We start from the raw sequence: 105,412 nt of genomic DNA on the forward strand, positions 1-105,412 counted from the left end.
TAAAGCGGTTTGCGTTTGATCTGAATCGAATTGGGATTCACAAGCCCGCCTTCGTCTGATTCACTTCTGTTTGGAGGTGGATCATGGGCAAACCTTACTCTTTGGACCTTCGGGAACGGATTTGCGCCTACGTCGCTAAGGGCAATTCGGCCCGTTCAGCGGGGCGGCTGTTCGGTGTGAGCGCAGCCACGGCGGTGCGATTGGCAGCGGAGCACCGTAAACACGGCACGGCGGTTCCCAAGCCGCAAGGTCGTACCGCCGGCCGGTTCGGCAAACTCGCCCCGCACCGGGACTTTTTGCTGGAGATCGTGCAGGCCGAACCGGACATCACGCTCAAGGAACTGGCCGCCGCCCTCGCAGAGACACATGGCGTGGAAGTACAGCTCTCCTCGCTGCACCGCGCGCTCGAACGCGCCGGACTGTCATATAAAAAAAGGACTGATCGCGGCGGAACGTGACCGACCGGCGTTGCTCCAGGCCCGCCGTGATTGGATCAAGCGCCGCCAGCCCCGTATGCGCGCGGAGCCGCACAGGCTGGTTTTTATCGATGAAACTGCCGTGAAGACGAACCTCACACGGTTGCGCGGTCGGGCCCCTGTCGGTGAGCGGCTTTATGCCGGGGCACCTTTTGGCAAATGGGGCACGCAGACCTTCATCGCAGGGCTGACGCAGGATGCCCTGATCGCACCGTGGGTGATCAAGGGAGCCATGAACGGTCCGGCCTTCGACACTTACATCGAAACCCAACTGGCCCCGGCGCTCGAACCCGGAACAGTTGTGATCCTCGACAACCTGTCCACCCACAAAAGCCCGCGTGCGGCACAAGCCCTGAAAGAGCGCGGCTGCTGGTTCTTGTTCCTGCCCGCATACAGTCCCGATCTCAATCCCATCGAAATGGCCTTCTCGAAGCTCAAAGCCCACCTGCGACGCATCGGCGCCAGAACCTTTGAAACATTGTTTCAGGCGCTCGGAGACATCTGCGATCTGTTCGACCCGCAGGAGTGCTGGAATTTCCTCAAAGCTGCAGGGTATGCCTCAGATTAAACGCAAAACGCTTTAGAGATGACTTCGGCGAAAGCGACGGACAGGCATCGGCGAGTTGCAGACGAAACCGTGAGATGTTTCCAACGCTGTGTCTAACAAAGCAGCTTATGTTGTCATGTGCAGACACCGGAATGCTTCAGCCCAAGCTATGGAGTGGAATTTTTCGGATGGCGTGGTGCCCCCACACGGACTCGAACCGCGGACCTACTGATTACAAATCAGTTGCTCTACCAGCTGAGCTATAGGGGCACTGCGGTTCCCAATATACTGACCTCACCTGGCAATCAATCGGGAATTGCCAAAAAGCCGTTGTTACTGCGGCTGTGTCACGCTAAGGAAAAATCCGCGATCAACTGCTGTTTGCCCGAGTGGCGGAATTGGTAGACGCAGGGGATTCAAAATCCCCCGCCGCAAGGTGTGCCGGTTCGAGTCCGGCCTCGGGTACCAGTTGATCGGGAGCCTGTTTAAACGGGTCCGTTGACGGCAAGATACGCGGAATAGAGCGATGTCGTCCCTGCGATAAACAGCCGGTTTTTCCTTGCGCCTCCGAAACAGACATTTGCGACCAGTTCCGGAATGGCGATTTTTCCAATCAGATTACCGCCCGGTTCGAGGCAGTGGACGCCGTCTGCTGCGGAAGTCCAAATGCGGCCATCCTCATCGAGGCGAAAACCATCAAACAGTCCTGCGGTGCTGTCGGCCAATACTTCGCCCCCACTGAGCGTTTTGCCGTCGCCGCTTAGGGAGAAACGGCGAATGTGGGCGGGACCATCGGGATCATGCGATCTGCCGGTATCCGCAACATAAAGGTATTTTTCGTCAGGTGAAAACGCGAGGCCGTTTGGTTTCATGAAGTCTGTTGCAACCGCCATAACCTCGGCCGTGTCCGGGTCGACGCGGTAGACGTAACATGCGCCAATCTCACTTTCTGCACGACCGCCCTCATAGTCGATCATGATGCCGTATGTGGGATCCGTGAACCAGATGGAGCCATCGGATTTAACAACTACATCATTTGGCGAGTTTAGCCGCTTACCTTGATACCGGTCAGCGATCACGGTGATTGACCCGTCATGTTCCGTTCGGGTGACTCGACGGGCGCCGTGCTCGCAGGAGACAAGCCTGCCATGATGGTCGGTCGTGTTGCCGTTGGAGTAATTCGAAGGGTTTCGGAACACCGAAACTGAACCGTCCGTCTCGTCCCAGCGCAACATTCTGTTGTTGGGAATATCGGACCAAACCAAATATCGGCCGGCCGGGAACCAGGTGGGTCCTTCCGACCAGCGCGCGCCCGTCCACAGTCTTTCAACCCGCGCATGACCAATGAGGAGATTGTTGAATTCCGGTTCGAGGGGCTCAAACCGGGTTCCTTCTATCTGGCCGTAAAACATTACTTTATCCTTTCCTTAGATTTTATGTTGGACAGCCATTTCAGGCTGTCTTCCGTCCGACCTGCTGGTCTGTATTCCGCTCCGAGCGGCATTTCGAAACCGAGTTCGGCAATGGTGGCGAAAATATGGTCGTAATCGATCTCGCCGCAATCAGGTGGGCCCCTGTCCGGAACGGAAGCGAACTGAATGTGGCCGATGATGGGCTGAAGTCGCGCCAACCTGCGCGTCAGATCACCCTCGGTGATCTGGACATGGTAACTGTCGAACATCAGCTTCACGTTTGGCCTGGCGAGCTTTTGTATGATGTCGCTGGCCTGAGAGGTGTTTTTCAGGAAATAGCCGGGCGCGTCGAGATGGTTGAGCGGTTCCATGAGTATCGTCAATTCATAAGGCTCAGCAATTTCGGCTGCGTATTCGAGGTTCGCCATATATGTTGAACATGCCATTTCGCCGTCAGCCGTTCCGGCCATCACGTGGACGTTTTTGGCTTTGATCTCTGCAGCATATTCAATCGCCTGTTCGATGGCCCGTCTGGCGTCCCTTTCACGTCCAGGCAAAGCGGCGAGGCCGTTTTCCCCTTCCTGTCCTCTAACCGTGTTGAGACCGAGCATCGGCAAGCCGGTCTCCTCAAGTGTCGAGGCAACAGCGGCAGCGGGTGTCCCATACGGAAAGTGGCACTCCACTGCGTCAAATCCAGCGGCTTTTGCAGCCTTGATGGCGTCCGTCAGTGGCAGTTCGTTCCACAGAAAGCCAATGTTTGCAGAGAACTTCATGCGCGTGTTTTCGCTCTTCCAGATGATTTATGCATTGGGTGCCGGCGTAGAGCATGAATTGCGAACGATGAGATCCCCATGAAGTAGCGACGTTTCAAATGGTATGTCCCGCCCGGGCAGATGGTCGAGCAAGTGCGTCATGGCAATTTCACCGATTTGCCGGCGCGGCTGTCGGATGGTTGTAAGAGCCGGTGTAACATTGTTCGAAAAGGGGATATCGTCGAAGCCGATCACCGAAAAATCTTCCGGTACGCGAAATCCGCGTGACTTTAGTGCACCAATGACGCCTATCGCCGTGTCGTCGTTGTAGCAGAAAAATGCGCTGGGCAGGTTATCGCGAATAAAAAGCCGCTCGATTGCGGCGCGGCCACCCTCTCCTGTGCCGTTTCCCTGTACCTTCCAAAACGCGCTTTCGTCGAAAGCGGACGCCAGCGCGGCGCAGTAACCCTGATGACGTAACTCACTCACTGCGCCACCCTGCGGCCCGGAGATGTAGGCTATACGTCTGTGTCCTAGCGAGATCAGGTATTCCGCCGCGATTTTGGCGGCGCTGACATCGTCGACGCCAACATAGCTGACATTTGCATGGCTGATAGGTGTGGCCGCCGCCACCATGGGGGGCAGGTTGTCCGAAAGAGCTTTTGGCCAACCGGCAACGGGGACATGGCCTGTCAGGAGGACCAGTCCATCGACCATGCCGGTGGCGAGGAAGCGCAAATACTTTTCCTCGTGCCGGATTTCGCCCTCGGTATTGCCGATCAGGAGGCCATACCCGCGTGCGTTGGCGACTTTTTCAAGACCTGTCAGAATTCCAGGAAAGTTCGGATCGGAGATCGAATTGGCCAACACCATGACCATCTGCGATCGCTGCATCCGCAGGTTCTGCGCCATTGCGTTCGCTGTATAGCCGGTGCGGGCAATGGCCGCCGTGACCTTTTTACGGGTGGTTTCCGCGACCTTTTCCGGTGTTCGAATCGCCCGGCTTACGGTCGCAATCGAAACGCCCGCAAGTTTGGCGACGTCCTCTATGGTCGCCGGTCTGTCCGGGCTTTTTTCCAAGGCCGTTTCCTTTTTCCCTGTTGGTCAACCGTCTTGAAACTGCGGTTTTCGTGCCGGATTCCGTGTCTTTTCAATACACCGACCCGGTCGCGCCATCGACGGATCATTGCAGGTTTGCAACGCGATGAAAAGGTTTACATAAATTCTGAAAAGGTTTACATTTTTTGCAAGCCCATAAAAAAGGGCGTTAGGGAGAAGACAGTTCATGCCTTTCGATGGCGGATCGCCAGTGGCTGTGCTTGCAGCCGACCGGATCAGCAAATCCTTCGGGTCGGTGCCTGTTCTATTCAGTGTTGGCTTCGACATTTTGCCGGGCGAGGTGCATGCGCTGATCGGCGAGAACGGCGCCGGCAAATCCACTCTGATGAAAATCCTCGGCGGATTTCACCAACCGACCAGCGGTCGAATTTTTATGGACGGCAAGGAGGTCGTTCTGCCGCCAAACGGGCAGGCCGAGGATCTGGGCATTGTTCTTCTTCATCAGGAGTTCAATCTCGCGGAACAAATGACGGTTGAGGAGAACATGTTTCTCGGCCGTGAAAAAAGCTCAAACGGGTTTCTGCGCAGGAAGGAAATGCGCGAGGAGGTGCGCGGGCATCTTGCCGAAGTCGGGCTGAATGTGTCGCCGACCGCGAGGGTTTCCGATCTCTCGGTTGCTCAAAAGCAAATGCTGGAAATCACGCGGGCCGTCAGCCGCCAGGCCCGCGTACTGATCATGGATGAGCCGACCGCCGTTCTGACGACGGCTGAGACGGAGCTGTTTTTCCGTCAGGTTCGCCGTTTGCGGGATAACGGCGTGGCAGTCGTGTTCGTTTCCCACAAGCTGGGTGAGGTGAAAGAGATCGCGGACCGGATCACGGTCCTGCGTGACGGGCAGTGGATCGCTACGCGACCCGCCCGTGATCTTACGTTGGACGCCATGGCTCAGTTGATGGTCGGTCGGGAGTTGTCCGACCTTTATCCGCCGATAGCCGAGGCGGATGTGGATGCGCCAAAGATTCTTGAGGTGCGTAATCTCACTACACCGCGCGTCCGCGATGTGAGTTTCGATTTGCGTCGCGGCGAAGTTCTTGGGTTTTCCGGCTTGGTGGGGTCCGGGCGCACCGACGTGTTCGAGGCGATATGCGGCCTTCAGCAGGTTGAAGGTGGCCAGATTCGATTCGATGGGCAGCCGGTAAACTTCCGGTCCGTGGCCAAGGCGCGGGATGCAGGAATTGCTTACCTCACGAAAGACCGCAAGGGTAAGGGTCTGCTATTGGAGCAGGGAATGCTGCCCAACGTGACACTGTTGGCACTGCCAAGGTTTGTCCGAAACTTCATGCTGGACCGGAAGGCCGAGGAAGAGGCGCTGAAGCGGGGTATCCGGCGTTTCGACATACGGGCCAGGGATCCCAATGTCCGGGTTGGTGACATGTCCGGCGGGAACCAGCAGAAACTGCTGCTCGCGAAAATCATGGAAATCAATCCCAAGGTGGTGATCGTAGATGAACCCACGCGCGGTATTGATGTTGGCACGAAGCAGCAGATTTACCATTTCATCGCAGCGCTCGCGGCAGAGGGAATGTCAGTCGTCGTAATCTCATCCGAAATGCCTGAGATTATCGGTATCTGTCACCGGGTCTTTGTCATGCGCGAAGGCCGGATTGCCGGTTCGCTGACCGGTGACGACATCAACGAAAATGAAATCGTGCGCTACGCCGCCGGACTAAAGGAAGCGGTGTAGAATGGCACACTCGGACCTTACCAAAGAACAGGGGCGGACATTGCCTAAACTGGACCTTAAAACCATGGGCCCCGCAATTGCGCTGATACTTCTGTGCATTATCGGGTATTCGCTCAATCCCGCTTTCCTTGGCGAAGGCAACATCACAAACCTTCTGACCCGGTCTGCCTTCATTGGCATTATCGCCGTAGGCGCAACATTTGTGATCACGGCAGGCGGAATTGATCTTTCCGTGGGCTCAATGGCTGCCGTTCTGTCAGGCGTCATGATCATGGTGATGAACAGTCTGATCGATGTGCTGGGGACAGGCGTCGCAACGGTAATGACCGGATGTATCTGCAGTCTGATCCTGGGCATTGGCGCCGGGATGGTGAACGGGCTTTTGACCACGAAAGCCAAGATCGAGGCATTTATCGTCACGCTGGGCACAATGGGGATATTCCGTTCGCTTGTGACCTACTTCGCTGATGGAGGCACGCTTTCCCTCGATTTCTCGCTACGGGATACTTACCGGCCCGTCTATTATGAGAGTTTCGGCGGGTTGCCCATTCCGGTCTGGGTGTTTTTAGGAGTGTCGGTTGCTGGATGGATCCTGCTGAACCGGACAGCCTTTGGACGCTATTGCACCGCAATCGGATCCAACGAACATGTGGCGCAGTATTCCGCCATACGCGTCGAGCGCATCAAGACAGCGACATATGTGATTCAGGGATTCTGCGTATCTTTGGCAACCATTATCTACGTGCCCCGCCTCGGATCGGCATCAGCCTCTACGGGTGTTCTGTGGGAACTGGAGGCCATTGCCGCGGTGATTATCGGTGGTACGGTGCTTAAGGGCGGCTATGGCCGGATCGGCGGTACAATCCTCGGGGCGCTGATCCTCACGACAATTGGAAACATTCTGAATTTTACGGATGTGATCTCAAACTATCTCAATGGAACCATGCAGGGTTTGATCATCATCGTCGCTGTCTGGCTGCAAAGAGCGGGATGGCGTGGCCGGGGAAAAACCGCGGATTAAATCAGGAAATTGCGACGGGCCAAATCAGCCCGGGCGTGAACGCAAAGGGTGGCCTTGTCACCCGCAATAAAGATCGGGAGGATCAACATGACAGTTAAAGCAACCGTTGCCGCACTGGCGGTGGGAGGCGTTCTGGCGATGGCCGGTACGGCTTTCGCGCAGGACGAAAAGATCAAAATTGGGGTGTCCTATCCGACACCAACCCACGCCTGGGCTGCCGGCATGAACTGGCACGCGGAAAAAGCGGAGGAGCGGATTGAGGCACTCTATCCGGACGTTGACATGATTCTTGTGAACTCACCCGATCCGGCGTCCCAGGCAAGTGCCCTTGAAGATTTGGTCTCAGTTAACCAGATTGACGCGCTTGTAATCCTGCCGTTCGAAAGCGATCCGCTGACCGATCCGGTGCTGAACGTGAAAAAATCCGGCGCACTGATCACGGTTGTGGATCGCGGCCTGAGCCAACCCGGCATCGAAGATATATATGTGGCCGGAAACAACCCCGAACTCGGCCGGATTTCAGCGCAGTACATGAAGACGCGTATCGGTGAAGGCGACAACATCGTTATCCTCCGCGGCATCCCGACCCTGATCGACAATGAGCGTTTTGATGCCTTCATGGAGGAGATCGAGGGCTCCGGGATTAATGTCCTCGACCATAAACATGCCAACTGGAACCGGGATGACGGGTTCGAGGTCATGCAGGACTTCCTGAGCCGCTTTGACGATATCGATGCGGTATGGGCGCAGGATGACGACATTGCAATTGGCGTTGTCGCCGCGCTTGAACAGGCTGGACGCGATGGCGACGGCATGTTTGTTGTAGGTGGCGCCGGGATGAAGGAAACCATCAAGGGCATCATGGACGGCAACGAACTGGTACCGGTGGATGTTCTCTATCCGCCCGCCATGATTGCCACGGCCATGGACGTGACTGTTGCTGCCTTCAAATCCAACGGTCCCGTTGCCGGGCGTTACATTCTTGGCGCTACGCTTATCACACCGGAAAATGCGGAAGACTTCTATTTCCCGGATTCACCGTTCTAGGGTGCCGCGTTAGCATGAACAGAATCGGGGAGGGTCACCTGGCCTTCCCTGTAAATTTTATTGGGGAAGCATCATGAAAACCATAAAGGGGCCCGCACTTTTCCTGGCGCAGTTTGCTGGCGACGAGGCACCGTTCAATTCCTGGGATAGCATCACCAAATGGGCAGCTGATTGCGGTTACAAGGGGGTACAGGTTCCGAGCTGGGACGGCCGGTTGATTGATCTGGCGAAGGCAGCAGAATCCAAAGACTACTGTGATGAGTTCAAGGGCGTAGCCGAAGCCAATGGCGTGGAGGTTACCGAACTTTCCACCCATCTGCAGGGCCAGCTTGTAGCCGTCCATCCCGCGTATGACGCAGCATTTGACGGCTTTGCGGCTGCCGAGGTTCAGGGAAATCCGAAAGCACGCCAGGCCTGGGCTGTTGATCAGGTTAAAAAGGCCCTGACGACCTCAAAAAACATGGGCATTGCTCAACACGCCACATTTTCCGGCGCTTTGGCGTGGCCCTATATTTACCCATGGCCGCAGCGCCCTGGAGGGTTGGTTGAAGCCGCATTCGATGAGTTGGCCAGTCGCTGGAAACCACTCCTCGATCATGCCGATGATTGCGGCGTAGATGTCTGCTATGAGATCCATCCCGGTGAGGATCTGCATGACGGAGCAACATTTGAAATGTTCTTGAAGCGGGTGAGAGGCCATGCCCGGTGCAACATGCTGTACGACCCGTCGCACTACGTTCTTCAGTGTCTCGATTACCTCGATAATATCGACATTTACAAAGACCGTATCAAAATGTTCCACGTCAAGGACGCGGAATTTAACCCTACCGGACGCCAGGGGGTGTATGGCGGGTTTCAGTCCTGGGTCGATCGTGCGGGTCGTTTCCGGAGCCTGGGCGATGGGCAGGTGGATTTTGGAGCGATTTTCTCAAAAATGGCGGCTAATGATTTTGATGGCTGGGCGGTTGTCGAGTGGGAGTGTTGCCTGAAACATCCCGAGGACGGCGCGCGCGAGGGCGCACAATTTGTCAGTGATCACATCATCCGGGTGACCGAGCGGGCGTTCGACGATTTTGCTGACGGTGGTGCCGATGATGCGGTCAACCGGAGAATGCTGGGCTTGGAGGGCTGATACATGGCGATTGAGGGAAGAAACGAGAACCATTCAGGTCCCATCCGTCTTGGAATGGTCGGCGGTGGCAATGACGCGTTTATCGGCGGAGTGCACCGTATCGCCTCGCGAATTGATGATCGTTACCGTCTTGTAGCCGGTGCGCTGTCCTCGACACCGGAAAAGTCCCAGGCGTCGGGCGCCGCGCTGGGTCTGGCACCGGATCGCATCTATGACGATTACAAACAAATGGCGATCCGCGAAGCCCGCCTGAAAGATGGCATTGAGGCGGTTGCTATTGTGACCCCCAACCACGTCCACTACGCGGCGGCGCGGGAGTTTCTCAAGCGTGGCATCCACGTCATCTGTGACAAACCACTGACCTCCACGCTAGCCGATGCCAAAAAACTGGTTGCCTCTGCCGAGAAGTCCGAAGCGCTGTTTGTGCTTACGCATAACTATACCGGGTATCCGATGGCCCGGCAGGCGCGGGAAATGGTGGCCTCAGGTGCCCTGGGCAAAATCCGTCTTGTGCAGGTGGAATATGTTCAGGACTGGCTGACCGAGGCCCAGGACAACAAGCAGGCTGACTGGCGAACGGATCCAGCGCGGTCCGGTGCCGGTGGGTCAACCGGCGATATTGGTACGCACGCATTCAACATTGCGAGTTTTGTCTCCGGCCTCGAACTCGAAAGCCTTGCTGCTGATTTGCAGGCATTTGTGCCGGGGCGCCAGGTTGACGATAACGGTCATGTCATGATGCGTTTCAAGGGCGGTGCGCGTGGCATGCTTTGGTGCAGCCAGGTTGCGCCGGGAAATGAGAATTCGCTCAAACTGCGTGTTTACGGGGAGAGGGGCGGCCTGGAGTGGTGCCAGGAAGATCCCAATTACCTTTGGTACACACCGTTTGGCCAGCCAAAACGACTGATCACCCGTGGCGGTGCGGGGTCCGGTGCGGACGCGGCCCGCGTCAGTCGCGTTCCTCCCGGCCATCCCGAAGGTTATCTGGAGGGATTTGCCAACATCTACACGGAAGCCGCCGAAGCCATTCAGGCCAGGCGTGCCGGAGATGCCGTGCCCGATGAGGTGGTTTACCCGACAGTTCAGGATGGACTGAAGGGCGTCCAGTTTGTGGATGCCTGCGTTCGGTCCTCCAAACGCAACGCGGCTTGGGTCACACTGGACTGATACCCGTGTTGGGCGGGGTAAGGTCCCGCCCAAACGCTCCTGGTTGACACACTGTCGTATGCCGTGCGACCCGTTGAAATCTTGCAACGGGAGGTGGCCATGGGCGCCAATCTGCTGATACGGAACGCCACCATCGTCACGATGGATGCCGTTTGCCGGATTATTCGAAATGGCTGCCTGTCGGTGACAGATGGTGTCATCAATCGAATGGGAGAAGCCGGCGATTTCGAGGGATTACGTGCGGATCGTGAGATCGACGCGGGTGGCATGATCTTGATGCCCGGCCTCATAAACACCCATTGTCACTCGGCCGACAGTCTTTTTCGTGGTCTTGTTGAGGATCTTCTTCTTGAGCCCTGGCTTCAGAAGGTCTGGAAGGCGGAAGCAGCAATATTGAATGCCGATACTGTCCGCCTTGGCGCGACGCTTGGAATGGCCGAACTGGCGCTGGGTGGTGTGACGACGGTTATGGACATGTTCTGGCATCCGGATCAGACGGTGCAGGCCGCCCGGGACATCGGACTTAGGGTTTCCACCGGCGGTATTTTCTTCGACGGACCGGGTATTGATGGATTGAACCATTCAGATCGGATGAATGCCGCTGAAGATTTCTTCCAAAGTGTGTCCGGACAGAACGACGTACTCCCTGGGACCTTTCCGCATGGCTCTTATACTGTCGGTCCCGAACACCTGAAGGAAGCGCACGGTCTGGCAAAAGCGGCCGGCGGATTGTTCTGTACACATGCAGCGGAAACACGGGCTGAAGTCGCGGACATTCAAAACCGTTACGGCGCACGGGTGATAAACCACCTGGACAGTCTTGGTGTGTTGGACCCCCGAACCGTGCTCGCACACTGTGTATGGCTTGATGACGACGAAATCGAAACGCTGGCCCGGACCGGAGTGACCGTATCGCACAATCCCATGTCGAACCTGAAACTGGCCAGCGGGGTGGCCCGGGTCCCTGAGATGCTTGAGGCTGGCGTCTGCGTGACCATTGGTACGGACGGAGCAATATCCGGGAACGATCTTGATATGTGGATGGCTTTAAGGCTGGCGGCCACGCTTCATCGGGGCAATACCCTCTCCGCATCTGCCGTGACCACGGAGCAGGCGTTGCGAATGGTGACGTCCGAAGGCGCGAAGGCGCTGGGCGTGTCTGACCGGCTTGGTTCTCTGGAAGTTGGAAAGCAGGCGGACATGATCCTCGTTCGCGTGGATCGACCCCACGCTGTTCCCATGTTTGATCCGATGACACACCTGGTCTTCTCAACCGCTAAATCCGACGTTTCGCATGTGTTCGTGGGAGGAAAGATGGTCGTCGAGAATGGCGAATTGAGTGAATTCGATCTAACCGATACGGTGGCGGAAGTTTCCGGTCTCGCTCCGGATATTTTGAGGTCCATCCAGTAATGATTCCCCTGAAGAAACAAATTTCTCTGGCGCTTTCCTCCGTGGAGGACCGCGTTGGAAAACCTGTGGAGACAGCTTTGGTTTTGGGCTCCGGCCTGGGGAACCTCGCTGACCAGGTAAACGATCCGGTTGTCATCCCATATGGAGAGATCGAAGGTTTTCCTCATTCAACTGCGCCCGACCACCGTGGGCAACTCGTGATTGGGGATCTCTTCGGTCACCGCTGTGCACTGATGCAGGGCCGGATGCATCTCTATGAGGGATGGAAGCCTCAGCAGATTGCTCTGCCAATCTACCTTCTGAAAGCGCTGGGTTCCCGGCGTATGATCGTGACCAATGCGGCTGGCGCCCTTAATCCGGATTACGGGCCGGGGGATGTGATGCTGATAAGCGACCACATCAATCTGACGGGCCACAATCCATTAACCGGTCCCAATGATGACGATGTTGGCCTGCGCTTCCCGGACATGTCGCGTGCTTACGACCCGGATTTACGTTCCTGGACCGAGGATGCCGCTAACAAGGCGCTCGTCGAAATCCATGTTGGCATTTATGCTGGCATAGCTGGGCCATCACTTGAGACGAGCGCTGAGCGTCGGCTGTTTCGCAGTTGGGGCGCGGATGCCGTTGGAATGTCCACGGTGATGGAGGTAATTGCCGCCGCTCACGCGGAATTGCCCGTTATTGGCTTTTCAGCAATCTCAAACTCGGCCACTGGTTTGCCGGACCAGCAACCGGACACCATTGAGCAGGTACTCGAACATGCCAAAGTGGCGGGAACCAAAATCTCCAAAATTCTCGAGAGACTGTTTCAGCAGTTCTGAGCCCGCCCCACGAGTGCCGCCTGCATGATCCAATCAAAAGCAGCCAACGTCGCCACCCTCGCGCTCATTGAGGTCTTGGCAATGAGCCTGTGGTTCGTCTCGGCAGCCATTCTGCCCGAACTGGTGGCGGAATCCGGCATATCCGAGGCGCGGGCCGCGGCCCTGTCCAGTGCGGTGCAAATCGGATTTGTCGCCGGCGCATTGGGATTTGCCTTGCACGGCACGGCAGATCGCTTCGATCCACGCAAGGTATTGGGCGCGTCAGCCTTCATTGGTGGTCTGGCGGGGTTGTGTCTTCTGATCACACCGGTAGGCGGCAACATCCAGATTCTTCTGCGCGGTATTACCGGCGCCGCGTTGGCCGGAGTTTATCCGGTGGGGATGAAGATCATTGTTGGATGGGGCACAAAGGACCGCGGTCTTTTGATTGGTCTCGTGGTTGCCGCACTTACCTTGGGGTCAGCGTTGCCTCATCTGCTATCCATCCTGGGCGGGCCTAACTGGCAGGTAACAGTCGTACTTGCGTCGAGCCTTGCCTTTGCCGCGGGCATCCTCGCTCTGTTAACCGGTCTCGGCCCATATCATGCGCGGGCGGCCCGGCTGGATCCATCCGCTTTGACCATGGCCTGGACCAATCTGCAAATACGCCTCGCGTATATCGGCTATCTCGGTCACATGTGGGAACTCTATGTTTTCTGGGCCTGGATCAGCGCAGCTGCTGTTATTGTTTTTGCGCCTGAATTTGGACCGGAGGCCGGCCGTTTGGCGAGTATCCTGACATTCTCAGCGATTGCGCTGGGCGGTTTGCTGTGCGTCCCGGCCGGATGGTTCGCGGACAGCATTGGTAAGGCCCGCGTTGCGCGCTACGCAATGATGATCAGTGGGATAGCTGCAGTTGTCACCGGGTTTGCTTTCAATGGCCCCGTTTGGCTATTTGTGATCGCTGTATTGCTGTGGGGAGCCTCCATCATTCCTGACTCAGCCCAGTTCTCCGCTCTTGTGGCTGATCTGGCACCGCCGGAAAGAGCCGGAAGTCTCATGACCTTTCAAACGGCATTGGGTTTCACACTCACGTTTTTCACGGTTCAGTTGCTTCCATTCGCAGTGAGTCTGTTGGGGTGGCCGCTGGTTCTGGCGTCCCTCGCCATAGGTCCTGCTATTGGAGTAGAGGCAATGCGGCGACTAATTGAATCGCGCTTGGGTTGAAAATTAAGCTGATGATTGCTATCTAAAGGTGTGGTTGATGCGACTCGGCCCATGTACCAGCCGGGTCGCGGGTTTCCAATCAAATGACTGGCATTTAAACAAAATTTGCCACTCATTTGAACTGAATCGACAATATGATTTCGTTGATTCAGCCGAGTCCGAACGTATCGTGTTCTGAACAGGTAAGGGTTTCTTAATTGCTGTGGGTTCTTATCAGGGAACTCCGGAGACGACTGAAACCGTTGCCCGGATTGAGCTACAAGGGGATGGGCTTTTGTTACTGGTTCAGATGATCATATCTACTCTGATCGCGTTGTTTGCGGCCGCAATCTCCCTCTACTACGGCAATGGCCTGCTGCTTTCCCTGCTCGTGTATTCACTCACCGGGTCTTTCGTACTGGTCTCTTTGGCGACCATTCACGCTTACGCATTCGGCCACCGGTCCTGAGACCGGCGGCTTCGAATTTCATTCATTTGAGCAATCAGAGTACGTAGCGGCTCAAATCCGTCGAGCGGCTGAGTTCGCCGAGGTTCTTTTCGACGAAATCCGCATTGACCTCGATGGCGTCGCCCGACCGATCCGGTGCCTCGAAGCCAAGCTCCTCGAACACGCGCTCCATTATGGTGTAAAGACGGCGGGCACCAATATTCTCGATGTTGCTGTTTACCTCGGCCGCGATAGCCGCGAGCGCCGCAATGCCGTCCTCGGTGAAGGTAACCTCAACGTCCTCTGTCTTCATCAGCGCAGTATACTGACGGGTCAGCGCGTTATCGGTTTCCGTCAGAATGCGAACGAAGTCTTCTTCGGTCAAAGCCCGCAACTCAACACGAATCGGCAGTCGACCCTGGAGCTCCGGAAGGAGATCGGAGGGTTTGGCGATATGGAAAGCACCGGAGGCTATGAACAGGATATGATCCGTTTTGACCGGTCCATGCTTGGTTGACACCGTCGTACCCTCAATCAGTGGCAGGAGGTCACGTTGGACGCCCTCGCGGCTCACTTCCGCGCCGCGCTTTTCGGAGCCGGCACAGACCTTGTCAATTTCATCGAGGAACACAATGCCGCTCGTCTCAACGAGTGAGATGGCTTCCTGAGCGACGTTGTCCTGGTCGATCAGTTTGTCCGCTTCCTCACTGATAAGCAGCTCGTACGATTTCTCAACCGTCATGCGGCGGCGTGTGGTGCGACCGGAAAAAGCTTTGCCAAATATGTCGCCGAGATTCATTGCTCCGACGTTCATGCCGGGTTGGCCCGGGATCTCGAAGCTGGACATCGGGTTCGATGTATCCGCGACCTCCAGTTCAATCTCCTTGTCGTCCAGCAGGCCCTCGCGCAGTTTTCGGCGGAACATTTCCCGCGTCTGTTCCCGCGAACCTTCACCGGCGAGAGCGTCCAACACACGGTTTTCCGCCGCTTCGTGTGCGTTTACCTGGACCTTTTCCCGCATGGCATCACGAACCAGCACAATTGCTGAATCGACAAGATCCCGAACGATCTGTTCCACGTCGCGCCCGACATAGCCGACCTCGGTGAATTTTGTGGCTTCGACCTTCAGGAAGGGAGCCTTGGCCAGTTTGGCGAGGCGACGGGAGATCTCGGTTTTGCCCACACCCGTCGGGCCGATCATCAAAATGTTCTTCGGATAAACCTCGTCGCGGATGTCATCCGGAAGCTGCCGGCGACGCCAACGGTTCCGCAATGCAACTGCTACGGCACGTTTGGCGTCCTTCTGACCGATAATAAAACGGTCCAGTTCAGAGACGATTTCTCGTGGCGTCAGGTCAGTCAAAACGGGGTCCTTTCCGGGGTGCAAAGTACGCAACGGAAGTATGGTGTGAGCGGGCAAAACGCAAGGAGGATAGAGTTCCAGGGCCCATCCGCCATAAGTTTCCGTGATATTCGCAATGAAGCAGGGAACGAAACCGTAGGAAGAAGTGTTAACAAAAAAACAAAGGAGAGGTTCAGATGAAAAATCGCAGATCGGTTCTCAGGGCAATCACGGCAGGATTTGCCGTATCTCTTGCGCCGCTTCCAGCAACTCTTAGGGCCGATGAAACGGGAGTGATGAAAGAGGGATCACTTGAGGGACAGGGCGATCACGAGGCAGCCGGTACGGTCGCAATCCTTGAGAGCGGCGGTTCAAATTACGTGAGCTTCGGTGTGGATTTCGTATTCGACGGCGCTCCCGACCCACGGGTCGCATTGGGCCGGGACGGTATTGATCATGAAACCTTGCTCGGCAAGCTCTCAAGCAATTCAGGAACCCAAAATTATGAAATTCCTGAGGACCTCGATCCCAATAACTACGACGAGGTATGGATTTGGTGCGAGCAGAATGAGATGCCACTCGCCCGCGCTAAGATGAGCTGATCACTTATGTTTGGAGATTTTCTCAACCGTAGCGTTGCCGTTTGTGTAGACACAGATTTCCGAAGCAATTTCCAACGCCTTGGTCGCGATGCTCTCCGCATCCTGGTCGGTGTCGTACATGCCGCGGGCAGCCGCCAGAGCAAAGTTGCCACCTGACCCGATAGCCGCAATATCATTTTCCGGCTCAAGTACATCGCCGGCGCCAGTTATCACAAATAGGTCTGATCCGTCGGTAACGATCAGCATGGCCTCAAGGTTTCTCAGGTATTTGTCCGTACGCCAGTCTTTGGCGAGGTCCACAGCGGCCCGCTGAAGCTGGCCGGGCGCAGATTCAAGCTTTTTCTCAAGACGTTCGAGCAGGGTGAACGCATCGGCCGTCGAGCCTGCGAAACCACATACAGTGTCATATCCACCGGGCGAGATACGACGTACCTTGCGGGCCGAGCCCTTAATGACTGTTTGACCAAGGCTCACCTGGCCGTCACCAACCACTGCTACTTCATCATCCTTCCGTACTGCAACGATCGTGGTGCCGTGCCAGCCTGGGAATTGCCTGTTCTCTTCCATAGTACCTCCGGTGTTCATGGGACATATACGGATGGAAGCCCGTACCTTCCAGAGGCACGGTGAGCCTTTACCGACCTTCCCGTTACGCAAAGAAAAAAGCCGGGCTGATTGAGCCCGGCTTTTGCATTTATCGAGGGTTCGAAATTAATCGAGATTACGTTCGATTTCCTCGGTCTCGAAGATCTCAATGACGTCGTCTTCGCGGATGTCCTCGTACTTCTCAAACGCCATGCCGCATTCCTGTCCGGAATGCACTTCACGGACCTCGTCCTTGAAGCGTTTGAGCGTTTTGAGTTTACCCTCGTGGATGACCACGTTGTCCCGCAGGAGGCGTACGCCAGCCGAACGGCGTGCAACACCTTCGGTAACCTGACAGCCAGCGACCTTGCCGGCACCGGTAACCTTGAAGACCTGCAGAATCTTCGCATAACCGATGAAGGTTTCGCGGATTTCCGGGCTGAGCATACCGCTTGCAGCCTTTTTCACATCGTCCACGAGATCGTAGATGATGGAGTAGTAGCGGATTTCTACGCCCTTCTGGTTCGCACTCTCGCGGGCAGTAGCATTGGCACGGACGTTGAAACCGATAATCGGTGCGCCTGAGGCCTCGGCAAGCGTGACATCACTCTCGGTTACGGCACCCACGCCGGAATGAAGAACACGAACCCGGATCTCGTCCGTGCTGATTTTTTCCAGCGCCTGAACGATGGCTTCGGCAGAACCCTGAACGTCGGATTTGACGACAATCGGAAGTTCCTGAACGTCCTCATCGGCTTTCGCCTTGGCAAGAAGCTGATCAAGAGTGGTGGCCGAGCCGGCCGCAGCACGTTTGTCTTTGGCGATACGCTCACGATAGCTCGAAATTTCACGCGCTTTCGCTTCGTTCTCAACAACGTTGAGTACGTCACCCGCTTCCGGCGTGCCGTTCAGGCCAAGAACCTCAACGGGAACGGACGGGCCGGCCTCGTTCACACGCTCACCTCTGTCGTTGATAAGCGCGCGGACTTTACCCCACTGCTCACCCACCACGAAGATATCGCCGCGGCGAAGTGTACCCTTTTGGACCAGAACGGTCGCAACCGGTCCACGCCCCACATCGAGTTTCGCCTCAATGACGGCGCCCTCGGCCTGACGCTCCGGGTTGGCTTTCAGATCCAGAATCTCGGACTGAAGCGCAATGTTCTCAAGCAATTGTTCGAGACCCTGGCCGGTTGTGGCGGAAACCTCAACGTCGAGCACCTCACCGCCCATTTCCTCAACCACGACCTCGTGGGAAAGAAGCTGGGTACGGACCTTGTTCGCATCGGCGCCGGGCTTGTCTATCTTGTTGATCGCAACAATCATCGGCACTTTGGCGGCCTGGGCGTGGCTGATCGCCTCAATGGTCTGCGGCATAACGCTGTCATCCGCGGCAACCACCAGGATCACAATATCCGTTACATTGGCACCGCGCGCGCGCATCGAGGTGAATGCTGCGTGGCCAGGTGTGTCGAGGAACGTGATCGGTGTATCGTCGCTGGTTTTCACCTGATAGGCGCCGATATGCTGCGTAATTCCGCCCGCCTCGCCGGTTACCACGTTGGTTTTGCGGATGGCGTCGAGAAGGGAGGTTTTACCGTGGTCGACGTGACCCATGATGGTCACGACCGGCGGACGGGGTGCGAGGCTGCCCTCGTCGTCGTCCGACGCCTGAATAATCACGTCCTCAACGTCCGCCTCAGAGACACGGCTTACCCGATGACCAAATTCCTCAACGATCAGAACAGCCGTATCGGCGTCGATCGTTTCGTTCTGGGTCGCCATAATTCCGTTCTGCATCAGCGCTTTCACGACGGCAGCAACGCGCTCAGCCATACGGTTGGCAAGTTCCTGAACCGTGATTGCGTCCGGAATCTTAACGTCACGAACGACCTTTTCCCGCTCACCGGACTGGCTCTGGGTTTTGCGTTTTTCGCGTTCCTGACGGCGCTTCATCGCAGCCATACTGCGCTGGCGTCCGCCCTCATCGGTGGCGCTGGAGATGGTCAATTTGCCGGAGCGGCGACGGTTGTCGCTGTTGCGACCGCCACGACCGCGTTTTTCCTCAGCCTGGGGCTGTTTGTTGTCGCCACCCTTGCGGACCGGACGACCGGCTTCGGCGCGCGACGCCTGTGCCTGCGCTGCGGCCGGGTCAATGGCCGGCTCAGCAGCTTTCTGCGGCTGGGCTTTCGCGCGTGATTTTGCATTCGCTGCAGCGGCAGCCTCTTCAGCGGCCTTTTTCTCTGCCGCTTCGGCTGCGGCGCGCTGTTCCGCGATTTCCCGCTCTTTTTCAGCGCGTTCAGCCGCTTCCTTTTCCGCGCGAAGGCGTTCCAGTTCCGCTTCACGTGCGGCGGCAGCTTCTTTCTCTTTCTTGATGCGCTCGGCTTCCTGAGCCTTGGCAGCCATAAGGGCGGCGCGGCGACGCTCGACTTCCTTGTCAGAAAGATTCTGGCCAGCCCCCCGGGCTTTTGCCGCGGCAGGATTATTGCCGCCGGGCTTGGGAACAACAACGCGTTTGCGCTTGTGTTCTACAGTTACGGATTTGCTCCGACCGTGGCTGAAACTTTGACGCACGTGACTGGTCTCCGTGCCACCACGCAGTCCAAGTGTAGAGTTCTTCCGGTCGCCGTCTTTGGTATCCGTCATTCAGTCTTAGCCTTTCCCGCGGAGGCCTTCCTCCGCCAAAACATCGCCAGCCCCGTCGCTCGGTCGTTGCTGATCAGCTTCCGCCCTGAAACCTCTCAGTCTCCGGGCCTCAATTCCAATGCGATCAGCGAGTCCACCTGCCAGCACGGCGGCATGTATCACACGATCACGTCCAAACGCCATGCCCAATTCATGCCCCAGGAGGCATGTGACACGGCTATCTTCACCTTTTGGCGGCCTCAGACCGGATCTTTCCCGTAAAGACCCGTCTTTTGCCTGCACCAGTAACTCGGCCTCACCAGCGGACAATGCCGCCAGCGTCTTTTCCCGCCCGGCAATAGCCTTTCCCGCCTTGCGTGCGAGGGCCATCAAATCGGTGAGTTTCCTCACCAGCAGTTCCTCGACCTGAACCGCCAGATCCGGCGTGGCCCGAACCCTCATTTTTGCAGCCCGGTTGAAATGGCCCCGTTTTGCGGCGGTTTCAACCGATCTAGCGAGAGCACTTACCCAGATCCCCCGACCAGGCAGTTTTTCCGCCAGATCGGGTACAATATCAGCATCAGGTCCAACAACAAATCGAATCAAATCCGATTTGGGCAGTTCCGCGCGGGTGACAATACAACGTCTTAATGAGGTGTTGTCAGATTTTTGTCGACCACCGCGCGCCATAAGTGCTTATTCCCCGCCCTCCTGGGCGTTCGTTTCTTCCGCAGAGGCCTCTTCCGACGCTTCCTCCTCCATTTCGGACGGATCAACGAGTCCAACCATGATCCGCGCGTTCATGATCAGTTGACGCGCCTCTTCGAGAGACATGTCAAACTTCTCCAGAAGCCCCTCATCCTTGACACGTTTTCCGTCAATGGTTGTGTAACCGCCTGCAAGCTCCCAATCCGCGCAGGTTGCGAATTCGTCCAGAGTGAGAATGCCGTCCTCGGCCAGTGCCTCAAACATCTGGGGTGTGAGGCCCTCAAAGTCAAACAGTGCCTGGTCCATACCGAGTTCGCGGGCACGCTCAATGGACTTCGCGTTCTGCTCCTCGATGTACTCGCGAGCGCGGGCCTGAAGTTCTTCCGCCGTGTTTTCATCGAAACCGTCAATGCCGGACAGTTCGCTGATTTCAACGTAGGCGACTTCCTCGAGGGTCTCAAAACCTTCGGAAACAAGCAGCTGCGCCACCAGTTCGTCCACATTCAGGGCTTTGATAAAGTTCTGGGACCGTTCAGTGAACTCAACCTGGCGCCGTTCGCTTTCCTCAGCTTCGGTCATGATATCAATATCAAAACCGGTCAGCTGGCTCGCGAGACGTACGTTCTGACCGCGACGGCCAATGGCGAGCGACAGCTGCTCATCGGGAACCACGATCTCAATCCGGTCGGTATCGTCGTCAAACACGACTTTTGATACCTCAGCGGGCTGAAGCGCGTTCACAAGGAAAGTTGCCGGATCCTCGTTCCAGGGAATGATGTCGATCTTTTCTCCCTGGAGTTCGTTGACCACGGCCTGAACGCGGCTTCCGCGCATACCAACACAGGCGCCAACGGGGTCGATGGAGTTATCGTAACTGATAACGCCCATTTTCGCCCGGCTACCTGGATCCCGGGCCACTGCGCGAATCTCGATGATACCGTCGTAAATTTCCGGTACTTCCATCTTGAACAGTTCCGCGAGGAATTCCGGTGCGGTGCGGCTGAGGAAGATCTGCGGCCCACGCATCTCGAGACGAACTTCACGAATCAGCGCGCGAACGCGGTCGCCGTTGCGGAATGCTTCGCGCTGGATCAACTGGTCACGGCGAAGGATGGCTTCGCCACGTCCCACATCCACAATCACGTTGCCGTATTCAGTGCGTTTGACAATGCCGTTGATGATCTCGCCGGCGCGGTCCTTGAATTCCTCATACTGGCGCTGACGCTCGGCCTCGCGCACCTTCTGCATGATGACCTGTTTTGCCGACTGGGCGGCAATGCGGCCGAAATCCATCGGAGGCAGTTCGTCGGTCAGAAAATCACCGATCTGCGCATCCGGTTTGATTGCCTGGGCGTCTTCCAGCGAAAGTTCGGTGAAGTGGTTTTCAACCTCCTCGACGACTTCGCGATAACGCGTCATCTCAAGCTCACCGGATTTGCGGTGAATTTTCGCCCGGATGTCATACTCCGCGCCATACCGGGACCGTGCCGCCTTGCCGAGCGAATCTTCCATCGCTTCGATCACGAGGTCGGGATCAATCATCTTTTCCCGGGCAACCGCGTCAGCGATCTGCAGTAGTTCAAGCCTGTTGGCGGAAGTTACGCTCATGATGTTTCCTCATCCAGATCGGAGGTATCCGTCTCAATATCGTCGAATTCACCCAGGTCTTCCTCCTGGATCAGTCCTTGCTTTTTGCGCTGCGCGAGGCTTTCGGCAATCAGTTCGTCTGTCAGGACCAGTTTGGCGTCGGCAATCAGATCGAAATCGAGGCCAATCGTGCCTTCCTGAATCTCAATCAGAACCTCGTTGTCCTCGACGCCCTGCAATACACCCTTGAAGCGCCTGCGGCCATCGATGAGCTCGGAGGCATCGATTTTGACCTCATAGCCCTCATAGCGTTCAAAATCCTTCAACCTTGTCAGGGGACGGTCGATTCCAGGAGAGGACACTTCCAGGTTAAACTCACCTGAAATCGGATCCTCCACATCGAGTATGGCGGAAACCGCGCGACTGATTTTTGCGCAATCCTCAACTTCGATGCCACCATCGGGTCGTTCGGTCATGATCTGCAGCGTCGTGCGCTTTCCGCTCATCAGGCGAATGCGCACGAGTTCGAACCCCATATCCTCGATTGTGGGGGACACAATTTCGGCGAGACGCCGATCGATCGCTGCCTTGGCGGTGAGGTCAGCCAAAATCTTCTCCGTAAGCACAAAAAAACGGGCGCGCGGCCCGTTTGCAAATCTCGGTGGTAAGTCGAAGTCATTCAACCTGCCGCTTTGGGCGTCATATAGGCCCCGTGCGAGGCGGATGCAAGAGCTTTCGTGTGCACATGGTTTCGCCCAACCGGGATCAATCCGTTTTCAACCGGAGAACGGGCGAACGATATCCTCGTCACCAACCTTTTGGAACAGTATCACGCTGCCTTCGGAGTGGCGCGGATCGTAGATAAAGCCCTTCGCCGCGAGGTCCGCAAAAAGCCTGCCCACACTCGCGAGGCCAGTGACATGGTCGTGGACCTCAAGATAAATCCGGTCCACGCCAGACAGGTCTGCGTCCTGAAAGAGGATGGTTTCCCCTCCCTCAATGTCGCAAACGATTACATTGATATCCTCGTCCCAAAGCAGCTCACTGAAACGCGTTGTCGGAACCTCGACACTGGAATTGTAGGGATTGGGTTCAGGAAAAATCGAACCCATCCAAAAATCGTCTCTAAGATAGAACGTGGCCTGTTTTTCGGAACTGTTGGTCAGAACCGTGTTCATCCGTTCCACGCCGCTTACGTTGTTCAGGTCGTGGACGTCTGCGATGTAGTCCATAAGGAGCGGATTCGCTTCAACCGCAATGATGCGTTCGACGCCTGTTTGTCGGCTGAGCAACGTGGATATGAAGCCAATGCCCGCTCCGATCTCCAATATTCGATCACCGGCTCTTATAATTTCCGGAATGTATTTGGATTCCTCAAACTCAAACCTGGATTCAGCAATTGCCGTTTGGATGGCTGGTGTGATGATTTGGGGTTCAAATGGAAGTAGGACGCCGAAATACTCTATTACCCCCCGTCCGAAGAAGTCATACGCTTTGGTCTCGATCATGATGTAGTATTCGCCTGCTGTTCGGGTGGGCATCAACCTGGTGCAAACGAACTGCAGGTCGGGAAGCCTGGTGGTTTTGGTCAGTAAAGCAGAGAACTCTTTACGTGATCCTCCCGCAGCCGGCAAATCCTTATACAGATCTATTTAGTATGTAGCCAACCATTGCTGTGTTTTCGTAGTAGAAGGGATCATTTTAAAAAACAGTGAACAGAACATTAATAAGATCGAAATATTTAACAAAAATCGACTAATTCAGTCACCCCTGAAAAACGTTTTAAATCAGCCTCTTGAGCCGCATCAGATGAATTTTAAAGCAATTTGGGTCTGTGGTTTTGCCAATATGCAACAGTCAATCGCTTCCTTTCATGACGTATATTAAGTAAATCTGGACGCCTTAAGGGAAGGCACTTTTCACTTCCGCTGTCGATGCCCGTGCAGGTTCGACTGGAAGGTCGCCACCAGCCGTCAATATCCGTCGCGTTGCGTCGCGTACCTCAAGTCCGTTCGCGGCGGCTGTCACCGGTTCCTTTTAAGGGATATATTAAGCGTTCCAGGATTTGTTCCGCCTGCTCTTAAAACAGGTCCTGACCGCATGGTTTTTTCCAGCCTTTCTACGTTCGATCCCTCCCAGTTTTCTCTTGTTCAGCAAATGCCACAATCACTGCTTTCCGTTTCGGTAAGCGCCTTTGCTACCTGCATCCTGATCGGTGGCTATGCATTGGGGCAGCGGAAACTGCGTCACGGAACAAGAACGAATCCGGTCGAAAATCCTTCCAGCGAAAACTGCGATTTCGAAATTATTGGCAGCAACCTCAGAGCCATCACCGATCCGGCGCGCGTCATGCTCGACAGCATCGGTGTCCGGAAAACACGCCTCGCCGCAATCAAGTCGCATCTTGCAGCGGACTGTCCCACAATAGCCTCGGACATTCAGCGGCTGATCGTCGAGGGCGCAAGGTTCCGTCACTTCTGCGCGCGCAAAAATGGAACGGCCATAGAAATTCTTGGCGAGCCGCGAGGGAATTCGGCTTTCCTCTCCATTCGACCGGCTGGCGAGGACGCAATTGCGCTGCGTGCTGCGGAAAAGTCACTGGAAGCGGCGCGTTCTGAGAACCAATTCCTGCGCGAAATCCTGGACTGCTCACCAGTCATGGCGTGGAGCAAGGCACCGGACGACACGGTGTCCTGGGCCAACGAGGTTTATCGTGCCAACTTCGACAGCGGCCGGGAGGATGGCCCTGACCACCGCATTCCCAATGCCTTTGGTCACGTGCTTGAGGAAGTTCCCCTAACGCCAAGAGGCTCGGAAAACCGCCGACGCGTGGCTGTCACGACCCGGCTGGATGAGGATCCGCACTGGTATGAGGTCGTTCAGTGCGACGGCGCGAACGGGGAAACCTATGGCTATGCTATTGAGGCCGACGAACTTGTGGGTGCGGAAAAATCCCTGCGCCGTTTCGTTGAGACTCTGACAGAGACATTTGCGCACCTGCCAATCGGTCTGGCGGTTTTTGACAAAAACCGGCGTCTTGGCCTGTTCAATCCGGCTCTGACCGAATTGGTAAAGATCGATGCGGTTTGGCTTGCAGGGCGGCCAAGCCTGCGGGATTTCCTCGAACGCCTGCGCGAAACCCGTCAGATGCCGGAGCAAAAAGACTTCGCTGAATGGCGGCGCATGTTGAGCCACCTTGAGGAAGGTGCCCGCGACGGAACCTACGAGGAAAACTGGGTGCTTCCTTCCGGCAAAGTGTTCCGTGTTACGGGGCGACCGCATCCCCAGGGCGCTCTCGCGTTTCTCTTTGAGGACATCTCAACCTCGATCATGCTCGAGCGCAAATATCGCTCGGAGCTTGAACTGAATCAGGCGACACTGGACCACCTGAACGAGGCTGTTGCGGTTTTTGACGCATCCGGCAGCCTGAGCATTGTCAATTCGGCTTTCGAGAAACTTTGGGATGTCGAGCAGACCACGCGCCTCCGGGGCCCGGCAATCTCCGACATGACCGCGATCTGGTCGGAAAAGTGTGAGACAAGTCCGGTCTGGGCGAAAGTAACCGAATTTGCGACCGGTGGGGACGTCCGCACCAGTTGGGCTGGAGACGTCAAAACACTCGACGGTCGGAACCTCCAGGTTTTTCTCGCGCCCATGCCAGATGCATCGTCGCTCGTTCTGTTCCGTGAAGTTGCGGCCGCGACGGATGCAGTGGATGTCCCGTCGACTGAAGGCTCAGTGCAAATACTTAACGACCTCGCCATTGGCGAAATCCGGTATCCCGTTCAGGCGGCGCTTGAGCAGGTGATGTCCGCAATCCCGTCGGCACAGAACGCCGAAGCCTACAAGTGTCTCAACGCAGCTGTCAGGGATCTGAAGGGTGGCCTTGAACGGTCACAGAAAATTCTGGATCTTGCCCAGTCAGGTAATTTCAGCGGCTCCGATCCGTTGCCACCGCTCCGCCAGGCCATCGAGGCACGAGGTCTCACTTTGGAACTCTCTAAAGACTGGGTGGGGATAGATCCCCAGCTTCGCGGTGTGGCACTGCTCACGGGGCTGGCCGCAGCCGGAATGGCGACAGAGGGCTCAACGGTCGAGCTCTCGGCACTGCCGGTCGAAGGTAATGCTGTCTGGAAAGTGCGTGCCGCGACTTCCACATCCAGCACGGCGGATGAACCTTCCGGCCCAGGCATTTCGCTCTGTCGCCGCATGGTGGAAACGGCCGGGGGCAGTGTTACCATGCACACCGGCGGTGGCAGCTTCACGGTAGAGGCGTCCGTCCCGCTACGGGAAAAGGGCGGGGACACTACGAAATTAATCCCGCCTCTGAGTGCGTGATGCGGTTTGTCCTTCCGGACTTGAACACGCGCGCGAGCAATGTAGAACGATCCGACCGGAAAGCCCGAGCGGATCACTCCCATGTCTGTTTATCTGTTGGAAAACACGGAAGCGACCGAACTGCTCGCGGGCAGTATCGCGAAAAATCTCGGCCCTGGTGATGTTGTTGGTCTCGCGGGCGATCTTGGTTCCGGAAAAACCTTTTTTTGCCGGGCATTAATTTTGGCCCGACTTGCGGAACTTGGTCGCGTTGAGGATATTCCCTCTCCAAGCTTCACGCTCGTTCAGACGTACGATTTGGACAGTACCGAACTCTGGCACGCCGATCTTTACAGGCTTGGTGATGCTGGCGAGATTGTGGAACTCGGATTGGACGACGCTTTTGAGGAGGCGATCTGTCTTGTCGAATGGATCGAAAGGCTCGGGTCGGAACTCCCCGACCGCTACCTTCGTCTGGAGCTTTCCTTCGTGAAGGATCGGGATGATGCGCGGCGGTTGGAGGTCACTCATGTTGGTGAGGGCTGGGACTGGGTGGATGACTGCCTAGCGCAGGCGGGTTTGGTGAAAAAATGACACGCCGGCTCGAAATAGACGCTTTTCTGAAACGAAGTGGCTGGGGCGATTCCCGGCGAACCGCGCTGGCAGGGGACGCCTCGGCGCGTCGATATGAAAGGCTGCTGAACGGTTCTGAGAAGTGTCTGTTGGTAGATGTGCCGCCGGAAAGCGGCCTGACCATCACGCCCTATTCGGCAGTAACCCGGTGGCTTTTACAGCAGGGGTTCAGTGCACCCGAAATCATCGCATCAGAGCCCGAAACGGGTTTGATGCTGATTGAGGATCTGGGAGACGATCTGCTCCATCGCCTTTGCGCAGACGCACCGGGTATGGTCTCCGACCTCTACGCTGCGGCGATTGACGTTCTCGCGGACATGCATGAGTGCGACGCCTCCGGGTTCGATGGCGAGTGGTCGCCACCGCCCTACGACATGGCCGTTCTCATGCGCGAAGTCCGGCTCTTGGTGGAATGGTATCTGGCGGCCGCGCTGGAAGGCGGAGTGTCCAAAGATCTTGCTGACGAGTACGAGAGCCTGACGTCGGATCTGCTCGTTCCCCTGGCGGATGACCGGTCCAGTGTCGTGTACCGGGACTATCACGTTGAAAATATCATTTGGTTGCCGCAACGCGAGGGGCGGCGCAGGATTGGCCTGATCGACTTTCAGGACATGCTCATCGGACATCCCGCTTACGACGTGGTTTCGCTGTTGGACGATGTCAGGCGCGATGTCGAGCCGGAGGTGCGTGAAGCAATGACTTTGCGCTACATCGAGCGTCGGGGTCTTCAGCACGACGATTTTCTCATGGCGGCGAGTACACTGTCGGTGCAAAGAAACCTCAAGATTATGGGCCTGTTCACACGGCTCTGCCGCAGGGACGGAAAACCGCGATATCTGGACCTGTTGCCGCGGACCTGGAACATCCTGATGCGAAACCTTGAACACCCTGAATTGCGGCAATTGGGCGATTGGATGGAAAGACACGTTCCCGCGCCCGATGCGAAGGTTCGAAAGAGATTGGCGGGAGACGCGCGTGAAACCTGAAGGAATCATGATTTTCGCCGCCGGGCGCGGCACCCGCATGGGCGCGCTCACAACGCATGTGCCGAAACCTCTTATTCAGGTTTCCGGGCGGCCGCTGATCGATCACGCTCTTGATCTCGTGCGCGATGCGGGGATCAGCGAGGTCGTCGTCAACACACATACACACGCCGATCAACTGCATAGCCACCTTTCGGCCACTGATCCAAACATCAAAATCTCCCATGAGACTGAACTTTTGGACACCGGAGGCGGTTTGAAAAACGCGGCGGTGCTGTTTGGCGGCGAGTGTGTCTACACCCTGAACGCCGACATGGTTTGGAGGAACGGAAACCCCCTGGAAACTCTGGCTGCGGCCTGGAACGATGAGGAGATGGACGCGCTTCTCTGCCTGCTGCCCCGGGAAAAGGCGACCGGTCACAAAAGTCCCGGAGATTTCTTTTTGGAGCCGGATGGGCGGATTACCAGGCGGGGTGATGCCGAACATGCCGACTATATATACTGTGGAGCGCAGATTATTCGGTTATCCGTACTCGACGGTTTCGAGCCGGGCGTTTTTTCCCTCAATGCTGTTTGGGAACACCTCATCGAGAGGGGGCGGTTGAAAGCCGTTGTCCATTACGGAAACTGGGTCGACGTTGGCACACCGGAGGGGATTGGTTTGGCCGAGTTGGAAATCGCGCGGTAATGCATCTGTTTGAGCCATGCAACGGACCGCGGTTTTTTACGCTGCCGCCCGGTGCGGATTTCACTTCCGATCTGGTGGCGGGGCTGGATCAGCGCCTGGCCGGTCAACCACCACACCTGCTGGCCAAAATCACAATCTGGGTGAATACCCAGCGGGCCCGGCGATCACTCATGGATCAATTCGCCGCTGGCGGCCCGCGTCTGCTGCCCCGGATTAGAGTGATTACCGAGCTGGCATCCGATCCGTTGGCACCTCTCAAACTGCCAGAGCCAACGTCGGCACTTGAACGAAAACTGGAACTGGCACGTCTCGTGTCCGGTTTGATTGATACCGAACCCGGTCTGGCCGCACAGACCGCAGCTTTTGATTTGGCAGACAGTCTCAGTGACCTTCTCGATGAACTGCAGGGAGAGGGGCTGGATCCGGACGTGTTCGCGCAGGTGGAACCTGCCGAACATGCCGCACACTGGCAGCGCAACCTGAAATTTCTGAATATACTCGGCCACTATGTCGCAGGCTCCGGCATGTCGACCGGACAGGGCCGCCTGCGGGCACAGGCGCTGGCATGGGCTGAAACGTGGAAAACAGCACCACCGCAGGATCCCGTTCTCGTTGTAGGTTCCACGGGTTCACGTTCGGCAACCCGCATCTTTATGGAAGCGGTAGCGCGTCTCCCGCAAGGCGCGGTTGTCCTGCCCGGCTTTGACGCCACGCAACCCACATCGGTATGGAAGCGGCTTCAATCCGACGACACGGCAGTATCGGATCATCCCCAGAATGGTTTCCAACGCCTTGCTGAGGTGATCGGGTTTGATCCCGTCCTGTTGCCCCGTTGGGTCGATACCCAACCACCGTCACCCGAACGCAACGCACTGGTATCTCTCGCCATGCGACCGGCCCCGGTAACGGATCAGTGGCAAACGGAGGGGAAAGCCCTCGTTGATGACCTGCCTCAGGCGATGGAGGATGTTACGTGGCTGGAAGCGGCAAATTCGCGGTCTGAGGCGCGTGCCATTGCCTTTGTCCTGCGCCAGGCCCTTGAAACAGACGGGACCGCGGCGCTGATTACGCCCGACCGAACGCTGGCCCGCCGTGTCACAAGCGAACTCGACCGGTGGGGCATCATTCCCGATGACAGTGCCGGACGCCCACTGGTCCTGACCCCGCCCGGTGTTTTACTCCTGCTACTGGCTGATCCCGCTCTGCAGCCACTGACGCCGGAATCGCTTCTTGTTCTGCTCAAACACCCGTTGGTGAACTCCGTCGCTTCCGCGCGCAGGCAACACATGGATTTTGTCAGCCGCATTGAAACGGCGGAACTGCGGGGTGGCGCACCATTCGTTGACTGGCCAAGGATGCACGCGTGGGCGGTCAAGCTGGGTGAGGAGGCGGTGACGTGGGTCACATGGCTGGAAACGGTTTTGTCCAGTCCCGCTCCGGATGTCGCGCCACTAGCAGAGCATGCCGCATGGCATAAATCCTTTGCCGAGAACCTTGCCGAAGGCCCGGAGGCGGGGTCAACCCACGGTCTTTGGGACCGCGATGCCGGACGTGCCGCGCTGGCTGTCGTGGAGGAGCTTGCGGCCTCTACCGACATCTACGGCCCGATGGACCGCCACAGCTACCTCGCGCTGCTGCGCTCCCAACTGGGGTCGAAAGACGTGCCCGAAGAGGCTGTCGTGACGAACAGCAGGCTTGCAATTTGGGGAACGCTCGAGGCGCGGGTTCAGTCGGCGGACACCATCATTCTCGGAGGTCTGAACGAGGGGACCTGGCCACGTCAGCCAGGTGCCGATCCATGGCTGAGCCGAAGCCTGCGCCGGGATATTGGCCTGCCGTTGCCCGATCAGAAAATCGGTCTTTCCGCACATGATTTCCAGCAGGCCATGGGCGCTCCGAGGGTCGTCGTGTCGCGCGCGTCCCGGGAGGACGGGTCGCCAACCGTCGCGTCCCGGTGGCTCCTGCGTCTTGAAAACCTTTTGAACGGGCTCGGGCCGGTGGGGGAGGCATCACTGGAAAGCGCCCGCGCCCGCGGTAATTCAGTACTGGCCCTCTCAACTCTTCTGGACGAGCCAGAAGGTGATGTGCCGTCGGCGTCCCGTCCAGCTCCACGCCCCCCTGCGGCCGCCCGGCCGGACAGATTATCGGTCACCCAGATCGACACCCTCATTCGCGATCCATACGCGGTTTACGCGCGCCGCGTGCTGAACCTTCGCCCTCTTGACCCGCCAGGTCGGGCTGCGGATGCACTCGTGCGGGGAACTGTCCTGCACTCGGTTTTGGAGGAGTTCCTGGAGCGGACGCGGGACGACTTCCCGGACAACGCGGATGAGGTTTTCCTCCATGTCACCGACGATGTGCTCGACCGGGAGGTTCCCTGGCCTGCAATCCGTGCGCTGTGGCGGGAGCGGTTGACCCGTGCCTCTGACTGGTTTGTTCAGGAGGAGCGAGGCAGGCGCGAGCGCGGCAGGCCGTTTCATCGCGAGATTTCCGCCCGCTATGATGTTCCCGATCTGGCTCAACCACTGAAGCTCTCCGCGCAGGCCGACCGTATCGACCTTCTGCCGGATTGTACATTTGCCATTTACGACTACAAATCCGGCAGCATTCCCAGCGAGAAGCAGGCCAAACATTTCCACACCCAGTTGCCACTGGAGGCGGTGCTGGCCGAACGCGGAGCCTTCGACAAAATCGCCGCCGCACGAGTGACACACCTCGAACTGATCGGCATTAACCAGCGCAAAAGCCTCATTTTGCCGAGCGACCATGACGCTCTTACAGCCGTCTGGGAAGGTTTCATGTCACTCATGCGAGTCTATCAGGATCCTCGAACGCCTTTTGTAGCGCGGCTCCGCCCTCATCGCATCGCTTTTGAAGGCGCGTATGACCACCTGTCGCGTCGTGGCGAATGGTCCGATGGAGATCCGTTTGGAGCAGACACATGATTACGGCTGACGCCGCCCAGACCGCAGCCGCGACGCCGACCCGTTCAAGCTGGGTCGCCGCCAATGCGGGTTCCGGAAAAACGCGTGTTCTGACCAACCGTGTTGCAAGGCTTCTGCTCATGGGAACGGCGCCGGAAAAAATCCTCTGCCTGACCTACACCAAAGCGGCAGCGGCCGAAATGCAGACTCGTCTTTTCCAGACGCTTGGCCGGTGGGCGATGATGGACGACGCGGAGTTGCGTGGCGAACTGACCGCACTGGACGCGACTCAGGCGGACATTTCAGAAGCCGGTCTGGCCCAGGCGCGTACCCTCTTTGCCCGCGCGCTCGAAACGCCGGGCGGGTTGAAAATCCAAACCATTCACGCGTTCTGTGAAGCTCTGCTGCGCCGATTTCCGGTAGAGGCCGGTGTCGCTCCGCAGTTCTCCGTCATGGATGACCGCGATGCCCGCGAGCTCCGGGTGTCGGTGCTGGATGAGCTCGCTCGCGTTGATCCGGAAGCGATGCGGCTTCTGGCTATAAATATTTCAGGTGACGATCCCGATGGCCTGCTGCAGGAGATTGGCCGAAACCGGTCAGCCTTTGGGAATGAGTTTGATGCGCAGGCACTCGCCGGTGCACTGGGTGTTGATCCGGATGACAGTCCTGAACGGATTTATGCCGAGACAGTTCTACCAGGCGATCTCGCTACGGTCGAAAGCCTGATACCCCTGCTTGCGGCATCCGGCAAAACCGACAGCAGTGCCGGGGAAACCCTCGCATCCGCACTGAAGCAGCCGCCGGACATTCTTTGCGAAACCTTTGAAAAGGTGTTTCTTACCGGTGCGGGCGCGAAGTCACCATTTTCGGCGAAAATAGGTGCTTTCCCGACCAAGGGTCTTCGCACAGCGCATCCAGAACTCATGGATGCACTCGAACCCCTCATGCTGCGGGTTGAGGCCGCCCGCCCGCGCCGCCTTGGCCTACTTGCGCTGCGCAAATCTACGGCCCTGAACATTTTTGCCCGCTCCTGGCTTCGGATTCTGGATGCGCGCAAGGCGGCCTACGGCCTGCTCGATTTCGATGACATGATCGACCGCACGCGTCATCTGCTCAATGATACCGACACCGCATCCTGGGTGTTGTGGAAACTTGATGGCGGCCTCGATCATATACTCGTAGATGAGGCTCAGGACACCAGCCCGGTGCAGTGGCAGGTTGTTCAGGCGCTTTCAGACGAGTTTTTCTCCGGGTTTGGAGCGCGTGAGGTCGACCGTACCGTCTTTGTCGTGGGGGACGAGAAGCAGTCCATCTACAGTTTCCAGGGTGCCGACCCGGCCGCATTCGGCAAGATGAACGACTATTTTCACCGGGTGCTGAGCGGACTTGAGGAAGGTCTGCAACAGTGTGAACTCATCCATTCCTTCCGGTCTGCGGAACCTGTCCTGAGTCTCGTTGATGCCGTTTTCGACGGCCCGGCAGGCGAGGGGCTGACCAATGATGTCACGCACAGCGCCCACAATCCGGACAAACCGGGCCGTGTTGAGCTTTGGCCCTTCCTTGAAAAGCCTGACAAACAGGAGGAACCGCCTTGGTCGGATCCTGTCGACATGCCCGCCCCGGACGATCCGGTTCAGGTTATGGCCAAAAACATCGCTGGCCGGATTTCCGAATGGCTTCGCGAGGGCCGGGTGCTGCCCGGCCATGACCGGGCGATCCGGGCCGGTGATGTGCTTATTCTGGTTCAGAGCCGAAACCAACGTTTCCATTCCGTTATCCGGGAACTCAAGCGCGCGAACGTACCGGTCGCGGGTGCTGACGTCCTGAACCTCAACGGCGAACTGGCGGCGAGGGATCTTCTGGCCGTCCTTCGCGTGATCAACACTGTTGCGGACGACCTTTCCCTTGCGACAGTGCTGCGCAGTCCCCTTGGCGGGATTGACGAGGAGGAACTCTTCCACCTCGCGCATGGTCGCAAGGGAATGCTCTGGCCCGAACTTCGGGATCAGGAGGCTGAGAAATGGCAGCCCTGCAAGGCGATGATTTCAGACCTTCTCGGGCAGGCGGATTTCCTGCGTCCTTTCGAGATGCTGCAACGTATTCTGATCCGCCATGATGGTCGGCGGAAACTGGTTGCCCGTCTTGGTGCCGAGGCCGAGGACGGAATAGACGCCCTGCTTGACCAGGCACTGGTCTTCGAGCGGTCCGGAACGCCGGGTTTGACCGGTTTCCTCGCCTGGATGGACTCCGACGAGGTGACAATCAAACGCCGGGTGGAAGAGGGTGCGGACCAGGTGCGCGTTATGACAGTCCATGGCGCAAAAGGTCTTGAGGCTCCAATCGTTTTCCTTCCCGACACTGCAAAGCGTCAGGAGGGCCGCCACCCTCCGCAGGTCATGGATATCGGAAATGGTCAGCCCGCCTGGCGGGTCCCGACCGATAGCGCGCCCGACGTCATGCGCGACGCCGAGGCGGACCGCCGCGCTCTGGCAGTGGCGGAAAACATGCGCCTTCTCTACGTCGCCATGACCAGGGCCGAAAGCTGGCTGATCGTCTGTGGCGCGGGGGGTAAAAGGGATACCGAAGGCAACAGCTGGTATGGGCTCATCAGGAACGGTTTGCACACACTGGGCCCCCGCGAGATTCCAGGCTCAGACGGAGTAACCCTCTGTTTCGACCGCAATTGGACCGATCAGCGAGTCGAACGCGGCGTAACGGAGCAAACCACTTCGTCAGGGTTGCCCACCTGGGCCACGGAAAAAGCGGATTCCGATGCGGGTGCTTCCACGACTGCCGTGTCACCCTCACGGCTTGGTGGCGCGCATATCGTTTTCGATGATCCGGATGAAATTGTCGGTGAGGGCGATTCACTCGCGCGCGGCGATGCCGTCCATCTTCTGTTGGAAGGATTGCTGCAGTATCCCGAAGCTGACTGGCCGGATGTGGCAGGTCAGTTGTTGCCCGATGATCTCCCCGATCGTGATGGAATCGTCGACGAGGCCATTGCCGTCCTGCGCACTCCGGAATTTTCTGAACTCTTCGGGCCTGACGGGCTTTCGGAGGTTCCGGTGGTGGCTGAACTCAACGGCACCCGCATCGAAGGGCGCATCGACCGGCTGCTGATCCGGGATGACAAAATTCTGGCTGTTGACTTCAAAAGCAACCGCACAATCCCTGAAAGCCCAAATGCCGTGCCGGAGGCAATTCTGCGCCAAATGGGAGCATATCAGGCAGCGCTGCAAAAAATATGGCCCGGGTCGGAAATTGAGGTGGCGATACTGTGGACCCGCACGGCGGAACTGATGTACCTGCCGCACGGTACCGTGACCGGGGCGCTGGACCGCGCGGGTCTCCTTGACCCGGCGATACCCCGTTCCTAGGTTGAACTGAAATCGAATTGAGGAGAGCCGGCATGGCAACGGTAAAGGTTACGGACAATACGTTCGAAGAAGAAGTACTTGGTGCGGATGTACCGGTTCTGGTTGATTTCTGGGCCGAATGGTGCGGTCCCTGCAAAATGATCGGCCCGGTTCTTGAGGAACTTTCCGACGAGTATGGCGAGCAGATCAAAATCGCCAAGGTGGACGTCGACTCGAACCCGTCGGTTCCGGCGCAGTACGGTGTACGCGGCATTCCGGCCATGTATCTGTTTAAAAACGGTGAAATGATCTCCACGAAGGTCGGCGCGGCCCCCAAGGCAGCACTGAAAAGCTGGATTGAGGAAAACCGCTGAAGACATCGGTCTCGAAGGTCCGCCTTCGGTTTGAGGAAAAGAAATGGGCTGACCCGCCAGGGTCAGCCCATTTTGTTTTTTCGAACGCCTGTTTCGCTTATTTGGCGTCCGGCCAGGCGGTATGGTCGGTATCAAGATCCGGGAACTTTTTCGGATCAAAAACGGGCTTTTTGATCCCGGCCGCCAACTGCTCCCTGAAATCCGTAATCATTCGCAAGGCGATGGGGAACAGCATCATAAGAGCCAGCAGGTTCACCACTGCCAGAATGCCCATCATCGGATCAGAGAAACTGAACACAACAGTCGCCCCCGGCGCCACCGCTCCCAAAAAGACAATACCGACAATCGCCAGCCTCAGCACGTGTATGGCGCTCGGATTCTCGGTCATGAAGCTCAGCGCGTTCTCACCCAGGTAGTAGTTGTACATGATGGACGAGAACGAGAAGAGCAGTATGGCCCCGGTCAGGAAGTACTGCGCCCATTCGCCAACATGGCTCACCATGCTCTGCTGTGTCAGCGCCACGCCGTCCACGTCTTCCGCACCCGGTTGATATACGTCGCCAAGCAGGATGACGAATGCCGTGCAGGAACAGATGATCATTGTGTCGATGAAAACAGAAAAGCTCTGTGTGATGCCCTGGCTGACCGGGTGTTTTACATACGCCGTGGCTGCCACGTTTGGCGCGGACCCAAGTCCCGCCTCATTGGAAAACAGGCCACGACGCAGACCCTGCGCAATTGCGGCGCCCATTCCACCTGCTACCGCCTCACGGAAGCCGAAGGCATTGGCGACGATGTCCCAGATAACGCCCGGCAGTCCGGTAATGTTCAGGAGTATGATGGCGAGAGCCATTCCGATGTATCCGAAGGCCATGATCGGAATGATGACATCGGCCGCTTTCGCGATGCGGTGAATACCGCCATACACGATGAACCCGGTTGCCAGCGCCAATACGATGCCGGTGTAGAGCCGCGGGATTGACATGCTGTCGAGTGCCGCCCCTGCGACGGTGTTCCCCTGAAAGGCGTTGAACCCAATGGCGAAGGAAGCAATCAGGCAGATGGCATATATCACGGCCAGCCATCTGTATTTCTCGCCCAGTCCATGGATGATCGATCTTGCCGGACCGCCCCGGTAGTCACCTTCCGGTGTCGTGCGCTTGAAGGTTTGCGCAAGTGTTGCCTCCACGAGCGCGGAGCACATGCCGACCAGTGCAATGGCCCACATCCAGAACACCGCGCCGGGGCCGCCTGCCGTAATGGCCACGGCCACACCGGCAATGTTTCCGCCGCCGACCCGTCCGCCAACCGAAACAAGCAGCGCCTCACGCGCGCTGATTTTCGTCGGATCAGAGGTTTCATCGTCGCCGGTCAGAACCCTGAACATGCGTTTGAAGAACCGAAACTGCACGAAGCCACTGGCGATCGTAAAGAAAACACCCAGCACAACCAGGAACGGGACCAGCGCCCAACCCCAGGTCAGGTCGTTGATAATGTTAAAGAGGCTGTCAAATAGTCCCATCTTTGCTCTTTCGGCACTGATCCGTGGATCGCTTTGAACGTTAACAAAATGTTAATCGTCACACTCGCGCGACCGCAACCTGTACGCAAACCAAAACTGCGGTAGTTTTCGCGCCGATCTTAATAAATGAGCGTACAGGCAGGCATGCCCATGGAATAAGCAGCACAAAATCCGCGTCCCGGCTTGACCACCGGTCATACGGTCCATTCGTACTGTTAAACCCCTGGCGGGCCGGTTATTGGAGGCTCCGGCAAAAATACAAAGGTGCAGAATGACTAAATTCGGTTTCGTGGATGATTACAGCGAAGGCGCACACCCGGCGGTTCTTGCCGCACTCGCCGACACCAATGCGCGCCAGGAGGCCACCTATGGTCTCGATCGTTTCAGCACCGAAGCGGCCGAACTCATTCGCGGACATCTTGGAGGCGCCAAAGCCGACATACATTTCGTTCCGAGCGGGACGATCGCCAACACGCTTTGTATAGCTAGCGCGCTGCGGCCGCACGAGGCGGTGATTGCTGCAACCTCCGGTCACATCTCCGTTCACGAAACCGGCGCGATTGAAGCAACCGGTCACAAGGTCATCACCGTGACGCCGGAAAACGGGAAGCTGACCCCGGACCTGATCCGACGGGCCCTTGCAGAGAACGCACATTTTCCGCACATGGCCAAACCGCGCATGGTCTACATCTCCAATGCAACCGAGGTCGGCACCGTGTATTCGCTCTCTGAACTCACGGCGATCAGCGGATGCTGTCGGGAAAACAATCTGCTGCTGATGCTGGATGGCGCACGGATTGGTGCTGCCGTCCGTGCCTCTGACGTAGAACTGGCGGATGTTGCCGCGCTTGCAGATATTTTCTGGATCGGTGGTACCAAAAACGGCGCGCTGCTGGGAGAGGCGGTAGTCATTCCAAACCGCGAACTCGCCCAGGATTTCGCGTTTCACGTCAAGCAGAGGGGCGCACTTCTCGCCAAGGGACGGGTTCTGGGTGTGCAGTTCCGGGCCCTGTTCACCGACAACCTGTATTTCTCACTGGCCGACCATGCCAACGCGATGGCCACCGACCTGTCAAAAGGTGTCGAGGCCGCCGGATTTAAGCTACTGGTGCCAACTCAGGCCAACCAGGTGTTTCCCGTGCTGACCGATCCAGTGGTGTCGCAACTGCGTGAGAAGTTCGATTTCCATTCCTGGGGCCGCACGGAAAGCGGCGACCCGGTCATCCGTCTCGTTACGTCATGGGCCACGCCGCAGGGCAGGGTGCAGGAACTGCTGCACACCCTGACCGTCTACGACAGGGCTGCAGTCGGCTGATCAGCCGTTTTCCCGCAGAACACTGCCTGCCAGATAAAGCGACCCGGAGATCAGGATCCGCGCCGTCGGATCCTCCCGAACGATTTCCGCTACGGCATCGGCCACACTGTCCGCCGTCTGTGCGGCCAGCCCCACACCGCGCGCGGAGTTCATGGTTTCCTCGGCCGTCAACGTGGCAGACTCTCCAGGAATGGATACCGCGCGCAGCGAAAATGCTACCGTCGCCAGGTGCTGAAGATAACCCGAACTGTCCTTCGTGCGCAGCATCCCGGTGACCAGGTGAACCTTCCGTCGTGGCAGGCGCGACAACGCTTCGGCCAGGGCCTCTCCCGCCGCCGGGTTATGACCGCCATCGAGCCATACCTCGGCATCCTGACCGGCGATATCCACAAGCGGCCCGTATTTCAGACGCTGCATTCTCGCAGGCCATTCCGCACTGGTCACGGCCGCCTCGCAAGCGGCTTCGTCGAACCCAAGGTGGCGCAGACCTGCGATCGCTGTTCCGGCGTTTATGACCTGATGCGCCCCGATCAGATTCGGAAGCGGCAGGTCCAGCAGGCCATCCCCGTCCTGGAACACCATTCGGCCGTGTTCCTCCCGAACCTGCCAGTCCTGGTCGGCAAGAAGCAGCGGCGCTCCAACCTTTTCGGCCTGCGCCTCGATCACGGCCATGGCGACGTCGGATTGTGGCGCCACGACGCAGGGCACACCGGGTTTCAGAATCCCCGCCTTCTCGAACGCGATCTCCGCGAGGGTTTCACCAAGAAACTGCTGGTGATCGACGGATACCGGCGAAATTACCGTCAACGCAGGTTTATCGACAACATTCGTGGCATCCAGACGACCGCCGAGACCCACTTCAAGCAGAGTGAAATCAGCGGGTATTTCGGCCATCGCGACCAGGGCCGCTGCCGTGGTGATCTCGAAATACGTTATCGCCGCGCCGTCATTGACCTTTTCACAATGCTCCAGACGGGTAATCAGCTCGTCCTCGTCAATGATCCCGCCCGCCAGACGAATACGCTCATGAAACCGGGCCAGATGCGGCGAGGTGTAGACATGAACCCGTTTCCCCGCAGCCTCGAGACCCGCACGGAACATGGCCGTCGTCGAACCCTTGCCGTTCGTTCCCGCTACATGAATGACGGGCGGCAGCCTGCGCTCGGGGTGATCCAAACGTGCCAGCAGGGACTCGATCCGGTCCAGTGTCAGGTCAATGACCTTGGGGTGCAGCGACATCAGGCGTTCGAGAACGCGGTCGCTTCCCTGGCTCATTTTACCACGGCGGGAACGTCCGGGGTTGGCGCTGGCAGGTCGCCATAAACCGGTGGCGTGTTGTTCGTCATGAGGCGCAGCAGCGTAGCCAGTTCGCGGCGCATGTCCTTGCGGTGAACCACCCGGTCGAGCATTCCGTGGTCCAGAAGATATTCCGAACGCTGGAACCCCTCGGGCAGGGTTTCGCGAATGGTCTGCTCGATTACACGCGGTCCGGCAAAGCAGATCAGCGCACCCGGCTCTGCAATCTGAACGTCGCCAAGCATCGCATAACTTGCCGTAACGCCACCGGAAGTCGGATCGGTCAGCACAACCACGTATGGCAGCCCGGCCTCACGCAGCATCTGCACCGCAACGGTCGAGCGGGGCATCTGCATCAGGGACAGGATGCCTTCCTGCATTCGGGCACCACCAGCGGCGGAAAACAGAACCAACGGCGACTTGAGCTGAATGGCACGCTCTACGCCGGCAATAATGGCGTTGCCGACATACATGCCCATGGAGCCACCCATAAATTTGAAATTCTGGCCAACGCAGACGGTTTTCAGACGACCGATTTCGCCCTCGGCGACAATCATCGCCTCTTCCTCACCGGTCTTTTTGCGCGTCTCGCGCAGCCGGTCGGGATACTTTTTCTGATCGCGGAATGACAGGGGGTCCGACACCGGCGCGGGCACCGGAACCTCAACGAAAACGCCGCCGTCGAACAGCGCGGCAAAGCGTTCCCGCGGAGTGATCGCCATATGGTTCTGGCAGTTCGTGCAGACGTTCAGCGCGTCCGTCAGTTCACGATGGAACAGCATGGTGCCGCATTCCTCGCACTTCAACCACAGATGGTCCGGTACCTCCCGCCGTGAGAACAGCGAGTTGATTTTCGGGCGGACGTAGTTCGAAATCCAGTTCATGCGCTCTTTCCAGGCTCAGGTTGACGCCTAGTTAATCAGGCTGTGCGGCGATTGCAATCAGGTGAACCTGGTTTCACGGGACGCGACTTCGCACGATTTCAGATTTCCGCCATCTTGCGTTTCAGTGCGGCAGTCATCGTGAGTGTGGAATCGTCGGCCGCCTTCGGGATGATCCGGTTTGCCGCATTTACAAAACAGAACAGCGAAAACCCGAGCAGCCCAACACACAGCCCGGCAACCAGTATCTGGCCGTAGGGCTGCTCCCGAAGCCATTCAAAAACAGTCCCCAGCCCGCCGACCTGGGAGGGATTGGATTTCATCGCGGCATAGAGGATCAGTCCTCCGATGATGAACACGATAATGCCCTGCGCCACGACCCCGGCGCGCAGCGCCCAGTTCCAGTTCATCGTGAAATGATTTGCAGCCAGATGTTCGCGGTAGGTCTGCGCAACGCCTTGGTGAATGTAATAGCATCCGGCACCCATGGTCAGTATGCCGGCAAGCCCCAGAGCCACGTTGCCGCCAGGCGCCTGCAAAACAGCCGACAGTATCTTGCCGGTGCCCGAACCCGAGGACGAGCGCAAGCCAAGAGCGGTGATGGCCAGCACGCCAATACCCGCATGAGCCAGCCCCGTAACGACCATACCACAGCGGGCAATGATGCCCTTGAGTTCGGTTCCGTAAGCCTCAAGATCCCAGAAGCTGTCAACGAGACGCCAGATGGCGTAGGCGAACATCCCCGCGGCGACCAGGGCAACCACCAGCATCCCCCAGATCCCATCAAGTGCGAGCATGGCTTCCTTCGTGCCCTGCGCCTCGCCGCCCTGCCACATGGACCATAGCGATACGACCGCCACGACCAGGTACACCAGCCCCCGTCCGGCATAGCCCGCCCGCATGATGGGAACCGCCCAGGCAAAATCCTCCGGCTCCACCTTCGACAGAATATCGGCGCGGGTTGAGTTGGCGTTGATGGACAGGTTCTCGGTCAGGGGCATTTAACTGCTTTCATAGGCTGGGTCAGGTCGGCCGGATCGATCCACCCGACCCGCTTGGGCTTGAAAATCAACCCCGCCACGATGAATTTGGTTCCCCTCAGCAGGAAGCGGCATACTGCCGCGACCCTCAAACACCGTGCCCGTTCCTTGTGATTCCCGCAGGATCAGCTTAATCATTTCGCAAAAAGCGAAGCCTGCAGCGGGGGAGCAAGCCAATGGACGCGCCAAAATTCGACAAAAGCAAACTGCCCAGCCGCCATGTGAGCGAGGGTCCGGCCCGCGCACCGCATCGCAGTTACTTCTACGCGATGGGCATGACGGAAGCGGAGATCCATCAGCCTTTCGTGGGCGTCGCGACCTGCTGGAACGAAGCGGCCCCCTGTAACATCTCGCTCAACCGCCAGGCCCAGGCCGTGAAGCTTGGTGTGAAACAGGGTCTCGGATCACCGCGCGAGTTTACCACCATAACCGTGACCGATGGCATCGCCATGGGCCATGAGGGAATGCGCTCGTCGCTCGTCTCCCGTGAGGCCATCGCGGATACGGTTGAACTGACCATGCGCGGCCACTGCTACGACGCCATCGTCGGCCTCGCCGGATGCGACAAATCGCTGCCCGGCATGATGATGGCCATGGTGCGCCTGAACACACCGTCAGTGTTCATTTATGGCGGATCCATTCTCCCCGGTCGCATCGACGGTCGCGACGTCACCGTTCAGGACGTCTTCGAGGCGGTGGGTCAGCATCAGGCCGGGAACCTCTCCACCTGCGAACTTGAGAAGCTGGAGGCCGTGGCCTGCCCAAGTGCCGGTGCCTGCGGCGGACAGTTCACGGCGAACACGATGGCATGCGTTTCCGAGGCCATTGGACTCGCTCTCTTCAACTCTTCAGGTGCTCCGGCACCCTATGAGAGCCGCGACCAGTTCTGCGTTGCCAGCGGTCTCGCGGTGATGAAACTCATCGAGAAAAACATCCGCGCCCGCGATATTGTAACCCGCGAGTCCCTGATCAACGCGGCCCGCGTGGTCGCCTGCACCGGTGGATCCACCAATGCCGGGCTTCACCTGCCCGCAATCGCTCATGAGGCTGGCATTGATTTCCACCTTGATGATGTTTGCGACATCTTCCGCGAAACGCCTTACTTCGTGGATCTCAAACCAGGTGGACAGTACGTGGCCAAGGACCTCTACGAGGCCGGTGGCGTGCCTGTCGTTCTGCGTGAACTGCGCAAGGCCGGTCTGATCCACGATGACTGCATGACCGCCAGCGGAAAAACCATTGGCGAGGAACTGGACGTCATCACGCGCGAAGCGGACGGCAAGGTCATCCACTCTGTCGAAAATCCCATCTCCACCACCGGCGGCGTTGTGGGCCTGAAGGGCAATCTTGCGCCTGACGGGGCCATCGTGAAAATTGCCGGCATGTCCGGCAACGAGCTTCAGTTCACCGGCCCGGCCCGCGTGTTCGAATGCGAGGAGGACGCCTTCGCCGCTGTCCAGGAACGGTCCTACAGGGAGGGAGAGGTTCTTGTCATTCGCAACGAAGGCCCTGCCGGCGGCCCCGGCATGCGCGAAATGCTTGCGACAACCGCGGCTCTGTCCGGCCAGGGGATGGGCAAAAAGGTGGCCCTGATCACCGATGGTCGCTTTTCCGGCGCGACCCGTGGATTCTGCGTTGGACATGTTGGACCGGAAGCCGCCCATTGCGGTCCCATCGCGCTGCTGAAAGATGGTGACATGATCACCCTTAACGCGCTTTCCGGGGAAATCTCAGTCGATCTCACGGAAGAGGAGCTTGAGGCACGAAAAGCCGACTGGACCGGCCCACGTGAAACCATCTATGCAAGCGGCGCACTCTGGAAATACGCGCAGCTGGTCGGTCGAACCAAATTCGGCGCAACCACCCACCCTGGCGCAAAAGATGAAAAGCACGTCTATGCCGACCTTTAAATTCGCGAAACTCACATCCGGCTTTTTGGCCGCGGCATTTCTCGTGGCCTGCGATCCGGCCTCGCTCGGCATGCCGGCCGCGTCGCGCACGACACTCAACGTCGCGGGTCAGCCGATCAACGTCACCGCGCCGAGCGGGTTTTGCATCGACGATCAAAGCACCAGCATCGATGAAAATGGCGCGTTTGTCCTGATGAGCCACTGCGCGCTCATGGGCGCAGGCGGCCCTATTGATGAGGATGCCATCGGCGCGGCCCTGACCACCAGCATTTCCACAGGGGGGCTTGGGGGAGAGGGTTCCGACACACTGCAGTCGCTGGAGGATCTGGAGGAGTTCATCGGCACCTCCCAGGGACGCGCGCTTCTCAGCCGCAGCGGCCAGAGCCAGGCGGTGAATATCGTATCAACCACCCGCAACAACGGTGTTCTGTATGTCCTCGTTGACGACAGGGGCAGACAGCCGATTGCCGGGCTTGAGCGCCGTTTCTGGCGCGGCTTTCTCGAGCTCGAGGATCACCTGACCGTCATTTCACTGTTCGGCTTCGAGGGCGCGGGCGTCGGTGACCAGGGTGGGCTGGACCTGCTTGCCTCGCTGGCGACCGGTCTTCAAAGAGCCAACCGCTAAACTCATCATTGGGATCACCCCGCTCGGGAGCAGTCATGCCAGGTCTTTCACCGGACACAATTCTCGCCTGGGATTTCGACGGGGTTTTAAACCGCAATATCGTGGATGGCAGGTTTTTCTGGGCCGACACCTTTGAGGAGGACCTGAACCAGTCCCTCGAAGGGTTCAGCGATCATGTGTTCGGAGACCGCCTGCCCGAAATCCTGACCGGATCGCTTGATCTGAAAACCCATGTGGATCTCTGGGCCCGTCAGGTCGGGTACGCCCCAGGAGCCGACGGCCTGCTGTCATACTGGTTCGAGCGCGATTACGTCCCGGCCGATGACATGTTCGCGCTTATGGACACGCTCACCGAACGCGGCCACCGCCAGGTTCTGGCCACCAATAACGAACACCACCGGACGGCTTTTATTGAGAACGCGACAGGTGTTTCCGGTCGGGTTGAACGGGTTTTCGCATCCGGACGCATGGGCGTTGCAAAGCCGCATGAGGACTATTTCCGGCATGTCACCGACACGCTGATGGTCGCTCCGGAACGCATTTTTTTTGTCGATGACCTGCTGGAAAACGTTGAGGCGGCCCGCGCCGAGGGCTGGGAGGCATTTCACCTCACGGACACTACCCGCGCGGCCCTGCCGGCAATTCTGCTGGATTGACCGGTTGACGCAACGGACGGGCGTGACACCGCCATCCGTATGGGACAGGATGCCGCCAAGCAAATTGGGAGCCTGTCCTCATGAGCCATCCGCATTTTCCCCATCTTTTCCGTCCGCTTGACCTTGGGCATGTGACACTTCCCAACCGTGTGCTCATGGGCTCCATGCACACGGGCCTTGAGGAGGTCGGGGACTGGAACCGGATCGCCGCCTTCTACGGAGAGCGCGCCGCCGGTGGCGCGGGCCTTATCGTGACCGGTGGCATGTCTCCCAACCCGGAGGGTGGTGTCTTTGCCGGGGCGGCAGGCCTCTTTTCCGATACCGATATCGCAAACCATCGGGTGGTCACGGACCGCGTCCATTCCGAGGGCGGACGCATTGCGATGCAGATCCTCCATGCGGGGCGCTACGCCTACAACCCCAAAGCGGTCGCCCCGTCGCCGATCAAGTCGCCCATCTCCCCGTTCCCACCCAACGAACTCGATGAGGCCGGCATCCGGAAACAGATCGCCGACTTCGTAACAGCGGCCTGCCGCGCCCGCGAGGCCGGATACGATGGCGTCGAGATCATGGGGTCGGAGGGCTATTTCATTAACCAGTTCCTCGTGACCCATACAAACAAGCGTCAGGATGACTGGGGTGGCTCCCTCGAGAACCGGATGCGCCTCGCCACCACCATCGTCGAACAGGTTCGGCAGGCCGTCGGGCCGGATTTCATCATCATTTACCGCCTCTCCATGCTGGATCTCGTCCCGAACGGGCAAACCTGGGATGAGGTGGTTTACCTTGCGAAACGCATTGAGGCGGCTGGTGCCAGCATCATCAACACGGGCATCGGATGGCACGAGGCCCGCATTCCGACGATCGCCACCTCCGTCCCGCGCGCCGCGTTTTCATGGGTGACAAAGAAGATGATGGGCGAGGTCGGAATTCCGCTCATCACCTCAAACCGCATCAACATGCCCGAGGTTGCCGAAAGCGTTCTTTCCGACGGGTGCGCCGACATGGTGTCGATGGCACGCCCCTTCCTCGCCGATGCCGAATTCGTCAACAAGGCGGAGCGCGGAGCCTCAGGCACAATCGTTCCCTGTATCGCCTGCAACCAGGCTTGTCTCGACCATACCTTCCAGATGAAAATCTCATCCTGTCTGGTCAATCCGCGCGCCGCACACGAGACCGAACTTGTCTACGATCCGGTCGAGGTGCCGAAAAACATTGCCGTCGTTGGATCCGGCCCCGCCGGGCTGTCGGCGGCGCTGGTAGCGAATGAACGCGGCCATAGCGTCACGCTCTATGACCGGGACAGTCAGATCGGCGGTCAGCTGAACATGGCCAAGAAAATTCCCGGCAAGGAGGAGTTTATCGGGCTTGTCGAGTACTACGACTGGGCCGTGCGGGCATCGTCCATTGATCTGCAACTGGGTGTTGAGCCCGACCCGGACACGCTTGCCAAATTTGACCTCGTCATCGTGGCCACCGGCGTCGATCCCCGCGATCCGGAAATCCCGGGTCAGGACGGTCCCAACGTGGTTGGCTATGTCGACGTTCTGCGGGGCGGGGCGGAGGTTGGCCGCCGCGTCGCGGTGATCGGGGCCGGGGGCATTGGATTTGACGTGTCGGAATACCTTTCCCATGAGGGCGTATCACCGACCGAGGATCTGGACCTGTGGCTTCGCGAATGGGGCGTGCATGATCCTGAGGACAGCCGCGGTGGTCTGGCGGAGCAGGGTGCGAGCCATGAACCGGCCGCCCGGGAAATTACCCTGCTTCAGCGCAAGTCCACCCAACCCGGCAAGGGCCTCGGCAAAACCACGGGCTGGATCCACCGCCTCTCCCTGCGCTCCAAAGGCGTGCGCATGAAGGCGGGTGTCAATTATGAGGAAATCAATGATAGGGGCCTCGTACTGAGCGACGGCCCGGACCGCAGGAACCGCAGACTGCTCGAAGTCGACACCGTGGTTCTCTGCGCGGGCCAGGTCTCGCGGCGCAGTCTGTTTGACGAACTGACGAAACGTGGCATCAATGCGGTGGTGATTGGCGGTGCGGACGTTGCCGGAGAACTGGACGCTAAACGGGCCATTGACCAGGGAAGCCGCCTTGCCGCTGAAATATAGGGAGGAACGGAGTATTGCGAACATCTGTATTTCTCGCGTCACTGCTCGCGTCCGGGGCGGCAATGGCACAGACTGAACACCAGGGCACTCTCGCGGGCAGCGAATGGGTTCTGACCGAACTGTCTGGTGAGGCGGTTCCGGACAGTTCCAAAGCCATGCTTCAGTTCCGCGGCGAAGGCGCTCTCGCCGGTCACAGCGGATGCAACCGTTTTTCCGGTACATGGAACGTCGATGGCGGGCGGTTAATGCTCAATCCCGGTGCCATGACGCGCATGGCCTGCCCCGGGCCGCAAATGCGGCTGGAGTATCAGTTCATTCAAACCCTGGCGGGAACCTCCACCTGGACCCGCGATGGTATCAATCTGACGCTTGAAAACGCCAGCGGCGACGTTTTGGCCCGGTTGCGACAGACCGACTGGGATTAGTCCGTTCACGCCATCCGCCATCGTTGTTTTTGCAGGACAATTTCAGAAGTTCACAGCTGTGAACGTAATAACAGGTGGTAAACACGCCAGCCCCTGGCGCCTTACAACGGCGGATCGATTTTCAACCTGTCCATAATCGTAAGGAGTCGCGAACATATCCCAGGCTCAAAAAGCGCATGTCCCGCATCCGGGATCATGTGAAGCTCTGACGACGGCCACGCCTTGTGAACCGCAAGGGCCGTGGCGGGCGGACAGATCATGTCATAGCGTCCCTGAACGATATGTCCCGGAATTCCTGCCAGGCGTTTCATGTCGGTATGGATCTGACCGTCATGGGCGAGAAATCCGCCATTCCTGAAATAGTGGTTCTCGATCCGCGAAAACGCTCTGGCATAGGAGCCGGACGGACTGCCACGGTTCTGCGGCGGCTCCAGAACAGCCAGCGAGCTTTCCCACCCCGCCCAGGCACGGGCAAACCTGATCTGTTCCGCCTGATCCGTGCCGAACAGACGCCTGCTGTAGGCGGTGATCAGGTCGTCACGCTCATTCGCGGGCACCATATGGGAGAACGCGCGCCACTGATCGGGCCAGAACTGCCCCGCACCGCCGCCGTAAAACCAGTCCAGTTCCGCGCGGGTCATGGTAAACACACCCCGCAATATCAGCGCGGCGGTCCGCTCCGGATGCGTCTGACCATAAATCAGTCCAAGGCAGGCGCCCCAGGAGCCTCCAAACACCAGCCATTTTTCAATGCCCAGCTCCTGCCGGATGCGTTCAATGTCAGAGACGAGGTCCCAGGTGGTGTTGTTTTCGACTGAGGCGTTTGGCGTCGACCGTCCACAGCCCCGCTGATCAAACAGAACCAGCCTGTAGTGTTTGGGGTCGAAAAACCGCCGCATTCCCGGCGAACATCCGCCACCAGGGCCGCCATGCAGCACGACGACGGGAACTCCATCGGGATTGCCGCATTGTTCCACGTAGATTTTGTGATCGCCAGGTACTTCGAGTATCTGCTGGCGAAACGGTTCTATCGGCGGATAGAGACCTCGTGCGGGCCCGGTTCCGTTTTTGGTCGGGTTTTCCATCATCCGTGCGCTATACCGTCTTTAAGGGCCAAAGGACAATTGCAGGTTGGGTGAATGAACACAATTGAAAACACGGGATCGGTTGATGAGGCCGAGATTGCCAAATTCGAGGCCATGGCGGCCGAGTGGTGGGATCCAAACGGTAAATTCAAACCCCTGCATCAGATGAACCCCTGCAGGCTCGGATATGTGATCGATCAGATCTGTGCCGAGTTTAATCGCGACATGAAAGCGGCCACGCCTTTGTCCGGGCTGCGCCTGCTGGACATTGGGTGTGGGGGCGGTCTGCTCTCGGAACCGATGGCCCGTCTTGGTGCCGATGTCGTGGGCGCGGACGCGGCCGAGCGCAATATTCCCGTTGCAAAGCTCCACGCCGAGCAGTCCGGCCTGACAATCGACTACCGTCACACCACGGCTGAGGCACTGGCCAAAACCGGCGAGCAGTTCGACGTGGTTCTGAATATGGAAGTGGTCGAACATGTGGCCGACCCGCAGGAGTATCTGCGCACCTGCCACAATCTGCTGCGTCCCGGTGGATTGATGATCTGCTCCACCCTCAACAGAAACCCGAAGAGCTATGCGATGGCCATTGTTGGTGCCGAGCAGATCATGCGCTGGTTGCCGAAGGGGACGCATGACTGGAACAAGTTCATCACCCCTGATGAGCTTTTCGAGATGCTGTCCCAGGCTGGTCTGAACCCGGTGGACCGCAAGGGGTTTGTGTTCAATCCCATCCGCTGGTCCTGGAGCATTTCCGACCGAGACCTGTCGGTGAACTACGTCACCGCCAGCATCAGGCCGGAAGAGTAACGCTGAACTCCCGGGAATGCGTCAGCGACGGAATGCGCTGACGCGCCTTTGCAACCTCACCCAGGTCAATGTCCGTGACCAGTACCGTGTTGGGCGTGTCTCCCGCATCGGCGAGCACTTCGCCCCACGGGGAAATCACCAGGCTGTGCCCGTATGTCTGTCGTGGCTTGCCGCGTGACGCCCCGTGCTCCCCGGACTGAGCCGGTGCCAGAATGAAGCATCCCGTTTCAATTGCCCGTGCCCGCAGCAGCGTATGCCAGTGGGCGCGTCCCGTTGGGACCGTGAACGCGGACGGTACTGTAATCACCTCCGCACACGCTACGGCCAGTTGCCTGTACAGTTCGGGAAACCGCATGTCGTAGCAGATGGTCAGACCCATGCGTGCCGGACCGGCATCCGCCAGAACCGCTTCCGTTCCGGGCCGGTAGGCGCTCGATTCCCGGTAGCTTTCGCCGCTGGGCAGGTCGACATCAAACATGTGCAGCTTGTCGTAACGGGCCTTCACCGAGCCATCGGGCGCAAGCAGAAACGACCGGTTCACGAACCGCTCATCCCCGCCGCCGGCTTTCAGGCACAGGCTGCCCAGAAGCAGATGGATTTTGAGGTCAGCCGCCAGTGTCCGCATCGCCGCGAGCGTGACATCCTCTTCCTCAACGGTCAGAACCTCATGCTGAAGTCCGCGGGACATGGAAATCAGATTGGTGCATTCCGGTGTCAGCACCATTACCGCGCCCCGATCGACCGCATCGCGGATCAGGCTGGACGTGGTCGTAAGGTTGGCCTGCGGATTGTCACTGCTGCAAAGCTGCGTCAGTCCAACCCGCATCACCTTACCCTGCCAGCAGAGGGTCGAGTTTGCCCTGACGTTCCAGAGCATTCATGTCGTCAAACCCGCCCACATGGGTTTCACCGATGAAAATCTGCGGAACCGTGCGACCGCCGTTTGATCGTGTCTCCATCTCGCGGCGCATTTCCGGGTTTCGGACGACATCGATTTCCTCGAACGAAACGCCCTTGTTCGACAGCAGTTTTTTCGCGGCGAAGCAATAGCCGCAAATGGGCGAGGTATAGAGAGTGACTTGTTTCATCAGGGGATCCCGGCTTGTTACCCCGCTTATATGTTTATGGATGGATCAAATGCAACGCGGCAGAGGACGAGCACGTTTACCTCCGCCGCCCCGGCCGCCAGCAGGGTCTCCGCGCATCCCGACAGGGTTGAACCGGATGTCAGGACGTCATCCACAATCAGCACGGCCTTCCCCTGCAAACGCTCCAGTTCCTTGGGGTTTACCGCAAAAGCGCCGGACTGATTCTCGGCCCTGGCTGTCCGGTCCATCTTCTCCTGGGGTGTCGTGAACCTCTTACGCATCAGAAGTTGCGTCCGTGCCTCTTTCCCACTGATCCGCGACAGCGCGCGCGCAAGCTCCGCCGACTGGTTGTAGCGTCGCTTGAGCAGTCTGCGCCAGTGCAGCGGAACCGGCGCGATCATGTCGCTGCGGTCAATCACGCCGTCACCGGCCAGCGCCATCCAGCGGGCAAGAGGCCGCACGGTATCGAGCCGGTCCCCATGTTTCAGCGCCAGAACCATGCGTCGCCCGGCACCGTTGTAGAGGAGCGCCGCCGCACCCCGGTTCCAGGCGGGAGGATGCCTCTGGCAGGTCTCGCACGTGTCATCCTCACCCGCTTCGCCCACCAGCGGCACACCGCATTTGCAGCAGGTGTCTCCCGAAATGAAATGCGTATCCTTCCAGCAGTCGGGGCAAAGACCGTGGGGCGCATCGGTGGATTCGCTGCAGGCCAGGCAACGCGGTGGGAAGATCGTGTTCACCACGCTATTGATCATTGCGCTTTTTAGCGTATCCAGCATGTTTCGTGCCTCAACATTTCGACCGCCAGCAGGGATAAAGCCAGTGACCAGCCCGCCCCGCATGTTCGACCGCGATCTGCTCCTCCGCCGTCGCGCGCGGGCGAGGGCGCAGGGCGGCGCGGATTTCCTGCACGAGGCGGTAGCAGTGGAGATGTCAGAAAGGCTCGAAGAAGTTAACAGGACGTTTCGGCGTGCCGCTGTCGTTACCTCCAACCGCGCCGTCTGGGAAAAAAACTTCGACAGTGCCGGGTTCGATGAGTTTCGCATCATCGATGACGATGAAGTCCTTAAAGTCGATGAGGGCAGCTGTGATCTGGTCATTCATGCCTTGGCCCTGCACTGGGCGAATGATCCGGTTGGTCAGCTCGTGCAGGCAAAACGCGCGCTGGTGCCGGATGGGTTGTTGCTTGCAGCAATGTTTGGCGGCGAATCCCTTCATGAACTGCGGGCCTGTTTTGCCGAGGCCGAGATTGAAATTCTGGGTGGGCTGAGCCCGCGCGTTGCGCCGATGGGTGAGATCCGGGATCTGGGCGGCCTTTTGCAGCGTGCAGGTCTCGCTCTTCCGGTGGCGGACAGCCATGCGTTGACCGTGCGCTACGGTTCCGCCCTGCATCTGATGCGGGATCTGCGGGCGATGGGCGAAACAAATGTCATGGTCGATCGCCACCGCAGGCCCCTGCGCCGGTCGATGTTAATGCGTGTGGCTGAAATTTACGCGGAACGGTTTGGGGGCGAAGACGGTCTGATCCCGGCCACTTTTGAGCTGGTTTATCTTACCGGCTGGTCACCATCACCGGATCAGCAAAAACCCCTTCGCCCCGGGTCCGCCGCTGGGCGTCTTGCGGATGCGCTGGGCGTGCCGGAGCTGAGCGCCGGGGAAAAGGCCGGCAAAGGGTCTTGAGATAAGTTGAACACAGCGCCAATTGCCACAACGGAACCGAGCCGCTAACAGGTCGACATGATGAAAAAGACATCGACGGACGAACGTCCCTATGCCGAGCGGATGGCCGCGCAAAAACCCGATCATTCCACGCTGGGGCGGGGGAAAATCGGTGTTGTTCTCTCCAACCTTGGAACGCCGGATGCCACGGACTACTGGTCCATGCGACGTTACCTCAGCCAGTTTCTGTCCGACCGGCGTGTGATCGACTATTCGCCGTTTTTCTGGCAGCCACTGTTGCAACTGATCATCCTGACCAAACGCCCGTTTTCGTCCGGTGAGGCCTATCGCAGCATCTGGAACAACGAGCGTGACGAAAGCCCGCTTCTGACCATCACACGCGAGCAGACCGAAGCCGTGGCGAAGCGGTTGGAGGAAATGTACGGCGACCGCATCGTGGTCGATTTCGCCATGCGCTACGGCAATCCATCGACCAAATCGGTGATCGACCGGTTGTTGGAGCAGGGTTGCGGTAAAATCGTTTTCTTCCCGCTCTATCCACAGTATTCCGCAACGACCACGGCCACGGCCAATGACGAGGCGTTCCGCGCCTTGATGAAGGCGACCTGGCAGCCGCCAATGCGAACTGTGCCGTCCTATTGCGATCACCCGCTGTACATCGAGGCGCTGGCGCAGTCGGTCGAGCGGAAATATTCGGAACTCGACAAAAAACCGGATGCCCTGGTCGTCAGCTACCACGGCATGCCGGTCCGCTACCTCATGCAGGGCGATCCTTACCATTGCCAGTGCCAGAAAACGACGCGGCTTCTGCGCGAACGTCTTGGATTTGCCGAGGATGAGGTGGTCATCACCTTCCAGTCCCGCTTCGGCTCCGAGGAATGGCTCCAGCCCTACACGGTCGAGGAGGTCGCGAAACTGGCGGAAGAGGGCAAAAAGAACATTGCCATCATGGCGCCGGCATTCTCGTCCGACTGCGTTGAGACGCTTGAGGAAATCAGCGAGGAAATCCGCGACAGCTTCATTGAGGCCGGGGGGCAGGAGTTCACCTACATCCCCTGCCTCAACAGCGATGAGTCACATATCGCAATGATGGTCGATATACTGAAATCCGAACTCTCAGGCTGGGCGGAACCCGCCGCCTAAAGCCCGGAGCGGTTCGGCTTCATCACCTGCCGGTCGGTTGGAGTCCGCTCGTTTGGTCGGACGTGGGAACCGGCAGTAAAGCCGAAGCGCCTTATACAGCTTTCCGGCGTGCTGTTTTTGCCGTGGCAACGGTCTGGTCGCTGCCCTCAACGCGACCCATTACGCGGCCGCGGTAAATCGTCGGACCATCGCGCACGACGACTTCGCCGTTGCCGAGATCCTCTACAAGTTCACCCTGTACTGATACGCAACTGGATAGCATGATTGTCTTGAACATCTTCGTATCGTGCTCCCAAATTTCGGGGTTTGCTGACGGGGTCGTGGGACGTTTCTACGACAGGATGGTTAACATTTGGAAAAGATTTTCGTGAGGGATGATTGATTTTACGGCATTTTTTCGCGGAAATGCCCAAAATGTTATTAATGTGTGACTGAATTGAGGTGTCATCCCGGCGCAATTCGTTCGGCTCCGGTACGATTCGAATGCGGTTTCGTACTGTTCCTTGGCGGAAACCGGCCTTAAACAGTCGCCAGGATCAACTTGCTGCATACCGGGGTTTCGACCATGCTGAAAACCGCCCAATCCCTTTCACGTCTTGGCACGGAGAGCGCCTTCGAGGTGCTGGCCCGCGCCGGGAAACTTGCCGCTGAGGGGCGGGACATCATCAATCTCGGCATTGGTCAGCCCGATTTTCGCACGCCGGACAACATCGTTGAGGCGGGCATCAAGGCGCTTCGGGACGGCCATCATGGCTATACTCCGGCCAACGGTATCCCCGCGTTGCGCGAGGCGGTGGCCGCCGACCTGCACCGCCGGCACGGAGCGGAGGTCAATCCCGATAACGTGGTGGTGGTGCCAGGCGGCAAACCCACGATGTTCTTCGCCGTTCTGATGTTCGGTGAACCCGGTGCGGAGATTATGTATCCAAACCCTGGCTTCCCGATTTACGAGAGCGTCATCCGCTATTCCGGCGCGACGCCAGTTCCGATCGCGCTTGAGGAAAAAAACGGTTTTGCCTTTGATGCCGACGCCGTTCTGGGCCAGATCACGGACAAAACCCGCCTGATCATTATCAATTCGCCCGCAAACCCGACCGGTGGCGTCACACCCAAATCAGAGATCGACAAACTGGTCGCGGGACTGATGTATCACCCTCAAGTCGCGCTGATGTCCGATGAGATTTACAGTCAGATGCTCTATGGGGGCCGCGATCATGTCAGCCTGCTGAACTACCCGGAGATCCGTGATCGGCTTATTATGCTGGACGGCTGGTCGAAGACCTACGCCATGACCGGCTGGCGTTTGGGCTACGCCGTCTGGCCTGATGCGCTGGTCGATGATGTCACGCGGCTTTGCATCAACGACCATTCCTGCGTCAACGCGGCGACACAGTATGCGGGTCTTGAGGCCTTGACCGGACCGCAGGACGCGGTGAGGGACATGGTCGCGGCTTTCGACAGACGTCGTGAAATCATCGTGCGCCGTCTCAACGAACTTCCCGGGTTCCGCTGTGCCGACTGCGCGGGCGCGTTCTACGCTTTCCCGAATATTGAGGGCACGGGCATGACCGCGCGTGAGGCGCAGGACCGGTTCCTGAATGAAGCGGGTATTGCAACGGTCGCCGGAACCAGCTTTGGTGCGTGGGGTGAGGGCTACGTGCGGTTTTCGTATGCCAACTCAATTGAGAATATCGAAGCCGCCATTGAGCGTATTGGGGTCATACTGAAGGACCAGTGACGCTCCGGGCGTGCGACGTGAAGCCGCGTAAGCCGCCAGTTCACCCGGTTCAGGCCGGGTAAACGGCATCCGCAGACATGGAGGACGCCTTGACCGAAGCTGCCAATCCCGAACTGATCGACCGGCTGCTCGGTGTCATTGAAAATGACATCGCGCCGCTGACCTCGGAAGCGGTTAAGGAGGGCAACAAGGTCTTTGGCGCAGCCATCCTGCGCAAGGACGACCTGTCCCTTGTGCTTGCGGCGACCAACAATGAGACGGCTAATCCGCTGTGGCACGGCGAGATGCATGCCCTCAAACTGCTCTATGAGATGGCGCCGGAGGATCGTCCGGCCCCTGCGGACTGTATTTTCCTTGCGACCCATGAGCCCTGCTCGCTCTGTCTTTCCGCGATAACGTGGGGCGGCTACGATAATTTCCATTTCCTCTTCAGCCACGAGGACAGCCGGGATTCCTTCGCCATTCCGCATGATCTGCGGATCCTCAAGGAGGTCTTCACCCTCGACGCCGGCGGCTACAATTCGGAAAACGCATACTGGAGCAGTTCCAACATCAAACATGCGATCCGCGCATGCGATCCGGAAACCCGCGCCGGCTTTGAGGCAAGGGTGGCGGCACTTGAGGAAAAATATGCCGCGATGTCGGATGTGTATCAGGCTAACAAGACGGATACCGAAATACCCCTGAAATAACCGGCGACGGTAACGCCCGCGTCACTTCCAGGAATTAATGGAGGACCATGAACGGCAGGCCTCTTGCCCGCCACATGGTTTCGGGCCAGTACAGCTTATGGTTGTTCGACGTGCAAAAGCCCTGTTCCGGCGAATACGGCGCTTCGTGGTGCGCCTTGTCCTTCTGACCATACTTTTTTGCGTCGGCATCGTCGTCCTTTACCGCTTCGTAAACCCGCCGCTGACGATTCACATGGCGGGCGAATGGCTGCGCCTCGGGTCGATCCAGCGCCAGTGGGTGCCGCTCGATGACATGTCCGATTACCTCCCGCTCTCGGCGGTCGCGGCCGAGGATGCCAATTTTTGCACCCATGTGGGCTTTGATTTCGACGGCATCCGCGCTGCCCTAAGCGACCGCTCCCGCCTGCGCGGCGGTTCGACAATCAGTCAGCAGGTCGCCAAAAACGTCTTTCTCTGGCACGGTCGGACCTGGCTGCGGAAAGGCCTGGAGGCGGGATTCACCATTCTGATCGAACTCATTTGGACCAAGGACCGCATTTTGGAGGTCTACCTCAACGTGGCCGAAATGGACGAGGGCGTGTTCGGCGTACAGGCTGCGGCGCAGCGCTACTGGAAAATGACGGCCGCCGATCTTGGGCCCCAGCGGTCGAGCAGGCTCATGGCGGTCCTGCCCGATCCAAAGCGCCGCTCCCCGGTTGCAGGCACCAGCTTCATCCGGTCGCGGGGGGCCTCAATCCAGTCGGGGGCCGAAACAATCCGCCGCGATGGTCGTGCCGCGTGTTTTTTGTAGCCGGGGCCGGTTGGCTGACCTTGAAAACCGGCAATTCAGGCATGATAAGAGGTCAATCGCCAAAACAAAGAGCAGTACATGCGCCGTCTCTACCACCAGCAGCTTTCCCCCTTCTGCCGCAAGATCCGTCTTGTCCTGGCCGAAAAAAAGATCGAGATCGAACTTGTCGAGGAAAAGCCCTGGGAGCGTCGTATGGATTTCCTGCGCATGAACCCGGCGCGTCAGGTGCCGGTGTTCCGTCAGGATGATCTGGTTTTGGCCGATTCCAACGCCATATTCGAGTACATTGAGGAGGTTCATCCCGAACCGCCCCTGCTGCCGAAGAACCCAATTGACCGGGCCGAGGCACGCCGTCTTGCGGCCTGGTTCGACGACAAGTTCCATGACGAGGTTACCAAGAACCTGCTCTATGAGCGGGTGAACAAGAAACTGGCGCGCACGGGCCATCCCGACAGCGACAGGATCAAGCTCGGCATGAAGAACATCAAGTATCACCTCGACTATATCGGCTGGCTCATCGAGCACCGCCGCTGGCTGGCCGGGGATCACCTGACCATTGCGGATTTCGCGGCGGCCTCGCACCTGTCCTGTCTTGATTACTGCAATGATGTGGACTGGACCCGTAACGAGGGACTGCATGAGTGGTATTCTAAACTGAAATCCCGTCCTGCATTCCGGTCGATCCTGGCTGACCTTGTTCCCGGCCTCCTTCCGCCACCGCATTACGCGGACCTGGATTTTTAAACGTGATTGACAGCGCGGGAGTAAAGGAAAAGGCTCTCGCGGAAGGTTTCACTGCTGCGGGCATATGTCGGCCAGATGCCACGCCCCATGCGGCAAAAAGCCTTCAGGGTTTTGTCGATGCCGGCTGGCACGGCCAGATGAAATGGCTCGAGGAGCGCATGCACTGGCGCGGTGACCCGACGGCCCTTTGGCCAGAAGCTCGCTCCGTTGTCATGCTGGCAGAGGCCTACACCCCGCCATTCGACCCGCTCGAGCTGCTTGAGCGACCCGAATGCGGCTCGATCAGCGTCTACGCCCGCAATCGCGACTACCATGACATCGTCAAAAAACGCCTCAAACGGTTTGGCCGCTGGCTCGTGTCCGAGACCGGGGCTGAAATCAAGGTCTTCGTCGACACTGCCCCGGTTATGGAAAAACCCTTGGGACAGGCCGCAGGCCTTGGCTGGCAGGGAAAGCATACAAACCTTGTGGGTCGCGGTCTCGGCAACTGGTTCTTCCTCGGTTCGGTTTTCACCACGCTCGAACTTGAACCCGATGTTGGAGAGACGGATCACTGTGGCAACTGCCGCGCCTGTCTCGACATCTGCCCGACCCGCGCCTTCGACGCGCCTTATCGCCTCGACGCGCGTAAATGCATCTCCTACCTCACCATCGAGCATCACGGCCCGGTCGACGAGGACCTGCGCCCGCTGCTCGGCAACCGCATCTATGGCTGTGACGATTGCCTCGCCATCTGTCCGTGGAACAAGTTTGCGCGGGAGGCCAGCGAGATCGGCTACCGCGCCCGCGCCGAACAGATGGCACCCCGCCTTGGCGAACTCGCAGCCCTCGACGACGCGGGTTTCCGCGAGGTCTTTTCCGGCTCGCCGATCAAACGCATTGGAAGAAACCGGTTTGTCCGTAACGTTCTCTACGCCATCGGAAATTCCGGTGATCCGACACTTCTGGACACCGCACGTTCATTGACGGCCGACGAAGACCCGACCGTTGCCGATGCCGCCCGCTGGGCCGTCGAAACTCTTACCTGATCGCGTCCATGTTGCGCCGGGCCGCCTCCGCCAGTTCGTGCTCCGGGTGCAGCGTCACGAACCGCTCCCATGTGTCCGTCGCCTCGGCAAACATTCCCAGTTCCGCCTGGGCCGCCCCCAGTTCGAACATCGCGAGAGGCGAATAGGGCGCGGTCTCCGCCGCCTCACTGGCGGCTTCCAAAGCTCCTGTCGGGTTCCCGTTCTGCCGCTCTGCCGCCGCGAGAAGGGCCAAAGCCGTCACGTCACCGGGATAGGTGGCTGCATGGGTGTTTAAAACCGAAACCGTCCGCTCCCAGTCCCCGTTGGCTGCATAAACCCGCGCGGCCAGCACCCCGTCTACAGGCTGATCCGGTGTCAGATCCCGCGACCTCGTCCATGAGGCCAGCGCCAGGTCCGGCTGCCCCGCGTCCAGCCAAAGCCGCGCACCGTCCGCAAATAATGTCGCACGTAAAGACACATCCAAAGCCCGGTTCGGGTTCTCCGCCATGCCTGTCAAAAGCCTGGCCGCCGTGGCATACGCCCCCAGCTTCTCAAGCGCCGCCGCCTCGCAGAGCCGGGCTGGAACGCCGCCACCTGAATGATACCAGACAGCCGCATCCTCCCGCGCAATCCCGGGACTGGCATCGATGGCCGCGCCACATTCCTCAATGCTGGTGATTTCCGCAGCAGCCACGCCACCCCAAAGCAACAGGACGACCGGAAAAGCCCTTCGCATGCCTCTTCGCAATCCGTATGGTGCGCGTTCCATCAATACGAGGTTCTCCATATGTCGAAATCGTCCCTGCTGTGTCTTGGCTATGGATATTCGGCCGCCGCACTGGCCGCAATCATTGGCGATGACGTTTCGGTGACGGGAACCACCCGGAGCAAACCGGGCGATGCGACATTCAACCGTATCGACTGGGCTGACCGGGCTGCCGTCGACCAGGCCATCAATGAGGCGACCCACATCCTGATCACCGCGCCACCGAATGCGGAGGGGGACCCGATCCTGCTACGGCATCATGAGGCCCTGCTGACCGCCTCGCCGGCATGGGTTGGCTATCTTTCCACGACGGGCGTCTATGGCGACCGCTCCGGCGACTGGGTGGATGAGGACAGCGCGCTTGCGCCGGTTGGTGAGCGGGGCCGAAGGCGTGTGGATGCGGAACGCGCGTGGCGGGAAACCGGTCTGCCGCTGTCAATCTTTCGCCTCCCCGGCATTTACGGTCCTGGCCGCAGCGCCCTCGACCGCCTTCGCGCGGGCAAGGCACGACGCGTGGTGCGGGAGGGCCAAATATTCAGCCGCATCCATGTGGACGATCTCGCGCAGGTTTTGCGCGCGGAAATGTTTTCGGGGGGGGGTCCAGGTGTCTATAATGTGGCCGACGACGAACCCGCCCCGCCACAGGACGTGATCGCTTTTGGAGCGGACCTGCTGGGCATTGAGCCGCCACCCGAAATTCCTTTCGAATCCGCCGATCTTTCGCCCATGGCGCGGTCTTTCTATGGGGAATCCAAGCGTGTCTGCAACCGGCGGATCCAGGAGGATCTTGGCGTGGAGCTGAAATATCCCAACTTCCGGGTCGGCCTTCGGGCCATTCTGGAAGCCGGATATTGAGGGTCTGACGCAACAATTCGCGCAAATCCGGGCCAATTCGCCAACAAGGCTGGAAACTTGCGGCAAAATCGGTCAGAAATTTCGCAACAACGAAGAGCGGTGCACCGGAAACCGGTGAAAACAAAGGCGGGTGGCATGTTGAGGAAAAACCTGCGCGCGGGAGTGGCGGTTACGGCACTGGCGACGCTGGGCGTGTGGGGCAACGGTGCCGTTGCGACGGCCCAGCAGACACCCATGCCAAGACCCAGCCTCAACCTCTATGGCGGTACCGGTCTCATCGACATGCCGGGTGCGCAGCCGCAGCCTGACGGCCAGGTTTCCGCAGGCGTGTCCTATTTCGGCAATACCCTACGCCGCAATTTCAGCTTCCAGATCCTGCCCCGCGTATCCGGCAGCCTGCGCTACTCCACAATCTATGACTGGGGCCAGCAGGATAATCCAGGCTACGATCTGTTTGACCGCAGTTTTGACCTTCAGTTCCTTCTTCTCGAAGAAAACCGCAACAGCTGGCAGCCCGCCGTGGCCCTCGGCTTCCGCGACCTGCTCGGTACGGGGGTGTATTCCAGCGAGTATCTCGTCGGTACCAAAACCCTGCTCGATGATTTCACCCTGACCGGTGGTATCGGCTGGGGACGCCTGAGCGGCGTCGGCAACGTCAAAAACCCGTTTTGCAGTCTCTCCGACAGTTTCTGTGAAAGGGACAGGGATTTCGGCAATGGCGGCAAACCGGCTATCGACCAGTACTTCCACGGCGAAGACATGGGGTTCTTTGGGGGCGTTGAATGGCGCACGCCGGTGGAGAACCTGACATTCAAGGCGGAATATTCGTCGGATGCCTATGAGAGGGAACAGGCCGGTCCCGACAGCGAATTCGAACGCAATTCGCCTTTCAACTTTGGCCTCGAATATTCGCCGAACAGTGCCCTCACCATGGGTGCCTATTACATGTATGGCTCGACGGTCGGCGTAAACGTTTCGCTTTCCGCGAACCCCAAGGAGCCACCGGTCCCCCAGAACCTTGGGGCCGGTCCGATGCCGGTCAACAGCAGGCCGGAGCATTACAGTCGTGACGGGAGCTGGGTGAACAATCCCGCCGCTCGTGAAACGCTGATCCAGGCGATCCGCGATGCGCTTCGCACCGACTACATTGTCGTTGACGAGATTCGTCTGAAGGCCGATGCGGTGGATATTTTCATCATCAACCAGCGCATCAACCAGGCCCCGAAAGCCATTGGACGCACCGCACGGGTGCTGGCCGTGGGCATGCCCTATTCGATTGAGACCTTCCGCATCACAACGGTCGAGGACGGTCTGCCGACCACGACCGTTGAAATCGCCCGCAGCGACATTGAGGATCTGGTCGATCAGCCAGATGCCGGTGAGGAAAGCTGGCAGGCCGTATCGCTTACGGGTGCCGTCCCGTCCCTTGAAGGCGAAATCTGGCGGCGGGATGTATACCCGTTATACGATTGGGCCATCCTGCCGGTGCCGGTCATTCAGATCTTTGGCGGCAACGAGGGCTTCAAGCCGCAGCTCAGCCTGGAATTCCGTGGCTCCGTTAAACTGTCCCGCGGCCTGTCTTTCTCCGGCCGCATCCGGCAGCCTGTTCTTGGCGCGTTTGACGTCGACGAGGATGACATCGACGATCCCGAAAAGCGCGAACTGCCGCAGGTCCGCAGCAATTCCTCTAACTACTATGCGGGATACGATCCCAAACTGATGCGCCTGACCGGTGACTATCTGACCAAACTTGATCGCAACACCTACACACGGGCAACGGTTGGCTACATTGAGCGTCAGTTTGCCGGTCTGAGTGGTGAGGTGCTCTGGAAGCCGGTCGAGCAGGACTGGGGCGTCGGCATGGAGGTCAACTGGGTCAAGCAGCGTGATCCGGATGATTTCATGGGCTTCACCGACTACGATGTCGTAACCGGCCATGCGTCCCTCTACTGGAACACCGGTTACAAGGGGCTTGAGGCCCAGTTTGATGCCGGCCGCTATCTCGCCGGCGACTGGGGCGGCACCGTCTCCGTGTCCCGGCGTTTTGCCAATGGATGGGCGATCGGGGCATTTGCGACCAAAACCAATGTGTCCTCCGATGATTTCGGAGAGGGCAGCTTCGACAAGGGAGTCACGCTTGTTATCCCGCTCCGCTGGTCGACACCGTTTGAAACGCGCGAAGCCATCAGTGGCAGCCTGCGGTCGCTGTCCAGCGACGGTGGCGCTGTTCTGAACGTGGCCAACCGCATCTATCCCACAATCCGCGATCAGGACAGCTATCACTTGGAACGCAACTGGGGAGCATTCTGGCAATGATCGGAAGATTTGGCATTCTGCTCGCGGCATCCGCGCTCCTAACCGCCTGCGGCAGCGGCGGTACCGGTCCGGTCATCGGCGCCGTCATTGAGGAGGTCGGCGGCCTTTTGCCCGGCGATGAGCGCGTCCAGGAGCGCCGCAACCCGCCCAAGCCGATCACGCGCCAGGATATCGAAACGGCCAACGTGGCGGCGGTCTGGGCGCGCCTGACTTCCGATCCGTCCCCAACGCTGATGTATGCGGCGTCCGAGAACCGGGGGCAGGTGACCTATGTCTCCTCGTTCCAGCAGCAGATCACCCTGCGGGGCAGTTCTATTCGTGCAACCCGTGGTCTCGGCTGGGACCTTCTGGTGTCGTGGACCGACGGTGTCGATCCCGTTGCGAGCCCGACGCCGCCAGCGAACTGGCCCTCCGGCATAACCCGTCATTACGAGTTCCCTGCCGACAGCCCTCGCGGAACGATTATGAATTTTACATGTCGGTTTGAGGCGGGTGACGTAAGTGAAATCGTCATTCTCGAACGCCGCTACCGGGGTCTGGAAATCAGCGAATACTGCTCCGGTCCTGACGGCGAATTCGAGAACCTCCACTTCGTGGATACGTCCACCGGTTTCGTCTGGCGGAGCCTGCAATGGGTTGGGCCAAAGATGGACCTGATCGACCTTCAGATTCTTGAGCCGCTCGACTGACAGGGCAAATCCCTGCGGTGCGTTGTTCTGCTGAACCCCGCGATTACAGTGGGTTAGCAAAGTATATCCGCGGATATAATGAAAATTCAGGCCACAAAAAAAGGGTGATGCGAACCGCATCACCCCCCAAAATCCGCTGACCAAAGTCCCATGGGACGTTTGATCGCAGTGTTCTTATTCCTCGGTGGAATCGTCGTCGTCGTCGTCATCGTCGTTGGTGATTGCATAAGCAACAGCAGCCAGACCGATGGCCGGAATGAGCCATGCTGCGTTGGAACCACCCATGGGCTCCGGCTCTACAACTACAACCGGCTCCTCAGGAGCGTCGAATACGAGATTACCAGCGAATGCCGGTCCGGACAGCAGGAGCGCCGCTGCCGCAGTGGAAACAAGAAACTTCATTTTAGTCCTCCTAAGAGTGCGGGTCTGCGAATCTGGTAACCCCCCCGGACCTGCGATCGGTTGAGTTAATGCGATAAGCTTAATCAATTTTCCGAAGCGGTTTCAATCACTGATAGTACTGATTTCCATGAAACTTGCGGTGTTGTCATATAAGCAACACCGGCGTTCCGATGCTGGCCCGATCGTACACCTCGAGGATGTGTTCGTTGTACAGACCGATGCATCCATTCGATGACTGGCGACCGATTTTGCGGATGTCGTTGACCCCGTGAATCCTGTAGGCGGGCCAGCTCAGATTGAGGGCGCGAACACCAAGCGGATTGTCGGGACCCGGGCCGACGTAGCGCGGCAGATCCGGGTTGCGTTTAAGCATGTTTTCCGTGGGTCGCCATTCGGGATCGGGACGCTTGAGCGTGATCTCCGTACGGCCGCGCCGGGTCAGGGTGTCGTTGAGCGGTACGGCGGTCGGATAAACCCGGTAAAATCCGTCAGAACCCCAGTAATGCAGGACTCTGTCGCGCGTATCGCACAGAATGGCATCGTTGCTGATGCTGTCGAAATGGTCCTGCCAGTTGCGCATTTTGAGGCCTGAAATGCGCCGCAGCAGTGTCTGCTGATCCTGGGAATCGGGTACGTAGTCGTTGAGTGCCGTTTCCTCGGTTAAGGCCAGCGCAGGCGCTGCGGCGACACCCGCCAGACCGGTGAGGGCGGCGCGGGTAAAAGCACGTCTGTTGATCTTCATGTTTGCCTTTCTGCTCATCCGGAACCGGGTGCGTATCTGTCCTGGACCAGACCAGTAATATGACCCTGAAAGTCCGGCGGCAACTCACAGTTGAGACATTACAATTCAAACCAAATTGCCACAAAATGACTGCCTTGTGGAACTTTTCTGCCACGCGGACGTTATCAAGGCTTTTTTGAAATACTGGATGTCGAAACCGTGTCTTTCCCGTCACCCTGAACAATGCGAAAACCCGATTGGATTTGTAAGGTCTGCCAAACATGGTATTGGACCAAAACACAACTTTGACGGACGCATCCCCTCATGTTTCGTAGAACCCTCCTGCTTCTTTCCGTCCTCTTCGCCGCAGTTGCCTGCGACCAGAACGCATCGAGGTCCGGAGGAGGGATAAGCCCGGGTGACCGGGATGCGATCCGGCTTCGCCACGTGGATGCCGTAAATGCGATTCGCATTCAGGCGGGGCTGACGCCGGTGCAACTCTCGGCAGAGCTGAATGCTGCGGCGGAAACCCACGCGCGGGATATGGCGGTGCAGCAGAGGGCTTGGCATTTCGGGTCCGACATGACGAGCCCCCGAGAGCGGGCGTTCCGTGCCGGTTACCGGGGCGAGCTGGTCGGTGAGAATATTTCAGAAGGCGCGGATTCCGATCTGACTGTGCTCAAGACCTGGCTTGATTTCGCGGATACCCGGGCGGTGATCGTCGATCCGGCGGCCCGGGGTGTCGGGCTTGGCTGGTATGAGGAGGAGTCCGGCAAGACCTGGTGGGTGCAGGTGATCGGCCAGTAAAGGCCGACCTTTTCAACCCAGAATGGTTATCGGGATGCCGGTAGGCACCAGGGACCAGATTTCCTCAATTTCCTCGTTGGTCACGGCAATGCAGCCCGCGGTCCAGTCCCGCTTGCGACGGTCCTCGGGTTTGGTGGGTCCGCCGTGGATGAAAATGTCGCCGCCTGGATTCACGCCCATCGCCATGGCCCGTGCCACGTCCCGGCTGTTGGGGTAGCTGATTCCGAGGCTGAGATAAAACTCGCTGCGGGGATTCCGGCGGTCGATGTAGTAACGCCCCTCGGGGGTGCGACCGTCGCCGTAGCGGGTCTTGTGGCCCTGAGGGTCAAATCCAAGGTGGATGCGGTATTTTTTAAGCTCGGTCTCGCCATCCATAAGCGCCATGACGCGGTGACGTTTAGAGACGACCACATGGTTGGCGTAGGTTCTGATCTGATGCCGAAAGGGGCCACTATCCGGACCTGAGGCCGCAGCGGGCAGGGCACCTGCCGTCAGAAATCCCGCAGCAAGACCGAGGGCCCGCCTGCGATTGAGGTCCGCTCCGTTTTCGCAACCGGTAATGTCTGCCGGGTGTGTCCCACATCCCGTGTTCAACCAAGTTCTCCTGGTCATGGCCTGCTCTCACTGTATGTCTGGCATCCTTTTCGGATGTCCAATTATTCCTGCTACGATTGATATATCGCTAAACCGGTTCGGGATGAATACACTTTTTGAAAACCGGCGTGGCGATCAGGTCATCAGGATCGGATAGAGTGACATAACAAGAAGCACCGCCATTGTTCCGTTGAACAGCCGTAGTCGAAGGGGGTTGTTCAGCACGCGGCGGATCTGCTGGCCAATCAGGGTCCAGAGGCTGACGCTCGGGATCGCGACCAGTCCGAATATGAGCGCCACGGTGAGGACCGAGAGCAGATCATGGTCAGGGGTGTAGATGCTGATGGCGGTCATGCCCATCGCCCAGGCTTTGGGATTAACCCATTGAAAAAGCGCCGCCTGCATGAATGACAATGGTTTGGCCTCTGCCTCCGCCTTTTCCGGTGGGGCGCTGTTGGCGATCTTCCAGGCGAGCCAGCACATGTAGCCGGTGCCAAGCACCTTGAGGATTAAGTTGGTCACGGGCCAGGTTTCGAAGATCCCCATCAGGCCGACGCCCACCAGGGCGATCATCACCGCAAATCCGATGCCAATGCCCGCCATGTGTGGCACGCTGCGGCGAAAGCCAAAATTGGCGCCCGATGCCATGAGCATCAGGTTGTTGGGCCCGGGTGATACCGTCGCGACGAAGGCAAAAACGGTGAGGGCGATCATCAGTTCGTAGGTCATTTCGCAACAATGTACGAAAACGACCGCAATATGATTGTGTTCTGTTGATCTCAGGATCAAATTCACAATAAAACACGAATATGGATCAGATTGACGAACATATATTGCGCGTTCTGACCGCAGACGGGAGAATCAGCAACGTGGACCTGGCTGACCGGGTCGGGCTGTCACCCTCCGCCTGTCTGCGCCGGGTTCAGGACCTCGAGCGGCGTGGCGTCATCACCGGTTACCGAGCAACGGTGAACAGAGAGGTGCTGGGGCGGGGATTTGCGGCCTATGTGACCGTTGGTCTCAGCAACCACACAAAGGCCTCCCAGGATGCTTTTGAGCGGTCCATCGCGGTCGCGCCGCAGGTGGTGGAGTGTCACAACATTACAGGCACGGTGGAGTATCTTCTGCGAATCGAGGCCGCGGACCTGGCAGCCTACAAGCATTTCCATACGGACATTCTGGGGACTCTGCCCCAGGTGAATGCCATTACATCCTATATTGTCATGGGGTCGCCGAAGGACGAGCGGGCCTAGGCCCAGAACGCATCGTAGGCGTAAAGGTCGACCGGAACCGTGCGTCCCTCAATGATGCGACCATCGTCGTCGAACCGGTACTGGTAGATTTGGGGCTGGTCCAGAACGCGACCCTCCCGCTCAGCCTGGACACGGGTGACCAGAACCACGGTGCTGTCATTCACCAGGGTTTCCTCGATTTGGATGCGAACGGTATCGTTGCTAAGCCGCTTGATAATTTCAATCAGTCCGGCAAAGGCGGCGATGCCGTGATGCTCCCCGGCAATCGGGCTGTTTCCGGCGATCCGGTATACGACGTCAGGTGAAATGAAGGCCGTTGCCGCGGCTATGTCGTTGCGGTTGAAGGCCTCCACGGCCTTCTGAATCGCGATCAGGTTCGGATGGAGTTCGCTCAACCGGCCGATCCGGCCTGCATGCGCGGGTTTTTACGGGCACGTTCGGTAGCTGATTTCAGCTGGCCGCAGGCAGCCATGATGTCCTCACCGCGTGGACGCCGAATGGGGCTGGAATAACCCGCTTTGTTGACGATGTTGGCGAATGCTTCAATCCGCTCCGGGTCCGAGCGTTCGTAGGGGGCGCCGGGCCAGGGATTGAACGGGATCAGGTTGATCTTGGCAGGTATCCCGGAAATCAGCTTTACCAGCCGCCGTGCATCGGCGTCCGTGTCGTTCACATCCTTGAGCATCACGTATTCAAACGTGATCCGCTCGGCATTCGACAGGCGCGGATAGGCGCGGCAGGAATCGAGCAGTTCTTCGATGTTGTATTTTTTGTTTATCGGCACGAGGCGGTTGCGCACCTCGTCCGTGGTTGCGTGAAATGAGATCGCGAGCAGGCAGTTGATCTCCTCACCCACACGCGCGATCTCCGGCACGATACCGGAGGTCGACAGGGTGATGCGCCGACGCGACAGGGCAATTCCCTCCCCATCCATGGCAATCAGCATGGCGTCGCGGACATTGTCGGTGTTATAGAGCGGTTCGCCCATGCCCATCAGAACGATGTTGGACACGAGGCGTTTTTCATCCGGTTTGCGATTCCAGTCCTCAAGGTCGTCGCGGGCCACGAGAATCTGGCCAACGATTTCAGCGGGTGTCAGGTTGCGCACCAGCCGCTGCGTACCGGTGTGGCAGAAGGAGCAGGTGAGGGTGCAGCCCACCTGAGAGGAGATGCAGAGCGTGCCGCGGTCCGCTTCCGGGATATAGACGGTTTCGATCTCATGCCCGCCCGCAATTCGCAGCAGGTATTTGCGGGTGCCATCCTCTGACACCTGGCGCGTCACGATTTCCGGTCGGGTAATGGAAAACCGCTCGGCAAGCATGTCGCGATAGGGCCGCGCCAGGTTCGTCATCAGCGCAAAATCCTGAATGCCCTTGTGGTAGATCCACTGCCAGATCTGACCGACACGCATTTTGGCCTGCTTCTGAGGCGTTCCAGCCTCGATCAGGGCGTCGCGCAGCTGTTCCCGGGTGAGACCCACAATATTGGGAAGCCCCTCCTCCGTGTCCCGGCGGGGAATGGTCAGAAGATCCTGGGTGATGGGTGCGGTCGCGCTCACGATGATATCCTGGGTTCCGGTCATGCCGCAGTGCGGCGATTCCGCGCCTGATATCACATTTTGCGAAAATAACCAGTCCGGGTGCCGGTGGCTGCCCCTTGATGGATCAGCCCCGGCGGTTCGCTGCGGTTACTTGCAGCGCGCCTCGGCATCGGTGACAGCGGCGGTGAAGCCGATCAGCGAAAAGTCGTCAATCGTAGTGGTGCCGCGGGTGGAGACGCCGGTAACCGTGGCGGTCGCTCCGGCGCGCAGGGCAGCCACGGCGCTCGCGTCGTCGCTCACGGATGTCCACGCCCATTCGGCGCCCGCGCCGGTTCCAGGGCTCATGTTGAAGGTACGGCCACCGATTTCGAGTTTGACCGCCTGACCGGACTTGAACGGGTATCCGCCGGTGAAGCTGATCTCGTTGGCGATGTTCTCGTTCGGGCGGAAGGATACGAACAGGCGAATATCACCGCGACGCACATCAACGGTGCTGCCGCCACGCCGCGCGACGGATTTCGTCGGCTGCGATACGATGTAGCATTCCTTGGGATCACCTGCGACAACAACTGCCCAGTCGGAGTGGGTGGCAACGGTTTCGGTGGTCTGGGCCAGAACCGGAGTGCTAAGCGATATGGCGAGAGCCATTGCGACCGGCCTGATTGCATTGCGCATCATCTTAAACTGTCTCCTGCTCGTTCACCTGCTGTTTCCCGACTGTCTCTTGGTGACGTTGCCTGCGGTACAGCTTGTTTTTGGCGATAACATACAATTTAGTCTACCTCATTAAATGGGGCATATGCCAGTTCTTTGACGGTGGTTCAACCAGCCGTTACACCAATGCGTGTTAACCATTTAACAAATGTAAATGCTGCCGGAGGGAACACGCATGAGCGACGCGGAAGTGCTGGTCGAAATACGCCGGGGAGACATTGTCGAGTGTCTTCACCGGGGGCATGCGGTCGTCTGCGATGCCTCCGGCAACATCCGTGCCGCCTGGGGTAATCCCGATCAGGTCATCCTGCCCCGCTCGTCCTGCAAGATGCTTCAGGCTCTGCCACTGGTAGAGAGCGGTGCTGCGGAAAACCTGCCCTCCAGCCGTCTTGCGCTTGCCTGTGCGTCCCACGAGGGCGGCGAAGCGCATGTGTCAGGGGTGTCGGCCTGGCTGGCGGAGCAGGGACACACGCAGGATGACCTTCTTTGCGGTGCGCAGGTGCCATGGGACCGGACCGAGCGGCACCGGTTGCGGGCCGCCAATGAGAAACCGTGCAACCTGCACAATAACTGCTCCGGGAAACACGCCGGGTTTGTCATGTTGAACGACCATCTGCGCGGTTCCCCGGAATATATCGAGGTCGACCATCCCGTTCAAAAAGCCGTGAGGGCCGGGTTTGAGGAGATGACCGGAGCCAACATCACCGGCTGGGGCGTCGACGGGTGTTCAGCACCAAATTTCGGCACGACCGTTCGCGGGCTTGCCCTCGCGATGGCGCGGATGGCCGATCCTGCCGGCCTGGGCCCGACGCGGGGTCGGGCGGCGGAGCGTCTGGTCGGTGCCATGTCTTCGCATCCGCACCTGGTTGCCGGGGAGGGCCGCGCCTGTACCGAGTTGATGGAGGCCGCGGCCGGTACGGTCGCGGTCAAGTTTGGTGCCGAGGCTCTCTTCACCGCTATTTTGCCAGCACAGAAAATCGGGGTCGCGATCAAAATTGAGGATGGAAGTACCCGTGGTGCGGAATGTGCGATTGCCGCCATTCTCGCGCGGCTCGGGGTGTTTGAGGCGGACATGCCTGCCGTGGCGAAACGGCTCAACCCGCCCATTTTGAGCCGTTCCGGGATCAATGCCGGGGAAATCCGCCCTCATGCGGATTTCTGGGCCGGTGGCGCCCCAATCTGAACGGGGGCGGGGGCGGCACGATTACTGCTCCAGATACTGGTTGGTGTACCATCCTGACACGTTCGGCATGGTTTCGAGCGGGTGACCATCGCCGCCGCGCAGGATGCCTGCGCTGAACAGAAAGCCCGCGATGCTCTCAAACATGTCGGGGTCAATCACGCCCACCGCCTCGCCCGGGTCCTGGAGAAAGCCACCCGCAACGAGTGCCTTCATTGAGGCTTTTACCAGTTCGGCGTTCGTCAACATGCCCGAGGTCCCGGCGATCAGGATGTCGGCTGCTTCCTCGGGGTTGGTTGCCGCCAAACCATAGCCGCGCTGGGCGGCCTTCACGAAGGCTTCCGCTGTTTCCGGGTTGTTCGCGAGCCAGGTGCTGTTGCCTCCCAGAAAGGTGGTGTGCTGATCCGGAACGCCGTAATCGGTGTATTTGAAGGCACGCTGGGGCCGGTTGAGCAGAACGGAGTTCACGCCTTCCCATGTGCTGACCTCCAGCGTGAAGTCGACACTCCCGTTGGCCAGCGCCTCGTAGGCTGAGGTGCCTAGGGTGACAGTCTCAAAATTGCCCTCTCCGCCATCATTGCGAATGATTGTGGAGATCAGGGCCTCCTCCCAGGCGCTGCCGAAACCGGCATAGGTGAGGCCGTCGAGATCGGCGGGTCTTTGGATGTCCTCACGCTCGCCGTTGAAGACCAGATGCCCGGTTTCGTGCTGAACTACCGCCATGACTGCGGTCATGTCCGCGCCGGTGGCACGCTGGCTGTGGAAGCCCACGGCGCTCAGGATGCCAAACTCCGCAACACCCGTCGCCACGAGCGTGCCGGAAGAGGTGTCGGTATAGGGCAGGATCTCCACATCAAGTCCTGCTTCCTCAAACCAGCCCCTGGACTGAGCCACGTAAAGGCCAACGTGGTTTGTGTTGGGCGTCCAGTCGAGTGCGACACTGAGTTTTTCCTGGGCGACGGCCGGGATGGCGGCGCATATAATCGCAGCGCTCAAAAGGTGTTTCACGGGTCTTCTCCTGTCTGGTTCAGCAGTATTTCGAGCAGATGGGCCTCAAGTTCATGGGCTTCGGGGGAAGCCGGATGACCGAGGCGCGGGCGGGGGATATTCACCGGTATATCGGCAATGACGCGCGCGGGCCGGCGCGAGAGAACGTAGATCCGGTCGGAAAGCGCCACCGCCTCGCGCACGTCATGGGTGACGAGCAGGGTCGTCCAGTTTGCCGCGCGCCAGCGTTCCTCGAACCAGGTCTGCATTCGGGTCCGGGTCAGGGCGTCGAGCGCGCCGAACGGTTCGTCAAGCAGCTGAACTGGACGGGCCTGGACCGCGGTTCTCAGCAGCGCGGCGCGTTGGCGCATTCCGCCGGAGAGTTGCGAGGGATAATGTCTTTCGAAACCATCCAGACCGAACTTCGCCAGCAGTGGTCGGACCCTTTCCCGTGCCTGCTTTCGCTTCATTCCGTGGATTTCCAGCCCGAGGGTCAGGTTGTCGATGATCCGTCGCCACGGCATCAGGGCATCGCGTTGCGGCATGAAGGCGAACTGGCCGGTGGCGGTGTTAAGTTCCCGATCATTCGACAGAATTTCGCCCCGATCCTGACGCAGGGCGCCGGTGAGAAGGCGAAAGATGGTGGATTTCCCGGCGCCGGACGGACCGAGGATGGACACGAACTCGCCGGCCTTGACATGCATTGAAATGTCGTTCAGCACTTCCGTTTCGCCCAGCGTGACGGACATGTTCTGCAACTGAAGAATGCTCATTTTCCGTCACCCACATACCGCCAGCGCAGAACGGCGCGTTGCAGCAGCGCGGTGATGGCAAACAATACGAGCGTCAGGCCGGAGCTGATGACCACCGCGGCCAGAACCAGGTCGGGGCGGAAGCTGTTTTTGGCGTTCAGGATCACGATGCCGAGGCCCGCCCGCGCTCCGACGTATTCCGAGAAAATTGCGGCCACGACCGCGTAGGTGATCGAAATCCTTAGTCCCGCGAAAAAATACGGCATCGCCGACGGAAGACGCGCACGGAGGAACACGACCCTCCGCGAGGCTCCCATGGAGCGAAGCAGTTCGCCAATCTCGGGGTCGGTCGCCTCGTACCCGTCCACCAAAGCCACCAGCATCGGAAAAAACGTGACCAGCGCGACGAGCAGGACCTTGGGCGTCAGATCAAAACCAAACCAGAACACAACCAGCGGCGCGATTGCCACCAGCGGGAGGGTCTGGCTGATCACAAAGATCGGAAAAAGGGCGCGGCGCACGCGCGGCATGAAATCCAGCGCTACCGAAAGGACGAATGCCACGGTCATGGACAGGGAAAACCCTGCCAGGGTCGCCCGGATCGTGGGCAGCGTGTTTTCCCAAAGCAGCTGTCGGTTCACTGCCATTTGTTCCACCACCCGCGAAGGCGCGGGCAGCATCAGGGGCGATATGCCGGAGACATGTACCAGGATTTCCCAGGCAATGATGGCGCAGGTCACGCTCAGCACGGCCGGGACGGCCTGGGCAATGCCTCCGCCGGTGTGGCGGGGCAGGGGACGGCTCAACCTGTCAGGTCCCGGTGGGGCTGTTGGCTGAAACCGTCAGGTCGATCGTCACGTGACCGTTTGGCGGACCAAACCGGCAAAACGCCTGCTGAAGCGTAGCGAAAACGGGGCCCGCATCGCCAGAGAGCCGGGTGCAGAAGTTCTTGGAGCGGTCAAAAGTGCCGCTTCGCTTCAGGAAGTCGATGCAGCCCATGATCTCGAGCATGTGGTCGCCCGCGCCCATGACATAGAGCGAAAACTGTGCGGCCGCGTGCTGTCCCGTGTCGGCAGTTGCCGCCAGGGCCTCGAGCGCGGCGTCCTGCCTCGTTTCGAGAGGCTCGGACGGATTGGCCAGCGCGCCGGTCCGGCAAATGGGATCATCCGGCTCACCCGGGCATCCGCGCGACAATGTGGCGCGCAGCACTACATGATGGCCGGTCGAAGCCGCTTCGGCAAAGAGGTCGCGCAGGGCGGGAAACAGCACCTCGGGAGGTCCAACGATCAGTGTTGAAATATCGTCGGTCTCAATTCGTAGACGGTCCCGCCAGGGGTCGAGCGCCCTGAGCGATCCCAAAATGACGTCAACGAACCCGTCGGTCATGGGATAAAGTGAAACCTGTGCGCCTACGAACATGTGCAGTCTCCTTGCTACGCTGGCATTATCCAGATCAGCTTTGAGGGTCCGTGGACTTGTGCCCACATCTCAGCCGCGACACTACGCGGCACCCCTGAGTTGAGAGTTCATTTTCAGATCGGGGTCGGGATTGCAAGCTGATTTCGGCAAATGGCGTCGAAGGCCCGGGACCGGCCCCCAATTCACGGTATCGGCGTTCAGAGTGGGAAACCGCACCCATTCTTGCCCAAAAATCCAGGAAGCGTTAGAGAAGCGCCATGAATGGAATGTTTGACATGGATGATCACGCGCGGCTGCCCTGGCGGTTCCACCGCTGGCACGTGACCCTGCGGCTATGTGGCTGAACCATATAGTGAATTTCTGATCTCCTGAACATTCTGGCAGAGGAATAGCCATGACAGCGCCAAAAACACTCTACGACAAAATCTGGGATGCCCATCTCGTACACGAATCTGATGACGGCACCTGCCTGCTTTATATCGACCGCCACCTGGTCCATGAGGTGACCAGCCCGCAGGCTTTTGAGGGGCTTCGCATGGCCGGTCGCAAGGTTCGCGCGCCTGGCAAAACCGTGGCCGTCCCCGATCACAATGTGCCCACAACGACCGACCGTGCAAGCGGCATCATCTCCAACGAGGAGAGCCGCATCCAGGTTGAGGCGCTGAAAAGCAATGCCGAGCAGAACGGGATCACCTATTACGGTGTAAACGACGTGCGGCAGGGGATCGTGCACATCGTTGGCCCCGAGCAGGGCTGGACGCTTCCGGGCATGACGGTGGTCTGCGGCGACAGCCACACCGCGACCCATGGTGCATTCGGCGCACTGGCGCACGGTATTGGTACGTCGGAAGTGGAGCACGTTCTGGCCACCCAGACGCTGATCCAGAAGAAATCCAAAAACATGCTGGTCAGGATCAACGGCTCGCTGCGCCCCGGTGTGACCGCGAAGGACATCACCCTGTCCATCATCGGTGCGACAGGAACGGCCGGTGGTACGGGCTATGTGATCGAGTATGCCGGTCAGGCCATTCGTGAGCTGTCCATGGAAGGCCGTATGACGGTCTGCAACATGGCGATTGAGGGCGGTGCCCGCGCCGGTCTGATTGCGCCTGATGAGAAGACGTTTGAGTATGTCAAAGGCCGTCCGCACGCGCCCAAAGGTGCGGCTTATGAGGCGGCGGTTGAATACTGGAAAACGCTCTTCTCCGATGAGGGTGCCCATTACGACAAGGTTCTTGAACTTGATGCCGCCGACATCGCGCCGGTCGTGACCTGGGGAACCTCGCCCGAGGACGTTCTGCCGATCACCGGTACCGTGCCCAACCCGGAGGACTTCACGGGTGGCAAGGTCGATGCGGTGCGCCGTTCGCTCGATTACATGGGCCTGACCGCAGGCACCAAACTGAGCGACGTCAAAATCGACACCGTCTTTATCGGCTCCTGCACCAACGGACGCATTGAGGACCTTCGTGAGGTTGCCAAGGTGATGAAGGGCCGCAAGGTCAAGGAAGGTCTCCGTGCGATGATCGTGCCAGGATCCGGCCTCGTTCGTGCGCAGGCTGAGGAGGAAGGCATCGCTGACATCCTCATTGAGGCCGGTTTCGAATGGCGTATGGCCGGGTGTTCCATGTGCCTCGCCATGAACCCGGATCAGCTTGCCCCCGGTGAGCGCTGTGCCTCCACGTCGAACCGGAACTTTGAAGGACGGCAGGGACGTGGTGGACGCACGCATCTCCTGTCGCCCGCAATGGCTGCCGCCGCGGCCGTGACCGGACACCTTACGGACGTCCGCGAACTGACCTGATTATGACCTGGCCCGGCGACGTTGCCGGGCCACCTCAACCTCACACGATAAGCAGCGCGTCTTCCAGTTCGGACATATTGGTGAAATCATCGATGCGCAGCCTGTCTCCTTCGCCGAAATCGATAATGATGTTGCCGTTTTTCTTTTCGGCGTAATCCATGACTTTGTTTACTGCTGGCCTGGAGCCGCCGACGACGTCACCATCAATCCAGATTTCGTCATTGCCGCGTCCAAAATCGACGATCCTGTCCTTGCCGGCATCAAAGACGAAGACATCCCCTCCTTTTCCGCCCTTCAGCCTGTCATCACCTTTTCCACCGGACAGCATATCCGCGCCGCTGCCGCCTTTCAGGCCATCATCGCCACGGTCACCAAAAAGCGTGTCGTTGCCATTATCGCCTTCAATCCGGTCGCGGTAGCCGCCGCCGAAAATCACGTCGTCGCCTTTGCCTCCGGACAGTTTGTCCTTTCCGTCGCCACCAAGCACAACGTCGCGACCGGCACCGGATTTGATCCGGTCGCTGCCGGATGCGCCGAGAATGAAATCTCCATTGGAAGATCCGGAGAGTTTGTCGTTATCGGGTGTGCCGGCAACCAGGCCGTCGAATGTTTCCACGCCGAAAGCCCCGACATCAGAGCCAAGTACGGTCGCGTAGGTATCGATGCGGTAACCGGTCGTGCTGTCCGCTTCCCAGACTCCGGCCAGACCGCCATTTTTGAGCAGCTCGAAATCACCCCTGTAGACATCCTCCTGCAGGGTTTCCGTGATCTGAAGGGCCGACCCGAAGACCTTTCCCTGCGGCGTGAAAACCTGCCCCATGAGATGCGCGTGGAAATCCCAATGTCCGCCCGCATGAGTGTCCTCATCGGCATAGATCCCGAGCGTGAAGCCCCCGCCGAGATGTACGATATCCTGCGCGACCTGTTCCTGGCCCTCGGTGCCCGGCTCCAGAGTACGGACCCTGCCTGCAGTCTGGCCGGTGGCGTCGATCAAACGGAACAGAACATCGGAATCAGCAGTGCCGTCATCGTCATGTTCCGCCGTCCAGATCACGGCCCGGTCCCCGTTCGGCAGGGCAACCGAGCTTGCGTGGGTATCGTCGTCATGCGGGTCCAAGATCGCGCCTTTGGGTAGTTCGGTCGGTGAGATGACTACCGGATCGCTGTCCGGTTTCCACGACTTTTTGAAGGCGGCGGCATAGACCGAGTCCTCAAGCCGGGTCGCGTCGTTGCCTTCCCACCAGGTCAGCACGGCCCCACTGTCATGGATGGTCAGATCCGCCTGGGGAAGGTCGATAAAGTAGCTGTTGCCGATGTCATCGGCCGTGGCGAGCTTCCTGCTCTTCTCGAATTCCCCGTCAGCGTCGTACTCGTAGACCACAATATCGTGAATCGTGTTCAGGTAACCCTCTGCCGTGACGATGGCAAACCCACCATCTTTCAACGCCTCGACGTCCTGGATGCGAACGTCGTCCCTGTCATCGCTGGCAAACTCCACCTGTTTTCCCGCGGGTGTGCCGTCATTGTTGAACAGCCGGAAATTCCCCGAAAACAAATAGCCGTCGTCGTCCTGCTTGTCCCAGGCGACCACAAAGCCGTCTTTAAGTGCTGCGGCCCTGGGGCGGTAATCGTCGCCGGGAGTGTTTGTGTGAAGGGAGAACTCCAGGGTGAGGGGAACGACATCCCAACTGAAAATCTTGGCAAAGACACCCGTTGCGCCATCGTACCCCGGATCGCGGCCAAGGTCGGACCAGACGGTGAGAAGATGTCCGTTGTCGAGTTGCACCAGTCCGGGGTAGCGGTCGGACCCGCCCAGCGTGGAAGAATGCCTGAATTCCATTGATAAAATACCCTAAAACACACCCGCACCCGAACTATCATATTGGCGCTGGGCAGGTACGGGGTTCGCAAAAAATTCACGAGGCGGAGGCGGGGATGTGGCCAAAGGTGGCATGGCCTTGAATCGCAATTCGGCGCGAAATCCGCATTGAATCTGTAAAATTCGGCATGGTCTGCGCCGTGTTTCCCTCCTAGCATCCGGGCCCAAACACTGACGCAATCACATCCCGACGAACGGACCTGTTTCATGCCTCTTGCCCCGAACCGCCACGTTTTCATCACCGCCGCCATTACGGGGTCGGGCAGCACGCAGGACCGTTCACCGCATGTGCCGCGCAGTCCCAAACAAATCGCCGACAGCGCGATCGATGCCGCCAAAGCCGGTGCCGCCATCGTTCACTGCCATGTGCGCGAACCGGAAACCGGTGTGCCTTCGAGGAAAGTGGAGCTCTACCGCGAAGTGACCGAACTGATCCGGTCCTCCGGCACGGATGTTGTTCTGAACCTGACCGCCGGCATGGGCGGCGACATGGTTTTTGGCTCCACGGAGCAGCCCCTGCCGCTGAATTCCGAAGGTACGGATATGGTGGGCGCGACCGAGCGCATGGCGCATGTGGTCGAGTGTCTGCCGGAGATTTGCACGCTCGACTGCGGCACCATGAACTTCGCCGAGGCTGACTACGTCATGACCAATACACCGGGGATGCTGAGGGCAATGGGTGGCATGATGACCGAACTGGGGGTCAAGCCGGAGATCGAGGCCTTTGATACCGGGCATCTGTGGTTTGCGCAGCAAATGGTGAGTGAAGGTGTCCTGGCACCCAAGGCGTTGGTGCAACTTTGCATGGGTGTGCCCTGGGGCGCGCCGAATGATCTCAACACGTTTATGGCGATGGTCAACAACGTGCCGGCCGACTGGGCCTGGTCCGCGTTTTCTTTGGGTCGCGATCAGATGCCGTATGTTGCCGCATCGGTCCTCGCCGGCGGTAACGTGCGCGTTGGTCTTGAGGACAATCTGATGCTGGAAAAAGGGGTTTTCGCCACCAACGCGCAGCTGGTTGAAAAGGCCGCGCGGATCGTGATGGATCTTGGCTCGTCGCTCATGGGCCCCGGGGACGTCCGCAGCAAACTGGGTCTGACCAAAAGGATGCCGAAATGACCGACGCAGCCAGGGCAGCGATAATCGGCGGGGGCGTCATTGGAGGCGGTTGGGTGGCGCGGTTCCTGCTCAACGGCCGGGACGTCAACATCTATGATCCCGATCCGGACGCGGCCCGCAAAATCAATGCCGTTCTGGGAAACGCGCGGCGGTCGCTGCCGTCGCTTTATGACCGGGCTCTGCCAGGCGAGGGGAAACTTACGTTTTGTGATACGCTGGAGGGAGCGGTTTCAGGCGTGGAGTGGGTTCAGGAATGTGTTCCCGAACGTCTGGAACTGAAACAGGAGACCTATGCCCGCATTCAGGCGGTCAACCCGGGTGCGATTGTGGGCTCGTCGACATCGGGTTTCCGGCCTTCGCAGCTCCAGGACGGTGCGCGCAATCCGGAGAAGATTCTCGTCACCCATCCTTTCAACCCCGTCTACCTCTTGCCGCTGGTGGAGGTCGTGCCGACAGCGGCGAACACTTCCGAGACCGTCGATGCGGTGGTTCGGGACCTGCAGTCCATTGGAATGAAACCACTCGTCGTGCGCAAGGAAATCGACGCGCACATTGCGGACCGCATGTTGGAGGCGGTTTGGCGCGAGGGTCTTTGGCTGATCAATGACGGCATCTGCACGACTGAGGAACTGGACGACGCCATCCGGTATGGCTTCGGTCTGCGCTGGGCTCAGATGGGGCTGTTCGAAACCTACCGGATTGCCGGTGGTGAGGCCGGGATGCGGCATTTCATCGAACAGTTCGGCCACGCGCTGGAGTGGCCCTGGACGAAACTCATGGACGTGCCGGAGTTTACACCCGAGCTTGTGGACATGATTGTTGAGCAGTCCGATGCGCAGTCGGGTGGGCGGTCCATTCGCGAGCTGGAACGGCTGCGCGACGATAACCTCGTGGGCATGATCCGCGCGTTGCGGGCGTCGGGGTCGGGTGCGGGTGGCACGGTCAACGAGCATGATCTGACCCTGGTGGACACAAAAACAGGACCTGACGGCTGTCCCGTCACTGTGGATCGGCAAATTCCGCAGACATGGACCGACTATAACGGTCACATGAACGAGGCCAACTACCTCGTGGCCTCGGCGCAGGCCTCGGACCGGTTCATGGAACTGGTTGGCGCGGATGCTGATTATATCGCGGGCGGCAAAAGCTACTTCACGGCCGAAAACCACCTTTGCTATTTGAGTGAACTCAGGGAAGGCGAAACGCTTACGGTGACCACACAGGTCCTGCTCGGCGAGGGCAAGAAAATGCACCTCTTCAACCGGCTTTACGGCGGTGACGGTCGGCTTGCCGCGACGGTGGAGACGTTCCTCCTGCATGTCGATCTGACCACGCGGGGAACCTGTATGCCGGCCCCGGAAGTGATGGCGAAGCTGGCGGGTTATGCGTCTGCTCATGTCGGCATGCCGCGACCGGAGCAGGCTGGACGCTTTGTCGGCCAGAGAAACTAGCTGCATGGCCGATCTTTATGAGGTTTTGGCCGCGACATGGCCGGCCGAGGAATCCTGTACAAAAGGCCCGTGGCTCCTGCGGCGCAGTACCGGTGGCGGAAACCGTGTCACCGCTGCGAGCCTCGTGGGTAATGCCGGTGATCTGGAAACTGCCGAGGCCACCATGCGCGGATGGGGTCAGCCCCCGCTGTTTCAGGTGCGGGATCACCAGACTGACCTCGACGCGCGGCTTGCCGCACGAGGCTACATTGCGCGCGATCATACCGTCATATTGGCAGGTCCCAGCCATGAGCTGGCGAGCGATGACCTGAACGAGACTACTATTTTCTGCGAGGCGCCGCTGGCCGGTATGGCGGAAATCTGGTTGGCCGGAGGCATTGGGCGCGACCGTTTGGCCGTGATGAGCAGAGCGCTGGGGCCGAAGACTTGGATCATGGGTCGGGAGGGTGACCGGCCCGTTGCAGCCGGATTCGTCGCGATACACGATGGTGTCGCCATGCTTCACGCGCTTGAGGTTTTGCCAGCGGCGCGACTGCGCGGAGTGGGCGCGCGTGTCACCCGTGCGGCGGCCGCCTGGGCGAAAATGCGGAATGCCAGTCTCTTTTCCCTGGCGGTGACTGAAGCGAACGCGGGTGCCCGGGCGCTCTATGCAGGACTGGGAATGGAGGAACGGGCGAGGTACCATTACAGGATACAACAGGATTGATCCGGGGAATTACGATGGAACAGCCGACCGCCCTCAATCTTCCGCCAGCGGAGCCGTTGCCCGAGGAAACGCAGCGGTATTTTGACATCTGCCAGGAAAAACTCGGTCTGGTTCCGAATGTCCTGCGGGCCTATTCACACGACATCGACAAGCTGAATGCGTTTACTGCGCTCTACAATGATCTGATGCTCGGCGAGAGCGGGCTGAGCAAACTTGAGCGGGAGATGATCGCTGTTGCTGTTTCGTCCGAGAATGGATGTTTTTACTGCCTGGTTGCGCATGGGGCCGCGGTGCGCAGTCTGTCGGGCAATCCCGAACTTGGGGAGATGATTGCCTTCAATTACCGGGTGGCCCCACTGGAGCCGCGCCAGCGGGCGATGCTGGATTTTTCCGTGAAGATGACGCGCGCCAGTGAATCGATTGAGGAAGCCGACCGCCAGGTTCTGCGCGATCACGGCTTCAGCGACCGGGACATCTGGGACATCGCCAGCGTCGCGTCATTTTACAACATGACCAACCGAATGGCGAGCGCGGTGGATATGCGGCCAAACCCGGAATACCACGCGATGGCGCGGTCCTGATTACTCAGGTCGCGCCAATCGGCCAGTTGTCGGTATCAACGGTCCGGAAATGCTCCACGAGGAAATCGATGAACGCCCGCAGTTTCGGCTGCATGAACCGGCCTGACGGGTAAACCGCATGAACGCCCATTGGATCGAACCTCAAATCCGGCAGCAGCCGCACCAGATCGCCCTGTTCCACGGAGCATCCGACTATGAAGGTCGGAATGTGAGCGATTCCCAGCCCGGCGATTGCCGCCATTTTCAGGGACGCGCCGTTGTTCACCGTAAGACGACCGCCCACTCTGACCTGCCGAACCTCGCCTGACTGGCTTTTGAGCTTCCAGTAGTTGCTGCTGGACAGGTGCGAGTAGTGCAGGAGGTTGTGCGAACTCAGATCCTCCAGGGTCTTGGGTGTGCCGAACCGTTTCAGATACCCCTCCGAGGCCACAAGGGTCATGCGGGTCTCGGCGAGCTTGCGCGCCTTGAGCGAACTGTCGTCGAGTGTGCCGATTCGAATGGCGACGTCGAACCCTTCCGCGACCAGTTCCACAAACCGGTCGTCGAGCACCATGTTGATGTCGACATCCTCATAGCGGGTCAGAAACCGCGCGACCGCCGAGGACAGATGTCCGATGCCGAAGTTGACGGGGGCGGAGACTTTCAAAGAACCCCGTGGGCTTGCCTGCATTGAGGTGACGAGGCTGTCCGCGTCGTTCACATCCTTGAGCACGTCTATGGCACGATCATAATACGCCAGGCCAACCTCCGTGGGGCTGACGCGGCGGGTGGTACGGTTTAGAAGCCGCACGGCCAGGCGGGCTTCCAGAGCGGATACACTTTTTGAGATCGCCGATTTCGAAACGCCCATCTTTCTGGCGGCTTCAGTGAAGCCACCATTGTCGACGACGTTTACGAACGCCTCCAGTTCGGCGAACCTGTCCATCCCGGCACCCCCTGTTTTGCGGAGGTTAGGAGGGATGCACCGCCAGGGTCAACAGTTGCGTTTGCTTCTGGAAATTGTTTCCAAAACCAAGCGACCTCAGCTGCACCCCGCCAGTTGGGATTCGTAGCGGTTTGCCCATCGCTGAACGTCTGTCGCAACAACGGGCAGCCACGATTTTCCGCGCCAGGTTCCACGGGCGTATCCACTGAACCCTTCATGGTAGGCGAGGTACTGGTTGAAGGCGTCATTGCGGGCAACGCCGTTGATTTTGGCGTTGTGGCTCATGTACCAGCCAATGAAGTCCGACGAATCTGCGAAATCAGTACGATCCGCGCTCCGGCGTCCGGTCTGCTGCTTGTACATGTCCCAGGTACCGTCCAGCGCCTGGGAGAAACCAAGTGCCGACGACCGTGGCACGTCCCTTGCGAAGATCCAGCTGCCAACACGTTTCGTTGGGCGCGCGTCATGCTGGAAACTCGATTCCCGGGCAATCGTGGCCATCTGAACGGAAACGGGTACGCCCCATTTCTTTTCGGTTTTCACCATGGATTTGTACCAGTGGGGCCGCTCACCCTTGATCCGGCATGCATCCACAACGGTACTCGGGGGCTTGTTACTGCTGCAGGCCACAAGGCCCAGCAACATGCCGATCACAAGCAAACGCCCGAAGCGTTTAGAAAAGTACATTTTGGTTCCTGCTCGCGTGTCTTTTTTGCACGTCGGCGACAGGATCGCATATAATTTTCCCGATGCAAGAAAAACTCACCTAAAATGCGCCCCAACACCCCTGTCGGGCCATGATCCTGACGACAGGGAGTTTGCCAGAGGCAACCGCAGCATGTACCGTCCGCGCGCAGACCCACTGATTCGGTCGCCTTAACCGCAATCACTTAAGTATGTCCTGGTCTGTGGACACGATACGGCCCCATCTATATGGTGTGGCGTGTAATACCATGTTTCAGGCTCTATGATTATGTTGACGTCGTACGCAAAATTCACGGTTGGGCAGGTGGTTCGCCACAAACTCCATCCGTTCCGCGGTGTAATTTTTGACGTGGATCCGTCCTTCAGCAACACGGATGAGTGGTGGGAGTCCATTCCGGAGGAAAACCGTCCGGACAAGGACCAGCCGTTTTATCATCTGCTGGCTGAAAATGAGACATCCTACTACGTCGCCTATGTGTCCGAGCAGAATCTCGTGACGGATGAATCCGGTGATCCGGTCGATCATCCCGAAGTTGCGGAAATGTTTGGTCCGATGCGTGAGAGCGGACGCTACGCGGTGGACGCCCACCTGCACTGATTTGTTGCCAGCCGGCTAATGGAGATGGCCGGCTGCCCCTGATGCGTTGTTACCGCACTGGAAAATGCCCCGATCAGGCGGGTGCCCATCATCGCCTGATACCCACGAACATCAGTATGCTCATCGGTTCTGCCGGACAGGTTTAGATGGACATTTTTCACCAGATTTTGTGGGGCAGCGTTTTTCTAACTCTCTGTACCGTGGTTCACGTTATGGCCTTTGCCATCGGCATGCCCGTGGTCACCTGGGTAGGGGAGCATGCGGGGGGGCGGGGCTGGAGAACCCCCGGTAAGTCTTTTGCCATTCTGCTCACCGCCCTGGGCGCGGTCATTGGGTCGCACACGGTTCAGATATGGATTTGGGCATTCATTTTCGTGCACACCGAGGTCATTCCAGACTGGAATGGTGCCGTTTACTTTTCCATCGTGACCTACACCACGCTTGGTTACGGTGACATCGTGCTTGGCGAAGGGCTGCGAATCTATGCGACGTTTGCCGCGATTGCGGGTCTGCTTTCCTTCGGAATCAGCACCGCGTTTCTGGTTGAGGTCTTCGGCCATGCAGGTCGCGCCAACCGGCGTGAATAAGACGAAAATTTTAGGCGAATTCCGATGATAAATCCGCACGGGATTTTGGGTTGCCTGAGCCGTAAAACTTGCCAAGTACGGCAAAGGGCGCCACACTGCTGACATGGTTCAAAATGTTGATGTAGCGCAGTTTCCACCAGTTCAGGACCGCGTAAGTTTTCATCGGACGGAACTTTCCGTCATACTGGCTTTATACGGAAGAATGGTGGCCGCAGGGCTCTGGCGGGATTATGGAATTTCCATGTTGCGCGACGTCGCCGTGTTTTCCGTCTTCCGTCACACCGCCGAACATCCGGTGTACCGCATCGAAAAGCGCCCGAAACTCGCCGCGAAGCAGCAACTCTACTGCGTCATCGGTATGGATGGGCGCATTCTCAAGCGCGGTCAGGATCTCAATACAGTACTGCGTGTCCTCGAACGAAAACTGATCCGAGCCGTCTAATCGAATCTTCGATTCCCTGATTGCAGCCAAGAAAAAGGCCCGGGCAGTTTCCTGCGCGGGCCTGATTTTTACTTCGCCGTAAGCAGTGGCGTTTTCTTCGATGACAGCTGCGGCGGGCCAGCCGGTTCGATTTTCAGAACCAGTTTGTCCTTGGACACCATCACCCGAACGAGGCCACCTTTGGTGAGCTTGCCGAACAGAAGTTCCTCGGCCAGCGGCTTCTTGATGTTCTCCTGGATCACGCGACCCAGTGGGCGCGCACCCATATGCGTGTCGTAGCCCTGTTCGCCCAGCCATTCGGCCGCTTTTGGCGTAAGCTCGATATGCACGTTGCGGTCCAGAAGCTGTGCCTCAAGCTGCAGAACGAATTTCTCGACAACCTGCAGGATGACCGACTTCGGCAGCGGCGAGAAGCCGATGACCGCGTCGAGACGGTTGCGGAACTCCGGCGAGAACGTGCGCTCAACGGCGGCCGTATCCTCACCTTCCCGACGTTCCCGACCAAATCCAAGCGCGGTTTTGGCCTGCTCGGCGGCACCCGCGTTGGAGGTCATGATCAGAACAACGTTGCGGAAATCCACCGTCCGGCCGTTATGGTCGGTCAGCTTGCCGTTATCCATCACCTGCAACAGGATATTGTAGACGTCCGGATGTGCCTTCTCCATCTCGTCGAGCAGAAGAACACAGTGTGGATGCTGATCCACACCATCGGTGAGCAGTCCGCCCTGGTCAAAGCCGACATAGCCCGGAGGCGCACCGATCAGACGGCTGACCGTATGTTTCTCCATGTATTCCGACATGTCGAAGCGCAGCAGTTCAACGCCCAGCGTATCGGCGAGCTGTTTGGCCACCTCGGTTTTACCCACACCGGTCGGACCGGTGAACAGGTAGTTGCCGATGGGCTTTTCAGGCTCACGCAAACCGGCGCGGGCCAGTTTGATGGCGGACGACAGCGACTCGATGGCTTTATCCTGACCGAACACAACGCGCTTGAGGGATTTTTCCAGGTCCTTGAGAACCTCGGCATCATCCTTGGACACGTTTTTCGGCGGGATGCGGGCAATCTTGGCGACCACGGCCTCGATTTCACGCGTACCGATGGTCTTGCGCCGCTTGGTTTCCGGTAGCAGATGCTGCGCGGCTCCAGCCTCGTCAATCACGTCAATCGCCTTATCCGGCAGTTTGCGGTCATGCATGTAGCGGGCCGACAGTTCGACAGCCGTTTTGATCGCATCGACCGTATAACGGATCGAGTGATGCTCCTCGAAATAGGGCTTGAGGCCTTTGAGGATTTTGAAGGCGTCCTCAACACTCGGCTCGTTCACGTCGATTTTCTGGAACCGGCGGGACAGGGCACGGTCCTTTTCGAAGTGCTGACGGAACTCCTTGTAGGTCGTGGAGCCCATGCAGCGCAGGGAACCCGACTGCAGGGCCGGTTTCAGCAGGTTCGAGGCATCCATCGCACCACCGCTGGTGGCACCTGCGCCAATGACCGTGTGAATCTCGTCAATGAACAGAACCGCGTCCGGATGGGATTCCAGCTCCTTCATCACCGATTTCAGGCGCTCTTCAAAATCACCGCGGTAGCGTGTACCGGCGAGCAGGGCGCCCATGTCGAGCGAGAACAGCGTGGTGCCGGAGAGAACTTCCGGCGTCTCACCGTCAATGATCTTTCGGGCCAGACCTTCCGCAATGGCGGTTTTGCCCACACCGGGATCGCCCACGAGAAGCGGGTTGTTTTTGCGGCGCCGGCAGAGGATTTGAATGCAGCGGTCAACCTCATGGGCGCGGCCGATCAGCGGATCGACGTCACCGGTCTCGGCTTTTTCGTTCAGGTTGACGCAGTATTTCTGAAGAGCGGTCTCCTCAGCTTCCTTGCCGGAACCCGACGGCTGGGCCTTCGCCTCTTCAGCCGGTTCTTCCGTACCGTGAATCGGACGGGTGCTGCCATAGGCCGGGTCCTTGGCAACGCCATGGCTGATATAGTTGACCGCGTCGTAACGCGTCATGTCCTGTTCCTGCAGGAAATATGCCGCATGGCTTTCGCGTTCGGCGAAGATCGCGACAAGAACATTGGCGCCGGTGACTTCCGAGCGGCCCGAGCTCTGGACGTGAATCGCGGCGCGCTGGATCACGCGCTGAAATCCTGTTGTCGGTGCGGCTTCGGATCCCTCGATATCGGAAACAAGAGCATCCAGCTCGTCGTCGAGAAACGCCACAATTGTTTTGCGCAGGGCTTCCACCTCAACGCCACAGGCTTTCATGACCTGAGAGGCGTCAGGTTCATCCAACAACGCCAAAAGCAGGTGCTCCAGTGTCGCAAGTTCATGTTTGCGCTGATTGGCATGACCAAGTGCGTTGTGAATTGCGGCTTCGAGGGTGCTCGAAAATGAGGGCATCTCCGCGTCCTTCCGGTATGAACCCGCCGGTTTTGGGGAAACCGGCCTGGGGCAAGTCAGGGTAGTGTTACCCCGTACATGTTAAACATCGGTTTTATTCTGACCGCTTCAAGTGCATTTTTGCCAGACAGATCAGGTCTTCTTCAAAATTTTTAGTGATATCCCGACATCTGACCGGATTTTGGGCAGGGCCAAAACAGATTTGGTTGATTGAGGGAAGCTTATCACAGGAGCCATCGGCGGCGTGTGACACACCATATTGACATTCGATCCGAAATTTAAAGACCTGAAAGCCTCCCGCTACAAAATAAAGTTACCCGCTCGAATCCGTTCCCAACGCCAGCGAAGCGCCGTTCAGTTTCCATCGCATAAAAATTACTCTTGTCTTCCTGCTGCAGTAACGGGAAACTTTCCGCCGCCTTAACGAAGGTGCCGGCATGTCCTCCGGCCCCGGGGCGTGCAAAAGTGGAATGCGGGAATGCACCAGGACGTAATAGACCTCCGGAGCTTTTACTACCGCACCAAACTGGGTCGTTCCGCCCAGGTTGCACTGCAGGATGCGCTCCGGACCCTGTGGCCCAATACTAAAGGTATGGTGGTGGTCGGCTTTGGGTTCGCCGTCCCGGTGCTGCGACCTTTTCTAAGGGACTCGCAGCGGGTCCTCGCCTTCATGCCGGACCAGCAGGGTGTGATGCCCTGGCCGCCGGCAATGGATAATGTCACGACTCTTGTACATGAAACCCGCTGGCCCGTTCCGGCGGGTAGTGTTGACCGGCTCGTGGTCGCCCATGGCCTGGAGACATGTGAAAGTCCCCAGGACCTCCTGACGGAAATCTGGCGAGTGCTGTCGCCTGGTGGGCATGTCGTATTCGTCGTGCCCAACCGCTCCGGACTTTGGGCGAGAACCGATGCAACGCCCTTTGGAAACGGCCGTCCCTACAGTTTTGGCCAGTTGGAATCGCTTCTGCGCAAATGCCGGTTTTCCCCGGAACACCACGAGGCGGCACTATACTTTCCACCGTCGCATGGGCGTTTCTGGCAGAAAACCGCCAAGCTGTGGGAGAAAATGGGACGGCGCTACAATCCGCAGATGGTCGCGGGCGCGCTTTTGGTCGAGGCGGCCAAGAACGTTCACCCCGGATCGGCCGAAAACCCGTCCAGGCTTACGGTTCCGGGGCCCCTGGAGGTTTTGGAGGGATTGGCCGGATCCAAGCCGAAACCCCTCCCCGGCAACTCTTTTGCGGTCCATAGGGACGGCTTTGAACGATGATATCGGCCAAGTTGGGCCTCCATGTCCAAACTCGGTCACAGGCGTATTGCCTTGCACCATACCCTCTGCTATCACCGCGCGGAATTTTGGCGATGCCGGGGGTTGGCGTCGTTTTTCCTGTAGGGCCCTCCGCACGTCGATGGGGTGGTCGAAACAAGAATGAGGGGTGTTCGTGTCGAGCTCAGCATCGTTGACTACGGGAGTGGCTGGTCGATATGCCACTGCCCTGTTTGAAATAGCCCGCGAAAACCGGTCTCTCCCCAAACTTGAAGCTGATCTGCAGTCCCTGCAGTCCGTAGTCGCGGAAAGCCCGGAGCTCCGCGAAATGATTTCCTCCCCGATCCTGTCGCGCGCTGAGCAGTCCAGCGCGATTACCGCGATTGCAGGTAAGATGGATCTTGGTCCCGAAATTACAAAGGGCCTGGGCCTGATGGCGGAAAACCGCCGTCTGTTTGTTCTGCCTGGCCTTATCGAGCAGTTGCTCAACCTTATCGCAGATGACCGCGGCGAAGTGACGGCTGAGGTATCCTCCGCAACTCCGCTGACAGACTCGCAGGTGGCCGCGCTGGCCTCGGCCCTCAAGTCGAGCGTTGGCAGCGACATCAAACTTAACGTAAACGTAGACGAGAGCCTGATTGGTGGCCTTGTGGTCAAGGTTGGGTCGAGAATGGTTGACACCTCGATCCGCTCCAAGCTCGCCAATCTCCAGAATTCCATGAAAGAGGTCGGATAATGACGATCCAAGCCGCTGAAATCTCTGCCATCCTGAAGGAGCAGATTAAAAACTTCGGACAGGAAGCAGAGGTCGCTGAAGTCGGCCGCGTGCTGTCGGTTGGTGACGGTATCGCCCGTGTGCACGGGCTCGACAACGTTCAGGCCGGCGAGATGGTCGAATTCCCCGGCGGCATCCGTGGCATGACGCTGAACCTCGAGATCGACAACGTGGGTGTCGTTGTTCTGGGTTCCGACCGCGACATTAAGGAAGGCGACATCGTCAAGCGGACCAGGTCCATCGTGGACGTTCCGGTTGGCCGTGGTCTTCTCGGCCGTGTTGTTGACGCTCTCGGCAACCCTATCGACGGTAAGGGTCCGATCGAAACCGACCAGCGCGCCATCGCAGACAGCAAGGCTCCGGGCATCATCCCCCGTAAGTCCGTGCATGAGCCGATGGCGACCGGCATCAAGGCTATCGACGCCCTGATCCCGATCGGACGTGGCCAGCGCGAGCTGATCATTGGGGACCGCCAGACCGGTAAGACCGCCGTTGCTCTCGACACCATCCTGAACCAGAAGGCTTATAACGAAGCCGCTGGCGATGACGAATCCAAGAAGCTCTACTGCGTTTACGTTGCTGTGGGCCAGAAGCGCTCCACCGTTGCGCAGCTCGTGCGCCGTCTCGAGGAATCCGGTGCGATCGACTATTCCATCGTCGTTGCATCCACCGCATCCGAGCCCGCTCCGATGCAGTACCTCGCACCGTACTCCGCCTGTGCGATGGCTGAATACTTCCGTGACAACGGCATGCACTCGCTGATCATCTATGACGACCTCTCCAAGCAGGCCGTGTCCTACCGTCAGATGTCTTTGCTTCTGCGCCGTCCGCCCGGACGTGAGGCATATCCCGGTGACGTTTTCTACCTCCACTCCCGTCTTCTTGAGCGTTCAGCAAAGATGAACGACGAGCATGGCGCCGGTTCGCTGACGGCTCTGCCGATCATTGAAACCCAGGCCGGAGACGTGTCCGCCTACATTCCGACCAACGTGATTTCGATCACCGACGGTCAGATCTTCCTCGAGAGCGAACTGTTCTACCAGGGTATCCGCCCGGCCGTGAACGTTGGTCTGTCGGTGAGCCGTGTGGGCTCCTCCGCCCAGACCAAGGCCATGAAATCCGTGGCTGGTTCGATTAAGCTGGAACTGGCGCAGTATCGTGAGATGGCGGCCTTCGCCCAGTTTGGTTCCGACCTTGATGCCTCCACCCAGAAACTTCTGAACCGTGGTGCGCGACTTGTCGAACTTCTGAAACAGCCGCAATACGCACCGCTCACCAACGCGGAGCAGGTCATCGTGATATACGCTGGCACCCACGGCTATCTCGACAAACTCGCGGTATCCGACGTGGGCCGGTTCGAGCAGGGTCTGCTCAACCATATCCGCAATAACAACGGCGATCTGTTGACGTCCCTGCGGGACAACGACCAGAAAATTGCCGGCGATATCGAAAAGGAAATCGTCGACGCAATCGACGGATTCGCCAAAACCTTCGCCTGAACTCGATCCGAAATAGGGAGCGCGGCCGATGCCGAGCCTTAAAGACCTAAAAAACCGGATCGAGAGCGTAAAATCGACGCGGAAGATCACCAAGGCCATGCAGATGGTGGCCGCGGCGAAACTGCGTCGAGCCCAGGAATCGGCCGAAAACGCCCGTCCCTATGCGGAACGCATGGAAGCCGTTCTTGGTAATCTCGCATCCGGTGTTGCAAACAGTCCGTCCGCGCCGCGCCTTCTGGCCGGCAACGGCAATTCGCAAACTCATCTTCTCGTTGTTGCCACGTCTGAGCGCGGTCTCTGCGGCGGATTTAACTCATCCATTGTGAAACTGGCCAAAATAAAGGTCGACTCGCTTTTGGCTGAGGGCAAGACCGTCAAAATTCTGACCATTGGTAAAAAGGGCCGGGAACAACTCAAAAGAACGCTTGGAGACAACCTGATCGGCCACGTCGATCTTTCGGACGTCAAACGCGTGGGCTACGGCGACGCAGCTGCAATCGCTCACGACATCATCAACCGCTTCAATGCGGATGAGTTTGATGTCTGTTCGATCTTCTACAGCCGCTTTCAGAACGTGATCACTCAGGTTCCGACCGAACGCCAACTCATTCCAGCCGTCTTTGACAGCGAGGAAAGCGAAGGCGGAAGTCAGTACGAGTATGAGCCTGAAGAGGGCGCAATCCTTGCGGATCTGCTTCCGCGTGGACTTGCAACCCATGTTTTCACGGCATTGCTTGAAAATGGCGCCTCCGAGCAGGGCGCACGGATGAGTGCCATGGACAACGCCACCCGGAACGCGGGTGAGATGATTGACAAGCTGACCATCCAGTACAACCGGTCGCGTCAGGCTGCGATCACGACTGAACTAATTGAGATTATTGCTGGCGCCGAGGCGCTGTAGGAAATACGGAGACCATTGCAATGGCTGACAATGCTGTCGGAACGATCACCCAGGTCATCGGGGCTGTGGTCGACGTTCAGTTCACGGGCGGGGAACTGCCGCAGATTCTGAACGCCCTCGAAACGGACAATAACGGCAAACGCCTGGTTCTTGAGGTTGCCCAGCACCTCGGTGAATCCACGGTGCGTGCAATCGCCATGGACGGAACCGACGGTCTCGTTCGCGGTGGCAGCGTAACCGACACCGGTGGTCCCATCACCGTTCCGGTTGGCGACGCCACGCTCGGCCGCATCCTCAACGTGGTTGGCGACGCTGTTGACGAAAAGCCGGAAGTTGACTCCGAAAGCCGTCGTCCGATCCACGCGGAAGCGCCGGACTTTGACGCGCAGTCGACCGAAACCGAGATCCTTGTGACTGGTATTAAGGTTGTGGACCTGCTGGCCCCCTACTCCAAGGGTGGTAAAATTGGCCTCTTCGGCGGTGCCGGTGTGGGCAAGACGGTTCTCATTCAGGAGCTGATCAACAACATCGCCAAGGTGCACTCCGGTTATTCGGTTTTCGCCGGTGTTGGTGAGCGGACCCGTGAAGGGAACGACCTCTATCACGAATTCATCGAATCCGGCGTTATCGACGCGGACGATCTGACGAAGTCCAAAGTGGCCCTCGTCTACGGTCAGATGAACGAGCCTCCGGGAGCCCGTATGCGCGTGGCTCTTACCGGTCTGACCCTGGCTGAACAGTTCCGAGACCAGTCCGGTACCGACGTTCTGTTCTTCGTGGACAACATCTTCCGCTTTACGCAGGCTGGTTCCGAGGTATCCGCGCTTCTCGGCCGTATCCCGTCCGCTGTGGGCTACCAGCCGACGCTGGCAACCGACATGGGTGCTCTTCAGGAGCGTATTACCTCGACGCGGAACGGTTCGATTACCTCCGTGCAGGCCATTTACGTACCTGCGGACGACCTTACCGACCCCGCGCCAGCGACCTCGTTTGCTCACCTTGATGCGACGACCGTGCTGTCCCGCGCAATCTCCGAGCTTGGTATCTACCCGGCCGTTGATCCGCTGGACTCCACCTCGCGTATCCTCGACCCGCAGGTCGTTGGCGAGGAGCACTATCAGGTTGCCCGTGACGTTCAGGGAATGCTGCAGCGCTACAAGTCGCTTCAGGACATCATCGCCATTCTCGGAATGGACGAACTGTCGGAAGACGACAAACTGGTTGTTGCCCGTGCTCGTAAGATCCAGCGCTTCCTGTCCCAGCCGTTCGACGTTGCTGAGGTGTTCACCGGATCGCCCGGTGTTCAGGTGCCGCTCGAAGTCACGATCGACAGCTTCAAGCGCGTTGTTGCCGGTGAGTTCGACCACCTTCCCGAAGCCGCCTTCTACATGGTCGGTGGCATCGACGAGGTGATTGCAAAAGCTGAGAAAATGGCTGCGGAAGCAGCCTGAGTGGGGCGATAATGGCTGACACAATGCAATTCGATCTGGTGAGCCCGGAGCGCAAGCTTGCGTCGGTCGCGGCATCCCAGGTTCAGATCCCAGGCATGGGCGGTGATCTCACCGCCATGCCAAACCATGCGCCTTTCCTGACAACGCTTCGGCCCGGCATTCTCCGCGTGGTATCCGGCTCGGAGACCTCAGAGTTCGTGGTAACCGGTGGCTTTGCTGAGGTGTCTCCGACCGCAGCGTCGATCCTTGCTGAACAGGCTGTTCCTCGTTCGGAAGTGTCCGCGGAGATGGTCGGCGATCTGTTGTCCAGAGCGGAATCAGAACTGGCGGAAGCAACAGACGAAACCAAAATGGCCGCCGGCCAGAAGGTTCGTGATGTTCTTGCCCTCAAAGGACAGCTGTCGCTCTAATTTCAGCGAACAGACTCAAATAAAAAAATGCCGCCTCAAATGGGCGGCATTTTTTTTGTTTACGGCGCTCTATTCCTTGATCCAAAGATCGATCCGGCCTTCGGGCGCGTTGGGCACCAAGTTTTCATAATTGCGAACCGGAACTGGACCAGTAGGCGCGTCCAAAAACACGCTGATTTTGTCCGCAAGCTCGGTTGCCGTATCCAAATCACCCTCGTGGTAGTAACCCACCCGCGACACGGCGATTGGGAACGAGATATTCTCGACCCGAATATCCTGCATCCCTCCATCCTCAAGGATCTTTACAATTTCCGCCCGTCTCTCTCCACTCAGGTTTGGTCCGACCCTGAGGTGAACCTCGGCCGCATCGGTGGCTACCGTTTGGTTGATGCCGTCCGTTTCGTCGGCGTCCCGCGTCAGTTCCGCAGCGTAGTCCGGTCCTGTCGCACCGGCAATATCGCCGGGACTTGCGGTCTGAACAGGGTCAATAGTGGTTCGTTCAGTTGGATCCGCCAACCTGCTTTGTAGATAAAAAGCACCCGCCACAATTGCAGTCGCAACGACCACGCCACCGAAGACCGCAGTTGTCAGGGACGCACCCTTTGATTGTGTAACGGGTCTTTTGTGAATACCCGGCGGAGCTTTCGGGAGTTCTGCGGGTTTCACCGGAGTTACCCTTTTGGGTTCCTCTGGGAACATGGCATCCGATGGTTCCGGAGCCTCCCTGTAAGCTTCCGTCTCACGGACATCTCCAGCCGATCGCGAGGGTATCTTCACCACCGCGGGTTCATCGGTTTTTGCCGGTTCCTCGTCACGCGACGTGCTGCGCCACGGTCCGGACACCGAACCGGCGCGGATGTTGTCCCGACGACTCCAGTTTTGCGCTTTCCTGTCAGTCACCGGTCACAGGACCTTCGATACGCGTTACCACAATTTCACCATTTAAATCGACTGTTTGCATACTCGCTGAGGTGGCAGACTACCGCAGCGCTTCCTGAATCAGGAAGGACTAATTGCAAATATCGTTAAATTGCCCGTTTTCCAACGGGCGAGGGTGCTGTGTCAGGGTAAGGCGTCCCGCAGGGTTTAGATCGGTGCGGCGTCCTCATTCTCCTCTTCCTCGTCAATCAAACGGTGAAGATGGGAGATAAAGTAACGTGTGTGCGCATTATCCACGGTGCTTTGAGCCGCGGATTTCCAGGCATCATACGCGGTTTTGTAGTTGGGAAAGATGCCTACGATGTCGATTTCGTTTACATCCTTGAACTCGGTTTTGGATGGATCCTTGAGTTCGCCGCCGAAAACGAGGTGAAGGAGATCTGCCATATCGGAACTTCCTGTATCTGCATCATTCCAGGGTTGCACCTGTGGTCCGGATATGGACCAACAGGATACTCCGGAATTAACCGGGAGGGATGTCTGTTTGCAACCGCGTTTCAAACCCATAGCCGTTACCGTAGGGTAAATCCCTCCATTTTTTCGCTGAATTTTCCCTGATGTTAAGTTTTAGGCAAAATCTGTTCACCCACGCGTGACACACAGGTGACGGGAACTCGACTACTGTATTTTCTCGATTGGGAAGGCCAAAGGAAACGATGAACGGTAGCGACACTGCAGGGAAATACACCAACGGTCGCAAGGTGCTTCTGCTCATTGGTGCCGCTGGCCTTGGCGTCGGTATTTGGACCACGACGCTCAGGCGCGACCCATTTGAGGGAGCCCAACTCGATGCGCCGGAAGCCTTGCGCCAGGCGGCGGCTGGAGAAATCACTCTGGTAGACATTCGGACACCAAAAGAGTGGGAGGGCACCGGCATCGGCGTCGGTGCCATTCCATTGGACATGCGCCGCAATGACTTCACGGATCAACTTCTCCGGTTACTGGAGGGAGATCCTGGTCGTCCTGTCGCCCTGATCTGTGCGCGTGGCGTTCGATCGGCTCGCCTGGCTGGTCAACTGACCGACGCAGGCTTTTCGAACATTATCGACGTCCCTGAGGGCATGCTTGGGTCATCCGCCGGACCCGGCTGGATCAGACGCGGACTGGAGGTCGTACGATAACTCCCTTTTGTTGGACCGTGTAACTGTTCCACGAAAAAACCCAACCAACTCCGGAGAGCAGGTGGGGCCGATGTTGAATTCGACTTTTGCCGGCGGATCACTCCGCTGCGATTTTGGAGACCGGCGACGGCTCAAGAATTGACCGCAGCCAAAGCCGCTTCATCCGCGCCATCCGCATGACATCGGGCTCATCGTTTTCTTCCGGTGTGCTCATCTGCATACGGCCCCAGACACGATCGCGCAGGTTGACGCCACTCAAGGCCGAGAGCGGAATTGCCATCAGCAGGCTGCCGCCAATCGGGATGAGCCAAAGCGTCACGACACCATATATCATACCCGCCGTCATCAGTAGGCCAAGGCAGGTTTCAAGCCAATGGAACTTAACCAACGTGCCGAGGGTGTAGCGGCCACCCGCTCTCTGTTGTGGCTGCCACGATTCCTGAACACCGAGCAGTGTCCGCACGACCGCAATGGTCTGCTGCACCATCATCACCGGTGCATAGGCAATCGAAAGGCTGACCTCGGTGATGAAAGACAGGATCATCTGGCCCACACCACCCAGTTGCCGCGGGTGAACGCCCGTCAGCCACAACGAACACACGCCGAGAAACTTGGGCGCCAGCAGCATCCCGTACATAAACAGCAGTATCAGGAAGTTGTTCGGCGTATCCATTTCCGGCCAGTTTGGCACGAGCGGATTTTCCGGGTTAAAATACGTGATCACACTGTTTTCCTGCCCGTTACCCAACAGAGCCCAAAACAGCAGAAGAACAAACCATGCCGGTGACAAAAGGTAGGCCATCGCCCCCTGGAACATGTGAAACCGGGAAACGGCATGGAAACCGGATGACGCCAGGATATTCAGGTGCTGCAGGTTGCCCTGACACCAACGGCGGTCCCGGATGACATAGTCGATCAGAGTGGCCGGGGTTTCCTCGTAACTTCCTGAGATGTGCGGCAGAAAGCGAACGGACCACCCGGCACGCCGGATCAGGCCCGCTTCGACGAAATCATGGCTGAGGATCAGTTTGCTTTTGCTTCGGCGGCCCCATCCGGATTCGATCTTCGGCAATCCGGCACAGGAGGCAAAAACCTCCGTGCGAATGATGGCATTATGCCCCCAGTAATTTCCTTCGCGGTCCGACCACTTCGCCAGACCTTCAGCCAGCAGGCTTCCGTAAACAACGCTCGAAAACTGCTGAATGCGACCAAATAGCGAGTGCGCGCCAAAGAGTTTCGGGAACGACTGGATCAGACCCGCGGACGGATCACAGGAAAGCTCGTTCGTAAGCTCCACAATTGCGTCACCGGTCATGAGGCTGTCGGCATCCAGCACGAGCATGGCGTCGTAATCGCCGCCCCAACGTTCCACCCAGTCGGCAAGATTGCCGACCTTGCGGTCGGTGTTCTCCTCCCGCCGACGGTAGTAAATCGTCGTTCCTCCCGGCAGGCCGGAACGGACTTCCGCCAAGGCACGGCGCTCCTGCTCGGCAATTGCCTCGTCCCTGGTGTCACTCAGTATGAAGAGATCGAACTGATGGCTGTGATCCATGCAATGCAGTTCCTCGACCATTGCGGCCGCGTTACCAAAAACGTCCCACGGGACCTCGTTATACGCCGGGACCAGCAGAGCAACCCGTAGCGGATCGCCTTCCGCTATGGTCGTGCGGTCCTGCTGGACGCGGGAAAAGAGCCGCAGGGTAATTCCAGCCACCACCGTGCTGACCGACAGCGCGATCCAGAAGAACGTCAGAGCAATCAGTGAGATGAGGATGACCTCGAGTGCCCTGAGCCCGCCCGATCCGAACCAGTCGGCGAACGTGGCGATCAGCGCGCCCGTCAACACTACCGCCGGTAGGAAAATCGCCAACCGCCACAGGGTGACGCCCAGGCCCTGTTTCATCTCGGGCGCGCGGGAATCACGGTAGGGGCGGTTCAGCTTTTGGATAGGGCGGGGAAGCGGGCGCTCGGGCGGCATGAGCGGCTGCGTTACGCGGCGCACGTTTTCTTTGTTCGGCAGATCGATTAATACATTCATGTTGCGGTCCATCGATAAAGAAACACCTCTGATACGGTTTCACCCTCAAGCAGCAGCTGTGCGCGCAGCTCAACGGTCTCGGCGTCTCCTGGTTGCAGGGTAAACGCCAGTCGGGGCCCTTTGGTTTCAGGGTTGCGCTGAATTATTGCAGACGACAGCTCGCCCCGGTTGGAACTCAGCCGGACATCGAGCGTCGACAGGTCCTCGGGAATGGCCGAATGCTCCGCGAAATCAATGGCGACGAAATAACCGCCCTCACGCCGGGCACCGATGCGCGTGTTCAGAACCCTGGAAACATCGGGCACATCCCGCGCCTCCTTGCCCCAGTACATCCGGTAATTGAACGAGGTTTCGCTGCCGGCCGGGATGGGTTCGCGCGGTTTCCAGAACGCGACCATGTTGTCGTAAATCTCCCGGTCAGCGGGGATCTCGATCAGACGTACGGCGCCTTCGCCCCAGTCCTCATCGGGCTCAATCCACAGAGACGGGCGCGTGTGGTAATTCGACTCCAGGTCGGCAAAATCCGAGAATCTGCGGCTGCGCTGCATCAGGCCGAAGCCGCGGGGATTCCGGTCGAAAAAATCGCTGATCTGGAGTTTCACCGGATTGGACAGGGGCCGCCAGATTAGTTCTCCCGCCCGATTATGCGCCAATAGACCGTCGGAATCGTGGACGGCCGGGCGGTAGTCATCAAAGCGGCTCCGGTTCGTTTCATCGAACAGGAACATGCTGGTCAGCGGTGCGATCCCAACATTGTCAAGATCGACCCGCGGATAGAGCGTTGAGCGCACATCCATAACGGTGGTGTCGCCAGGTTCGATCATGAACCGGTAGACGCCGGTCAGACTCGGACTGTCCATCAGGGCGTGGACCATCATACGCGAGTCGCCGGGATCTGGTTCCTGAACCCAGAACTTTACGAATTCGGGGAATTCCTCGCCCTCCGGATCACCGGTTCGCAGAGCAAGACCACGCGCCGAAATACCGTAGTTCTGGTGCCTCGCAATGGCACGGAAGTAACTCGCGCCCTGGAACACTGCAAATTCACGGAACTCATCGGGCCCGCCAACCGCACCACGGACGCCAAAGCCCGAGAATCCCAGACTGTCATCCATGGGAAGGTTCGGGACATTCTGGCCCATCGTAAAAAGATCGATGTCGAAATTTACTTTGCGGGCCTGTCCGTCCTTTACGATGCGGATGTCCACCGGCCGCGGGAAGTAGAGACCGGGCGGGTAGAAATCGAGCCGTATGGGTTTGTCGCTTTGCTCCCACAAAGCGCTGCGCGGATCGAACCGGATGCCTTCGTGCTGATCGAAGGTCAGTTCGCGCCAGGCCTCCGGCACGGAGGGGCGGGCTTTCCATTCGGCCGCAGCGAGCGCTCTTGCCTCCGCGTGCAGCAGCTCTTCCGAAAACGGAGTGGGTTCTTCCGAGAAATCGGGCTGGATGGGTGTGGTTTCCACACCCTCCGACGTGTCCTGTGCCCAGGCCGGGACCGGGCTCATCAGTCCAGCCAGCATTGTCAGGAACAGACGTCTGTCCGGGTCAATCATTACGCTTTCCGCCAGGGAACCGCCTTGAACCAGGCCACCAGGTAGGCCACCAGGATAAGCGCGGCAAATCCAATCAGGTTTACAATTGTCATGGTCAGGTTATTGCGCCCGACCACGTCGAGCATCATTCCCAGCACCCGCGACGCGGCCATGCTGAAAACAAAAATGGCGAGGGACTGCTGCCCCACCTTAATAATCACGGCAACCAGCCAACCCCAGATCCGCGACAGGAGGCCTGCGCCCGAGGCGATGAGGTTGCGCCCGCCCACGCCGGCCGCGACCCAGCCGAGATATGCGAGCGACAGGAAATGCACGTAGCGCAGGATCCCTTCGTTGGTCTTGGACCGGAACGGCTCAATGGCGCTGTAGAGCTCTTCCAGCCCCGGGAACTCCCGCCGGATACGGTAGTATGCGATCGGCAGTGAGATAAGCACCACCGCGCCGGCCAGTCCGATCAGCCAGCGGTTCACTGGCGGCGCGGGCAGCCACCCGCGCATGAAGGCGAAACCGGTGAAGAACAGAAGCTGCCAGGCCATCGGATTAAAAAACCATACGCGCAGTGACCATGGCTCTGCCGGGAACTGCAGATACCCCTGATTTGCCACCATCCAGATGCTGACCAGAACGACACCGGTCAACGGCAGGCTCACATGGCTCAGGGCCATCACAAGCGGAAGCATTGCCAGAATCACAAGATACATCGGCAGAATATCAAAAAAATTGGGCACGTAGGTGAGTGTGAACAGCCCAACGAGATTTCCGCGCGGATCGGCAAAAAAATGCTTGAGGTTGAGGGAGCCGACATACTCCTTCTCAAACCAGCCCGAGGCATCGAAAGCCGCTACCATCATGGCGATGAAGAAAAACAGGCAGATATGCGCCCAGTACACCTGCCAGCACCGGTAGGCGACCCGCGCCGTCCCAATAAACCAACCCTTGCGGTCAAAGGTCTTTCCGAAAGCAATGGCCGAGGCCATGCCGGAACAGAAAACAAAAATCTCCGCCGCGTCGGAAAACCCGAACCGGGCCGGGATCCACATGATCAGGTAGTTTCCGGGCGTGTGCGAGATTAAGATAATGAACATGGCCAGACCTCTAAAGAAGTCCAGCCTGGGGTCTCGTATCGCCGCCTGTGGTCCGACTTTCAAAGCGGCTGTCCCTGGTTTCTGTTCGACGCCGACAGGAGCGTTCATTATATTCATTTGTTTTTGTTCATCCGTTCAAGCATGACAGAAACAGTGAGTTCATTCCGCGGGAACCTGGGACTGCATACGCTGCGAAGCGGCCCGGCCTTCGTTGATGAGTGACATGCGCACCGCCGCATATCGATCCTCCCGCCCGGCCCTGAGCGACGTCCGTTCATTCAGAATTTCCTCTGTTTCGTCGAGAAAACCACCGCGAATACCCGCGTCTATGGTGATTCTTTCAAATACGTCACGTTGCGCGTGACTTCCGCCCGCCAATTGCATCGACTTGCGTGCATTTGCAAGATTCAAAAATGCGGTCCGGTAATCGCTCTCGCCAAAGGCTTCCAGCCCGGCTGCCGCCGCGAGCCCAGGATTGGCCATCCGCGCGTCCATATCCGACCCACCGCGTTTCGCGTCCCGGTGCATTCGACCCATGATATCCGTGATGGCGTCCTGCCGACTGCCGCCAATCAGGGCGAGAATGTAGTGCAGGTCCGCGAAAATCAGAGAACCATCGTCGGTTCGCGTTTCGGCAAGATCCGCGAGTTCGTCCCAGCGGTTCCCGACATCAATACCCTCCAGTTCAAGCCTCGACAGCAGCGCGGTTGCATTGGAAATATCCCTGAAATCGTCGGTTTTGTCCTTTCTGATTTCCTGGTCGTAAAGGCCGAAAACCTCATCGATCTGGCCCAGATCCAGGTGCATCAAGGCCTTGTGCCACCAAACATGGTAGCGAAAATTGTTGCAATGACTCCAGGCGGCTTCGCGACCGTTGAGCCACTGAACTCCCGCCTCAGAGTTGCCGGTCATGTCATAAACATGAGCAACCGCATGCAGACCCCAGGCGTCATTCTCCGCGTGCTCCAGTCCGCGCCTTCCGGTTTGTTCCGCAAGAGCGTATTCGCCGCATTCCTCAAGGCTGAAGGCATGGCACCCAAGCAGGTAGCCGTAGCCCGCGTGATCCGCATCGTATGCCGGACGGATTGCTTCGATTGATGCGAGCATCCCCTTTGCATCGCCGAGGATAAAGCGGATCGCATGACTGATTTTCATGGCCAGCGCATCCTGCGGATGATCGGCAAGAATCCGCTCCATGCGCTGAATGGTGCCACTCGGCCGCCCGGCAAGCCAGTCGGCCAGCCCATCAATGTAAGCCATTTCCCGATCCGTGACCGGAGTGTGCGAGGCTGAGTCGCGGGCCGCACCGAGCGCCGCCTCCGCAGTTGGTCTCAACTCGCTCCGTCCAAGCATCAGGTAAAAAAGCCCCTTAACGGCATTGCCGAGGGCAAAACCAGGTTCCGCCGAAAAAGTTCCATCAAGAAATTTTGGAGTGTCCGCTCCATGGGCCAGAAATGCCAGTAATGTTGAGTTCCAGTTGTTCATCGCTTCCGAACTGGCAAGAGTTGTGTTCTGCCCAAAAATATCCTGTTGGCATTTCATGTGTCGGACCCCTAAAAAGCACACGTCCCCGGAAGTGGGGATACTTAGGTATTCGCGCGGATCTACTAAACTATTTCAGCGTGTCACGGTTATTTGAGCCATATCAATCCAATGGCCAAGGGATCACCCATTCACGCTTCCGTTTCGGCGGATAATGGTCGGAAATTGGCCGTTTGACCGTTTAATAATCAATCCCTGTGCATTCAAAAATTGCAGTGAGCGTTATTTGATCATCTTATGGTTGAGGCTAGTCAGCACTTCTTCCGTATCCTGCCCGAATCGAGGCGGCGCCCTTCGATAGGTGACGGGCGTTTTCGAAAGTTTGAGGGGATTGCCGATCAAGCGAATATCCCGGCCCGGGAGTTTTTCGTTTTCCATCAATACGGTGATGTCCCTTGCCTCAACCTGGTCGGAGGCAAAAACCCGTGCCAACGTATTCACCGGACCAACTGGAATTCTGAGCGCTTCCAGATCCCTGATAATCATATCGATGGGTTTCGCGGCCAGTAATGGCTCAATAATTCCGATCAGCTCCTGCCTGTATTTTAGGCGTGCCGGGTTGGTTGCATAATGCGGATGATCGCCAAGCCCGGCCATGCCGAGATATTCGGCAAACCTCCGAAACTGGCTGTCGTTTCCAACCGCGATGATGACGTGACCATCGGCTGCGGCGAAGACCTGGTAGGGGACGATATTGGGATGCCCGTTCCCCCGTCGTGCCGGTTCCTCACCGGATGTCAGATAATTCACGCCCTCATTGATCAGCCACGCAATCTGGCTGTCGACCAGCGACAGATCCACATGCTGGCCCTCACCGGTTCTGTCCCGGTGGCGCAGGGCCGCGAGAATACCCACCGTGGCATACATCCCGCACATGACGTCCGCTATGCCAACACCAACCTTCATCGGCTGGCCATCCGGCTCACCCGTCAGGCTCATGATCCCGCCAAACCCCTGAGCCATCAGGTCATAGCCAGGTTTCGAGGCATTCGGTCCGGTTTGTCCAAACCCCGAGATGGAGCAGTAGACCAGCCCCGGGAAACGCCCGCACATGGTTGCATGGTCCAAGCCGTATTTGGCCAGACCGCCGGGCTTGAAATTCTCAATGACCACATCGGCCTTATCTGCCAGCGCCATCACCGCCGCCTGCCCCTCCGGCGAGGCGATATCCACAGCAACCGATCTTTTGTTTCGGTTGGCGCACATGAAATACGCGCTGAGGTCTGTTGGATTGCCGTCAGCATCCGTCACAAATGGCGGGCCCCAGGACCGGGTGTCGTCGCCGCCGGTGACCGGATTTTCGATCTTGATGACATCCGCGCCGAGATCGCCCAGAAGCTGGGTGCAGGTCGGTCCCGCCAAAATCCGCGACAGGTCGAGTACCGTAATCCCCTCAAGCGCACCCATCATACCTGTCCCTCAAATCCGTCCGTCATAACCCTTCCGGTCAACTACCGCTGCAATAACCGAGAACCGGTTGCTTTCCAAGGACTTCGAGAGCGCCCTGCGCAGTTCACCGCGGTCATGCACGGTATAGCCGTCTCCGCCCATCGCCTGTCCCATGGCCGCGAAATTATTTGTGCCGAAATCCACACCCGCATTTGTCAGCTGTCTCTGCCGCTGTTTCAGTTCGATCAGCGCGAGGCTTGCGTCACCAAATACCACAAAGATCACGTTCAGTCCCAGTTCCGCCGCCGTGGTCATTTCGCCGAGCACCATCAGCGTCCCCGCATCGCCGGCGAAACATACGACCGGCTTTTCCGGCTCCGCGATCTTCGCGCCAATCGCGAGCGGCACCGCACATCCCATCGTGCAAAGCCCGCTCGACTGCAGCAGCTGCGCCGGTTCACGGCAGGTCCACATCTGCGAGAGAAGTATCCGGTGCGCCCCGGAATCCACGGTTGCAATTGTCTCGGGCGGCAAAACCGCACGGCACTCCGCAATGACGCCAGCCGGCCCCCAGCTGTCATCCACCGGGAAGGCCTCCGCCAACTGACTTTTAACGGTCGCAATGCGTCCGTCCACCCAGGTCTCCCGCGGCGGTACGTCTTGGCCCAACGCACGCAGCGTCGCGCCCGTGTCCGCCACGAAGCTCACCGTCGCCTGATGCATGTAGTGATCGTTTGCCACCGCCGAGATGTCGATCACGTTGACGGTTTCCGGATCCCAGACCTCCCGCCACCCCGTCCGCATCTCAATCGGGTCATAACCCGCACAGATCACCAGGTCGGCGTCACGCACCAGGGGCAGGATCACACCATCTGCCCGTGGCGAAAGCCCCGCTCCCCCGAGGCACAGCGGATGCGTTTCATCCACGAGACCTTTGGCCTTGTAGGTCGTGACAAACGGGATACCGAAACGTTCCGCAAATTCCCGAATGTCACCGCCCGCGCGGTCCCTGAGCGCATCAAGGCCCACGACCATCACGGGCCGTTCGGCCTCTCCAATCCATGTGCGGGCCTGCTCAAGCACCCCGTCACCAACCGGAACCGTCGGTGCGGCCACGGCTCTCCGCCGTTTTCGATCCATCCGCGATGGCGCATCCGCCACTGAAATGGGCACGTCCACATGCACCGGGCCGGCCCGTCTTTCCTGCGCGACGCTCACCGCGCGATCCGCGATGTTATCCGCTCCATTCGCTGTCAGCCGCCAGGTTTTCTTCACAACCGGCTCGAATACCGCGCGATGGTCGAGGACCTGGTGGGTATAGGTCAGCGCCTCATCCTCATCGACGCATCCGGTCAGAATGATGAGCGGCACGCGATCCTGTTCGGCATTGGCAGCCACATTCACACAGTTCAGCGCCCCCGGACCCACCGTCGCCACCAAAATCCCTGGCGCTCCTGTCCGGTGCCAGACCCCCTCGGCCATGAAGCCCGCGCTGTTTTCGTGCTTCGCGAGAATGAAACGTATTCCGGCTTTTTCGAGAGCATCCACCAGCGTCAAGACCTCGCCACCGGGCATTCCAAAGGCAAACCGGCATCCGGCCTCATAGAGCCTCGCCGCCAGCACATCCGCCGCTCTGGGTGTTCCGTCAGCCATCAGCCATGTTCCCCGATACTCATTCAAACCGCTTTTGATGTGTTCAGTTCACCAAACCTCGCGCAAGCACAAATCAACAGTTTGTATGGAGGCAAGCACAGGGGGCGGGCCTCGCGCTGTATGAACGGTCAGTTCGCGGTCCGGATTTTGTGTTCAGCTTCGCAAAATGCTGGTCTAACATGAGGCCAAACCAATTAATCCGTCTACGGCGGTGTCCGTAGGTGACAGGGAGGGAATTTGAAATGACCAATGGCACAGACACAGTCACCCCCCATATCGACCTTACGCGTTATGAGGAGATGTACGCGGCGTCGGTTTCGGATCCTGAGGGGTTCTGGCGGGAGCACGGGCAGCGGGTTGACTGGATCCGGCCCTATACGAAGGTGAAGAACACCTCGTTTGAGCCCGGCAATGTGAGCATCAAATGGTATGAGGATGGCACGCTGAACGTGGCGGCCAACTGCATCGACCGGCACCTGGCGACGCGGGGCGACCAGACGGCGATCCTGTTTGAGCCGGATGACCCGAAGGACCCGGCGCTGCACATCACCTACCGTCAGCTGCATGACAGCGTCTGCCGCATGGCGAATGTCCTGAAGGACCTCGGTGTGGGCAAGGGCGACCGGGTGGTGCTGTATCTCCCGATGATCCCGGAGGCGGCTTACGCAATGCTCGCCTGTGCGCGGATCGGCGCCATTCACTCGATCGTTTTCGCGGGCTTCTCGCCGGACGCGCTGGCCGCGCGGATCAACGGCTCCGAGGCCAAGGTGGTGATCACGGCGGATCACGCGCCGCGGGGCGGGCGGGTCACCCACCTCAAATCCAATACCGATGAGGCGCTGCTGCACTGCTCCGACAGGGTGAAGTGCCTGGTGGTCAAGCATACCGGCGCCCAGACCACCTGGATCGCCGACCGGGATGTGGACTGCAACGCGCTGATGGCCGAGGCCTCGAACGAATGCGCGCCGGAGGAGATGAATGCGGAGGATCCGCTGTTCATTCTCTACACCTCCGGCTCCACCGGCCAGCCCAAGGGCGTGGTGCACAGCTCCGGCGGCTATCTGGTTTACGCCTCGATGACCCATGAGATCGTGTTCGACTACCACGAGGGCGACGTGTTCTGGTGCACGGCCGATGTGGGCTGGGTCACGGGGCACAGCTACATCGTCTACGGGCCGCTCGCCAACGGCGCCACGACCGTGATGTTCGAGGGCGTGCCGACATTCCCCGACGCCTCGCGCTTCTGGCAGGTCTGCGAGAAGCATGGGGTCAACCAGTTCTACACCGCGCCGACGGCCATTCGCGCTTTGATGGCGCAGGGCACGGAGTTTGTGGAGAAATGTGACCTTTCCGCCCTGCGCACGCTTGGTACGGTGGGCGAGCCGATCAACCCGGAGGCCTGGAACTGGTACAACGACGTGGTGGGCAAGGGGAACTGCCCCATCGTCGACACCTGGTGGCAGACGGAAACCGGCGGGCATCTGCTGACCCCGCTGCCGGGCGCGCACACACCCAAGCCCGGTTCCGCGATGAAGCCGTTTTTCGGGGTGCAGCCGGTGGTGCTGGAGCCCACATCGGGCGAGGAGATCACGGAGGTGCCGTGCGAGGGTGTGCTGTGCCTCAAGGACAGCTGGCCCGCGCAGATGCGCACGGTCTGGGGCGACCACGAGCGGTTCGAGAAGACCTATTTCTCGGACTACAAGGGGTATTACTTCGCCGGGGACGGATGCAAACGGGATGAGGACGGGGATTTCTGGATCACGGGCCGCGTCGACGACGTGATCAACGTCTCCGGTCACCGCATGGGCACGGCCGAGATCGAGAGCGCGCTGGTGGCGCATGTAAAGGTGGCCGAGGCCGCCGTGGTGGGCTACCCGCATGACATCAAGGGGCAGGGCATCTACGCCTATGTCACGCTGATGGATGGCGAGGAATACACCGAGGAACTGCGCAAGGAGTTGCGCCAGTGGGTGCGCACGGAGATCGGGCCGATTGCGAGCCCTGATCTGATCCAGTGGGCACCGGGCCTGCCGAAGACCCGCTCGGGCAAGATCATGCGCCGCATCCTGCGCAAGATCGCCGA

Annotated in this window: 98 protein-coding genes, 2 tRNA genes and 1 riboswitch; of the genes, 55 read left to right on the top strand and 45 right to left on the bottom strand. The window is 58.7% G+C overall.

Features of this window, described 5'->3' with window-relative positions:
* Positions 1 to 83 precede the first annotated feature (83 nt).
* Positions 84 to 1,044 (top strand): IS630 family transposase gene (locus tag ACP15P_RS19250; protein ID WP_424926437.1). Its coding sequence is split into 2 segments (ribosomal slippage): positions 84 to 428 and positions 430 to 1,044, totalling 960 coding nucleotides; the frame shifts between segments, so codons are not numbered across the junction.
* A 173-nt stretch (positions 1,045 to 1,217) separates the two neighbouring features.
* Here the strand turns inward: ACP15P_RS19250 and ACP15P_RS19255 are convergent.
* Positions 1,218 to 1,293 (bottom strand) — tRNA-Thr (locus ACP15P_RS19255).
* A gap of 113 nt (positions 1,294 to 1,406) precedes the next feature.
* Between ACP15P_RS19255 and ACP15P_RS19260 the strand changes: the two genes are divergently transcribed.
* A tRNA-Leu gene (locus ACP15P_RS19260) sits at positions 1,407 to 1,491 on the top strand.
* A gap of 17 nt (positions 1,492 to 1,508) precedes the next feature.
* Here ACP15P_RS19260 and ACP15P_RS19265 read toward each other — a convergent pair.
* From ACP15P_RS19265 to ACP15P_RS19275, 3 genes are read right to left on the bottom strand one after another with little or no spacing between them, the layout of a single operon-like run.
* Entirely contained in the window at positions 1,509 to 2,435 is a 927-nt protein-coding gene (locus tag ACP15P_RS19265) for an SMP-30/gluconolactonase/LRE family protein (protein ID WP_424930106.1), read from the bottom strand.
* Positions 2,435 to 3,208 carry a hydroxypyruvate isomerase family protein gene (locus ACP15P_RS19270; protein ID WP_424930107.1) on the bottom strand — a complete coding sequence of 258 codons (774 nt, stop codon included), beginning with the start codon at positions 3,206 to 3,208 and terminating at the stop codon, positions 2,435 to 2,437. Before ACP15P_RS19270 ends, ACP15P_RS19265 begins: the two co-directional genes overlap by 1 nt.
* Before the next feature lie 27 nt (positions 3,209 to 3,235).
* Complete coding sequence (locus tag ACP15P_RS19275; RefSeq protein WP_424930108.1) at positions 3,236 to 4,267, bottom strand: LacI family DNA-binding transcriptional regulator; 1,032 nt, start codon at positions 4,265 to 4,267, stop codon at positions 3,236 to 3,238.
* 205 nt (positions 4,268 to 4,472) lie between these two features.
* Here ACP15P_RS19275 and ACP15P_RS19280 point away from each other — a divergent pair, with 205 nt between their 5' ends.
* The 9 genes from ACP15P_RS19280 (at position 4,473) to ACP15P_RS19320 (ending at position 14,248) form a co-directional block, all read left to right on the top strand.
* Positions 4,473 to 5,990 carry a sugar ABC transporter ATP-binding protein gene (locus ACP15P_RS19280; protein WP_424930109.1) on the top strand — a complete coding sequence of 506 codons (1,518 nt, stop codon included), beginning with the start codon at positions 4,473 to 4,475 and terminating at the stop codon, positions 5,988 to 5,990.
* A gap of 1 nt (position 5,991) precedes the next feature.
* Positions 5,992 to 7,011, top strand: a complete 1,020-nt coding sequence (locus ACP15P_RS19285; RefSeq protein WP_424930110.1) for an ABC transporter permease — start codon at positions 5,992 to 5,994, stop codon at positions 7,009 to 7,011.
* 87 nt (positions 7,012 to 7,098) lie between these two features.
* Positions 7,099 to 8,058, top strand: coding sequence for a substrate-binding domain-containing protein (locus tag ACP15P_RS19290; RefSeq protein WP_424930111.1), 960 nt, complete (start codon positions 7,099 to 7,101; stop codon positions 8,056 to 8,058).
* Between the two features lie 73 nt (positions 8,059 to 8,131).
* Complete coding sequence (locus ACP15P_RS19295; RefSeq protein ID WP_424930112.1) at positions 8,132 to 9,190, top strand: sugar phosphate isomerase/epimerase family protein; 1,059 nt, start codon at positions 8,132 to 8,134, stop codon at positions 9,188 to 9,190.
* A gap of 3 nt (positions 9,191 to 9,193) precedes the next feature.
* On the top strand, positions 9,194 to 10,357 hold the full coding sequence (locus tag ACP15P_RS19300; protein ID WP_424930113.1) for a Gfo/Idh/MocA family protein: 1,164 nt from the start codon (positions 9,194 to 9,196) through the stop codon (positions 10,355 to 10,357).
* A 99-nt stretch (positions 10,358 to 10,456) separates the two neighbouring features.
* Positions 10,457 to 11,770, top strand: a complete 1,314-nt coding sequence (locus ACP15P_RS19305) for an amidohydrolase family protein (RefSeq protein WP_424930114.1) — start codon at positions 10,457 to 10,459, stop codon at positions 11,768 to 11,770.
* A complete protein-coding gene (locus ACP15P_RS19310) occupies positions 11,770 to 12,594 on the top strand; it encodes a purine-nucleoside phosphorylase (protein ID WP_424930115.1) in 825 nt (274 codons plus the stop codon). Before ACP15P_RS19305 ends, ACP15P_RS19310 begins: the two co-directional genes overlap by 1 nt.
* A gap of 24 nt (positions 12,595 to 12,618) precedes the next feature.
* Positions 12,619 to 13,800: an MFS transporter gene (locus tag ACP15P_RS19315; RefSeq protein WP_424930116.1), complete on the top strand. Its 1,182-nt coding sequence runs from the start codon at positions 12,619 to 12,621 to the stop codon at positions 13,798 to 13,800.
* Between the two features lie 274 nt (positions 13,801 to 14,074).
* Positions 14,075 to 14,248 (top strand): hypothetical protein, encoded by a 174-nt coding sequence (locus ACP15P_RS19320; protein ID WP_424930117.1) that lies wholly within the window; start codon positions 14,075 to 14,077, stop codon positions 14,246 to 14,248.
* A gap of 34 nt (positions 14,249 to 14,282) precedes the next feature.
* Here the strand turns inward: ACP15P_RS19320 and hslU are convergent, their stop codons facing one another.
* Entirely contained in the window at positions 14,283 to 15,590 is a 1,308-nt protein-coding gene (gene hslU / locus ACP15P_RS19325; protein WP_424930118.1) for an ATP-dependent protease ATPase subunit HslU, read from the bottom strand.
* 176 nt (positions 15,591 to 15,766) lie between these two features.
* Between hslU and ACP15P_RS19330 the strand changes: the two genes are divergently transcribed.
* Positions 15,767 to 16,171: a DM13 domain-containing protein gene (locus tag ACP15P_RS19330; RefSeq protein WP_424930119.1), complete on the top strand. Its 405-nt coding sequence runs from the start codon at positions 15,767 to 15,769 to the stop codon at positions 16,169 to 16,171.
* On the opposite strand, the gene hslV is transcribed toward ACP15P_RS19330, so the two are convergent.
* The 6 genes from hslV to ACP15P_RS19360 all read right to left on the bottom strand — a co-directional run bounded on the left by hslV (position 16,172) and on the right by ACP15P_RS19360 (position 23,184).
* Positions 16,172 to 16,738 (bottom strand): ATP-dependent protease subunit HslV, encoded by a 567-nt coding sequence (hslV, locus tag ACP15P_RS19335; RefSeq protein WP_424930120.1) that lies wholly within the window; start codon positions 16,736 to 16,738, stop codon positions 16,172 to 16,174.
* A gap of 144 nt (positions 16,739 to 16,882) precedes the next feature.
* Positions 16,883 to 19,402 carry a translation initiation factor IF-2 gene (gene infB, locus ACP15P_RS19340; protein ID WP_424930121.1) on the bottom strand — a complete coding sequence of 840 codons (2,520 nt, stop codon included), beginning with the start codon at positions 19,400 to 19,402 and terminating at the stop codon, positions 16,883 to 16,885.
* Between the two features lie 6 nt (positions 19,403 to 19,408).
* Entirely contained in the window at positions 19,409 to 20,071 is a 663-nt protein-coding gene (locus ACP15P_RS19345; protein ID WP_424930122.1) for an RNA-binding protein, read from the bottom strand.
* A gap of 6 nt (positions 20,072 to 20,077) precedes the next feature.
* Positions 20,078 to 21,697: a transcription termination factor NusA gene (nusA, locus tag ACP15P_RS19350; RefSeq protein ID WP_424930123.1), complete on the bottom strand. Its 1,620-nt coding sequence runs from the start codon at positions 21,695 to 21,697 to the stop codon at positions 20,078 to 20,080.
* Positions 21,694 to 22,287 (bottom strand): ribosome maturation factor RimP, encoded by a 594-nt coding sequence (gene rimP, locus ACP15P_RS19355; protein WP_424930200.1) that lies wholly within the window; start codon positions 22,285 to 22,287, stop codon positions 21,694 to 21,696. Before rimP ends, nusA begins: the two co-directional genes overlap by 4 nt.
* Before the next feature lie 165 nt (positions 22,288 to 22,452).
* Positions 22,453 to 23,184 carry an FkbM family methyltransferase gene (locus ACP15P_RS19360; protein ID WP_424930124.1) on the bottom strand — a complete coding sequence of 244 codons (732 nt, stop codon included), beginning with the start codon at positions 23,182 to 23,184 and terminating at the stop codon, positions 22,453 to 22,455.
* Between the two features lie 649 nt (positions 23,185 to 23,833).
* On the opposite strand from ACP15P_RS19360, the gene ACP15P_RS19365 reads away from it, so the two are divergent.
* The 7 genes from ACP15P_RS19365 to trxA all read left to right on the top strand — a co-directional run bounded on the left by ACP15P_RS19365 (position 23,834) and on the right by trxA (position 34,954).
* Positions 23,834 to 26,014, top strand: coding sequence for a PAS-domain containing protein (locus ACP15P_RS19365; RefSeq protein ID WP_424930125.1), 2,181 nt, complete (start codon positions 23,834 to 23,836; stop codon positions 26,012 to 26,014).
* Positions 26,015 to 26,095: 81 nt separating this feature from the next.
* Positions 26,096 to 26,587, top strand: a complete 492-nt coding sequence (tsaE, locus tag ACP15P_RS19370; RefSeq protein WP_424930126.1) for a tRNA (adenosine(37)-N6)-threonylcarbamoyltransferase complex ATPase subunit type 1 TsaE — start codon at positions 26,096 to 26,098, stop codon at positions 26,585 to 26,587.
* Positions 26,584 to 27,612 carry an aminoglycoside phosphotransferase family protein gene (locus tag ACP15P_RS19375; RefSeq protein ID WP_424930127.1) on the top strand — a complete coding sequence of 343 codons (1,029 nt, stop codon included), beginning with the start codon at positions 26,584 to 26,586 and terminating at the stop codon, positions 27,610 to 27,612. The genes tsaE and ACP15P_RS19375 overlap by 4 nt, the downstream gene beginning before the upstream one ends.
* Positions 27,602 to 28,297: a nucleotidyltransferase family protein gene (locus ACP15P_RS19380; protein WP_424930128.1), complete on the top strand. Its 696-nt coding sequence runs from the start codon at positions 27,602 to 27,604 to the stop codon at positions 28,295 to 28,297. Before ACP15P_RS19375 ends, ACP15P_RS19380 begins: the two co-directional genes overlap by 11 nt.
* Positions 28,297 to 31,242, top strand: a complete 2,946-nt coding sequence (gene addB, locus ACP15P_RS19385; RefSeq protein WP_424930129.1) for a double-strand break repair protein AddB — start codon at positions 28,297 to 28,299, stop codon at positions 31,240 to 31,242. The genes ACP15P_RS19380 and addB overlap by 1 nt, the downstream gene beginning before the upstream one ends.
* Positions 31,239 to 34,601, top strand: coding sequence for a double-strand break repair helicase AddA (gene addA / locus ACP15P_RS19390; protein ID WP_424930130.1), 3,363 nt, complete (start codon positions 31,239 to 31,241; stop codon positions 34,599 to 34,601). The genes addB and addA overlap by 4 nt, the downstream gene beginning before the upstream one ends.
* A 32-nt stretch (positions 34,602 to 34,633) precedes the next feature.
* Entirely contained in the window at positions 34,634 to 34,954 is a 321-nt protein-coding gene (gene trxA / locus ACP15P_RS19395; RefSeq protein WP_424930131.1) for a thioredoxin, read from the top strand.
* A gap of 97 nt (positions 34,955 to 35,051) precedes the next feature.
* Here the strand turns inward: trxA and ACP15P_RS19400 are convergent, their stop codons facing one another.
* Positions 35,052 to 36,476: an alanine/glycine:cation symporter family protein gene (locus ACP15P_RS19400; RefSeq protein WP_424930132.1), complete on the bottom strand. Its 1,425-nt coding sequence runs from the start codon at positions 36,474 to 36,476 to the stop codon at positions 35,052 to 35,054.
* Positions 36,477 to 36,747: 271 nt separating this feature from the next.
* Between ACP15P_RS19400 and ACP15P_RS19405 the strand changes: the two genes are divergently transcribed.
* Entirely contained in the window at positions 36,748 to 37,791 is a 1,044-nt protein-coding gene (locus tag ACP15P_RS19405) for a threonine aldolase family protein (protein WP_424930133.1), read from the top strand.
* Here ACP15P_RS19405 and ACP15P_RS19410 read toward each other — a convergent pair whose 3' ends face one another.
* From ACP15P_RS19410 to ACP15P_RS19420, 3 genes are all read right to left on the bottom strand, one after another.
* Positions 37,792 to 39,066: a bifunctional folylpolyglutamate synthase/dihydrofolate synthase gene (locus ACP15P_RS19410; RefSeq protein ID WP_424930134.1), complete on the bottom strand. Its 1,275-nt coding sequence runs from the start codon at positions 39,064 to 39,066 to the stop codon at positions 37,792 to 37,794.
* Positions 39,063 to 39,971 (bottom strand): acetyl-CoA carboxylase, carboxyltransferase subunit beta, encoded by a 909-nt coding sequence (gene accD / locus ACP15P_RS19415; RefSeq protein WP_424930135.1) that lies wholly within the window; start codon positions 39,969 to 39,971, stop codon positions 39,063 to 39,065. The genes ACP15P_RS19410 and accD overlap by 4 nt, the downstream gene beginning before the upstream one ends.
* Before the next feature lie 98 nt (positions 39,972 to 40,069).
* Positions 40,070 to 40,969, bottom strand: a complete 900-nt coding sequence (locus ACP15P_RS19420; RefSeq protein WP_424930136.1) for a DUF1206 domain-containing protein — start codon at positions 40,967 to 40,969, stop codon at positions 40,070 to 40,072.
* 215 nt (positions 40,970 to 41,184) lie between these two features.
* Here ACP15P_RS19420 and ilvD point away from each other — a divergent pair, with 215 nt between their 5' ends.
* From ilvD to ACP15P_RS19445, 5 genes are all read left to right on the top strand, one after another.
* The gene (gene ilvD / locus ACP15P_RS19425) at positions 41,185 to 42,918 is read left to right on the top strand and encodes a dihydroxy-acid dehydratase (RefSeq protein WP_424930137.1); all 1,734 of its coding nucleotides are present in this window, start codon (positions 41,185 to 41,187) and stop codon (positions 42,916 to 42,918) included.
* Entirely contained in the window at positions 42,890 to 43,543 is a 654-nt protein-coding gene (locus ACP15P_RS19430; RefSeq protein ID WP_424930138.1) for a hypothetical protein, read from the top strand. The genes ilvD and ACP15P_RS19430 overlap by 29 nt, the downstream gene beginning before the upstream one ends.
* A 35-nt stretch (positions 43,544 to 43,578) precedes the next feature.
* Positions 43,579 to 44,199: an HAD-IA family hydrolase gene (locus tag ACP15P_RS19435; protein ID WP_424930139.1), complete on the top strand. Its 621-nt coding sequence runs from the start codon at positions 43,579 to 43,581 to the stop codon at positions 44,197 to 44,199.
* 80 nt (positions 44,200 to 44,279) lie between these two features.
* Positions 44,280 to 46,313 (top strand): 2,4-dienoyl-CoA reductase FMN-binding domain-containing protein, encoded by a 2,034-nt coding sequence (locus ACP15P_RS19440; protein ID WP_424930140.1) that lies wholly within the window; start codon positions 44,280 to 44,282, stop codon positions 46,311 to 46,313.
* A gap of 62 nt (positions 46,314 to 46,375) precedes the next feature.
* On the top strand, positions 46,376 to 46,738 hold the full coding sequence (locus ACP15P_RS19445) for an META domain-containing protein (protein ID WP_424930141.1): 363 nt from the start codon (positions 46,376 to 46,378) through the stop codon (positions 46,736 to 46,738).
* Positions 46,739 to 46,839: 101 nt separating this feature from the next.
* On the opposite strand, the gene pip is transcribed toward ACP15P_RS19445, so the two are convergent.
* Positions 46,840 to 47,826, bottom strand: a complete 987-nt coding sequence (gene pip, locus ACP15P_RS19450) for a prolyl aminopeptidase (RefSeq protein ID WP_424930142.1) — start codon at positions 47,824 to 47,826, stop codon at positions 46,840 to 46,842.
* Between the two features lie 51 nt (positions 47,827 to 47,877).
* Between pip and ubiG the strand changes: the two genes are divergently transcribed.
* The gene (gene ubiG, locus ACP15P_RS19455) at positions 47,878 to 48,633 is read left to right on the top strand and encodes a bifunctional 2-polyprenyl-6-hydroxyphenol methylase/3-demethylubiquinol 3-O-methyltransferase UbiG (protein ID WP_424930143.1); all 756 of its coding nucleotides are present in this window, start codon (positions 47,878 to 47,880) and stop codon (positions 48,631 to 48,633) included.
* Here ubiG and ACP15P_RS19460 read toward each other — a convergent pair.
* Genes ACP15P_RS19460 through ACP15P_RS19470 form a run of 3 tightly spaced genes read right to left on the bottom strand, consistent with a single transcriptional unit; the run spans position 48,617 to position 50,500 of the window.
* Positions 48,617 to 49,459 carry a carbon-nitrogen hydrolase family protein gene (locus tag ACP15P_RS19460; RefSeq protein WP_424930201.1) on the bottom strand — a complete coding sequence of 281 codons (843 nt, stop codon included), beginning with the start codon at positions 49,457 to 49,459 and terminating at the stop codon, positions 48,617 to 48,619. The genes ubiG and ACP15P_RS19460 overlap by 17 nt on opposite strands.
* Positions 49,460 to 49,463: 4 nt before the next feature.
* A complete protein-coding gene (gene grxC, locus ACP15P_RS19465) occupies positions 49,464 to 49,721 on the bottom strand; it encodes a glutaredoxin 3 (protein WP_424930144.1) in 258 nt (85 codons plus the stop codon).
* Between the two features lie 26 nt (positions 49,722 to 49,747).
* Complete coding sequence (locus ACP15P_RS19470) at positions 49,748 to 50,500, bottom strand: ComF family protein (RefSeq protein ID WP_424930145.1); 753 nt, start codon at positions 50,498 to 50,500, stop codon at positions 49,748 to 49,750.
* A gap of 43 nt (positions 50,501 to 50,543) precedes the next feature.
* On the opposite strand from ACP15P_RS19470, the gene ACP15P_RS19475 reads away from it, so the two are divergent.
* Together ACP15P_RS19475 and hemH are read left to right on the top strand one after the other, a co-directional pair.
* Positions 50,544 to 51,401, top strand: coding sequence for a methyltransferase domain-containing protein (locus ACP15P_RS19475; RefSeq protein WP_424930146.1), 858 nt, complete (start codon positions 50,544 to 50,546; stop codon positions 51,399 to 51,401).
* Positions 51,402 to 51,458: 57 nt separating this feature from the next.
* Positions 51,459 to 52,544, top strand: a complete 1,086-nt coding sequence (gene hemH / locus ACP15P_RS19480; protein ID WP_424930147.1) for a ferrochelatase — start codon at positions 51,459 to 51,461, stop codon at positions 52,542 to 52,544.
* Between the two features lie 91 nt (positions 52,545 to 52,635).
* Here the strand turns inward: hemH and ACP15P_RS19485 are convergent, their stop codons facing one another.
* Positions 52,636 to 52,821 (bottom strand): hypothetical protein, encoded by a 186-nt coding sequence (locus ACP15P_RS19485; protein WP_424930148.1) that lies wholly within the window; start codon positions 52,819 to 52,821, stop codon positions 52,636 to 52,638.
* Positions 52,822 to 53,109: 288 nt separating this feature from the next.
* Here ACP15P_RS19485 and ACP15P_RS19490 point away from each other — a divergent pair, with 288 nt between their 5' ends.
* From ACP15P_RS19490 to queG, 5 genes are all read left to right on the top strand, one after another.
* Complete coding sequence (locus ACP15P_RS19490) at positions 53,110 to 54,282, top strand: pyridoxal phosphate-dependent aminotransferase (RefSeq protein WP_424930149.1); 1,173 nt, start codon at positions 53,110 to 53,112, stop codon at positions 54,280 to 54,282.
* Positions 54,283 to 54,371: 89 nt separating this feature from the next.
* The gene (locus ACP15P_RS19495) at positions 54,372 to 54,974 is read left to right on the top strand and encodes a nucleoside deaminase (protein ID WP_424930150.1); all 603 of its coding nucleotides are present in this window, start codon (positions 54,372 to 54,374) and stop codon (positions 54,972 to 54,974) included.
* A gap of 97 nt (positions 54,975 to 55,071) precedes the next feature.
* Positions 55,072 to 55,764 (top strand): monofunctional biosynthetic peptidoglycan transglycosylase, encoded by a 693-nt coding sequence (mtgA, locus tag ACP15P_RS19500; RefSeq protein WP_424930151.1) that lies wholly within the window; start codon positions 55,072 to 55,074, stop codon positions 55,762 to 55,764.
* 78 nt (positions 55,765 to 55,842) lie between these two features.
* Positions 55,843 to 56,508, top strand: a complete 666-nt coding sequence (gene fzlA / locus ACP15P_RS19505) for an FtsZ-binding protein FzlA (RefSeq protein WP_424930152.1) — start codon at positions 55,843 to 55,845, stop codon at positions 56,506 to 56,508.
* A gap of 2 nt (positions 56,509 to 56,510) precedes the next feature.
* Entirely contained in the window at positions 56,511 to 57,536 is a 1,026-nt protein-coding gene (gene queG / locus ACP15P_RS19510; protein WP_424930153.1) for a tRNA epoxyqueuosine(34) reductase QueG, read from the top strand.
* Here the strand turns inward: queG and ACP15P_RS19515 are convergent.
* Positions 57,529 to 58,251, bottom strand: a complete 723-nt coding sequence (locus ACP15P_RS19515) for a tetratricopeptide repeat protein (RefSeq protein ID WP_424930154.1) — start codon at positions 58,249 to 58,251, stop codon at positions 57,529 to 57,531. The genes queG and ACP15P_RS19515 overlap by 8 nt on opposite strands.
* Before the next feature lie 51 nt (positions 58,252 to 58,302).
* Here ACP15P_RS19515 and ACP15P_RS19520 point away from each other — a divergent pair, with 51 nt between their 5' ends.
* The 3 genes from ACP15P_RS19520 (at position 58,303) to ACP15P_RS19530 (ending at position 62,141) form a co-directional block, all read left to right on the top strand.
* Positions 58,303 to 59,136 carry an SDR family oxidoreductase gene (locus ACP15P_RS19520; RefSeq protein WP_424930155.1) on the top strand — a complete coding sequence of 278 codons (834 nt, stop codon included), beginning with the start codon at positions 58,303 to 58,305 and terminating at the stop codon, positions 59,134 to 59,136.
* Between the two features lie 135 nt (positions 59,137 to 59,271).
* Complete coding sequence (locus ACP15P_RS19525; protein ID WP_424930156.1) at positions 59,272 to 61,452, top strand: YjbH domain-containing protein; 2,181 nt, start codon at positions 59,272 to 59,274, stop codon at positions 61,450 to 61,452.
* The gene (locus tag ACP15P_RS19530; protein WP_424930157.1) at positions 61,449 to 62,141 is read left to right on the top strand and encodes a YjbF family lipoprotein; all 693 of its coding nucleotides are present in this window, start codon (positions 61,449 to 61,451) and stop codon (positions 62,139 to 62,141) included. The genes ACP15P_RS19525 and ACP15P_RS19530 overlap by 4 nt, the downstream gene beginning before the upstream one ends.
* Before the next feature lie 174 nt (positions 62,142 to 62,315).
* Here the strand turns inward: ACP15P_RS19530 and ACP15P_RS19535 are convergent, their stop codons facing one another.
* Positions 62,316 to 62,543 (bottom strand): hypothetical protein, encoded by a 228-nt coding sequence (locus ACP15P_RS19535; protein WP_424930158.1) that lies wholly within the window; start codon positions 62,541 to 62,543, stop codon positions 62,316 to 62,318.
* 145 nt (positions 62,544 to 62,688) lie between these two features.
* A complete protein-coding gene (locus ACP15P_RS19540) occupies positions 62,689 to 63,285 on the bottom strand; it encodes a L,D-transpeptidase (protein ID WP_424930159.1) in 597 nt (198 codons plus the stop codon).
* Between the two features lie 303 nt (positions 63,286 to 63,588).
* On the opposite strand from ACP15P_RS19540, the gene ACP15P_RS19545 reads away from it, so the two are divergent.
* A complete protein-coding gene (locus ACP15P_RS19545; protein WP_424930160.1) occupies positions 63,589 to 64,071 on the top strand; it encodes a CAP domain-containing protein in 483 nt (160 codons plus the stop codon).
* A gap of 12 nt (positions 64,072 to 64,083) precedes the next feature.
* Here the strand turns inward: ACP15P_RS19545 and ACP15P_RS19550 are convergent, their stop codons facing one another.
* Positions 64,084 to 64,683, bottom strand: a complete 600-nt coding sequence (locus tag ACP15P_RS19550) for a L,D-transpeptidase family protein (RefSeq protein ID WP_424930161.1) — start codon at positions 64,681 to 64,683, stop codon at positions 64,084 to 64,086.
* A 117-nt stretch (positions 64,684 to 64,800) separates the two neighbouring features.
* Positions 64,801 to 65,394: a LysE family translocator gene (locus tag ACP15P_RS19555; RefSeq protein WP_424930162.1), complete on the bottom strand. Its 594-nt coding sequence runs from the start codon at positions 65,392 to 65,394 to the stop codon at positions 64,801 to 64,803.
* 80 nt (positions 65,395 to 65,474) lie between these two features.
* Here ACP15P_RS19555 and ACP15P_RS19560 point away from each other — a divergent pair, with 80 nt between their 5' ends.
* On the top strand, positions 65,475 to 65,918 hold the full coding sequence (locus tag ACP15P_RS19560) for an Lrp/AsnC family transcriptional regulator (RefSeq protein WP_424930163.1): 444 nt from the start codon (positions 65,475 to 65,477) through the stop codon (positions 65,916 to 65,918).
* Here the strand turns inward: ACP15P_RS19560 and ACP15P_RS19565 are convergent.
* The 3 genes from ACP15P_RS19565 to ACP15P_RS19575 form a co-directional block, all read right to left on the bottom strand.
* Positions 65,915 to 66,313 carry a nuclear transport factor 2 family protein gene (locus ACP15P_RS19565; protein ID WP_424930164.1) on the bottom strand — a complete coding sequence of 133 codons (399 nt, stop codon included), beginning with the start codon at positions 66,311 to 66,313 and terminating at the stop codon, positions 65,915 to 65,917. The two genes, ACP15P_RS19560 and ACP15P_RS19565, sit on opposite strands and share 4 nt — an antisense overlap.
* Positions 66,310 to 67,476 (bottom strand): dual-specificity RNA methyltransferase RlmN, encoded by a 1,167-nt coding sequence (gene rlmN / locus ACP15P_RS19570; protein WP_424930165.1) that lies wholly within the window; start codon positions 67,474 to 67,476, stop codon positions 66,310 to 66,312. The genes ACP15P_RS19565 and rlmN overlap by 4 nt, the downstream gene beginning before the upstream one ends.
* A gap of 129 nt (positions 67,477 to 67,605) precedes the next feature.
* The gene (locus tag ACP15P_RS19575; protein WP_424930166.1) at positions 67,606 to 68,136 is read right to left on the bottom strand and encodes an invasion associated locus B family protein; all 531 of its coding nucleotides are present in this window, start codon (positions 68,134 to 68,136) and stop codon (positions 67,606 to 67,608) included.
* A gap of 211 nt (positions 68,137 to 68,347) precedes the next feature.
* Here ACP15P_RS19575 and ACP15P_RS19580 point away from each other — a divergent pair, with 211 nt between their 5' ends.
* Complete coding sequence (locus tag ACP15P_RS19580) at positions 68,348 to 69,355, top strand: asparaginase (RefSeq protein WP_424930167.1); 1,008 nt, start codon at positions 68,348 to 68,350, stop codon at positions 69,353 to 69,355.
* Between the two features lie 21 nt (positions 69,356 to 69,376).
* On the opposite strand, the gene ACP15P_RS19585 is transcribed toward ACP15P_RS19580, so the two are convergent.
* From ACP15P_RS19585 to ACP15P_RS19600, 4 genes are all read right to left on the bottom strand, one after another.
* The gene (locus tag ACP15P_RS19585) at positions 69,377 to 70,360 is read right to left on the bottom strand and encodes an ABC transporter substrate-binding protein (RefSeq protein WP_424930168.1); all 984 of its coding nucleotides are present in this window, start codon (positions 70,358 to 70,360) and stop codon (positions 69,377 to 69,379) included.
* The gene (locus ACP15P_RS19590) at positions 70,357 to 71,112 is read right to left on the bottom strand and encodes an ABC transporter ATP-binding protein (RefSeq protein ID WP_424930169.1); all 756 of its coding nucleotides are present in this window, start codon (positions 71,110 to 71,112) and stop codon (positions 70,357 to 70,359) included. The genes ACP15P_RS19585 and ACP15P_RS19590 overlap by 4 nt, the downstream gene beginning before the upstream one ends.
* Positions 71,109 to 71,897, bottom strand: coding sequence for an ABC transporter permease (locus ACP15P_RS19595; RefSeq protein ID WP_424930170.1), 789 nt, complete (start codon positions 71,895 to 71,897; stop codon positions 71,109 to 71,111). The genes ACP15P_RS19590 and ACP15P_RS19595 overlap by 4 nt, the downstream gene beginning before the upstream one ends.
* A 4-nt stretch (positions 71,898 to 71,901) precedes the next feature.
* Positions 71,902 to 72,510 (bottom strand): YkoF family thiamine/hydroxymethylpyrimidine-binding protein, encoded by a 609-nt coding sequence (locus tag ACP15P_RS19600; protein WP_424930171.1) that lies wholly within the window; start codon positions 72,508 to 72,510, stop codon positions 71,902 to 71,904.
* Positions 72,504 to 72,616: riboswitch (TPP riboswitch) on the bottom strand. Its footprint overlaps the gene before it by 7 nt.
* A 288-nt stretch (positions 72,617 to 72,904) precedes the next feature.
* On the opposite strand from ACP15P_RS19600, the gene leuC reads away from it, so the two are divergent.
* A complete protein-coding gene (gene leuC, locus ACP15P_RS19605; RefSeq protein WP_424930172.1) occupies positions 72,905 to 74,314 on the top strand; it encodes a 3-isopropylmalate dehydratase large subunit in 1,410 nt (469 codons plus the stop codon).
* 40 nt (positions 74,315 to 74,354) lie between these two features.
* Here the strand turns inward: leuC and ACP15P_RS19610 are convergent, their stop codons facing one another.
* A complete protein-coding gene (locus ACP15P_RS19610) occupies positions 74,355 to 76,154 on the bottom strand; it encodes a calcium-binding protein (protein ID WP_424930173.1) in 1,800 nt (599 codons plus the stop codon).
* A gap of 246 nt (positions 76,155 to 76,400) precedes the next feature.
* On the opposite strand from ACP15P_RS19610, the gene ACP15P_RS19615 reads away from it, so the two are divergent.
* Genes ACP15P_RS19615 through ACP15P_RS19630 form a run of 4 tightly spaced genes read left to right on the top strand, consistent with a single transcriptional unit; the run spans position 76,401 to position 80,050 of the window.
* On the top strand, positions 76,401 to 77,312 hold the full coding sequence (locus ACP15P_RS19615) for a beta-keto acid cleavage family enzyme (RefSeq protein ID WP_424930174.1): 912 nt from the start codon (positions 76,401 to 76,403) through the stop codon (positions 77,310 to 77,312).
* Positions 77,309 to 78,763 carry a carnitine 3-dehydrogenase gene (locus tag ACP15P_RS19620; RefSeq protein WP_424930175.1) on the top strand — a complete coding sequence of 485 codons (1,455 nt, stop codon included), beginning with the start codon at positions 77,309 to 77,311 and terminating at the stop codon, positions 78,761 to 78,763. The genes ACP15P_RS19615 and ACP15P_RS19620 overlap by 4 nt, the downstream gene beginning before the upstream one ends.
* 4 nt (positions 78,764 to 78,767) lie before the next feature.
* The gene (locus ACP15P_RS19625; RefSeq protein ID WP_424930176.1) at positions 78,768 to 79,469 is read left to right on the top strand and encodes a GNAT family N-acetyltransferase; all 702 of its coding nucleotides are present in this window, start codon (positions 78,768 to 78,770) and stop codon (positions 79,467 to 79,469) included.
* A gap of 14 nt (positions 79,470 to 79,483) precedes the next feature.
* A complete protein-coding gene (locus ACP15P_RS19630) occupies positions 79,484 to 80,050 on the top strand; it encodes a peroxidase-related enzyme (RefSeq protein ID WP_424930177.1) in 567 nt (188 codons plus the stop codon).
* A 4-nt stretch (positions 80,051 to 80,054) separates the two neighbouring features.
* Here the strand turns inward: ACP15P_RS19630 and ACP15P_RS19635 are convergent, their stop codons facing one another.
* Together ACP15P_RS19635 and ACP15P_RS19640 are read right to left on the bottom strand one after the other, a co-directional pair.
* Complete coding sequence (locus ACP15P_RS19635; RefSeq protein ID WP_424930178.1) at positions 80,055 to 80,975, bottom strand: LysR family transcriptional regulator; 921 nt, start codon at positions 80,973 to 80,975, stop codon at positions 80,055 to 80,057.
* Positions 80,976 to 81,071: 96 nt separating this feature from the next.
* On the bottom strand, positions 81,072 to 81,662 hold the full coding sequence (locus ACP15P_RS19640; protein WP_424930179.1) for a transglycosylase SLT domain-containing protein: 591 nt from the start codon (positions 81,660 to 81,662) through the stop codon (positions 81,072 to 81,074).
* 286 nt (positions 81,663 to 81,948) lie between these two features.
* On the opposite strand from ACP15P_RS19640, the gene hspQ reads away from it, so the two are divergent.
* Both hspQ and ACP15P_RS19650 read left to right on the top strand, forming a co-directional pair.
* Positions 81,949 to 82,278 (top strand): heat shock protein HspQ, encoded by a 330-nt coding sequence (gene hspQ / locus ACP15P_RS19645; protein ID WP_424930180.1) that lies wholly within the window; start codon positions 81,949 to 81,951, stop codon positions 82,276 to 82,278.
* Between the two features lie 146 nt (positions 82,279 to 82,424).
* Entirely contained in the window at positions 82,425 to 82,865 is a 441-nt protein-coding gene (locus ACP15P_RS19650) for a potassium channel family protein (protein ID WP_424930181.1), read from the top strand.
* Between the two features lie 10 nt (positions 82,866 to 82,875).
* Here ACP15P_RS19650 and ACP15P_RS19655 read toward each other — a convergent pair whose 3' ends face one another.
* Positions 82,876 to 83,028 carry a hypothetical protein gene (locus tag ACP15P_RS19655; protein ID WP_424930202.1) on the bottom strand — a complete coding sequence of 51 codons (153 nt, stop codon included), beginning with the start codon at positions 83,026 to 83,028 and terminating at the stop codon, positions 82,876 to 82,878.
* Between ACP15P_RS19655 and ACP15P_RS19660 the strand changes: the two genes are divergently transcribed.
* Entirely contained in the window at positions 82,969 to 83,307 is a 339-nt protein-coding gene (locus ACP15P_RS19660; protein ID WP_424930182.1) for a DUF2794 domain-containing protein, read from the top strand. The two genes, ACP15P_RS19655 and ACP15P_RS19660, sit on opposite strands and share 60 nt — an antisense overlap.
* Before the next feature lie 68 nt (positions 83,308 to 83,375).
* Here ACP15P_RS19660 and clpA read toward each other — a convergent pair whose 3' ends face one another.
* Positions 83,376 to 85,706, bottom strand: a complete 2,331-nt coding sequence (clpA, locus tag ACP15P_RS19665; protein ID WP_424930183.1) for an ATP-dependent Clp protease ATP-binding subunit ClpA — start codon at positions 85,704 to 85,706, stop codon at positions 83,376 to 83,378.
* A gap of 478 nt (positions 85,707 to 86,184) precedes the next feature.
* Between clpA and ACP15P_RS19670 the strand changes: the two genes are divergently transcribed.
* The 6 genes from ACP15P_RS19670 to ACP15P_RS19695 all read left to right on the top strand — a co-directional run bounded on the left by ACP15P_RS19670 (position 86,185) and on the right by ACP15P_RS19695 (position 92,009).
* Positions 86,185 to 86,976, top strand: coding sequence for a class I SAM-dependent methyltransferase (locus tag ACP15P_RS19670; protein ID WP_424930184.1), 792 nt, complete (start codon positions 86,185 to 86,187; stop codon positions 86,974 to 86,976).
* A 172-nt stretch (positions 86,977 to 87,148) separates the two neighbouring features.
* Positions 87,149 to 87,709, top strand: a complete 561-nt coding sequence (locus ACP15P_RS19675) for a F0F1 ATP synthase subunit delta (RefSeq protein WP_424930185.1) — start codon at positions 87,149 to 87,151, stop codon at positions 87,707 to 87,709.
* Positions 87,709 to 89,247: a F0F1 ATP synthase subunit alpha gene (gene atpA, locus ACP15P_RS19680; RefSeq protein WP_424930186.1), complete on the top strand. Its 1,539-nt coding sequence runs from the start codon at positions 87,709 to 87,711 to the stop codon at positions 89,245 to 89,247. Before ACP15P_RS19675 ends, atpA begins: the two co-directional genes overlap by 1 nt.
* A gap of 28 nt (positions 89,248 to 89,275) precedes the next feature.
* Positions 89,276 to 90,148 carry a F0F1 ATP synthase subunit gamma gene (locus tag ACP15P_RS19685; RefSeq protein WP_424930187.1) on the top strand — a complete coding sequence of 291 codons (873 nt, stop codon included), beginning with the start codon at positions 89,276 to 89,278 and terminating at the stop codon, positions 90,146 to 90,148.
* A gap of 20 nt (positions 90,149 to 90,168) precedes the next feature.
* Complete coding sequence (atpD, locus tag ACP15P_RS19690; protein WP_424930188.1) at positions 90,169 to 91,599, top strand: F0F1 ATP synthase subunit beta; 1,431 nt, start codon at positions 90,169 to 90,171, stop codon at positions 91,597 to 91,599.
* An 11-nt stretch (positions 91,600 to 91,610) separates the two neighbouring features.
* On the top strand, positions 91,611 to 92,009 hold the full coding sequence (locus ACP15P_RS19695; protein WP_424930189.1) for a F0F1 ATP synthase subunit epsilon: 399 nt from the start codon (positions 91,611 to 91,613) through the stop codon (positions 92,007 to 92,009).
* Positions 92,010 to 92,078: 69 nt separating this feature from the next.
* On the opposite strand, the gene ACP15P_RS19700 is transcribed toward ACP15P_RS19695, so the two are convergent.
* Positions 92,079 to 92,525: a hypothetical protein gene (locus tag ACP15P_RS19700; protein ID WP_424930190.1), complete on the bottom strand. Its 447-nt coding sequence runs from the start codon at positions 92,523 to 92,525 to the stop codon at positions 92,079 to 92,081.
* A 570-nt stretch (positions 92,526 to 93,095) separates the two neighbouring features.
* Positions 93,096 to 93,335, bottom strand: a complete 240-nt coding sequence (locus ACP15P_RS19705) for a DUF4170 domain-containing protein (protein WP_424930191.1) — start codon at positions 93,333 to 93,335, stop codon at positions 93,096 to 93,098.
* A 269-nt stretch (positions 93,336 to 93,604) separates the two neighbouring features.
* Between ACP15P_RS19705 and ACP15P_RS19710 the strand changes: the two genes are divergently transcribed.
* On the top strand, positions 93,605 to 94,069 hold the full coding sequence (locus ACP15P_RS19710; protein ID WP_424930192.1) for a rhodanese-like domain-containing protein: 465 nt from the start codon (positions 93,605 to 93,607) through the stop codon (positions 94,067 to 94,069).
* Positions 94,070 to 94,166: 97 nt separating this feature from the next.
* Here the strand turns inward: ACP15P_RS19710 and mdoH are convergent, their stop codons facing one another.
* From mdoH to ACP15P_RS19740, 6 genes are all read right to left on the bottom strand, one after another.
* Entirely contained in the window at positions 94,167 to 96,107 is a 1,941-nt protein-coding gene (mdoH, locus tag ACP15P_RS19715; RefSeq protein WP_424930193.1) for a glucans biosynthesis glucosyltransferase MdoH, read from the bottom strand.
* Positions 96,104 to 97,660 (bottom strand): OpgD/OpgG family glucan biosynthesis protein, encoded by a 1,557-nt coding sequence (locus tag ACP15P_RS19720; protein ID WP_424930194.1) that lies wholly within the window; start codon positions 97,658 to 97,660, stop codon positions 96,104 to 96,106. The genes mdoH and ACP15P_RS19720 overlap by 4 nt, the downstream gene beginning before the upstream one ends.
* Positions 97,660 to 98,745: an OpgC family protein gene (locus ACP15P_RS19725; RefSeq protein ID WP_424930195.1), complete on the bottom strand. Its 1,086-nt coding sequence runs from the start codon at positions 98,743 to 98,745 to the stop codon at positions 97,660 to 97,662. Before ACP15P_RS19725 ends, ACP15P_RS19720 begins: the two co-directional genes overlap by 1 nt.
* 159 nt (positions 98,746 to 98,904) lie before the next feature.
* Positions 98,905 to 100,287, bottom strand: a complete 1,383-nt coding sequence (locus ACP15P_RS19730; RefSeq protein WP_424930196.1) for a tetratricopeptide repeat protein — start codon at positions 100,285 to 100,287, stop codon at positions 98,905 to 98,907.
* 222 nt (positions 100,288 to 100,509) lie between these two features.
* Entirely contained in the window at positions 100,510 to 101,697 is a 1,188-nt protein-coding gene (locus ACP15P_RS19735; protein WP_424930197.1) for a CaiB/BaiF CoA transferase family protein, read from the bottom strand.
* 9 nt (positions 101,698 to 101,706) lie between these two features.
* Positions 101,707 to 103,329, bottom strand: a complete 1,623-nt coding sequence (locus ACP15P_RS19740) for a thiamine pyrophosphate-binding protein (protein WP_424930198.1) — start codon at positions 103,327 to 103,329, stop codon at positions 101,707 to 101,709.
* Positions 103,330 to 103,571: 242 nt separating this feature from the next.
* On the opposite strand from ACP15P_RS19740, the gene acs reads away from it, so the two are divergent.
* Positions 103,572 to 105,412: acetate--CoA ligase (gene acs, locus ACP15P_RS19745; RefSeq protein ID WP_424930199.1), on the top strand; the 1,841-nt coding region annotated here is incomplete at its 3' end.

It is taken from the genome of Amaricoccus tamworthensis (genome assembly GCF_049800875.1).
GTDB classification, from domain to species: Bacteria; Pseudomonadota; Alphaproteobacteria; order Rhodobacterales; family Rhodobacteraceae; genus Amaricoccus; species Amaricoccus tamworthensis.

Excerpts from the sequence above, each read along its gene's own strand:
- ACP15P_RS19430 (WP_424930138.1), top strand. The coding sequence starts at position 42,890 with ATGAAAAGCACGTCTATGCCGACCTTTAAATTCGCGAAACTCACATCC.
- ACP15P_RS19705 (WP_424930191.1), bottom strand. The coding sequence starts at position 93,335 with ATGGCAGATCTCCTTCACCTCGTTTTCGGCGGCGAACTCAAGGATCCA.
- ACP15P_RS19460 (WP_424930201.1), bottom strand. The coding sequence starts at position 49,459 with ATGCGGGTTGGACTGACGCAGCTTTGCAGCAGTGACAATCCGCAGGCC.
- ACP15P_RS19670 (WP_424930184.1), top strand. The coding sequence starts at position 86,185 with ATGCACCAGGACGTAATAGACCTCCGGAGCTTTTACTACCGCACCAAA.
- ACP15P_RS19285 (WP_424930110.1), top strand. The coding sequence starts at position 5,992 with ATGGCACACTCGGACCTTACCAAAGAACAGGGGCGGACATTGCCTAAA.
- infB (WP_424930121.1), bottom strand. The coding sequence starts at position 19,402 with ATGACGGATACCAAAGACGGCGACCGGAAGAACTCTACACTTGGACTG.
- ACP15P_RS19615 (WP_424930174.1), top strand. The coding sequence starts at position 76,401 with ATGCCTCTTGCCCCGAACCGCCACGTTTTCATCACCGCCGCCATTACG.
- ACP15P_RS19535 (WP_424930158.1), bottom strand. The coding sequence starts at position 62,543 with ATGAAGTTTCTTGTTTCCACTGCGGCAGCGGCGCTCCTGCTGTCCGGA.
- ACP15P_RS19635 (WP_424930178.1), bottom strand. The coding sequence starts at position 80,975 with ATGGACAGGTTCGCCGAACTGGAGGCGTTCGTAAACGTCGTCGACAAT.
- ACP15P_RS19600 (WP_424930171.1), bottom strand. The coding sequence starts at position 72,510 with ATGTTCGTAGGCGCACAGGTTTCACTTTATCCCATGACCGACGGGTTC.
- fzlA (WP_424930152.1), top strand. The coding sequence starts at position 55,843 with ATGCGCCGTCTCTACCACCAGCAGCTTTCCCCCTTCTGCCGCAAGATC.
- ilvD (WP_424930137.1), top strand. The coding sequence starts at position 41,185 with ATGGACGCGCCAAAATTCGACAAAAGCAAACTGCCCAGCCGCCATGTG.
- ACP15P_RS19655 (WP_424930202.1), bottom strand. The coding sequence starts at position 83,028 with ATGAAAACTTACGCGGTCCTGAACTGGTGGAAACTGCGCTACATCAAC.
- ACP15P_RS19330 (WP_424930119.1), top strand. The coding sequence starts at position 15,767 with ATGAAAAATCGCAGATCGGTTCTCAGGGCAATCACGGCAGGATTTGCC.
- trxA (WP_424930131.1), top strand. The coding sequence starts at position 34,634 with ATGGCAACGGTAAAGGTTACGGACAATACGTTCGAAGAAGAAGTACTT.
- ACP15P_RS19560 (WP_424930163.1), top strand. The coding sequence starts at position 65,475 with ATGGATCAGATTGACGAACATATATTGCGCGTTCTGACCGCAGACGGG.
- ACP15P_RS19280 (WP_424930109.1), top strand. The coding sequence starts at position 4,473 with ATGCCTTTCGATGGCGGATCGCCAGTGGCTGTGCTTGCAGCCGACCGG.
- ACP15P_RS19440 (WP_424930140.1), top strand. The coding sequence starts at position 44,280 with ATGAGCCATCCGCATTTTCCCCATCTTTTCCGTCCGCTTGACCTTGGG.
- grxC (WP_424930144.1), bottom strand. The coding sequence starts at position 49,721 with ATGAAACAAGTCACTCTCTATACCTCGCCCATTTGCGGCTATTGCTTC.
- ACP15P_RS19315 (WP_424930116.1), top strand. The coding sequence starts at position 12,619 with ATGATCCAATCAAAAGCAGCCAACGTCGCCACCCTCGCGCTCATTGAG.
- ACP15P_RS19660 (WP_424930182.1), top strand. The coding sequence starts at position 82,969 with ATGGTTCAAAATGTTGATGTAGCGCAGTTTCCACCAGTTCAGGACCGC.
- nusA (WP_424930123.1), bottom strand. The coding sequence starts at position 21,697 with ATGAGCGTAACTTCCGCCAACAGGCTTGAACTACTGCAGATCGCTGAC.
- ACP15P_RS19620 (WP_424930175.1), top strand. The coding sequence starts at position 77,309 with ATGACCGACGCAGCCAGGGCAGCGATAATCGGCGGGGGCGTCATTGGA.
- ACP15P_RS19490 (WP_424930149.1), top strand. The coding sequence starts at position 53,110 with ATGCTGAAAACCGCCCAATCCCTTTCACGTCTTGGCACGGAGAGCGCC.
- ACP15P_RS19650 (WP_424930181.1), top strand. The coding sequence starts at position 82,425 with ATGGACATTTTTCACCAGATTTTGTGGGGCAGCGTTTTTCTAACTCTC.
- ACP15P_RS19575 (WP_424930166.1), bottom strand. The coding sequence starts at position 68,136 with ATGATGCGCAATGCAATCAGGCCGGTCGCAATGGCTCTCGCCATATCG.
- ACP15P_RS19710 (WP_424930192.1), top strand. The coding sequence starts at position 93,605 with ATGAACGGTAGCGACACTGCAGGGAAATACACCAACGGTCGCAAGGTG.
- hemH (WP_424930147.1), top strand. The coding sequence starts at position 51,459 with ATGATGAAAAAGACATCGACGGACGAACGTCCCTATGCCGAGCGGATG.
- ACP15P_RS19305 (WP_424930114.1), top strand. The coding sequence starts at position 10,457 with ATGGGCGCCAATCTGCTGATACGGAACGCCACCATCGTCACGATGGAT.
- ACP15P_RS19265 (WP_424930106.1), bottom strand. The coding sequence starts at position 2,435 with ATGTTTTACGGCCAGATAGAAGGAACCCGGTTTGAGCCCCTCGAACCG.
- ACP15P_RS19545 (WP_424930160.1), top strand. The coding sequence starts at position 63,589 with ATGTTTCGTAGAACCCTCCTGCTTCTTTCCGTCCTCTTCGCCGCAGTT.
- tsaE (WP_424930126.1), top strand. The coding sequence starts at position 26,096 with ATGTCTGTTTATCTGTTGGAAAACACGGAAGCGACCGAACTGCTCGCG.
- ACP15P_RS19295 (WP_424930112.1), top strand. The coding sequence starts at position 8,132 with ATGAAAACCATAAAGGGGCCCGCACTTTTCCTGGCGCAGTTTGCTGGC.
- ACP15P_RS19365 (WP_424930125.1), top strand. The coding sequence starts at position 23,834 with ATGCCACAATCACTGCTTTCCGTTTCGGTAAGCGCCTTTGCTACCTGC.
- addB (WP_424930129.1), top strand. The coding sequence starts at position 28,297 with ATGCATCTGTTTGAGCCATGCAACGGACCGCGGTTTTTTACGCTGCCG.
- mtgA (WP_424930151.1), top strand. The coding sequence starts at position 55,072 with ATGGTTGTTCGACGTGCAAAAGCCCTGTTCCGGCGAATACGGCGCTTC.
- ACP15P_RS19720 (WP_424930194.1), bottom strand. The coding sequence starts at position 97,660 with ATGATTGACCCGGACAGACGTCTGTTCCTGACAATGCTGGCTGGACTG.
- ACP15P_RS19685 (WP_424930187.1), top strand. The coding sequence starts at position 89,276 with ATGCCGAGCCTTAAAGACCTAAAAAACCGGATCGAGAGCGTAAAATCG.
- ACP15P_RS19270 (WP_424930107.1), bottom strand. The coding sequence starts at position 3,208 with ATGAAGTTCTCTGCAAACATTGGCTTTCTGTGGAACGAACTGCCACTG.
- mdoH (WP_424930193.1), bottom strand. The coding sequence starts at position 96,107 with ATGAATGTATTAATCGATCTGCCGAACAAAGAAAACGTGCGCCGCGTA.
- ACP15P_RS19435 (WP_424930139.1), top strand. The coding sequence starts at position 43,579 with ATGCCAGGTCTTTCACCGGACACAATTCTCGCCTGGGATTTCGACGGG.
- ACP15P_RS19610 (WP_424930173.1), bottom strand. The coding sequence starts at position 76,154 with ATGGAATTCAGGCATTCTTCCACGCTGGGCGGGTCCGACCGCTACCCC.
- ACP15P_RS19420 (WP_424930136.1), bottom strand. The coding sequence starts at position 40,969 with ATGCCCCTGACCGAGAACCTGTCCATCAACGCCAACTCAACCCGCGCC.
- ACP15P_RS19630 (WP_424930177.1), top strand. The coding sequence starts at position 79,484 with ATGGAACAGCCGACCGCCCTCAATCTTCCGCCAGCGGAGCCGTTGCCC.
- ACP15P_RS19405 (WP_424930133.1), top strand. The coding sequence starts at position 36,748 with ATGACTAAATTCGGTTTCGTGGATGATTACAGCGAAGGCGCACACCCG.
- ACP15P_RS19360 (WP_424930124.1), bottom strand. The coding sequence starts at position 23,184 with ATGATCGAGACCAAAGCGTATGACTTCTTCGGACGGGGGGTAATAGAG.
- ACP15P_RS19515 (WP_424930154.1), bottom strand. The coding sequence starts at position 58,251 with ATGCGAAGGGCTTTTCCGGTCGTCCTGTTGCTTTGGGGTGGCGTGGCT.
- ACP15P_RS19730 (WP_424930196.1), bottom strand. The coding sequence starts at position 100,287 with ATGAAATGCCAACAGGATATTTTTGGGCAGAACACAACTCTTGCCAGT.
- pip (WP_424930142.1), bottom strand. The coding sequence starts at position 47,826 with ATGATGGAAAACCCGACCAAAAACGGAACCGGGCCCGCACGAGGTCTC.
- ACP15P_RS19725 (WP_424930195.1), bottom strand. The coding sequence starts at position 98,745 with ATGTTCATTATCTTAATCTCGCACACGCCCGGAAACTACCTGATCATG.
- ACP15P_RS19695 (WP_424930189.1), top strand. The coding sequence starts at position 91,611 with ATGGCTGACACAATGCAATTCGATCTGGTGAGCCCGGAGCGCAAGCTT.
- hspQ (WP_424930180.1), top strand. The coding sequence starts at position 81,949 with ATGTTGACGTCGTACGCAAAATTCACGGTTGGGCAGGTGGTTCGCCAC.
- ACP15P_RS19485 (WP_424930148.1), bottom strand. The coding sequence starts at position 52,821 with ATGTTCAAGACAATCATGCTATCCAGTTGCGTATCAGTACAGGGTGAA.
- addA (WP_424930130.1), top strand. The coding sequence starts at position 31,239 with ATGATTACGGCTGACGCCGCCCAGACCGCAGCCGCGACGCCGACCCGT.
- leuC (WP_424930172.1), top strand. The coding sequence starts at position 72,905 with ATGACAGCGCCAAAAACACTCTACGACAAAATCTGGGATGCCCATCTC.
- ACP15P_RS19580 (WP_424930167.1), top strand. The coding sequence starts at position 68,348 with ATGAGCGACGCGGAAGTGCTGGTCGAAATACGCCGGGGAGACATTGTC.
- ACP15P_RS19740 (WP_424930198.1), bottom strand. The coding sequence starts at position 103,329 with ATGGCTGACGGAACACCCAGAGCGGCGGATGTGCTGGCGGCGAGGCTC.
- atpA (WP_424930186.1), top strand. The coding sequence starts at position 87,709 with ATGACGATCCAAGCCGCTGAAATCTCTGCCATCCTGAAGGAGCAGATT.
- ACP15P_RS19550 (WP_424930161.1), bottom strand. The coding sequence starts at position 64,683 with ATGACCAGGAGAACTTGGTTGAACACGGGATGTGGGACACACCCGGCA.
- ACP15P_RS19345 (WP_424930122.1), bottom strand. The coding sequence starts at position 20,071 with ATGGCGCGCGGTGGTCGACAAAAATCTGACAACACCTCATTAAGACGT.
- ACP15P_RS19590 (WP_424930169.1), bottom strand. The coding sequence starts at position 71,112 with ATGAGCATTCTTCAGTTGCAGAACATGTCCGTCACGCTGGGCGAAACG.
- ACP15P_RS19540 (WP_424930159.1), bottom strand. The coding sequence starts at position 63,285 with ATGAAGATCAACAGACGTGCTTTTACCCGCGCCGCCCTCACCGGTCTG.
- ACP15P_RS19410 (WP_424930134.1), bottom strand. The coding sequence starts at position 39,066 with ATGAGCCAGGGAAGCGACCGCGTTCTCGAACGCCTGATGTCGCTGCAC.
- atpD (WP_424930188.1), top strand. The coding sequence starts at position 90,169 with ATGGCTGACAATGCTGTCGGAACGATCACCCAGGTCATCGGGGCTGTG.
- ACP15P_RS19525 (WP_424930156.1), top strand. The coding sequence starts at position 59,272 with ATGTTGAGGAAAAACCTGCGCGCGGGAGTGGCGGTTACGGCACTGGCG.
- ACP15P_RS19470 (WP_424930145.1), bottom strand. The coding sequence starts at position 50,500 with ATGCTGGATACGCTAAAAAGCGCAATGATCAATAGCGTGGTGAACACG.
- ACP15P_RS19735 (WP_424930197.1), bottom strand. The coding sequence starts at position 101,697 with ATGATGGGTGCGCTTGAGGGGATTACGGTACTCGACCTGTCGCGGATT.
- ACP15P_RS19400 (WP_424930132.1), bottom strand. The coding sequence starts at position 36,476 with ATGGGACTATTTGACAGCCTCTTTAACATTATCAACGACCTGACCTGG.
- ACP15P_RS19445 (WP_424930141.1), top strand. The coding sequence starts at position 46,376 with ATGGCACAGACTGAACACCAGGGCACTCTCGCGGGCAGCGAATGGGTT.
- clpA (WP_424930183.1), bottom strand. The coding sequence starts at position 85,706 with ATGCCCTCATTTTCGAGCACCCTCGAAGCCGCAATTCACAACGCACTT.
- ACP15P_RS19520 (WP_424930155.1), top strand. The coding sequence starts at position 58,303 with ATGTCGAAATCGTCCCTGCTGTGTCTTGGCTATGGATATTCGGCCGCC.
- ACP15P_RS19300 (WP_424930113.1), top strand. The coding sequence starts at position 9,194 with ATGGCGATTGAGGGAAGAAACGAGAACCATTCAGGTCCCATCCGTCTT.
- ACP15P_RS19625 (WP_424930176.1), top strand. The coding sequence starts at position 78,768 with ATGGCCGATCTTTATGAGGTTTTGGCCGCGACATGGCCGGCCGAGGAA.
- accD (WP_424930135.1), bottom strand. The coding sequence starts at position 39,971 with ATGAACTGGATTTCGAACTACGTCCGCCCGAAAATCAACTCGCTGTTC.
- ACP15P_RS19310 (WP_424930115.1), top strand. The coding sequence starts at position 11,770 with ATGATTCCCCTGAAGAAACAAATTTCTCTGGCGCTTTCCTCCGTGGAG.
- ACP15P_RS19640 (WP_424930179.1), bottom strand. The coding sequence starts at position 81,662 with ATGTACTTTTCTAAACGCTTCGGGCGTTTGCTTGTGATCGGCATGTTG.
- ACP15P_RS19375 (WP_424930127.1), top strand. The coding sequence starts at position 26,584 with ATGACACGCCGGCTCGAAATAGACGCTTTTCTGAAACGAAGTGGCTGG.
- ACP15P_RS19555 (WP_424930162.1), bottom strand. The coding sequence starts at position 65,394 with ATGACCTACGAACTGATGATCGCCCTCACCGTTTTTGCCTTCGTCGCG.
- ACP15P_RS19290 (WP_424930111.1), top strand. The coding sequence starts at position 7,099 with ATGACAGTTAAAGCAACCGTTGCCGCACTGGCGGTGGGAGGCGTTCTG.
- hslV (WP_424930120.1), bottom strand. The coding sequence starts at position 16,738 with ATGGAAGAGAACAGGCAATTCCCAGGCTGGCACGGCACCACGATCGTT.
- ubiG (WP_424930143.1), top strand. The coding sequence starts at position 47,878 with ATGAACACAATTGAAAACACGGGATCGGTTGATGAGGCCGAGATTGCC.
- ACP15P_RS19530 (WP_424930157.1), top strand. The coding sequence starts at position 61,449 with ATGATCGGAAGATTTGGCATTCTGCTCGCGGCATCCGCGCTCCTAACC.